Below are 110,982 nucleotides of genomic sequence, written 5' to 3' on the forward strand. Positions count from 1 at the left end.
GCTGAGGTTACGACGCCGGAGCGGTGCCGTCAGTGGGCACAGTGCACACCCGGCGTGCACTTCCGAGTGCGGGTCGGACGTGGTGCGTTACCGGCGGTGACGTCGGTGTTGCGGCGAATCACAGGGCCCGGCAGGCGATGCGCAGGGCCAGCCGGGTGTCGTCGTCGTCGAGGTCGACGCCGAGCAGCGACCGGATGCGGTCGAGCCGCTTGAGCACCGAGTTGCGGTGCACACCCAGCCGTCGCGCCGCCGCCGCCGTGGAGCATTCCGACAACAGGTACACGTTGAGCGTGTCGAGCAGGGCATCGTCGGCCGCCGACCGCAGCGGCTCCAGCAGCAACTGCGCGCGGTGCCGGGCCTGCTCATCGGTCACCGCAGTCAGCAGGTATTGGCGCGGGTTCGCGTCGCTGGCGGTTTCGACCGGACGCCGGCCGGGGGCGTGCCCGGCGATCCGGCACAGCCGTGCCGCATCGTCGATGGCGCGCACCAGCCCGGCGATGCCGTAGTCCGCGCCGGCCACACCCGCCGCGATGTCGTGCTCGGCCAGGTCTGCGACGATCTGGCGAACCTCGTTGGCCCGCAGTGCCTGCTGCGCGTCGGTGGGCCGAGCCGGGGTGCTGGTCCACCAGACCCAGCCCTCCGCCATCGGCACCGCGGGCACCGTCAGGCCGGCGGCGACGAGCGCGTTCTGCAGCGCGGTCAAGACCAGGGAGCGGTCGACCCTGGCGTCCTCGGGTCGCACCATGACCGCGGTGTGGAACCCTTCCAGCTGCCAACCGAGCGCGACCGCCTGCTCGGCGCGGGGGCCGTCGAGGGCCCCGGTGGTGAGCAGGTGGGTGAGCAGCGCGCCCTGGCTCGCCTGGTCCCAGGCCGCCGACAACGACGACCGGGCCGCCCACGCCGACAACCGCAACAGTCCGAGACCGGCCACCGCACGGATGGTCTCGACGTGGCTGTCGGACAGGCCACTCGGTGCATGTACCGCGCAGGTGAGCCGCGAACCGCCCTCGCGACCCGGCGGTGTGGATGCCGTGATGGTGCCGTCCGGTTCACCGCCCGGCCCAGCGAGTACGACACCCGACGGTCCCAGCACGCTGACCGGGTGACCGAGCACACCGGCCAATGTCGTCGCCACACTCGACGGGGTGTCGGCCAGCGCCAACCGCGCCGCCGCGTCCGCACACTTGAGGCCGCGCTCGGCCAGCGGCCGGCGCAGGTGGACGCGAACGGCCAGGGCGGTTTCCCAGCGGTCGGCCGGCAGTCGCACCAGCGGTAAGCCGAACCGATCGGCCAGCCAGCGGGTGGAGACCAGGACGTCGTGGTCGACGATGACGGCGGCCGTCTGGCGTTCGGCGAGGCCGGGCAGCGACAGCTCGGTGGCGAGGCTGTCGCCGGAGGTGAGGAACGCGACGCTGCGCTCGGGCACCGTGCGCTCGGCGTGCGGGGCGATGATGTGGGCATCGTGCGCGGGCCGGTCCAATCCCGTTGCACCGCCCAGTATCTCGGCACCAGCAAGGTCAGATAGGGCGAGCACGTCCCGCACGGTCGCGATGTCAGACACCGATGACCCCGAAAGCCGCCGGTGTCACCTTGTGGTGGAACCGCGGCTCCCGCCAGCGCGGCGGGGCGGGCAGCGCCACGACGTCAACCTCGGTCCCGGTGGCCAGCACCGTCTCGGCCTGCAGCGGGCGGCCGTCCCTGGTACGCATCAGACAGATGATCTCCGGTGTGCTGGCGACGATTTCGCCGTCGACCACGACGATCAGGAACTCGTTGCGCGCCTCCACGCGTACCACCGCGGCATCGCCGGAACCCCGGATCACCACCGAGCCGATACCGCCGTCGCTGATCCGTCGCCAGCGGGCGTCGGCAACGCGACCGGTCGCGACGCGGCGGGCGCCGTGCTGGTCGATCAAGGCGTCGACGACGACGCGCGATTCGGCGTCGTCGACCGTGCGGCCCAGTGCCAGTGCCCGGCGCAGGGTGCCAGGGATGCCGGCGGTGCGCAGCCGCTCGAGCGTCGCCGGATAGCCGGCGAACGCACACCAGCCGCCCATGGAAACCGCTGCAGCGCGGATGAATTCCTCGGCGGTGCGCCCCCGGACGTCTTCGTAGAGCACGGTGCGCCCGTAGCTGTCGGTGCACACGAACGGCGCGATGGACACCCCGTCGACGTCATAGGTCGTCTGGTCCAGCCAGGACAGCGCCCGCCCCATCCCGTCGCAGTCCACCAGCGGCAGCGCACCGGCCGCCGCGACCACCAGGGCGGCGAAGATGTTGGCACCCGCGCTCTCATAGTTGGTGACACACGCTGGTACATCAGCGAATTCGCGGCGGACCCGGTCGACGGCCCGGGTGAACTCGGCGCCCTGAGGTGAGCGTTCGTGGAACGACAGCAGCGATCCGACCAGGCCGGTGGCGATGGCGAGCGCGTCAGCAGGCAGGTCGTCGATATCGTGCACCGGCAGCTCCTCGCGCTCGCCGAAGGCATGGGCTGCCAACGCCCGGAACCAGTACGGCTGGCCGCCGCCTCCCGAGCCCAGCAGCGCAGCGCCGGTGGCAAGGGTGTCCAAATCGTCCCGCCGCAGGTGCCACATGGTTTCCGCCCGATCAGTTCTCCGCGACGGTCAGCCGCAGCGCGACGATGTCGCCGTCGTCGATGCCCCAACCGTAGGCGACCTCGACGGCGCCGTCCTGCGAGAGCTCGGCGCGCGGGGCTTGAGCACACTCACCGCCAACCCAACCCCGGCGCGACATGCGTCAGCAGGCTCTCGATCACGTGAGCGTTGTAGTCGACACCGAGCTGGTTGGGGACAGTCAGGAGAAGGGTGTCGGCTGCGGCGATGGCCTCGTCCTGTGCGAGTTGCGCAATGAGCTTGTCGGGCTCCCCCGCATAGGTCTTGCCGAAGCGAGCTGTTCCGCCGTCGAGAAAGCCGACCTGGTCGGTACTGTCCTGGTTGTGCCAGAACAGCTGCTTATCCAGGTCGCTGACGATGGGAAAGATGCTGCGGCTCACCGAGACTCGCGCATCGCGCTGGTGGCTGGCTGCCTTCCAGGTGTCACGGAAACGCTGGATCTGCTCGGCCTGCAGTTGATGAAAAGGTACGCCCGTATCTTCGGCCAGCAACGTGGAACTCATCAGGTTCATGCCTTGCTGCGCCGCCCACTCGGCGGTGGCGCGGCTACCCGCGCCCCACCAGATCCTCTCGCGCAGTCCCGGAGAGTGCGGCTCGACCCTCAACAAGCCTGGCGGGTTGGGAAACATCGGGCGCGGGTTGGGCCGCGCGAAGCCCTCCCCCTTCAGCACATCGAGAAACTGCCGTGTGTGGTCGCGCGCCATCGTGCCGCCGTCGGCGTCGTCCGCGCTGGGTGCGTAACCGAAGTATCGGTATCCCGCAATCACCTGCTCGGGCGATCCGCGGCTGATGCCCAGCTGCAATCGCCCGCCCGAGATCAGGTCCGCCGCGCCCGCGGTCTCTGCCATGTAGAGCGGGTTCTCGTAGCGCATGTCGATGATGCCGGTTCCGAGCTCGATGCGATGGGTGCGGGCAGCGGCCGCGGACAGCAACGGGAACGGCGAGCCGAGTTGCTGGGCGAAGTGGTGCACGCGAAAATAGGCCCCGTCGGCACCGATCTCCTCCGCGGCGACGGCGAGTTCGATCGACTGCAGCAGGGCATCCGCCGCAGAGCGGACCCGCGAATGCGGACTGTCTGACCAGTGGCCGAACGAGAGGAAGCCGATGTTCTTCACGTGTGTGGTAACGAGCGGCAGCAAAGGTGAGTTCCTGACCGGAACGTGCCTGCTCCCGAGCACTGAAGTCTCCCGCGTTGGCGTCAGAGCATCACCGCGGTGGTCCGCGTTGCCGCCGGCCTCTGGTGTTGCGGATCCGGCAACCTTTCCCTGAAGCCGCTGGTCTGGTTGGCGATTCGCGCAGAGAGAGAAACGGAGACTGCTGAACGTGAGCACATTCGAGGGACGCCAGGGCTCGGCACTGGTCGTCATCGATCTACAGAATGACGTTGTGGCCAAAGCGCATGCGCGGGAGGCTGTGCTCGCCAACGTCGTTCGACTCATCGAACGGGCACGACGTGAGTCGGTCCCGGTGATCTGGATTCAGCATCACGACGACGACGTGCTACGCGGCACACCAGGGTGGGAGTTGGTACCCGAGTTGACCCGAAGCCAGGGTGAGCCCCTGGTGGAGAAGAGCCATGGCGATTCTTTCGAAGGTACCGACCTCAGCACCGTTCTTGCTCATCTCGGTGTGGGGCACCTCGTGGTCGTGGGCGCGCAGACAGACTTCTGCATAAGGTCGACCCTGCACGGGGCGTTCACTCGCGGCTATGACGTCACCCTGGTCGCCGACGCGCACACCACCGACGATTCCACAGCGCTGGGCGCTCCACCGCCCGCCCAGCTGATCAACCACACAAACCTCTACTGGGATCAGCAAACTGCCCCCGGCCGCAGCGCAGACGTAGTCCAGACAGCGCAGGTCACGTTTCGCCGCTAGATATGTAGTCCAGCGGCCATTCGGCCCGCACGCGTCGCTCACGCGGGCGTGAACGTGAACCGTGTCTCGCCCACCGGGCCGCTGTTGCCACAGGGATTGGGGCCGTTGAGGGTGTAGAGCCCGTTCGCACCGTCGAGGTCGAAGGTGTAGCGCGTGACCACGTCGACCGGACGCCCGTCGGTGCAGAACGCGCCGGCGGGAACGAACTGGTCGAGCACGTACTGGTTGCCCTGAATGTGCGCCTGCCCCTGGTCGGTGTTCAAGGTGAGATTGAAGACCGAGATGCAGCCGGGGCCACAGCTCGTCACCCGCACCAAGTTGTCCGTGACAGTCCCATTGGCCATGATGCTGCGGTAGTGGTAGTCGCCCGGAGCGAGTTCCGCATTGGCCGGTGCCGCCAGGGCGAGGCCGACCGCGGCCGAGCCTGCCGTGACCGCGCAGATGATGGTGTTCTTCATGGCGACAAGTGAATACCGTCCGAGCGCCTACCGGTCCCAACTTCACAGAACCGACCCGTGTTGATCAGAGGGCGCACCGATGCCGAGTGATCATAGTCCGCCGGCAGGCCCGGCCAGGTCGATGACGACCTTTCCGTGCACGTGCCGGCCGCCCTGCAGCTCGACCGCTGCGCGGATCTCGTCCACCGGGAAGGTCGCCGCGATGGGCACGCGCAGCCGACCCGCCGCGACCAGCCCGGCGATCTCCTCGACGGCGCCGGGAGCGGCGTCGGCGCCGTTGGCTGGAGTGATGCCGTCGACCTGGGCTGCGACCGCGGTAATCCGCTCGTCGGGCACGCCCAGTTCCCGGGCCGCGTACACCGTCTCGGTTCCGTAGAGGTCGATTGCGGCGGAGACGCCGGCGGGCGCGAGCGCGCGCACCCGCTCGGCCAGGCCCTCCCCATAGGCAACAGGTTCGGCCCCGAGTGCGCTCAGTGCGTCGGCTGACGACGCGGATCCTGTCCCGATGACACGCGCGCCCGCCATGCGTGCCAACTGGACCGCGAACACACCGACACCACCACCCGCACCGCCGATGAGCAAGGTGTCACCCCGGCCAGGTCTGACGACGGCGAGCGCGGCGGCGGCCGTGGACCCAGCGATGGCGAGGGTGGCGGCGGTGCGATCGTCGACGCCGTCTGGTGTGTGGTGGGCGTCGCCGCCCGATGCGACGGTTCCGGCGAGGTCGATGGTCACGTAGTCGGCGACAGCTCGGGACAGCGCACCGCCGAAAACCCGGTCACCGACCGCGAAGCCAGTGACACCGCCACCAACCTGGTCGACGACGCCGGCGTAATCGGTGCCGAATCCGCAGGGCAGGCGCAAACCGAATCGGGCGGCGGTGTCCGCGTCAGCGGTGATGATCCAGTCCATCGGGTTCAGCCCCGCGGCCGTGACCCGCACGCGGATCTGTCCCACGCCGGCGTGAGGTGCCGGCACTTCGCGAAGAGTCAGCACCTCGGGGCCGCCGTACGACTCGAGCAGGACTGCTCGGCTGGTGGGCGTGGATACCTCGCGCTGTTCCGGCATGCCCGCGTGCCTCTCCGTGGGACTCGACAGAATAAATGGACTATGCTCCGTTTCGTGCAGATCGCCAGGGTAACACAAACGGAGCGTGATCCGTTTGCCTGAATCGGGGCATCGGCAACCGCGAGCAGACGCGACTCGCAACCGCGACCAACTCCTGGAGGTCGCGACGCGGGTGTTCGCCTCGGCCGACAACGAGCTTTCGATGCGCGCTATCGCCCGCGAGGCGGGCGTCGGCATCGCCACCCTCTATCGGCATTTCCCTACCCGCGAATCCCTGGTCGACGCGGTCTACCGCGACCAAGTCGACCGGCTCACCACAGGAGCACGCGAGTTGCTTGCACAGCATCCACCGCCCGTGGCGTTGCGTCGCTGGATGGACCTATTCGGAGACTGGGTAGCGACCAAGAACGGCATGCTCGACACCCTGGTCACGATGATCGAATCCGGTCAGATCCCCCACGCCCGCACCAGGACTGAACTGCTCGCCGCTGTCGACAGCATCCTCGTCGCCGGTCGGCTCACGGGTGAGCTCCGTGCCGACGTCAGTGCCGAGGACATCGCCGCGGGCCTCATCGGGATCTTCACCGTCGCCAAACCCCCCGAGCACGACGCCCGAGCGAGCCGCCTGTTGGACGTCCTCGTAGCCGGGCTGCGTCCCACACCCTGAGCACGCGGAGACATCCACCGGGACGACGCGTTTCGAGCGCTCGAGCAGATCGGTTACCTCGGTCGCGCCAGTCGCCGATCCTGTAGCACTCTGCTACCCTCGTAGCAGAGTGCTACAGAAGGGCTCGAAATGGCAGAGATCGCAGATCGGGTGACGCGGGTCGCCGCGGACCTGATGGACAGCGCCGCGGTCGAGGGGTCGCGCCAGAGCCGATCAGCCAAGCAGCAGCTCGACCACTGGGCCCGGGTAGGGCGCGCGGTCTCCAGCCAGCACAGCGCCGCCCGCCGCAAAGTCGAAGCCGCGTTGGCCGGCGAAACTCCCCTGCGCGATCTCACGGCCGAAGAAGGCGCGGTGTTCAACGCCGAGATAGCCGTCGCCATCGAGGAAAACCTCGCCAAGGCCGACTATGGCGCGACACTGGCGGCGCGCGGGATCACCACCGTCGCTCTCGATGAGAACGGCGATATGGTGCAGTACCGCCCGGATGGCAGCACGGCGGTGTTGGCACGCCGGTGACCGGCCACCTTATGGGAACCACTCACCAACCGTCGCCGTGAACCGACTCGACCTGGTCGTCGGATCCAACGGGGCCGGCAAGTCCACCTTCATCGAACTCACCTTGGCGCCGTTGCTACCTGGCAGCGTCGTCGTCAACGCCGACGACATCGCCAAGCACCGCTGGCCGGAGGCGGCCGCCGAGCATTCCTACGAGGCCGCGCGTATCGCCGCGCAGACTCGAGCCCAGCTGATCGAGCTCGGCGAGTCCTTTATCGCCGAGACGGTGTTCTCCCATCCCTCCAAGCTCGAACTGATCGATACTGCGCAGGCTGCCCACTACACCGTGATCCTGCATGCAGTCTTGATCCCTGAACACCTGGCCGTACAGCGTGTGCGCCACCGCGCGGCCGCCGGAGGTCACGACGTTCCCGAGCGGAAGATCCGCGAACGCTACCAACGGCTTTGGAGCCTCGTCGTGCTCGCCGCGCAGCGGGCCGACGCCGCAACGTTCTACGACAACAGTGCTTCTCGCGGCCCTCGCGTGGTCACACAGATGAGCTCAGGATTCGTGGTCGGCTCCCCCGCGTGGCCCTCCTGGACACCAGACGTCCTCACCGCGCAATGGCCGGGGACTGCCGGCTAGCGAAGACTGCCGACCACAGTCCGGTTTGCTGGAGTTGAATGTACAACTCGCTCGTCTAATCTGCCTCGAATCCCCGTCTGAACAGCGTCTAGCTCGGCGCAGGACACCTTTGGCGTCACCAGATTGATCGGCGGGTTATCGAACGTGACCCGCCAGAGACACTCATTTTCGACGACGACTGAAAAATGTGTCCACTGTTCCATGTCATCCCGCTTCCTCGAAGCCGAGTGCGAACGTACGCCCGCCTTGGTGGGTTAACAACTCCACTTCCGGGCCGCCCGTCGCGTGGTATGCGACGGTAATCCTGTCGCATGCATGATTGAGACTGGGTCTTTCCCGTACGACACTGGGAGGATGAGGTTCTCGCGACTCAACGTGTCGCTCGCCGTTGCCATCGCGCTGACCGCCTGTGGGACCCACGACGGCACCCCGTCATCCACTGTCTCCTCCCGACTCTCCACCGGCGAGACGGCAGCGTCGAGCCCGGGAGGCACCGTCGCACCGACAGCCACCCCAGCGCCCGAGGACGAGGTGCGGGCGGCGGATCCCGCCGACTACACCGTGTCGGATGCGGGCGTATTCTTCGTCACCCCGAGCCGGAATATTGCCTGCGGCCTGGATCACCGCATCACGGGCTGTCAGGTATTCGACTCGACCGCGATACCGCCGGGGGCGGACTGCGATCACGCCAGCATGCCCCGCGACGAGCTGTCCAAGGGTTACTACGTCGAGGACAGCGGCATCATCACGCCGTCGTGCTTCAACCAGGGGCTCTTCAACGCGACTGCCGATCAGAAGGTGCTCCCCTACGGACACAGCCTCATCGCCGCGGGCACACTGTGCGTCTCACGGATTGACGGCGTCACCTGCACCCGTGGCGAGCACGGCTTCTTCGTCTCGGCTCAGAGCTTCAGGCAGTGGTGATCCCCATCCGCGGCGCGGACCCGGCCTCCAAGTGCGGGTTACCAGGACGCGGTTATCCAGGTGGACCAACATCTTTCGCGTTTGCCCGTGTCCAGATTCATCGGTCCTCTGCTCCTATCGGTGGCCCAAGTGGTGACCGAGTCGCATCTCATAGTCGCCAGGCTGAACGCGAACAGCTCCGCCGAAACCTAGGGCCAGCATTTGAGTTCGGCGGCGATCGACGGTGGTGCTCGATGGGCATCCATTGATTTCTCCGCCCTCTCCATTGGATGGATGTCTACAACGACGAGGTCACTATCTTTCTGCAGGATCCAATGACCCTGGTGTAGCACAGTGCTTTTCGCCTTGAACTAGGTGTACTGACCATGGACGTTAGGTACGGCGTGGCGTGGTGACATGACGAAGACCTCCGAGTGGAGTGCGAGCTGTCTAGGAACGCTCCCCACGACTCGGAGGTCTTCGTGTCTCACCGTAATGCCCCTTTGTCAGAAACCGGTCGTCTGAGGTTGGCTCGTTGTGTTGTCGAGGAAGGGTGGTCGCTGCGCCGGGCGGCCGAGCGATTTCAGGTCGCGGTTACCACGACCCAGCGGTGGGCCTCGCGGTATCGCGAACTCGGGCCGGCCGGCATGGCTGACCGCAGTTCACGACCGCACCGCAGTCCGAATCAAACGCCAACTCGCACCGAGCGGCGAATCATCAAGGTGCGTGTCATCCGGCGTTGAGGGCCTGCACGGATCGGCTATCTACTGGGCCTTCACCCCTCCACTGTGCACCGGGTGCTGACCCGCTACGGCCTGGCCCGCCTGCGCTGGCTGGACCGCCCCACCGGCCGGGTCATCCGCCGGATTGAATCCGCATCCGCCGGAGACCTGGTCCATATCGATGTCAAAAAGTTGGGCAAGATCCCCACCGGCGGCGGCTGGCGCATGCTGGGCCGCGCTGCCGGGCGACGCAACACCCAGGCCGACAAAAGCAGCGGGGTGATGAGCAAGTACCACAATCCCACTCGGGGCTATCACTTCCTGCACACCGCTATCGATGGATACTCGCGACTGGCCTACAGCGAGTTACTGCCCGACGAGCGCAAAGAGACCGCAGCTGGGTTCTGGAACCGGGCCAACACCTGGTTCACCGAGTGCGGTATCACCGTACGGAAAGTGTTGACCGACAACGGCTCTTGCTACAGGTCGCACACATTCCGCGATGCACTGGGCGACATCGAACACCGCCGAACCCGACCCTACCGACCGCAAACCAACGGCAAAGTAGAGCGCTTCCATCGCACTCTGGCCGACGAATGGGCCTACGCCCGGCTCTACACCAACGACGCCGAACGCTGCGCCGAGTACCCCCGCTGGCTGCACACCTACAATCACCACCGCGGCCACACCGCACTCGGCGGCCAACCACCCGCCACCCGCGTACCTAACCTCTCAGGTCAGTACAACTAGGCTGTCGCGAAGCCGTTTGAGCAGGTCGCGCAATTGCGCGCGTTGTTTCGTCGTGAGAGCCAACAAGAGTTGGTCCTCGGCGTCACGCTGCGCCTGTGAAGCGGCCTGCAGACGCGATCTCCCCTTCCCGGTGAGGGCGACGACGTGCTTACGGCGGTCGTGGGGGTCGCGTCGGCGTGTGATGAGTTGTGCCTCTTCGAGGGGATTGAGGTAGCTCACCAGAGCGCTGGCCACGATACCGGTCAGCGCGCCCAACTCCCCTTGCCCCACGGGTCCGCGTTCGTACAGGATGCCGAGCAGCTCAAACTGCCGCGGACTCAGACCGTTTTGGGTGTGAGCGTCCCGGAGGCGACGCATCGCCTCTTGACCGAGAAGAGCAAGCATCAACCCGGGTTCGTCGCGGTGAACCGTGAGGATCGATTCCGTAGGCACCCGGATAGTCTAACGCGAAGAGATAGTATGCTCCATACAATCGTTCAGTGTTATAAATGATTTTTCGTGTGTAACCACAGTGATGCTGGAGCTCAACGGCCGGCTCGGCTTGGCCTGCCGCATCCACGTCGGAAATTCGCACCTGCCGGTGCGCAACGAGAGATAGAAGGTGGTCTGTGCAATACCGACTCTTCGGTACTCGAAGCAGCCTGCGTGTCTCCGAACTATGCCTTGGCACAGGGTTTTTCGGAGGGATAGTGGACCGCAGTACCGCGCTGGACACACTCGCTGCCTATGCCGACGCCGGCGGTCGGTTCATCGACACCGCCGAAAGCTACCAAGGGGGCGAGTCCGAAAAGGTCGTCGGCGACTTCGTGGCCGGGGATCGCGACGACTACATCATCGCCACCAAGTACGGCGTAGGGATTCGACGTTCAGAGGGATTCTCCCGCAGAGGCAACGGCAGGAAGGCGATGATCACTGCTGTCGAGGGAAGCTTACGTCGCCTGCGCACGGACTACATCGACTTGTATTGGACACACGGCAACGATCCGGACGTTCCCGTCGACGAAGTGATGGCCGCACTGGACAATCTGGTTCGAAGCGGCAAAGTGCTCCATATTGGACTCGGCAACTACCCTGCCTGGCGTAACGCGCGTGCCGCTACCGTCGCCGAGTTGCGGAATTCGGCGCCACTGACCGCCGTCACCTTCGAGTACGGCGTCGCCGAGCGCGATGCCGAACGCGAGCTACTGCCCTGCGCCGAGGCGCTCGGTCTAGGGGTGGCAGCGTGGTCACCGCTGGGAGGCGGATTCCTTGCCCGCAACGACCCCAACCCGACTTCGCATCTCGTTCATTGGACGGACAGGGGACGTCCGGGCACCCGCGACATGAGCGTGCACCGAGCAGTCCACAACGTTGCGCGCGAGGCCGGCGTCGCCCCCGCGGTCATCGGCTATGCGTGGGTGTTGGATCGCGCGCGGCGATCTTCGACGACAATTGCGCCGATCATCGGCGCCAGTTCACCTCTCCAAGTTACCGTCAGCTTGGACGCGCTGCAGCTCACCCTCACCGAACGGCAGATTGACACTCTCGACGGAGCCAGCGGCTTCGACCTCGGCGAGCCACACAACCACAACGATCACAGCGCACACTTGATGACCGCAGGCACGTCACACCGCTCGCAGACGCTCGCCGTCTGAGACCCGGGGGCCGGGACCGGCATCCAGGCCGGGATGGAATCGTTGCCGGCAGCTTCCGGTTGTCACTGACAGCCGGCAACTCGCCGAACGGCGGGATCACCGAAAAGCGGGTGTGTCCATCCGGCTTTCTGTAGCCAGATCACTTCATTTCCGGGAGGCAAGAGTGCTGCGTTGGGAGCTGGATGGCATCGGTCGCGAAAACCTCGCCCTGCGAGACGTAGCAGTCCCAGAGCCGTCATTTGGGCAAGTACTCGTGGAAGTGGCAGCCGTATCACTGAACTACCGCGACAAGATGGTGATCGAGTCCGGGCGCGGGTTGCCGCTGAAATTCCCCTTCACACCTGGCTCGGACCTCGCCGGCACAGTGGTCGCCTCGGCGAGGCGGTGACCCGGTTCCAGGTCGGCGATCGCGTTATCTCCACCTTCACCCCCGATTGGATCGACGGTGAGCGCGGCGGCGACGCCCGTACGCCGGCCTATCGCACCCTCGGCGGTTACTATCCCGGTGTCCTCGCGGAATACGTTGCACTTCCGCAGGACTGGCTCGTGGAGGCGCCGAGGACGCTGACACCCACCGAGGCCAGCACACTGCCGTGCGCGGGGGTTACCGCGTGGTTCGCCCTCGTCGAACGCTCCCGGGTGCGCCCCGGGCAGATCGTGCTGATCGAAGGTACCGGCGGGGTATCCCTCTTCGGTGTGCAGATCGCCAAGATGCAGGGGGCTCAGGTCATCGTGTCCGGAAGTCCGGACAAGTTGGACACAGCGCGGGCGATGGGGGCCGACCATCTCATCGATCGCCACCGAGAGGACTGGGTGCAGGCGATCTACACCCTCACTCACGACCACGGCGCCGACCATGTCCTCGAGATCGTCGGAGGAGCCCACCTCGGTCAGGCCGTTGAGGTGGCCGCCGTCGGCGGAACCATCCTGCAAATTGGCGCCCTGGCAGGATTCGACGTCAGCGCTCCTGCCATGCCGCTCATGCTCAAAGACGTCACCATCCACGGCATCGGCACCGGTCACCGCCGCTCACTCGAACGCCTCATCACCGCAATCGATCGGGCAGAAATGAAACCGGCCATCGACACCCGTTACCCGATGGCCGACCTCCCAGCTGCACTCGATCACCTCGACCGCGGGCCGATCGGCAAGATCGTCATCGACCTCACCCCACGAACCCCTTAACCCACGTATCGCAGGGTGTCGGGCACGAACCGACGTTGCCGCGGCCGCGACCCGGTTACCACTTCTCCGCCCCTGGTCTCAGAGGGCGAAGGCCTGCGGGGGTCCGGCCAGCGTGGCCTTGGCCTGCAACCCGATCGCATCGGCGATCTCGATCTCGCCCGCCTCCAGCCCGTCGAGGGCCAACTCGACAAGTGCCGCCGGTTCGGTGACCGCGCCGTCGGGGAACTCGATCCCGGCCTTTTGGGCGAAGTCGTACAGGGTCTGAGTACCAATGAGACCGGGCATGAGGCCGACGACTTGTGTTCCCTGCTCGGCCAATTCGAGGCGCACACCGTTGGTCAGCCCCCACTCGGCCGACTTGGCCGCGGCGTAGGCGGTGTTGCCGTCGACCGTGAGCCACGCGGCTGCTGACAGCACGTTGACGATGGCTCCCCCGCCGTTGCGCGCAAGAATCGGCGCGAACGCCCGGATGACATTCAGCGTGCCGAAGTAGTTCGACTCCATCACGTGCCTGATGGCCTGGATGTCGCCGGTCACGAGGTTGCCGCCCGCGGTGTCGGCCGCATTGTTTATCAGGATGTCGACGTCACCGGCGATCTCGGCGGCGTCCCGCACCGAGTCCGGGTCAAGGATGTCCAGGCGCAGCACCTCGGCCCCCGGAAGGTCGACGAGTTCGGGCCGGCGCGCCGTGGCGTACACCTTGGCCCCGCGACGCCGGAGTTCGGTGGCGAACGACGCTCCGATCCCGCGATTGGAGCCGGTAACCAACGCTGTGGCGCCTGCCAGTTTCATCTGTCCTCCGCAGTACTCGAGCCTAGTCAAAGATGACCGATCGGTCATGTTGGCCAGGGTAGGCACAAGATGACCATGCGGTCAACTTGGTAGCATGCGAGGGTGCCATCGCCCCCTCGCACCCTGCGTGCCGATGCTGCGCGCAACCGCGAATCACTCCTGGCCGCCGCCGAGGAGGTGTTCGCCGAGCGCGGCGTGGAGGCCTCGGTGGCGGATATCGCTCGTCGCGCAGGGGTCGCCAAGGGCACGGTGTTCCGGCACTTCGCCTGCAAAGACGATCTGATCGCCGCACTGGTCTGCGAGCGCCTGGTTACCCTCACCGATGCCGCGCACAGGTTGGCCGACGCCCCTGATCCCGGTGCGGCGCTGCTGGAATTCCTCACCATCGCCGCGGATCAGCGACGCCAGCACGATCTGACCTACCTGCAGACGTACAGCGCGAGCGACGCCCGGGTGGTCGCCATCCGCGACGAGGTGCATGCCGGCGTGGAGACGCTCGTGGCCAACGCCCGCGCCGCCGGCGCGATCCGCCCGGATGTCACCGGAACCGACGTCTTCCTGTTGATGTGCGCACCGGTGCACGTGATGGACGGTCTCCCCGATCCGCCCCCCGACTTGTGGCGGCGCTACCTGGCGATCATCTTCGACGGGCTGCGCCCGGAAGGCGCGAGCGTGTTGCCGCTGCCTGCGCCCGAATTGTCCTGAGCCGTCGGGGTTCCCGCTCCCGGCGCACCGCGGCTTCTCAGCGCACGCCGTGATCGGCGTAGCGCCCGCCCACGACCATGTCGCTGAGGGGTTGAAGTTGGGCAAGCGCGTCATCATCGAGCTCGACATCGACCGAGGCGGCGTTCTCGTCCAGCCGAGTGGCGTGCCGGGTTCCGGGGATCGGTACCACCGAAACGCCCAACCGCTGCGCCTGCGCATACACCCAGGCCAGGGCGACCTGGGCCGGCAGCACGCCGAGCCGCTCGGCGACCGTGCGGACGGTGTCGGCGATGACCTGATTCTGCCGACTGGCGGCACCGGTGAACCGCGGATTCCGGGCGCGGAAGTCATTGGCGTCCAACTGTGCCGTCTGCACCGCCCCGGTGAGGAAACCCCGGCCCAGCGGCGCGTACGGCACCAGGCCGATGCCCAGCTCGGCCATCACCGGGGTCACCTGCTCGACATCGCGTGTCCACAAGGAATATTCGCTCTGCACGGCGGCGATCGGGTGCACCGCGTGGGCACGGCGCAACAACTCGGCACTGACCTCGCTCAGACCCAAGTAGCGGACCTTGCCGGCCTGCACCAGTTCGGCCATCGCACCGACCGTCTCCTCGATTTCGGTGTTCTGCGGGGGCCGGTGCAGGTAGTAGAGGTCGATGTGGTCGACGCCCAGCCGCAGCAGCGAGGCGTCGCAGGACCGCTTCACATACGGCGGATCACCGCGATAGACCCTGTTGTCGTCACCGCCGCTGCGGTCGATGCCGAACTTCGTGGCAATCTGGACATCGTCGCGCCGGCCGACGATCCCGCGGCCCACCAGCACCTCGTTGTGGCCCGAACCGTACTGATCGGCGGTGTCGAGCAAGGTGATCCCGATGTCGATGGCATGGCCGATGGTGGCGATGCTGGTGTCCCAGTCGGCGGCACCGTAATACTCGCTCATCCCCATGCAGCCCAGTCCCTGAGCTGACACGTCCAGACCGCCGAGAGTGGTGCGCTGCACGATCGTTCCTTTCCACGTTGCGACACTGTGTTGTCAAAGATAATCAGGGAATGTGCGTACACACTGGGTGCGGTACACCCAGTGACGTCACGAGGCGGCAGCCGCGATGATGGTCCTCATCGGCGTGATATCGGTGAACGACGCGATGTCGGCCACGACGGACTCCGACTCGGCGGCCGCCAGCGCACGGTCCAGGCCTGCACGGTCGGCGAAGTGACACAGACACATCACCACCACATCCGGGTACTGACCGGCATCCACGGCGTAGAACACTTCGGTGCGCTGCAGACCGAACTGACCCCATGCCTGCTGCACGAGCGAAATATGCTGCGTGTCATAATATTTCCGGTCGAACCGGCTGGTGCTGTCACCAACGTAGGTGACCATCAGAATGGACATCGAACCCACCTCTCTTTCGTCGATCCTGCTCGCCGTGCACTACGGCGACCGTTCCTGCGATGACTAGAACGGGATACGCGCCGCGGGGCGGCTGAAGTCGATCGCGGTCGCACCGAAGATCAACTTCTTCGTCATGGATCTCGCCAGGAACTTGCCGGGGAAGATCGCGCCGGGGTCACTGGCCTTGTCGAGACGAGCCAACTGGTCATCTCCGAGGGTGATGTCGAGCGCCTGGAGGTTCTGCACGGCCTGGGACACCGTGCGCGCCCCGATGATCGGCGAGGTGACGGCCGGTTGCTGCAACACCCAGGCCAGTGCCACCTGCGCCGGGGTCGCGTCGATCTCGGTTGCGATCGATCGGACGACGTCGGCGATGCCCAGTGCGCGTCGCGTCATGTTCCCGCTGGAGGCGATCACGCCGGGGCGGGTACCCGCTGCCGAGTCGGTGGCCTGGTGTTCGAGGTGGTCCTCGGTGTACTTGCCGGTCAACACGCCTCCGCCGAGCGGTGACCATGGCATGATGCCGAGACCCAATTCGGCTGCCATCGGGATCAATTCATGCTCGACGGTGCGCTGCACGAGGCTGTATTCGATCTGCAGGGCGACGAGTGGCGTCCACCCGCGCAGATCGGCGAGGGTCTGCATCTGGGCTATGCGCCAGGCCGGCGTGTCGGAGATGCCGACGTACACCACCTTGCCGGAGCGGACCAGGTCGTCGAGGCCGCGCATGACCTCGTCTGGCGAGGTGGTGAAGTCCCACGCGTGCACGTACAGCAGATCGATGCGATCGGTGGCCAACTGCCGCAGACTGGTCTCGACCGACCGGATCATGTTCAGTCGGTGGTTTCCGCCGGAGTTGGCGTCATCGGGCCTGCGCGACATGGTGTATTTCGTCGATAGGACGAGTTGCTCGCGGCGGGGAGCGATGAGTTCACCGACCAGTTGTTCGGATTCGCCATCGGTGTAGTTGACCGCGGTGTCGATCAGATTACCGCCGCGCTCGACGTAGGCGTCGAAGATCTGTTCGGCGGTGTCGCGGTCGGCGCCCCACCCCCATCGCGTACCGAAGGTCATCGTCCCCAGCGATAGGGGGTGTACGCGAAGCCCCGACCGTCCGACAAGCCGGTAACTGACCATTGAGTGTGATCCTTCCTCCCACTTCGTCGTTCGCCCACCGACGCTAGTCAGTCAGCGCGAGAACAGGGTGGCCGCAGCGCACCCACCATCGTGGACGACGCAGCCAGGAATCGACCGGTCAACGCGACACTTAGACTGTCGGCATGGGCAGCGACGGTCTCGGGCAGTACTTGCGAGCACGCCGCGCCGAGGTGTCCCCGGCCGATGTCGGTCTTCCCAGCGCGGGCGTGCGCCGAGTCAGTGGACTGCGCCGAGAAGAAGTCGCGCTGCTCGCCGGGATGAGCGTCGATTACTACATGCGGCTCGAGCAGGGCCGGGAGCGTCACCCGTCGCCGCAGGTCGTCGACGCGTTGTCCGTTGTCCTGCAGCTCGCCGACGACGCTCGCGAACACCTGTTCCGGCTGGCAGGTCTGAGCCCTCAAGAACGTGGCAGCGTCAGCTCTCGGGTCGACCCAGCACTACTCGACCTCCTCGACATGTGGCCGCTCAATCCCGCGTTCGTCTACAACCGAGCCTTCGACGTCCTCGCCAGTAATCGGATCGCTGATGCCATGTTCCTGCAGTGGACGCACTCCAGGAACCTGATGCACGTCATCTTCACCGAACCCGACGCCCACACCTTCTACTGCAACTGGTCGGTCGTCGCCGAGGACGCGGTGGCCAGTTTCCGGCATGGTTTCGGGCTGGCGCCCAACGACGTCCGCCTTCGAACCGTGCGCGACGAATTGCTGGCGGCCAGTCCGGAATTCGCACAGCTGTGGACTCGCCACGATGCTCGACGGAAATCGCTGCAGCAAAAGACCTTTCGACATCCCGTGGTCGGAAAGATGACGTTGACGATGCAGACGTTCGACGTACGCTCAAGCCCCGGTCAGGAATTGGTCGTGTACCACGCCGACGCGGGCTCTGCGAGCGCCGAGTCGCTGTCGTTGCTGTGCTCGTGGGCCGCCGCAGAATGACGCAACAACCTCACTCAGCTATCGAACAACCCTCGATACAATGAGCCATGGCCGACGCCCACGCCCTTCCGCTGCCGCCGCCGGGACACACTCCCCATCGGGTCATGACGATCGCCGGGTCCGATTCCGGCGGCAGCGCAGGTCTGCAGGCCGACCTACGCGCTTTCGCGATGCTGGGTGTTCATGGATGCGCGGCGGTGACAGCCGTCACGGTGCAGAACACGTTGGGTGTCAAGAAGTTCCACGAGATTCCCGTGGACATCGTCGCCGGGCAGATCAGTGCGGTGGCCTCTGATATCGGTATCGAGGCGGCCAAGACCGGCATGCTGCCGTCCAGCGAGATCATCGAGACCATCGTGGCGACCTGGAGGTCCGAAGGGCTCGACACAACGGTGCCGTTGGTCGTCGATCCGGTCTGCGCGTCCAACGTCGGTGAGCCACTTCTGCACCCCAGTGCGCTCGACGCCATCCGCGATGACCTGATCCCGTTGGCCACGTTGGTGACACCCAACCTCGACGAAGTGCGCCTGCTCGTGGGCATCGATGTCGTCGACGACGACAGCCAACACGACGCGGCTCGGGCGCTGCACGCGCTGGGACCGCGGTGGGCGCTCGTCAAGGGTGGGCACCTGCGGGCCTCGCGCACCAGTTGCGATCTTCTCTTCGACGGCTCGCAGTTCCACGAGTTCACCGCCACCCGCGTCGACACCCCGCACGATCATGGCGCCGGCGACAACCTTGCCGCGGCGATCACCGCAGCACTGGCCCACGGCTATTCCGTTCCCGAAGCGGTCCGCTTCGGGAAGCTCTGGGTCACCGACTGTATCCGCGCCGCCTACCCGCTGGGCCGGGGGCACGGTCCGGTCAACGGCATGGCCAGATTGACGCTCGCATGACCCCTGCCGCCGAGTTCGACTTCGTCATCGTGGGAGCGGGCAGTGCGGGCTGCCTGCTCGCCAATCGCCTCAGCGCCAACCCGGATCACCGGGTGCTGCTGATCGAGGCCGGCGGCAAGGACGACTGGTTCTGGATCAAGGTGCCGGTGGGCTACCTGTACACCATCGCCAACCCGCGCACGGACTGGTGTTTCACGACCGAACCCGACCCTGGTCTGGCCGGCCGCAGCATCATCTACGCACGCGGCCGCGTGATCGGCGGCTGCTCCTCGATCAACGCCATGATCCACATGCGCGGCCAGGCCACCGACTACGACCTGTGGGCACAGGCCACCGGCGACGAACGCTGGCGCTGGGGTGGTCCGGACATGCCCGGCGAGACGCTGACGATCTACAAGCAGTTGGAGGACTACTTCGGCGGAGCCGACGACTGGCACGGTGTGGGTGGCGAGATCCGTGTGGAGCGGCCGCGGGTGCGCTGGAAGATCCTGGATGCCTGGCAGGCCGCCGCTGCTCAGGTGGGCATCTCCCCGATCGACGAGTTCAACAGGGGCGACAACTCCGGCAGCGCGTACTTCCACGTCAATCAACGACGTGGCCGGCGCTGGTCGATGGCCGATGCTTTCCTGCATCCCATCGCCCACCGACCCAACCTCACCGTCTACACCCGCACCCAGGCCATCGCGCTGCTGCTCGACGACCAGGTCCCCGAGCATCAGCGCAGCGGTGCGTGGACCACGGCCGCGCACCGCGCCACGGGGGTGCGGCTGCTCAAAGACGGCCGGCTGCTCGACGTTCGTGCCCGCAACGAAGTGATCCTCAGCGCCGGAGCGATCGGGTCGCCGCACCTCATGCAGGTCTCGGGTCTGGGGCCGGCGGAGCTACTCGCCCGGCATCACGTGCCGGTTGCCGTCGACCTGCCCGGTGTGGGGGAAAATCTCCAGGACCATCTGCAGCTGCGCACCGTGTACCGGATTCGGGGTGCCCGGACCGTCAACACGCTGTACCGAAACTGGATCACCCGTGGTGGCATGGGGCTTCAATACGCGATGCTGCGCTCGGGACCGCTGACCATGCCGCCGTCCACCTTGGGGGCCTTCGCCAAGAGCGATCCGGCACTGGCCAGTCCCGATCTGGAGTGGCATGTGCAGCCGTTGTCCTTACCCAAGTTCGGCGACCCGCTGCACCCCTTCGCAGCGATCACGCCCTCGGTGTGCAATCTGCGCCCCACCTCACGTGGCCACGTGCGGCTGGCCGGCGCGGACCCGTTGACCAACCCGAAGATCTCCTGCAATTACCTGTCCACCGACAGCGATCGTCGCGTCGCCGTGCAAGGCCTCCGGATGACCAGGCAGATCATGGCGGCCACTCCGCTGGCCCGGTACGGCCCGCAAGAGCTGCTCCCCGGTCCACAACTGGTGAGCGACGAGGACCTGCAGCAGGCGGCCGGCGAACTCGGTACGACGATCTTCCACCCGGTGGGTACCTGCGCCATGGGAGCCTTTGACAGCAAGGGTGTTCCGCGCTCGGCCGCCACGGTGCTCGATACCGATTGCCGCGTGTACCGCGTCGCCGGCCTGCGGGTGGTCGACGCCTCGGCGATGCCCACCATCACCTCCGGGAACACCAACGCGCCGGTCATGCTGGTCGCGGAACGGGCAGCACGGGCGATCCTGGGATAGGTCGGCCGAATACGAGCACTCCCCCGGTCGGGCCGGAATAAATTTTCGCCCGGTGAGCTTGCGCCAAGAGTCGCCCTCCCCCGACCCAGGAGTATTCATGACCCGTCCCGTCCGCGTCGCCGTACAGATCCAGCCCGGCGGTACGCCTGACTACCGCACGTGGCGCGACGCCGTCCTGGCCGCCGACGACCTCGGTGTCGACGTGATCTTCGGTTACGACCACTTCCACCGCCCGGCGCTGGAGGCCATCGTCGACGGCAAGCCGATCCTGTCCGACCAACAGCCCGACGTCGCCAACTTCGAGGGTTGGACCGCGCTCGCGTCGTGGGGTGAGATCACCTCACACGCCGAGATCGGGCTCCTCGTCACCGGCGTCGGCTACCGCAACGCGGACCTGCTCGCCGACATGGCACGCACTGTCGACCACATCAGCGGCGGCCGGCTCATCCTCGGCCTCGGCGCGGGATGGTACGAAAAGGACTACACCACCTATGGTTACGACTTCGGCACCTTCGGCTCCCGGTTCGACCTGTTCGACGAGAGTTTGATCCGCATCGAGAACCGGCTCGCGGCCCTGATCCCACCGCCCGTGCGCAAGCTGCCGATCCTGATCGGCGGCACGGGCCCGAAACGCTCGCTGCCCGCCGTCGCACGGCACGCCGACATCTGGCACGCGTTCCAGGAACTCGATGCCTTCCGCAAGTCCAGCGACCGCGTCGACGAGCTGGCGGCGTCGTTCGGCCGCAACGGCGCCGACATCGAGCGTTCCACGCTGTGGGAAAACCCCGACAGTGCCGATGCCTTTCGCGAGGCCGGAGTCACCTTGTTCCAGACCGAGCTGACCTCCGACAATGGTTACGACCTCACGTCCCTCAAGCAGATACTCACGTGGCGGGACAACGGCTGAGGACGGTACCTACAAGCTCTGGCCGCCGGACGCCTCGATGCGCTGCGCAGTGATCCAACCGGCCGACCTGGCCGTGATGGCACATATCGCATCTCCGATGTCGGTCGGCTCGCCGACCCGGCCGAAGGCATGGTTGCGTGTGACCAGCGCGCGATAGTCGTCGTCATCGCGGATCATCCCGCCACCGAAGTCCGTCGCCGTCGCCCCTGGAGCAAGGGCATTTACGGTGATGCCCCGACCGCCGAGGGCTTTGGCCGCGTACTTGGTGTACACCTCGATCGCTCCCTTCATGGATGCGTAGACCGAATACACCGGATTGGCCACGTACCGGGTGAGCCCGGTGGAGATGAACAGGATTCGGCCGCCGTCGCGAAGGTAGGGCTCGAGTAGTTCGGTCAGCAGGATCGGACCCTTGACGTGCACGCTGTAAAGCGCATCGAGGGTGGCGGCTTCGGTTTGTCCGAACGGTGTCCGACCGTCGAATCCGGCATTGTTGACCAAGATATCGAATTTCGCCTGTGTTGACATTTCACGCAGTGCCACGAGCAGGTTGTCACGGAACTGGCCAAAGCTGTTGTGCTGGGTAGTATCCAAGTGCAGCGCAGCCGCATGGCAGCCGTGTTTCCGCAAGTCGTTCACCACTGCGTGAGCCTCGTCGCGATCGGAATGGTACGTGAGGATCACATCGGTGCCGGTGGCGGCGAGCGCCTCTGCCGCCGCGCGACCGATGCCGCGGTTTCCTCCGGTGATGAGTGCGATTCGCCTCATGATGTCCTCCACGAGTCGGAACGGGCGCTACCAATCGCGCTTCTCCCGTAGTTGTCGGCATAGGCATTCAGCACACCCGGGAGAATCTCGACGACGCTGAAATAGCGGTCCCACAGCGGTGTTTCGCGCAACTCCTCCACCACGAGCTCGTACTCATGGGCGTCGGACGTCTCCCACATCCACGTGTCCGTCACCCGTGCGCTGTAGAACTCGGTGTCATACCAACGCAACTGGACAGTTGGGTGCGCGTCGAGTGCCGGCTGCAGGTGCTCGAGTAGCTCGGCGTAACGCTGCTCCACCGGCAACGCCAACCATTCCGCGTTGGTCTTCACCAACATGAATACCGTCAGCACCGACCGCGACTCGGCTGGTTTCTCAAACATGATCTCGCTCTCTTCATATCGACTGTCTCGACAGCGAAGAGAAACGAGAACAGGCCAACGAATCTCTTCGCTGACCTGTGAGGTTGTCACCACCGCACGCGTTGTCGCATGCATGGTCAAGGTAACCCGCACGCTCGGCGGACGTCAACCCTTACACCGGCGCGGCGATGGGACGTTGTGGTGAACGATCGGATCGTCGACGTGTCAATCACCGATCGATACGTTAACGATTATTCACGTACTGGAAACGGCGGCGACTTCGTTCGGCGGTCAGATAGTAAGCGCCAGTAAGGCGCCGCAACCAGCAGAACAACTGGACTACAAGAACTTCTGGCACCTCACAGCGCGGCCAAGACCCGTGCGGCCGACAAACTGTTGACAACATCACATCGCAGTCCTAGGTTAACGGTGAATCACACTTGGAAGGGGTCACCCTAAGCTCGCACCATCAGCCTCTGCGTCGCAGCACTGCTGCCATTGCGGGGCGCCTTTCAGGCTTGCCGGATAAGCCGGACGTCGACCACCTGTCGACAACTCAGGAAACAACCGTGGCCGGGTCGGCCTCAGCAGCCCCCGACCCGGCTGATCTGCATACCCCAGAGAGGACCAACCCGATGTCCCTGCGTGATTCCCGTGTCTCGCGTGTTGCACCGGCCGACCGACGCGCACGCGCGGGTGCCATTCTCGCCGCAGTGATTTCATGCGTCGCCGCGTTCAAGGGCCTGAACGAATCGGTCACGCCGCCTGCGCTTCCGATCTTGCAAGAACAATTCCACGTCCCCGGATCGACGATCTCGTGGGTCCTCACGGGCATGCTACTCACCGGCACCATCGCGACGCCCATCGCGAGCCGACTGGGCGAGGTATGGGACAAACGCCGCACCCTGCTGTGCGTACTTGCCATCGTGGCGACCGGAACTCTGATGTCGGCACTATCGGTATCCATCGAGATGCTGATCATCGGGCAGCTGTTGCAAGGTGTAGGCCTCAGCACCGTCCCACTCGCCATCGGCATCATCAGGGACACCCAGAGCGAGGCCCGGACGAAATCGGCGAACGGCATGTTGGTCGGCGCGATCTACGGCAGCACCGCAGCCGGAACAATGGTGGCGGGGCCGATCGCCGACCACCTCTCGTACCGATGGTTGTTCTGGGTGCCCTTCATCGCACTGGCCGGCTGCATGGCGGCGGTGTGGCGCTTCGTGCCCCGCTCCGTGGGCACCGGTGGCGAGCGACCGAGTATCGACGTCGCCGGCAGCGTCCTGCTAGCCACCGGGCTGGCGTGCATTCTGCTGGCCCTCACGTTCGCGCCCGAATGGGAGTGGCGGTCGGCGCCACTGCTGCTGCTGGTCGGAGCCGGGCTGGTGGCCCTCATCGCCTTCGTCCGCGTCGAGCTCACCGCCGACGACCCGCTGATCGATCTGCGGCTCATGCGCAGTTTCACCGTCATCGCGTCGTCAGGCCTGATGTTCCTCGCCGGCTACTGCATCAACGCCACACTCATCAACGTTCCCATTCAGACACAGTTGCCGGCCTCCACGGGTTACGGCCTGGGTGGGTCAGCCACCCTCACCTCGGTCATCCTGGTGACGACCACCCTGATCGGGCTCACTGCGCCGCTCATCTCGGTGCTGGACAGATTGATCGGGTCCCGGTTGGCCTCGTCCATCGGACCGATCTCGATCCTGGGTGGCACGGTACTGATGCTGGCAGCCGGACACCGCGGCAGCATCGCCATCGTCTTCATGGCGACCTTGTTCGTCATCTTCGGTCTGACGGTGTCCATGACTCAATCGCTGAACCTCGTGGTCACCGGTGTCCCGGCGAACAAGGTGACCGAGTTCAACGGTCTGAACTTCGCGATCCAGGCGGTGGCCGGCACGATCGGCGCCCAAGTGTCCGGCGCCGCCCTCACCGTCGACGGAGGCGATGCCGCCGCGCCACCGCCCTGGAGCGGATTCGCCGTCTCCTGGGGACTGGCCGGTGTGATCGCCCTTGCCGCCCTGATCCTCGTGCTGGCCGTCCGAACCCCGAAAGTGCAGGCGGCGTAATCATGTCTTCCCGCACCATCAAGTGATGGTCAGCCCCCCGTCGACGGCGAGTGTCTGCCCGGTGACGTAAGCACCGGCGGGCGATGCCAACCAGACTGCGGTCGCCGCGAGCTCGGCCGGGTCGCCGGTGCGCCCGAGGATCACCCGGGTCAGCTGAGAGTCGAGGTAGCCAGGCTTATAGGCGTCGGTCATCTCCGATTCGAAGAAGCCGGGTGCCAGCGAGTTGACCCGGATTCCCTTGCGGGATCCCCACTGCTGGGCGAGATCTCGGGTCAAACCGATCACCGCCGCTTTCGATGCGGAATAGGCTGCCTGCGGCAGTCCGGCTGTGGTGATGCCGAGGACACTGGCGATGTTGATCACCGATGAACCGGGCTGCATGACCCGACCGCAGGCTTGTGCCATCCAGTAGGACCCGTGCAAGTTCACCTCGACCACCTGACGGAACTCGTCGGGAGTCTCGCGGGTTGCCGGCACCGCGGTGCCCACACCGGCGTTGTTGACCAACACATCGACCTTGCCGAACTCGGCGACGGTCGCGTCGACCAGATTCTGGCAGGAAGCCGGGTCGGCCACATCGGTCCCCACGGGCAGTGCCCGGCGACCGGCTGCCGTTACCAGCTCTGCTGTGCGCGCCAACTTCTCGGTGCGGCGTGCACCGAGTGCGACATCTGCCCCGGCTTCCGCGAACGCCTGCGCGAAGGCCACTCCGAGCCCCGAGGAGGCACCGGTGACGATGACAACCTTGCCGTCGAGCCGAAACAGATCGAGAACACTCACGATATCTCCTGCGGTTCGTGGAGGCCGGCTTTCACTTGTCGGGCAGTCAAGCCACCGGCGCCGGTGGGTCGGTGGCAGGTCAGGGCTTGCATCGCCGCGGTCGACATCGTCGCGACGATCTCTTCTCGGTCCAGCCCCTTGTTGAGCGTGGCCACCGAGTTGAGCATGGCGAACACCGCCTGCGTGACCAGGCGGACCTGGGGTTCGGATAGATCTGGACGGAGTTGTTGCACAACCAAAACCCATTCCTGCGCATATTGATTCATCTCGCGGCGGATCCGTCGCCGATCGGATTCGAGAAGCGCGTGCTCGTTCTTCAGGAAAATCAGAGTCCGCGGTGGATCGGCGATCACGGATCTCACATGGAAGTCGATCATCGTTGCCAGTGCGGCACGCGGATCGGGTTCCGCGTCGACGGTCGACCGGGCGAACCGATGCAGCTCCTGCAGCCCTTCCTCGACCACGGCCGTCAGCAGCGCCTGCTTGTTCTGAAAGTGGCGGTACAGCCCCGGTCCCGATATCCCCGCTTCGGTGGCCACCATGCCGACCGTCACCGCGTCGTATGGATGGTGCAGGAAAAGTTCCGCGGCGGCATCGACGAGCAGCTTCCGCCGGGAACCACGCGTGTGCGGTTCGCCCTTGCCTGCGGTCGCCGTCTCTGCGGTGATCGATGCTGTCGCCGAGGACGCCATAGGCGCCCACCATACACCGTCTTCGGCCTCACCCCGACGTCGCTCATTAACGTCGGGGACAGCACGACGGATTCGGCTCCGACGACCCTACTTTCGGTTTGAACATGCTGTACCCCAGCGTTATTGAGCCATCAGGCGCCCCTGCGTCTTGACAGTGACCACCACCCGTTCTATGTTAATGCTCATTCACATAGCCGCGAGATGGAGAAGACCTTGAGATTCATATTCATGAGCGAAGGCGAGACGGCCCCGGGAGCCTCGTACGAGCACCGCTATCGCGAACTCATCGACGAGGTACTCCTGGCCGAAGAGGTGGGATTCGACGCATTCGGCACCTCCGAACAGCATCTGGCCATCGGTACCGCCACCACGTCCGCGCCCGAGGTTCTGTACCCGTACCTGATGGCGCTGACCAGCCGGATTCGGTTCGTCCACCTGGTCACCCTGCTTCCCACCCGGATCAACCACGCCATCCGTGTCGCCGAGCGATTGGCCACCGAGGACGTGCTGTCTCACGGTCGCGTCGAACTCGGCGTCGGGCGGGGGAACACCACGCTCGCACTGCGCGCATTCGAGGTGTCCCCCTCGGAGAACAAGTCACAGCAACTCGAAGGGATCGAAGTCATCCGTCGCGCGCTGCACGACGACGTCTTCTCCTTCGTCGGCGAGCACTACAAGATCCCGCCCCGCAGCCTGGTGCCCCGAAGCGTCCAAACGCCCTACCCCCCGATCCACATGGCGACCGGCAGCCCGGAATCCGTCCGCGCAGCAGCCGAACTCGGCATCGGCGCGATCGTGGGCGGGTTCTATCTCGGCTTCGAGTTCGTCGAGAACATGATCCGCCTTTACGACGACGCACTGGCCTCGGCGACGCACACCTATCCGCTGCAGGCCGAGCGACTGGTGGCGATCGGCGGCGGCATGCACTGTGCGGAGACCCGCGAGGAGGCCCGTACGTGGGCGCGGGGCCTCAAGGAGACGGTCGGCCTGTCCACCGACGCCTACGAGCGACTGTCGAAGCTGTCCAGCGACTACCAGTACATGGGCGCGGTGAAACACCTCGACTTCAACGACGAGCGTTACATGTTCGAAGACTCGTCCGGATTCATCGTCGGCGACCCCGACGATTGCATCGCCCAAGTCCAGCGGTTCGCCGATCTGGGAGCGGATTCCCTGGTCATGCGGATCGACGGACTGCCACACAAGGAGCTCATGAAGTCGATCGAACTCTTCGGGAAGTACGTCATCCCGAAGTTCAAGAATCCGCGTGGCGTCGCACGCACTCCGGAGGCCATCCTGGCCGACATCCGCGCCGCCCGTCCCGCTCACTATGCCGAACGAGAAGCCTTCGAGGAGAACATGAAACAGAAGCAACCAGCAGTCAGTGGCGTCGGCGCGGGCGCGGGTGAGGCGTGATGAGCACCCGCAACGGCAACGACATCTTCGCGCGCTATCCGGAAGAGTTCCTCATCGAACGCAAGCCCAACGGCGTGCTCTTGGTGACCCTCAACCGGCCGGAGCACCTGAACGCACTGACCATGCCGATGTTCGAGATGATGGGTGATCTGCTGATCGACATCGACCGCGACCCGCAGACCCGGGTGGCCGTCTTCACCGGTGCCGGCCGCGGCTTCTGCACGGGCATGGATGTCGCGCAACCCGATCCATCGCTGGAAGACGCGATCGCGCTCATGGAAACCGAACGCAAGCGCATCATGACAACGCTGAACATGGACAAGCCGATCATCTCGGCGATCAACGGACCGGCCGTCGGTTGGGGTCTGTCGCTGGGATTGCTCGCCGACATCAGCATCGCGGCCGAAGACGCCGTTCTCATGGACGGACACACCCGCATCGGGGTCGTCGCGGGAGACCACTCGTCCCTCATCTGGCCGCTGCTGGTCGGCATGGCGAAGGCCAAGTACTACCAGCTGACCTCGGCACGCTTGACGGGGATCGAGGCCGAACGCATCGGACTGGTCAGCCTGGTCGAGCCCCGAGACAAGGTGCTCGAACGGGCCCTGGCGATCGCCGACGATCTCGCCCTGGGTTCGCAGCGCGCCATCCAGTGGACCAAACGGTCGCTGAACACCGGCTGGCTGACCAACGCGCTTCCGCAGCAGGAGCTCTCGGCCGCGTTGGAAACCCTCAACTTCGCCGGCGCCGACTATCTCGAGGCGCGGCAAGCCTTCCGAGAGAAGCGCCCGACGCGCTTTCCCTCGGCACACGGCGATCATGCCGCACCGTCGCCGGAGACAGTCAGCAACGCATGACCGAGATCGCCACCGGTGCGCTCCCCGGACTGACCTGGACCGACCATTCCGGCGTCCTGGTCGTCACCATGGACCGACCGCCCGCGAACGCGTTGAATCACAGCCTCGTGGCCAGCCTGCGCACGCTCTTCACCGAGTTGGCCGCCCAAGCCGTACCTGCACCGGTGGTCCTCACCGGTGCAGGTACCCGCTTCTTCACCGCCGGCGGTGACATCAAGGAACTGGAGGGCACGGGGCCGGCGGAGATCGAGGGAAGGATGCGCAACTTCCACGGCGTGCTCGTGGCGCTGGATCGATTCCCGCGCCCACTCATCGCGGCCATCAACGGGCATTGCGTCGGGGGCGGCATGGAACTCGCGCTTTTCGCCGACACCGTCTTGGCGACCCCGAACGCCAGGTTCGGCTTCCCCGAGATCAACCACGGTCTGCTGCCCGCGGACAAGGGCATCCAGCGAGCCGAGCGCCTCATCGGAGCCCGCGCCGTCCGGTCGATGGTGTTGTCCGGGGACCTGTTCTCGGCGGAGGAGGCGGTCAGGATCGGGTTGGTGGACCGCCTCGAGGAGCCCGACACCTTGCTCACTTCGGCCATCACTGTGGCGCGCGCCGCCGGCGCGAAGGCTCCGGTTCTGTACAGCGCGCTCAAACGCAGCGTCAACGACCCGGACGACGCCCGGGATGAACGGTCGCTGGCCGACACGATCGCTGCCGCGAAGAACTACTTCGAGGATCCGGTCGCGGCAGGACTTCGCACCGGATGGAATCGAGACAAGGTGTCCTCGAGCCGCCAATCGACAGACCGCTAACACCAACGAGCTCGCCGAGGACGAAGGCAGACAATGGTCGCAGAGAGAACTTCCCGGACAGCCACGCCGAACGCCAACAGCGCCGGCACAATCCCTGTCCTGCAGAGTGTCCACAACTTCGAGGCCCTGCCCCGAACCTTCGCCCAACTGCTGGTCGATCGGGCGGCGCACGAACCCGATACCGTGGCCTTCGCCTCCTGGCAGGACGGCATCGCGCGTCCCACGACGTGGGGCGAGTACCTCACCGAGGTCCAGCAGATCGCCGTCGGTCTGTACGAACTCGGTGTCCGGGCCGGTGACCGAGTCGCGATCATCTCCACCACGCGCCGCGAATGGGTCATCGCCGCGCTGGCGATCCACAGCCTCGGCGCGGTGCTCGTGGGCGTCTATCCGACCAGCTCGGTCCCCGAACTGGCACGGGTGCTCCAGATCAGCGAAGCCACGGCGATCTTCGCCGAGACCGAGTCGGATCTGCGCAAAGTTGCCGAGGTGGCCGGGGACGCACCGCACCTGCGCATCGCGATCGGAATCGACTGTCCCCCGGCCGGACTTCCGGCCGACGTGCAATCAACGGACTGGCGAGCGTTGCAGAAGATGGGGTGGGCACGTACGGCCGCCGAGCCGGGCCTGTTCGGCGTCCTCGTCGCGGACGGTCACATCGATCAGCCCGCGGTCCTGTTCTGGACGTCGGGGTCCACCGGAGACCCCAAGGGCGTGGTCCACACCCACCGTTCGCTGCAGTACTCGGTGTTGGCGTTCGCGATGGCGTATCCGGACATCGGCCGGGTGCAGCACGACGCCGTTGCGTTCCTGGGGCTGTCACATGTGGCGCCGGCGTTGGTGAACGTCTTCGTGCCGATCATGACCAGGCTCGTCGTCACCTACTGCACGATGGAAGAGCGCCTGGCCGTGCTCACCGCCGTTCGGCCCACCGCGATCGTCTGGCCGCCGCGCATGTACGAGAAACTTGCCGGCGAATTGCTGGACCAGCTCCGGCGGTCCGGGCCGCTGTTCCGGGCGCGTTACGCTGCGGCCATGACGGTGGCCCGCGCCGTCTGCGCCCGTCGCTGGGACGGAAAGACGCTGCCCGGATTCCTCGATGCGCTGTACCGCTTCTGTCTACGAACGGTTTTCACACCGCTGCGGGCGACCTACGGCATGGATCGCATTGCCGTCAGCTGGACCTCGTCGGGTGCCATGACACCCGAGCTCGCCGCGTTATGGCAGATGTGGGGTGTCGACCTCCGCGAGATGTACGGGACGACCGAAACCTGCGGTCCTGTCCTCGTGCAATGGGAGAAGACCTTCTATCCGCCGGGCACGATCGGCAAATCCCTGCCCGATGCCCGCTGGTCCGTCCGGGTCGGCGACGACGGTGAGTTCCAGGTCAAGGGCCCCTGCCTGTTCACCGGCTACTGGCAAGACCCCGCGGCCACCGAGGCGACCCTCGCCGGCGGTTGGTACGGAACGGGGGATCTGGTCGAGATCCGTCCCGACGGCGAGGTGGCGATCATCGGCCGCATCAAGGATGTCCTCAAGACCAGCGGCGGAAAATCCGTCAGTCCGCAACCCATCGAGGTGCGGCTCAAGGCCAGTCCGTTGATCGACGAGGCGATCGTGGTGGGTGAAGGCCGCAAATACCTGACGGTCCTGCTCGGCGTCAGCGACGACGCCAGGTCGATGCCGGCGCCGGAGCTGCGCGCCGCCCTGGACGCATGGATTCAACAGGTGAACGCCGAACTGGCCCGGCCGTTGCAGCTCAAGGATTTCCGCGTGCTGCCACGCGCCCTGTCGGCCGAGCTCGGCGAGCTCACCCTGAAATCGACCATCAGGCGCGGTGTCGTTCTCACCTCGTTCGCCGACCTCATCGACGAGATGTACCCGGCACGGGAACAGGTTCAGATCTCGAGCCAAGCTCGGCTGCCGGGGCGGAACAATGGCTGAGTCGGCGTCGGTGGACCACACCGGCCGCGAAGTGCGGATCGAGCGGATGACCAGCAACGAGGTGGCGGCCGCGATCGAAAAGGGAGCGTGCACCGCGATTCTGCCCCTCGCCGCCGTGGAACAGCACGGCCCACATCTGCCGCTGTCGATGGACGCCGATCATGCCGACGAGCTCGCGATCCGGGTGGCCCGCGAACTCGGGGATGCGCTGGTACTGCCGACGGTCCGGGTCGGGTACTCGCCACATCACCTCGGCTTCCCGGGAACCCTGTCGCTGCGCGCCTCGACACTGGAAGCCATCTGTACGGACTACGGTGCGAGCGTGGCGGATTCGGGGTTTCGCACCCTGGTGCTCTTCTCCGGGCATATCGGGAACTATCCGGTGATGCGCGAGTTCGAAGCGCGGCTGGCGGCCACACTGGCACCGCTGTCGGTGCTCGTCTACACCGGCAGCCAGGCGATCCTCGACGCCTGGCGTGCGGCGGCAGAGCCGTCCGGACACGGCGCCAGTGTCGGCGGCCATGCCGATATCGCCGAAACGTCGGTCATGCTCGCGCTGCATCCCGAACGGGTGCGCGCCGACCGGTTGGTTCCCGGATACCAGGTCAGTATCGACGACGCATTTCTGGCTCGCGTGCTCAGCGATGGCCTCAAGGCGTTCTCCCCCAACGGCATTCTCGGCAACCCCATCGGAGCCAACCCTACGATCGGCCATGCCTGCCTGGACGCGGTGACCGGGCTGATCACCGACTACATCCGCAGCCGGACAGGATCGTCTGCTGCACACGACCGTGCGTCCCGTGAGGAAGAGGAAACATGAACGCTTTCACCGAAATAAGATCCGGTGACGCCGTCCACGACATGTCCCGGCTGCGTAGGCTCTACGGCCGCTACCCGACCGGCGTGGCGGCGGTCTGCGCGTTGCGCGACGGTCAACCGGTGGGAATCGTGGCCACCTCGTTCACCCCGGTGTCGATGGAGCCCGCCTTGGTGTCGATCTGTGTGCAGCACACCTCGACCACGTGGCCCCAGTTGTCGCGACAAGATCACGTCGGAATCTCGGTGCTCGCCGAAGGACACGCACAACTGTCTCGTCAGCTGGCGGCCAAGAACGCCGATCGCTTTGCCGGACTGACGTGGTTCACCAGCGATTCCTCCGCGGTGTTCCTCGCCGACGCGGCCGCCTGGCTCGACTGTCGGATCAGCACATCGATCACCGCAGGCGATCACGATGTCGTGCTGATGGAGGTCGTCAGTGCCGCCGACGACGAAAACGTATCCCCACTGATCTTCCACGACAGCCGATTCCGGACGATGTTCACCGAATGACTTGCCCGAGTAAGGTCCGATTGCCCGCCGAGTACCTGCCCCGCAGGAACAGGCCGGCCTGGCGGATCGCGGAAGTCGCCGCCGATCCCGCCGCGGTGTCGACCGAGGTCAGGGCCATGGTGATCAACCGCATCATCGACAATGCCGCGGTCGCCGCCGCCGCGGCGCGCCGGCGCCCCGCCACGCTCGCGCGGGCCCAGGCCCGGGCACACCGGAGGACGCCAGGTGCGGCGATCTTCGGTGTCGACGGCGCCTACTCCGCCGAATGGGCCGCCTTCGCCAACGGTGTCGCGGTCCACGATCTCGATCTGCACGACGTGTTTCCGGCCGCTCCTGACGCGCATCCCGGCGCTGCCATTCCGGCGCTGACGGCCGTCGCCCAGCAGGCGGGGCTACGCGGCGCCGATCTGGTCAACGGCATCGCGACCGCCTACGAGGTGCACCTCGCGCTGGCTCAGCGGACCCATCCGCGCCAGCGGACGGTCGGTCATCCCGAACCGCTGAGCACCGCGGTGACGGCGGGCCTGGGCACCATGCTCCGGTTGTCCCCCGCGACGATCTACACCGCCCTCACCCGCACGGTGCAGTTGACCGCCGCCGGCCGCAGCGGCTACTCGGCCGCCTACGCCGGCAAGGTGGCCATCGAAGCCGTCGACCGCGCCGTGCACGGCGAACGTCACCCCGAACCACCCGGGGGCCACGACGACGGACCCGACTGGCTGCTGACCGAGCATGACCGCCGGACACGACTCCCGGAACCCGGCGACCCCAAGACGGCGATTCTCGACAGCTGTCCCAGAAGGCATTCCGCGGCCTACGGCGGTCAAGCCTGGATCGATCTGGCTTTGAAGATGCGGGACCGGATCGGCCGGGTCGAGGCGATCGAGTCCGTTGTCCTGCACACCCGGCAGGACACCGACGTGACGGCCGGACCGGCGGATCCATGCCGGTCTGGTTCCCCGGCGCCCCGCGACACGCTCGCTGGATCGGTGGACTACCTGTTCACCGTCGCGCTGCAGGACGGTGCCGTGCATCACGACCAGTCCTACACCTCGGAGCGAGCGCAGCGGGCCGACACGGTGTACCTTCGCCGGCAGATCTCGTTCGTCGAGGATGCGGCCGAACGGATGCCGGGTGCACGCGCGACGATCACGATGAAGTCCGGCGCGGTGATCATCGATGAGCTCGCCGTGCCCGACGCGCACCCGCAGGGCGCGCGCCCCTTCCGGCGCAACGATTACGTCGCGAAGTTCACCGAACTTGCCGAGGGGATCATCGACAGGAGGGAGCAGCAGCGCTTCCTCGATGTCGTCACCTGTCTGGGCGACCTGAAACGGGGATCGCTGGGCATGCTGAATCCCTTGATCAGTCAGCACATCCTGGATGCGGCACCCAACACACATGGCATCTTCGCCTGACTGCGCGTGACCTACCGCTTGCGGTTCGGTCCCGCATAGCGGGCCTCGCGGGCGATCGCGTCGAGATCTCCGGCGTCATACATCTCGTCGACGAGATCGCTGAACGCCGCCAGGATGGCTGCCCGCCGGATGGTGCCCTTGGCCGTGAGCTCGCCGGCTGCGGCCGAAAGCTCGCGCGGAAGGACCCGGTACTTCTTCAGTTGACAGGGTCGCGCGAGCTCGGCGTTGACCTCCTCGAGCAACGCGCTCAGCGCGTGGTCCCGGTCCCGTGCGGTCAGCCTCTTGGCCTCGTGGCTCACGCACAACAACACCGAGAGATACTTGCGTCCGTCGCCCACGACGATGGCGTCGTCGATGAGCGGGCTGGCCTTCAGGCGCACCTCGATAGGTTGCGGGCTCACCATCTTGCCGCCGCTGGTCTTCAGGACATCCTTCAACCGGCCGATGATCCGCACTTCGCCGTCGGGTGCGAGCTCCACCAGATCCCCGGTGCGGTACCAACCGTCCGACCTGGCCGCCGCGGACGCCTCGGGATTCTGCCAATAGCCGACGAATAAGGAGGGACTGCGAAGCAGCAGTTCCCCCTCGGTGGAAACCCGCAGTTGCCAGCGCGGATCCGGCAGACACTTGCCGATGGTGCCAGGCGCCGGAAAGGACCGATCCCATTGCGCCAGCACCGATCCGCACGTTTCGGTGGTGCCGAACAGCTCTCGTAGGTCAAGGCCCCACATGTGCCACAGCGCCGCCACATCGGGGGTCATGCTTCCCGAGGCCGTCCAGGTCACCTCGATGCGGTCCATGCCCACCTTCGCCAGCAGCGGGGCGAATACCGTTGTGCGGGCGACCGCGTCGGCAGCCCGCAGATACCAGGGCAGTTCGCGTTGCTGCCAGCGCCGTGCGCTGACCGGCCGGGCCACCGACATCGCCAGGCGGTAGCAGAATCGGAACGCCCGGCCGGTACCGGACAGTGCCTGCAGCGCCTCGGCGGCCAGCTTCTCGTGCATGCGTGGAGGCCACAGCACCGCGGTCGGCCGCACGCCGATCAGCGCTGGGAGCCGTTCCTCGATGCTGCAGTGGGTGACGACCAGTCGGGTCATGATCGGCGTGTACACCGCGATGAGAGCCGGGGCAACGTGTGACAACCCGAGGAAGCCGACGAGATCGTGACGGGTGCGCCCGATCTCGGGATACGACATGGCGAAGCCGAGCACGGAGTACTGGATGGTCCGGTGGGTGTGCGTGACGCCCTTGGGCGCGCCCGTTGAGCCGGAGGTGTAGAACAGTCCCGCCGGTTGGTCGACGTCGCCGGCCTCGACCAGCTTCTCGAAGAGCATGGGGTCCGCGGCGGCCAGCCGGCGGCCATCGGTGCGCAATTGCTGCCAGGTGTGGACGTCCAGACCGCCCGCTGCGAACGTCGGACTTGCCTCCAGCCCGACGGCGATCCGGAGTTGCTCGAGATCGGTGCCCAGCGCCGCCACGTTGGCCGCGTCGTCGCCGGTTTCGACGAAAATCGCGGTGGCTCCGCTGTTTTCCAGGACGTGCCGGACCTCTGGGCGCGAACTGGTCTGGTGGACACCGACCGGGATGCCTCCGACGCTCAGGATGGCCAGCGCCGCGATCACCCATTCGGGGCGGGGGCCGGCCAGGATGGCCACGCGGTCACCCGCGGTGATGCCCAACGCGTGCAGACCGAGCGCAATCGCGCGGACTTCGTCGAGATAGCTGCGCCAGGTGGTCGGGCGCATCGCACCACCGGCCCACCTCTGGAAGGCGACGGTGTCCGGCTCGACTCGTTCCCGGTCGCAGAGCATTTGCGGAAAGGTCCGATCGACGGCCTCGAAGTCCGTCAGCGCCGAAAGCACCGGACTACCACCACTTCTACCGGTACCCGACGGTGTCATAGCGGAATTCTCACCCTTCAGATCGGCTTCTCAGCGAGGTTTTGACGGACAGTTTCGGTCAGCGCGGGTCGAGGCGCTCCGTCGATGGTCGGCAGTCGATTGACCGAGAACCGGCAGCACCGCCACGAAGTGAATATCGATTAACATAATCCTGTCGCGTGGTCGGTGTCAACGGATACCGCTTCTGCCCGGCACCCGCCGGCCCCGACGTGCGCGGCCTTCGTCGACGCGACCGCGCTCATGCCCTGATCCGCGCATCGATGTTAATATCCGGTAACTGAACACTTCGATGACGCCCGTTCGAGTGATGCAGATTGGCGCACCACCGAACGGCGCGGGCGAGCGGGATATCGTGACGAGCATGACTGAAGACCGACCATCCGCCAGGGGTTCTCGGCGAGAGCTCCTGTTGAAGGTCGCGGCCGAGCTTTTCCTGGAGCATCCCTATGATTCGGTCACCGTCGGAATGGTATGTGCGAAGGCGGGCATCTCGGCACCAGGTCTGTATCGTCACTTCCAGAACAAGCAGGCCCTGCTGATCGCCGTCGTGGAGAATCCCATCGGATCGCTGCACGAGTTCGCCCGCAAGGTTGCCGAGGAACAGGATGATCCGCACGCCGCGCTGACGGCCATGGTGGAGTTCCATATCCGCAGCGTCGTGGAAGGACCTCCGACCCCGCTGATCTTCCTCAAGAACGAGTACGCATTTCCCGAGGCGGATCGACGACGAATCCGTCGCGCCATGAATCTTTATGCCGAAGAATGGATCTCGGTCGTGTCGGTGCTGCGCCCCGATTTGTCGGACCCGGCGGTGCGGCTACTGACCCAGACCGTCTTCTCGATGCTCAACGCAGCCGCGACGCTGCACAAGGGGCTCGACCACGAGACGATCATCGCCACCATGTCCACCGCCGCCTATCACGCGCTGACGGCATCCACCCGACCGCACATCTGATTCGGTCAATTCAGCAGCGCGCGGCTCATCACCACCCGCTGGATCTGGTTCGTGCCCTCGTAGATCTGCGTGATCTTGGCATCACGCATCATCCGCTCGACCGGAAAGTCGGCGGTATAACCGGCGCCGCCGAACAACTGGACGGCGTCGGTGGTGACCTCCATCGCGATATCCGAGGCGAAGCACTTCGACGCCGCCGAGATGAATCCGAGGCCGTCTTCGCCTCGCTCGGCGCGGGCTGCGGCGTTGTACACCATCAACCGTGCCGCCTCGACCTTCATCGCCATGTCAGCCAGCATGAACTGCACTCCTTGAAAATCACTGATCGCCCGCCCGAACTGTCTCCGGCCCCGTGTGTACTCGATCGCGGCATCCAAGGCGCCCTGGGCGATGCCGACCGCCTGTGCTCCGATGGTCGGGCGGGTGTGGTCCAACGTTGCCAACGCCATCTTGAAGCCGGTGCCCGGCTCGCCGATGATCCGGTCCCCCGGGATTCGGCAGTGCTCGAAGTACAACTCGACGGTCGGTGAGCCCTTGATGCCGAGCTTGCGCTCCTTGGCGCCGACGGTGAAGCCCTCGTCATCGATATGGACCGCGAATGCGGAGATGCCATTGGCGCCCTTATCGGGGTCGGTCACCGCCATCACCGTGTACCACGTCGATTCTCCCCCGTTGGTGATCCATGCCTTGGTGCCGTCGAGGATCCAGTCGTCGCCGTCTGCCCTGGCGCGCGTTCGCATCCCGGCTGCGTCGCTGCCCGCATCGCGTTCGGACAGCGCATACGAGGCCAGTCGCCCGTTGACGAGATCGGGGAGCACCCGCTTCTTCAAATCCTCGGAGCCGTGCAGGATCAACCCCATGGTGCCCAACTTGTTGACGGCCGGGATCAGGGACGCCGATGCGTCGACGCGGGCCACCTCTTCGATGACGATGCAGGTCGCCACTGAATCGGCACCCTGACCGCCGTACTGCTCGGGCACGTGCACCGCGTTGAAACCCGAGGCAGTCAGCGCATCGAGCGCCTGCCGCGGGAACCGCGAGTTCGCGTCGACATCTGCTGCGTGCGGAGCGATCTCCTTCTCGGCAAGCCCACGGACTGCCGTACGCAAGTCGTGGTGCTCCTCCGGCAGGGTGAACAGATTGAACGATGGTCGAGCCATGGGTTCTCCTTCAGCGATGGGCGGCTGTGGTGGACTCCGATGCGGAGGCGGCGGCCTTGGCCGGCACTCCGCTTCACCCCGACTCCAAGCGAGTCCGGACCGAGGTCAGGTAGCGCGCCGCGTCGGCACCGTCGATCAGCCGATGGTCGTAGGTCAGGGACAGGTACACCATGGGCCGGATGCGGATGAGCAAGGCACCATCGGTGTCGCGCTCGGGCACAAGCCGTTCGGTCACAGCACCCACGCCCAGGATTGCGGACTGCGGCTGGTTGATGATCGGAGTGTCGAACAATGCCCCTCGACTCCCCGTATTGGTGATGGTGAAGGTGCCACCGCTCAGGTCATCCGGCGCTATCGATCCGTCGCGCACGGCCGCGGCCGCCGACGCGATGGCCGTACCCATCTCGACGACACCCCGGTGCTGCGCACCACGGATGACCGGCACCATGAGGCCCTTCGGGCCGTCCACCGCCATTCCCAGATGCACTGAGCCGTGGTAGGTCACCTCAGAACAATCGGCGTTCACCGTGGCGTTGACGATGGGGTGCTCGGCCAGCGCATCGACCGCGGCCACGGCGATGAAGGGCAGATAGGACAGCCGAGCACCGGTCCGCTCATGAAACTGTTCTTTCATCTCCGCGCGCCGCATCGCGACCAGCGTGAGGTCGGCCTCGACCACCGTGGTCAGTTGTGCTGCCGTGTGCAGTGATTCCACCATTCGGCGCGCAATCGTCCGGCGAATCCGTGGCAGCTTCTCCACCCGGTCGACCCCGGCACCGGGGTCGGGCTGCGCGGCCGGCGCCGGGCGCTCGACCGCGGGGCTGACCGCGTCCACCGTCGCCGGCGCCGGAGCCGGGTCGGGTGCCGGAGCCGGCACGGGCGGGGGCGGTGCCGACGCCGGCGTATCCGCGCTCGTCGGGGCCGCGATGCCGAGTCTCGCGACGACGGCACCCACCGCCACGACGGCATCCTCGGGTTCGACGATCTGCACCAAGACGCCGGCTGTGGGAGCCGGAATCTCGGTGTCGACCTTGTCGGTGGCCACTTCGAGCAGTGCTTCGTCCGATTCGACGGGATCACCCACCGCCTTGAGCCATCGGGTGACGGTCGCCTCCGTGACGCCTTCGCCCAGACCGGGCAGCGTCACCGTAATCTCACTGTCGGCAGTGCTCATGTCACACCGTCCCCACCAGATCGAGTGCCGCACCGACGATGCTGTCGGTGTCGATGCCGTGATACCGATACACGTCCTCCAACGAGCCGACCTGACCGAATCTGCTGACGCCCAGCTGAATTCCCGCGACACCGTTGACTGCGGGAAGAAACGCCAGGGTGTGCGGATGGCCGTCGAGCACGGTCAACATCGGTGCGGCCCGGCCCGCCGGGAACAGCTGATCCAGGATCCATGTCGGTCCGTCGCCGCGTCCCTGTCGGGCCTGCAACGCCTCGAACAACAAGCCGGGGCTGGTGACGCAGACAACGTCGGCCTCGACACCCTGCTGGGCGAGCCGGTCGGCCGCGGCCAGGGTCTCGGTCATCACGGCGCCCATCCCGACCAGCGTCAGCGCCGGCTGAGCGGCCCGGCGCAGCACGTATCCCCCAGCCAGGACGTGGCGGCGACGGCGTTCCCGACCCGCTGCATCCTCCGGGACCGCGGCCAGTGACTGGTCCACCGGTCGGGTCGACAAGCGGATGTAGGCCGACGTGCCGTCGGGACGCCCGAGGCGGCCGATGCACGACAGCAGCGTCCATTCGACGTCGATGGCGAACGCCGGCTCGTAGCTGACGCAGCCGGGCTGTTCCAGGCCGATGGAGGGTGTCTTGATGGACTGGTGGGCGCCGCCTTCTGCGGCCAACGTCACGCCGGACGGGGTGCCGACCAGGATCGACTGGCCACCGGCATAGATCCCGTACGACCACGGTTCCAAAGCGCGCTCGACGAACGGGTCGTACAGCACGCCGATGGGCAGCAGCGGTTGTCCCCACCGGCTCCAGGTGGCGCCGAGCTCCCCCATCAGCCCCACCAGATTGGTCTCGGCGATGCCCAGCTCCATGTGCTGACCACTCGGCCGTTCACGCCAGTGCATGATGGTTTCGGGATCGTCGTCGAACCAGTTGCGCCGTTCGCTCGGAGACCACACACCGACCTTGTTGAGCCAGCCGGCCAGATTCGTCGTGGAGCTCACATCGGGGCTGACGGTCACCACGCGCTTGGCAGCCTCCGGCGCCTGCCGGCTCAAATCGAGCAGCGCGCGCCCCAATGCGGCTTGCGTGGTCGCGGTACCTGAAGGGGTGCGGCCGAGGTCGCCGGGTATCGGTGGAGGGGTGATCATCTGCACCGGTTCGCGTTTGAGCCGCAGCGCCGTCTGCACACAGAGCCGGCCCGCCGGGGTGTCGGGGTCGAATCGCGGCCAGGGCTCGTCGACGTGCACACCGAGTTCGGTGGCCAGCTGTTCGTACTGCTCGGCGGTGAGCAACGAGGAGTGGTTCTGCGGATGTCCCTGAGTCGGGAGCCCTCGGCCCTTGATCGTGTAGGCAATGATCGCCGTGGGGCGCGTGTCGTCGATCTGCCCGTACGCCGCACGCAGCGCGGAAAGATCGTGACCGCCGAGATTACGGATCGCCTGGAGCAAGTCGGCATCCTCCAACTCGGCCACCAGAGCGGTGATGGCCGGCGCGTCGGAACCCGATCCCGGCAGTCGCTGACGGAGTTCGTCTGCGCTGCACCGCAACAACCGCTGATACTCCGGATTGGGCATGTCCAGAATCCTGTTGCGCAGCGCGGCACCGCCCGGACGGGCGAACAGTGACTCCAGCAGGGCGCCGAACTTGACGGTGATGACCTGCCATCCCGCAGCGGTGAACATGGCTTCCAACCGTCCGGCGGCGATATTCGGCACCACCCGGTCCAGCGATTGCCTGTTGAGGTCGATGATCCAGACGATCTCGCCCAAGTCGGCCACCGACGGGTCCAGAATCGCCTCCCACACCGCACCCTCGTCCAGCTCCGCGTCGCCGACCAGCGAGTACTGCCTGCCCTTGCCGACCGCGCCGATCTGCGTGTCGACGTATCGGCGTGCGATCGCACCCCAGATCGGTGCGGTGGCACCGATTCCCACCGATCCGGTCGAATAGTCGACCGGATCGGGGTCCTTGGTGCGGCTGGGGTAGGACTGCAGACCGCCGAACTCCCGCAGCCTGGGCAGATAGGAGGCGTCGAGTTCACCGATGAGGTAGTTGATCGCGTGCAGAACCGGCGAGGCGTGCGGTTTGACCGAGACCCGGTCGCCGGGCTGCAGGTGTTCGAACCACAGGGACGTCATGATCGACACCATGGAAGCGCTGGACGCCTGGTGCCCCCCGACCTTCATGCCGCTGGTGTTGGGTCGAATCCTGTTGGCGTGGTGAATGATCGCGGTCGACAACCACAGGACCCGCCGTTCGATCTCGTGAAGCGGCGTCGCGGTTGTGTCGACATGGTGGGCAGTGTTGTGCACTGCGACGTGGCCGGGCATCGAGCATCCTTGTCGGTGAGCGAGGGGTGGAAACGGTGTCGCTGCACTGGACTCAGGTCGTGAGTCTGCGAGCCTGCTCGTGCGGGAACCCTGGATAAGGGACCCGACATCGTGGTGACGAATCGTCAGCCGAGGTACGGTTCGCTCGTGCAAAAAGTCATCTTGAGTGGACCATCAGCGCCACGTATGCGCAACAAGCACCGTGACGGATATGCAATCTGCTCATCAGCCGGCACTCGGGTGTCGTCAGGATGGGCATTGTGACCAACAAAACGCGTGTCGACGCGATCGATGCCAGGATCATCAGGGCGCTCAACGACGATCCGCGGGCAACCGTGATCGCCCTTGCCGATGCCACCAGGCTGTCCCGCAATACCGTGCAAGCCCGGCTGGGCAAGCTGGAAAGCCAGGGCGTACTGCGCTCGCTCGAACGCCGGATCGATCCTGCCGCACTCGGATACCCGCTCACCGCTTTCATCCTGACCCGGGTGACACAGCGCAAACTAGCCAGCATCGCCGCGTCCCTTGAGCAGGTCCCCGAGGTGATCGAAGTGCACGGGTTGGCCGGCGTCACCGACTTGATGGTCCATGTGGTGGCGCGCGAAGCCGATGATCTCTACCGGATAGCCGGGCAGATCCTGGACATCGACGGTGTCGAGCAGACCACCACGTCACTGGTGATGCGAAAACTGGTCGATTACCGGATCACCCCGCTGCTCGACGACCTCATCGACCGGACCCGAAGCTGATCGATCTGCCCACGGGTGGACACCCGCCACTCGGCAGTGTTGGCAGATTGCGCGATCTCACCGACGTCCGTTGCCCGATGGAGTACGACGGTGTTCACTCGGCCGCACACCAGCCGGTGCTGCGCCGGTCGGTCCCGACGCCATCGATCCCGAGGAGCGACGCCGCGATGAACACCAGTGGCCAATTTGTGCAACCTCCGTCGATGAGTTACGAACCGTTGACACCTACCGCATACCTCGATCGGGCGGCCAGCTGTCATGGAGACCGACTTGCCGTGGTCGACGGCGAACACCAATGGACGTACGCAGAGCTCAATCAACGGTCCGCGCAGCTCGCCGGGGCATTGGCGCAGCTGTCGGCGGGCCGGCCCGTCGCGGTGTTGGCACCGAACTCGCATGTTCTGCTGGAAGCCCATTTCGGTGTGCCGTGGTCCGGTTCCCCACTCATCGCACTCAACACACGGCTCTCGGCAACCGAGATTGCCTACATGCTCAACCACTCTGAGACGTCCGTACTGGTCTATGACCCGGTTCACGCGGAGGTCGTCGAACGCGTGTGCACCCAGATGAGCACGCCACCCATCCTGGTGCGCGCCGACGATGACCGGCACGGAGACTACGAGCAGATGTTGACGGCAGCCGCACCGGTACGTCGCACACCGAGAAACGAGATGGAGCTGCTGTCCGTCAACTACACATCGGGGACCACGGGAAAACCCAAGGGCGTCATGTACTCTCATCGTGGCGCGTATCTGCAGGCGTTGGCCATGGTCGGTCACACCGGATTGTCCCCATCCTCCGTCTATCTCTGGACACTCCCGATGTTTCACTGCAACGGATGGTGCTTCCCGTGGGCCGTCGCAGCCGCGGCCGGCACCCATGTGTGCTTGCGCAAGGTCGACCCCGCCGAGATCTGGCGATTGATCCGCCAGCGGGGTGTCACTCACCTCAACGGCGCTCCGACGGTGCTGTCCATGCTGGCGTACGCGGACATGGCGGACACCATTCAGGGCATCCCGGTGCGGGTCGCCACCGGCGGCGCACCGCCCTCGCCGGCGATCCTACGGCGCATGACGGCACTCGGATTCGACGTCACACATCTCTACGGGTTGACGGAGACCTATGGACCTGCCGCTATCTGCGACTGGCGCCCCGAATGGGATGAGCTCGATCTTGACGCGCGCGCAAAGATGAAGGCCCGGCAGGGCGTCGCGAACATGATCTCCTGCGATATTCGCGTTCTCGACGGCGCCGGCACCGACGTGCCGCCGGACGGCATCAGCATCGGCGAGATCGCGCTGCGCGGAAACAACGTGATGCTCGGGTACTTGCACGACCCGGAAGCCACCGAATCGGCGGCACCAGACGGCTGGTTCAGAACCGGCGACCTGGGTGTGCGCCATCCCGACGGATACATCGAACTACGTGATCGCAGCAAAGACGTGATCATCTCAGGTGGAGAGAACATCGCCTCGGTAGAGGTCGAGCTGGCGATCATGGAACATCCGGCCGTCCTCGACGTTGCGGTCATCGGTGTACCGGATGCTCAGTGGGGTGAAGTGCCGGCCGCGCACGTCACACTCAAGCCGGGCTGTGAGGCGACGGCCGACGACATCATCGATCACGTGCGGTCCACCCTCGCGCGTTTCAAAGCGCCCAAGCACGTCTTTTTCGGTGACCTACCGAAAACATCCACCGGCAAGACGCAGAAGTACCTTCTACGCGAACGCGCCCGGCAAGGGCAGGGATAGTCGCGTCCGGTAGCGCCGACGAAAACGCCGGGCCTGGGAGGACCTCAGGCGACGCAGATCACCCAGGGGTACGTATGCGCTTTCATCGTGACCGGCATCGCTCGATCTCGGTACCTGACAACCCGACCGGGAACAACACCGTGACCGCCGATGAGCTGGCGTGGCGTCTGGCCGACCTGCTGCCGCCGGTGTTGCCCGACATGGACCGGCACGCCATCTACGTCGCCCTGGGATGCCGGCACTTCCGTTCCGCCATTGCCCTGTCGCTGCGTGCGGTGATCGAGCACCGCCTCCGCCTGCCCGCCGTGACGATCGACGCCCTGCGAACCTGGATGACCGTTCTGCACGATGACGGCGAGCGCGCTTCCCTCGAGGACCTGCTGCAGATGGTGATCCAGCGCGAAGCCGCGCGGACCATACAGCCCTTGGGGCCCGGCCGGCGCCCACAGTTCGGCATGCCATCCGCGGACGCGGGTGCCCGGTCGCGCCACCACCAGTAGTCGGTCGGTCATCGTCACCGCAGTGCGGGGGCATCGAGTACGGCGGGGACGGCGGTTGTCACCTTGCCGTCAAAGGCGATGCTGCACAGACCAATCCACGTCGGTACGCCCTCGTGAAGGTAAGCAAGGCCACACGACGGAGCTCACTGAATTCATCCCATGTTTGAGACACTCATGTGGTGCGCCGACGGTGAGCAAGCGTCCCCGGCGCCGCGCCCGAACGATCGATCCGCATCGACCGCGTCTCGATGCCGCAGCTGAGCAAGGAATGAGATGCCCACCAACCCTGTCGCAGCCGCGACCTCCGATACGACCGAGAACACCTGCGCAGCAAGCACATCGGAGTGCTTCGCACGGGAGGTGATGCCCTACGCGTATGCCTTGCTGCGAAAGGCACGCCAGCTGACATGCAACGATGCCGACGCCGAGGACTTGACACAGGAAACGCTGCTGCGGGCTTATGCCGGCTTCGGGCGGCTGCGTCCCGACAGCAACGTCCGTGCCTGGCTCTACCGCATCCAGACCAACACGTGGATCAGCACCTACCGTGCCCGCCGCTGCCGTCCGACGGAAAGCCTGACCGGCCGCATCACCGACGATCAACTGGCGCACGATTGGCCGTGCGGCTCGGCGACCTGCGCGTCGGCCGAAGTCGCCGCGCTCGAACATCTGCCGCACAACCAGATCACGGCCGCGCTGCACCATATCGACGAGGCGCAGCGCACGGTCGTCTACCTCGCCGACGTGGAAGGCTTGCCCTACAAGGCCATTGCCCAGATGACCGGGATGCCCCTGGGCACGGTGATGTCGCGAATCCACCGCGGCCGTCGCGCTTTACGTGGGCTGCTCACCGATTACGCGCACCGTTGCGGCTATCTACGTTCGGCCGAGCTCATCTGCGCGGCCGGCCGGGAATGCGCCGGGCGCGCTCGTGGCGAGTGACCAGAATGCTGCTGGTGGCTCACCCGAGCCGCCGAGTGCGCCAACGTGACAGATCTTCCTCCAGCACCGCAGGATCTCGCTCCGGGAAGACCTCGTCCGCGATATCCAGGCTGCGGATGCGATCCAGGTGAAACCCGCGGATGCCTTCCCGCAGCCGACACCATCCCACGAACATCCATGAATCACCTCCGCGCAGCAGGCCCATCGGCTCCACCTCACGGCGGGTGTGTGTCCCGCCGTCCTCGGAGGTGTAGTCCAACCGTACGACCCGGCGCGCGGCGATCGCCTCGGGAATCAGCGAGATGGCCGCCTCCGACGGCGACGCCGCGTCGATGACGAACATCGACGCCAACGCCTGACCGACCTGTGCGAGCTGATCCTCCCGGCTGATCGCGAGAACCTTGGCCCGTGCCCGCCGCGCCGCCGCCCCGTACGGCGAGGTCTCCAGCAGGCCGAGCCCCGCGAGCACCGCGAGCGACTCCGGCACCGTGAGATTCAGCGGCGGCAGGGAGTGTTCCCGCAGGATCGAATACCCGCCCGACGCGCCGTGGTCGGCATAGATCGGGACCCCGGCGAGCTGCAGCGACCGGATGTCACGTTCGACCGTGCGCTTGGACACCTCGAACTCCTGCGAGAGCCGAGCGGCCGACAACGGCCGGCGCGATCCCCGCAGCAGATCGACCAGCGCGTACAACCGCTCAGCCCTGCGCATGGTGTCAGTCTCCCCCGCCTCAGGTCAGGTGCACGCGTGTTCCGTTCACCGACCACACCTCGCGGATCAGTCCATCCTCGGTGAAGTCGAAGACGTCGATGCCGCCCGCAGCAATGTCCCGGGCCTGCATGTTCCACAACATCCGCCCGTGCGCGCCGTCCACGGCCCGCGCCACCTCGGTGAACACCACATCCGGATGCTGTTCGCGATACCGATGCAGGAACCGGGCGAAACTGTGAGCGCCCAGCACGGCGTCGCCCGGGTTGGACCCATCCGACTCGGAGACCAAGAAGTGGATCCGGAAATCCTCACTGCATATCCGACGCGCGATCTCAGGATCTCCGTTCCACATCTGCAACCACACCGCCAGCGCCGCGTCCGCAGCAGCCGGGTCCGTACCAACCGTGTTCGTGTTCTCGTTCATGGCCCCAGCGTCCGACACGGGTGCGACAACGGTGTGTCGGTATTCGCGCCGGTGAACGTGGAACCGAGTCAGAACGCGTAGCGGAGAATCCGCGCCTTGCGCGCCCCGGATCTGGTCCGCCCCATCAGCTTCGTCGCGACACGTATCCAGCCGGGGAAGAGGTCGACCTCTGGTTGGTGCGCCAGGCTGGCCTCCTCGATCAACCTGATCCGCGGATTCCAGGTCTGTGGATGACGCGCATCCTTGAAACCCGCATAGCCCCACTGGGTTCCGACATCCTTGAACATCTTCTGCGGTGCCAGCTTGATCGCGACCCGGCTGGCCAACCCGATGCCGCCGTAGTCGTTGAACGCGAGTTCGCCGGACCGGAAGCGCTCGGTGAGACGGCGAAAAACGTCGACGATCGTGTGTTCGGGCAAGAACGCGAAGAGCCCGTCGGCCACCAGCATGGCCGGCCGGTCGCCCGGGATGCTCTCGGCCCAACGATTGTCGGCCAGGGACACGGGCACCCGACGCACCTGTGGGTGGGCCGGTAGAACTTCGGCGCGGACCGCCAAGATTCCCGGCAAGTCCACGTTGTACCAGTCCACCGACGGAGGTGGGCTGACCCGGTAGAAACCGCTGTCGAGGCCCGCCCCGAGATCGACCACCACGGCGTCCGGATGCCGACCGACGAAATCGCGTATCCGGTCGTCGAGCATCTTTGCGCGCAGCGCAGTCTGGCAGACCACGCCGGTCTGCACACCGAGGCCGGCGAAGTCGTAGTCGATCTTGCCCACCACCTCGTCGGCGAGCGTGTCACCGAGGATCGGTTGTGGCCGGCGACTGTCGAGCGCCCTGGCGTACACGGTCAGCAGCGCCGTCTGCTCGACGGGACTCAGTTCGGTGGTGTCGACCCCCATGGCCGCGAACTCTACACCCGATCTCGGATTGAACATTTCACCCAAATCGTTCAGCCCCTTGCGATTACGCGCCCAGCGGGCCCCGCCGGTCCCGTGCACGGACATTGGGTTCGGCGCCCGCGGTTGGACCCGCCGGCAACGGGGTATCGGACGTACTGCCCGTCAAGCAAAGGAGCGCGAAATGGCCACCCACACCGCGTCGATCGACGTCGAACGTCCCATCCGCACGGTCTATGACCAATGGACTCAGTTCGAGTCCTTCCCCGAGTTCATGGAAGGCGTCGAGCGCATCGAGCAGCGCGACGACACCCATTTGCACTGGGTCATCAAGATCGGTGGCGTCGAGCGGGAGTTCGACGCGACGGTCACCGAGCAGCATCCCGACGAGCGGGTCGCCTGGAAGTCCGACAACGGACCCGATCATGCGGGTGTGGTCACCTTCCACCGCCTCGACGATGACAAGACCCGCGTCACCACCCAGATGGACGTCGACCCCGAAGGCTTCGTCGAGAACGTCGCCGACAAGCTCGGGGTTCTGCAGACGCGGGTGAAGGGCGACCTCGAGCGTTTCAAGAAGTTCATCGAAGACCGGCCCGCCCCGACCGGCGCGTGGCGTGGTGACGTGCCCCGGCCGGACGCCTGAGCGGATCGACGTGGGTGCTCGGCACGGTGATCGGCCGCATGCGCGGTAGGGCGCAAGCGCGGTAGAACTGCGTGCAGACAACACCGACCGCATCGAGAGGATCAGCATGGCCACCGTCCCCGAGGGTTATGAATCGCTGCTCGTCCGCCCGTTGTACGGGCACCTCGCCACCGTGCGTCCCGATGGCACGCCGCAGGTCAACGCGATGTGGTTCGTGTGGGACGGCGAGTTGCTGCGGTTCACCCACACCACCAAGCGGCAGAAGTACCGCAACGTGACCGCCAATCCGGCGGTGGCGATGTCGGTCATCGATCCCGACAACCCGTACCGCTTCTTGGAGGTCCGTGGCGTCGTGGAGGAGATTGTCCCCGACCCGACCGGGGCGTTCTATCTGCAACTCAACGATCGGTACGACGGACCGCTGACCGAACCACCCGCCGACAAGGCCGACCGGGTGATCCTGGTGGTCCGCCCGACCGCGTTCAGCAAGCAGTAGACGCCATGCTGGTGGCATTCAGCGTCAGCCCGTCGGGCGGAGACGAGGACGGCGGCGTCGGCGCGGCCGTCGCAGAAGCGGTCAGGGTGGTCCGGGCGTCGGGCCTGCCGAATGAGACCAACGCCATGTTCACCAACATCGAAGGTGAGTGGGACGAGGTCATGGCCGTGGTCAAACAGGCCGTGGAGGCCGTCGCGGCCGCTTCCCCCAGGGTCAGCCTGGTACTCAAGGCCGACATCCGGCCCGGGTACCACGGACAACTGTCGGCGAAGGTGCAACGCATCGAGGATGCCTTGCGGGACTGAGCGACTCGGGTTGGCTCGGTACCGCTCGGGCCCGCTGGGTCAGTGGCGTCTCGCCTCGTACCGGAGCAGGACCGTGCCGCCCGGGAAGGTGCGGGTCTCCACCAGACGCAGCGCCATCCAGGACGGCAGCGTCGGGAAGAACGGCGTGCCGCCGCCCACCGCGGTGGGCGTGACCACCATGCGGTACTCGTCCACCAGTCCGGCCCGCACGATCGGGGCTGCCAATGTCGCGCCGGCCAGTTCCAGCCGCCCCGCGGTTTCCGCTTTCAGTCGCCGCACCACATCGACCGGGTCACCGCGTTCCAGGCGGCAGTTCGAGCCCACGGACTCCAGGCTGCGCGAGAACACGACTTTGGGCATCGCGCACCAGATGCGGGCGAAGTCGACCGTCAACGGGGTGGCGTCCGGGGCCTGCTCGGCCGTCGGCCAGTACGCCGACATCAGGTCGTAGAGCCGCCTGCCGTAGAACGACAGGGCGGTCTCGCGCGCGAAGTCGTTCCAGTATTGATGCAGTTCGTCGCTCGGCTCAGACCAGTCGATATTGCCGTGTGCATCGGCGATGTAGCCGTCCACCGACACGTTGAACCCGTAGATGAGCTTGCCCATGAGGATCAGACCGCAGCCGAAGGCAGAACTCACCGCGCCGCGCGCACGTGATCAAGGTCACATCCTGGGTGACCTGGAATCCTCCGGTTCCGTAACCGTAGGTTGACCGACCTACGGTTGCGTACCCTTCCGGACGCGGCGGATCGTGTCGCGCGTGAGCCACTACATCGCCAATGTCCGCGACGTGACCTTCAACCTGTTCGAGGTGCTGCCGGTCGGCGACGTCCTCGCCGCCGGCGGGTACGGCGACCTCGACGTCGACACCGTGCGCGCCATGCTCGACGAGGTCGCGCGGCTCGCCGAGGACGTCATCGCCGACTCCTTCGTCGACGGTGACCGCAATCCCCCGGTGTTCCTGCCCGACGAGCACCGCATCACCGTCCCCGACCCGCTGGCCAAGACGGTGCAGATCGTGAAGGACGCCCAATGGTGGCGGGTGGGGCTCGACGAGCGCGCCGGCGGTACGGCGGCACCCGCGGCGCTGGTCTGGGCGATCCAGGAAATGGTCATCTGCGCCAACCCGTCCGCCATGTTCTTCTACGGTCTGGGCCCGGCGATGGCGCACACGCTGGCCGAGGTCGGTACCGACGAGCAACGGCATTGGGCGCGTACGGCGATGGACAAGGGCTGGTCGGCGACCATGGTGCTGACCGAGGCCGACGCCGGGTCCGACGTGGGGGCCGGCCGGACCAAGGCGATCGCGCAGGACGACGGCACGTGGCACATCGAAGGCGTCAAACGGTTCATCTCCGGCGGCGACGTCGGCGACACCGCCGAGAACGTCTTCCATCTCGTCCTGGCTCGGCCGGAGGGCGCCGGACCCGGCACCAAGGGGTTGAGCCTGTTCTTCGTGCCCAATTACCTGTTCGACTCTGACAGCCTCGAGCTGGGCGAGCGCAACGGCGTGTTCGTGACGGGCGTGGAACACAAGATGGGGATCAAGTCCTCACCCACGTGTGAGGTCAGCTTCGGCGTGCACGGTACCCCCGCGGTCGGATACCTGGTCGGCGATGTGCACAACGGCATCGCCCAGATGTTCAAGGTGATCGAGAACGCCCGCATGACGGTCGGGGTGAAGGCCGCCGGAACCCTGTCGACCGGATACCTCAACGCACTGGCCTACGCCAAGGAGCGCATCCAGGGACCCGACCTGACCCAGATGGCCGACAAGACCGCCCCGCGGGTCGCCATCATCGAACATCCCGACATCCGGCGCAGCCTGATGACGCAGAAGGCCTACGCCGAGGGGCTGCGCTCGCTGTACCTCTACACGGCCGCGTACCAGGATCCCGATGTGGCGCAGCTGGTTTCGGGTGCGGACCCCGACATGGCGCACCGCGTCGAGGACCTGCTGCTGCCCATCGTCAAAGGGGTCGGCTCCGAGCGGGCCTATGAGATGCTCTCCGAATCCCTGCAAACGCTCGGCGGCTCGGGGTTCCTGCAGGATTACCCGATCGAGCAGTACGTCCGGGATGCCCGCATCGACGCCCTCTACGAGGGCACGACGGCCATCCAGTCCCTGGACTTCTTCTTCCGCAAGATCATCAAGGACCAAGGGTCGGCCCTGGCGCACGTCTCCAACCAGATCTCGGCCACGATCGACACCGCCGACACCCGGTTGGCCGCCCAAATCGGGTATCTGGCAGCGGCATTGGCCGATGTCCAAGCCATGGCCGCCGCGCTGACCGGCTACCTGATGGCGGCCCAGGACAAGCCCGAGCAGCTGTACAAGGTGGGTCTGAGCTCGGTGCGCTTCCTGATGGCGGTCGGGGACCTGCTGATCGGCTGGCGGTTGTTGGTGTCGGCGGACAAGGCACTGCAAGCACTCGAAAAGGGCCCCGCGGAACGGGACCTGCCCTTCTACACCGGCAAGGTCGCGGTCGCCAAGTTCTTCGCCGAGAACATGCTGCCGTTGCTGGCCTCGGTGCGTTCGGTGATCGAATCCGTCAACACCGATGTCATGGAGCTCGAGCCGGCAGCCTTCTGAGGAAGCGATCGCATCGGAACTGCTCCCCACGCAGCACCCGTTCTCTAGGGTGGAAGCCGTGGAGTGGGAGTTCGAGGCCGAGGTCTTCCAGTGGCGTGGCCCCGCACCGTACTTCTTCGTCGCCACCCCACCCCATGTCGATGATTTCTTGCACGCCCATCACGGCGAGCTGACCTACGGCTGGGGAGTGATCCCGGCGCACGTGCGCATCGGAGAGACCGAGGTGACCACATCGCTGATCCCGAAGGACGGCGGGTATCTGGTACCGCTGAAGATCGCGCTACGCCGCCCGGAAGGCGTCGACGACGGTGACCACGTGCGAGTACGGCTGACGGTGGGCCGGCACGACGTGGATGAACCGAAGGCAACGGGGTTGAACACTTTCGTCATCGATGCCCCCGTGACGATCGCCCTTGCCACCGACGGGGTCACCATTCCGCCACAGCGCAGTCTGACCGCTCCCACGCTACTGCGCTCGCAGGTGCTGGCCCTCGTGTACGACTCGGTGCGCCGGGGGCAGATCGAGGAATCGGCCGGCCGACGAGTGCTCGACGGTGTCCGCCGGCTCGGGATCCGGTTTCTCGGCGACCGGTCGCTGGAAGACCACGCGTGGCGCCTCGCCACCGAATTGAACTGGCCCGACGTCCATCAAGCCCACTACATCGCGCTGACCCAACTCCAAGCCGACGCGTTGGTGACGGCGGACGACGATTTGGCCGCAGTCGCAGGTTCGCTCGTCAAAACCGCATCCGTCGCCGATATCCTGCGGGGGTAGTCCCGAGGTTCATTGTTCGGCTCTGCCGATCAAAGCCATCTGGATTGGAACACCCGCGATCAGTATCGCGTCAGCCTGGCGTACAACCCGGACAGCGTGTGGCGTTCGACGAGAACGGATTGATGCGCCGCCGCGAGACCAGCATCAACGATGTCGCCATCGAGGAGTCGCAGCGGCGCTACTTCGGCCCGCGACCGCTCGAGGAGCATGGTCAGGAGTTCCCCCTGCGCTGACGCCTGCGGATCAGGCCTTGGTGTGGCGGAGGTGGTCATGCTGGGTGACCCAACCCGGCGGCACGTCGACCGACAGGGCCAGGTCGACGAAGCGGCCCACCGCCGCGCTGGCCGCCCGGATCGGGCACCACTGCAGCGTGTAGGGCACGTGCAGGCTCGGCGAGACGGGGATCAGCGGAGTCGACACGTGGCTTCCGGCAACGGATTTGGTGGTGAGAATCCAGTCGACTTCGTGTTGGGCTGCCCAGCGGCCGGCCGACAGGTCGGTGTCGGTGAGCTCTACCGTCGGCGGTGCCACGCCGGCTGCCTCCAACACCTGGCGTAGCGCCAAAACCCACGCCGGGAACAACGCCGCGCTGTGCAGGCCCAGGGTTTCGCCGGCCAACTCGGCCAGCTCGATCCCGTGCCGGCCGGCGAGCCGATGGTCGGGGCGCAACGTCACGAACAGTGGTTCCGCGCAGAAGATCTCGCTGATGATCCCCGGCGGGTCCGGAACCTTCGCACAGGTGATCGCCAGGTCCAGTTCACCATCGATATCGGCGACGGTCCGTTCCAGGTCCGGCAACCACATCCGGCGAATCGTCACGTCGACGTCGGGGGCCAGCGCTTTGAAGGCCGCCGCGAGATGCGGCGCCAAGATGGGTGCGACGGGCGGTGTGATGCCGATCCGGACACGTCCCGCGCCACCTTCGGCGACCCGCCGTACCGCGGCGGTTGCTCCCTCCACCGAGTCGATGATGAACTTGGCGCGGCCCAGCAGTTCGGTGCCGGCTTGGGTCAGCGCCACCCGTCTTGTGGTTCTGGTCAGCAGCGTCGCGCCGAGCTCGCGTTCCAGCCGTCGTACCAAGTCGCTGAGCGTCGGCTGCCCCATATGCAACTTCTCCGCCGCGCGCCCGAAGTGCAATTCGGTCCCCACGGCGACGAAAGCTTCCAGCTGACGTAATTCCACCGACCGATCATACGATTCAGCGACCACGTGATCGGCAATCCCGCTACGCCCCGGCGCTCGGACGTCCCTCGGCCACAGCTGGTTTGCGCCGTGCGCTCGTCACAGGTCCAACACAAGCGGCTCAGCGGGTTTCGCGATGCACAGCAACACATTTCCCGGCGCGGGCGGCTCCAGCGGGTCGAGGTCATAGCTGACCTGTCCGGCGAGCAATCCCGTCTCACAGGTGTGGCACACCCCGGTGCGGCACGACCACCGCGTCGGCACGTCGCACGCTTCGGCGAATTCCAGGATGCTGCCGTACGAGGAACCCCATGGCGCGGAGAGGGCGCTGCGGGCGAACGCGATGGTCGGCCCCGTCCCGGCCGGGCCGTCGGGCCGGTGCGGTGGCCCCGACTCCCCGTCTCCGGTGATTCCGGGGGTGATCGCCGAGCGGGCGCCGAACGTCTCGGCGTGAATCTTCGCCGGGTCCAGCCCACAGGCTTGCAGCGCAGCACCCAGTTGATCCATGAACGACGCCGGCCCGCACAGATACGCCGACCCGTCACGCGGCAGCCGTAGCGCGGTCACCGCGTCCGGGTCGAGATGACCTTGCTGGTCATAATCCGTGCCGATCCGATCCGTCGCCGACGGACGGCTGTAGAAGACCCGTGCCCGGCTGTTCGGCAGCTGATCCAGCAGTGCTCTGGCCTCCGCGGCGAAGGGATGCTCAGCACCGTTGCGTGCGCCGTGCAGCCACCACACGGTCCGGGTCGGCTGAGTCTGCCGGAGATGATGCAGCATGGAGAGAACCGGTGTCACCCCGACGCCGGCAGACAGCAGCAGGATCGGCTCGGCACCGGCCGTCAGGCAGAAGGAGCCGCGTGGGGCCGCGACGTCGACGACATCACCCACATCGAGATGCTCGTGGACGTAGGTGCTCACCGTGCCGGCGGATTCCCGCTTGACGGCGATGCGGTAACCACTCGTCCCTGGGCCGTTGGACAGCGAGTAATTGCGCACCAGGGGCGCCCGGTCGGGCCCGGCCGGCAGGCGCACGGTGATGGACTGGCCGGCGGCCCATTCCGGTAATGGGGTGCCGTCGGGGTTCACCAACAGCAGCGACCGCACATGCCGGCTCTCGGCATGGGTTGCGGCGACACGCAACGGCCGGAACCCGGGCCAATCGGGTGCACGCACCGGCACTCCGGTCAACCCACTGTTGCCGAGCACCTCCGTCGTCCCGTCGGCCTGATCGAGCAGGCTCTGCAGGGACTGCTGCCATCCGGGGCTCAACGCCGGGATCCGGAGGGCGCGTCGCAGATCCTCCGGGGAATGGCCCGGCAGGTACAACAACCCATCCATCTCGGCGACGGTGACGCCTTCGGGTCCGTCGGCGATCTTGACGATGTCCTGGCCGGCTTCGATCTCGCCTTCGGTGAGCACCCGGCAATAGAAGCCGGTGCGGCGGTGCGCCACGAGTAGCGCGGCCATTCTCGGCTCACCGATACGCAGCCCCGCGCGATAACACGTCACCCGGGGCTGGGTGACTTCGACGACGGCGTCGCCGATGCGGTAACGATCACCGATGCACACTTCGTCGTCGGCCATGCCGTCGACGGTGAGGTTCTCCCCCAGCATGCCCGGGGCCAGATCGTCGCGTCCGAACTCGCGTGCCCAATGCCGATACGACGCCAGCTGGTACACCAGAACGGCACGGTTCTCACCACCGTGGCCGGCCGTGTCGCCCTGCCCGTCACCGTCGATGTTGAGCCGGCGCAACAGGCGCGGACCGGTGACCGGCTCCTTCCACGCCCCGGTGTGCACGGTGCGGCCCTTCCATGGAACGTCTTTGGGCATACCGACGTTCACCGATACCAGTGTGGCCATCAGCACCCTCTCACTTGCACTCCCCGATCGATCGGGCTCCGCTCAGTGCGCGCCGGTGAGGCGGCGACGCAGCTCGGCGTTCTCGGCTTCCAGCGTTTCGATCCGGCCCTGCAGCCCGGCGAGGGCGTGCTCGAGCTCGGCGACACTGAAGCGCGGGGTGATGTGTTGCGGGCAGTTCCAGTCGTATGCGTCGACGGACACCACGACGGAGCGTTCGACCACCGCGTCGTAGGCCGGATCGGCCAACGAGCGGGCCAACTCGGGGTCGGCCTCCGCCGAGGCGATGCGCGCGTGGCCGAAGAGCTTCAGACGGGTGCGCCGCGCATAGTCCACGGCGATGACGGCCACCCTGCCGTCACCGCTCAGATTGCCTGTGCTGATGTACTGCAGGTTGCCCCTGAAATCCGCCCACGCGATCGTGTGCTCATCCAGGATGTGCACGAATCCCTTTGAACCGCCGCGGAATTGCACGTACGGCCACCCGGTTTGGCTGACCGTGGCCAGGTAGAAGCTGTCCCGCTGCCGCAGGAATTCCTGCTCGTCATCGGTCAGGGGATCCGGCCCGGCGGACGCGCCGCCGGCGACCGCCTTGCGCCGGTAGAAGGTGTCGCTGCCGTGTTCACTTTGAGCTTGCTGGACGTCGGCGGTGAAAGCGATGGCCGGGTAGTGCTTGCTCATGACCCACTCCTTGGCGTGGCTGCAGGTCACTCACCTTACGGGTCACAACCTTCCCATGAAGTCGCGAATGTAGCCGCTGATTTCCTCGCCATGCGTCTCCAGGGCGAAATGGCCCGCATCGAGCAGGTGGAACTCACCGTTGGGCAGGTCACGCTTGAAGGCCTCGGCGCCCGCGGCACCGAAGATCTCGTCGTTCCTTCCCCACGTCACCAGCAGCGGCGGCTGATGGGTGCGGAAGTACTCCTGAAACTTGGGGTAGCCGTCCAGGTTGAACTGGTAGTCCCAGAACAACTGGAGTTGGATGGCATCGTTGCCCTTGCGGTCCAATCCGGCCTGGTCGAGCAGCCACGTCTCGGGGGCGATGCGGTCCAAGCGGTCGGCGGGCACACCGTGGGCGTACTGCCAGTGGGTCTTCTCGGCGGTGAAGTAGTCACGGACGGCGTCTTCGTTGGCGGCCCGGTCCTTGGCGTGGGCGAACAAGATGTCCCAGAACGGGGTGAAGCCCTCCATGTAGGCATTGCCGCTCTGGGTGATGATGGCGGTGATTCGCTCGGGGCGGGTGCTGGCGATCCGCAACCCGATCGGTGCACCGTAGTCGTGGATGTAGAGCGCGAAGTTGTCCAGGCCCAGGTGCGTGATGAGCTTCTCGGTGATCTCGGTCAATCGATCGAAGCTGTAGGTGAATTGGTTGACCGACGGCATCGCGGACCGCCCGAACCCGATGTGGTCGGGTGCGACCAGGTGGAAGCTGTCCGAGAGTGAGGTGATCAAGTTCCGGAACATGTGCGAGCTCGACGGAAACCCGTGCAGCAGAAGTAGTGTGGGCTTGGACCTGTCGCCGGCTTCACGGTAGAAGACGTCGAGCCCGTCGATCTTTGCGGTGTGGTAGCGCGTGCCGAAGACGGACATCGTGGCCTTTCTGTCGTTGCATGACGGTGACTCGCGTCCACCTTGCATGGCGGGTGCTTCTCGAAAAAGGGGTGATTTCCGAACTCAGTGATCGCCGATCGCGATGAATCGATCGATGTCGCCATCCATCAGTGGCTACTCGCCGGGCTCCGGTGGGTGGGAGGTCAGCCCCTGCCGGCGAAGGACGACCACGCCACGAATTCGCCGTATCGGCCTGAACCGACTCGACACCTGGGAAGGTAGATCTACATGACCATCGTGAACCCGATAGCTTCGGTGCGCGCACCGTGACGGGCGGACCGACGAACGCCGGGTGGGACGTGCGCCGCCGAGCCAAGTTCGAGCGGGTGCGTGCCGGTAGCGCCAACGCCGACGGCAAGGTGATCCGGCCCGCCGAACTCAAGGATGCGCTGCACGCGGTGATCCGGCCCGGGGACCGCGTCGCGCTGGAGGGCGACAATCAGAAGCAGGCCGACTTCCTGTCGCGGACCCTGGCCGACTGCGATCCGGCTCGCCTCCACGATCTGCACATGCTCATCTCATCGGTGTCGCGGCCCGAACACCTGGACCTGTTCGAGCGCGGTATCGCCACCACGCTCGACCTCGCCTACGCCGGCCCGCAGAGCGTGCGCATCGCGCAGATGGTCGAGGACGGATCGGTGCGCATCGGCGCCATCCACACCTATGTCGAGTTGTACGCCCGGATGTTCACCGACCTGGCCCCCGACGTCGTCCTGCTGTGTGCGACCCGCGCGGACCGCGACGGGAACCTGTACACCGGTCCCAACACCGAGGACACGCCGACCATCGCCGAGGCCGCTGCGTTCCACGACGGCATCGTGATCGTGCAGGCCGACGAGGTCGTCGACCGCGTGGAAGACCTGCCCCGCGTCGACATCCCCGGCGACTGGGTCGATTTCGTCGTCGCCGCCGACCGGCCGTTCGCCCTCGAACCGCTGTTCACCCGTGACCCCCGCCAGATCGGCGAGGTTGAGATCCTCAAGGCGATGATCGCCATCCGCGGCGTCTACGAACGCCACCGCGTCGTCTCCCTGAACCACGGCGTGGGTTTCGACACCGCCGCGATCGAACTGCTGCTACCCACCTATGCCGAAAGCCTCGGTCTCAAAGGGGTGATCGCCCGGCACTGGATCCTCAACCCGCATCCGACGCTGATCCCGGCGATCGAATCCGGTTGGGTGGCATCGATTCACAGTTTCGGCGGCGAAGCGGGCATGGAGCGTTACACCGCGGCGCGACCCGACGTGTTCTTCACCGGGCGCGACGGCTCCCTTCGCTCCAACCGGGTGCTGGCACAGCTGGCCGGTCAGTACGCGATCGACATGTTCATCGGGTCGTCGTTGCAGATCGACAGGGACGCCAACTCCTCCACCGTCACCGACGGCCGGCTGTCCGGTTTCGGCGGCGCTCCCAACATGGGCCACGATCCGCGCGGCCGCCGGCACGCCTCGGCGGCTTGGCTGCAGCTGGCGCACGGCACGGGCGCCGACCGGCGGGGCCGCAAACTGGTGGTGCAGATGGCCCAAACCTTCCGCAGTGCCGGTGTGCCCACCTTCGTCGAGACCCTCGACGCCGTCGAGGTCGGCCAGCAGGCCGGTATGCCGTTGCCGCCGGTGATGATCTACGGCGACGACGTGTCGCACGTGGTGACCGAGGAGGGCGTGGCCTATCTCTACAAGGCGCATTCGCTGGCCGACCGGCGGGCAGCGCTGGCTGCCATCGCCGGGGTCACGCCGGTCGGCCGGAAGGCCGACACCGCCCGGACCGAGTCGCTGCGCCGCGACGGCCTGGTGGCCTTCCCCGAAGACCTCGGTGTCGAAACTCGGCTCGCAACCCGCTCGTTGCTCGCCGCCCGCAGCATCGACGACCTCGTCGCGTGGTCGGGCGGTCTCTACGATCCACCGGCGAAGTTCAGGGACTGGTGACATATGCGCGCATCCACGCTGACCGGCGCCCCGCAGATGATCGCCGACCTCGCGGTCAGGGCCCTGCACGACGAAGCCGACCTGACGCCGAAACCCGGCTTGGTCGACGGCCGCGGCCCGGGAGCGCACGCGGACATGAGCCGCGACATGCTGCATGCATCCGCCGACGCGCTGCGCGATGCACTGGCTGAATGTGCCTGCGCTGCTACCGAATCACCGGTAGGACCGGAGCTGCGGGCCCGCCTCGGGGTGATCGGACGGGCCGGCGAACGGGCCATGCTGGTGGCCACCGGAGGGGTGAATACCCACCGGGGTGCGCTGTGGGCGCTCGGCCTGCTCAGTGCGGCCGCCGCCGCCACCGACCCGGCCACCGGCGCTGTCGTCGACGTCGCCGCACGGTTGGCCCGGATTCCCGACCCGGCCGCCGATGGGACTTCGCTGTCGCACGGCGCGCGGGTGCGTTTCCGGTACGGTGCGGCCGGCGCCGCGGGTGAGGCACGGCGCGGGTTCCCGCACGTGACCCGATACGCACTGCCCGCGGTACGTGACGGCCGCCCGCTGGACGGATTGCTGGCCGTCATCGCCCACCTCGATGACACCTGCCTGCTGCACCGGGGCGGCCCGGCCGGGCTGGCCGCCGTCCAGCACGGTGCGCGCCGCACGCTTCGGGCGGGCGGGATGCGCACCCACCAAGGACGCCAACGCTTCGACGAACTCGACGCGTTGTGCGCCGACCGACGGCTGTCGCCCGGCGGGGCCGGTGACCTCCTGGCCGCCGCGATGTTCCTCGACGGGCTCGAACGCAGGAGGAGTGCGAAATGCAGACCCTGACTTATCACTTTCCCGCCGATCGCGTCGCCCGCCGGGCCGTACACATCGGTGTCGTGGCATCCGGGGACCTCGAAATCCTGCTCGAACTGCCGGCCGACGGCGGCCCGCACGAGGCAGCCGTGCGGGTACGTACCAGCGTCGACGGCTTCGACACGGTATGGACCGAGGTGCTCGACCGCTTCTTCGGTCACACCCCGCTGGCGGGCCGCTGGGAGCTCAACGACTTCGGCGCGACTCCCGCCGTGGTCACCCTGCGCCTGCGTCAGGCAGCCGAGGCCGCCGAAGGAGACCGCACATGACCGACACCGCCGACGACCTCAGCGCCGGTCTGACCTGGCAGCAACTGCTCGGCAGACACAGTTTCATCGAACTCGACGCGCACGCCCGGGCTGTGGCACTGGCCGATCGCGGGGAACTCGACGTACTCTGCGGACCGTTCGACCGCATCGAATCCCCCTGGCTCCCAGCACAGGGCATCACCCCGCAGTCCGACGACGGAGTCGTCATCGCCCGTGCCACGATCGGCGGACATCGCGTCGTCATCGCGGCCATCGAACAGGGTTTCCAGGGCGGCACCACCGGTGAGGTGTCCGGCGCCAAGATCGCCCAGGCGCTGCTGCACGCCGCGGCCGACTGCCGGGCGGGCCGCCCGACCGCGGCGGTGATCCTGTTCGAAACCGGCGGGGTGCGGCTCCAGGAGGCCAACCTCGGCCTCAACGCCGTCGCCGAGATCTGTTCGGCACTACTGGATCTGCGCGAGCTTTCCCCCATCGTCGGCGTGGTCGCGGGAACTGTCGGATCCTTCGGCGGGATGAGCATCGCCGCGGGTCTGTGCACCCGGCTCATCGTCACCCCGCAGGCCCGCATCGGTCTCAACGGCCCCGCCGTCATCGAGCAGGAAGCCGGTGTCGACGAATTCGATTCCGGCGATCACGCCCTGATCTGGGCCGTCACCGGTGGCCGGCACCGGCGCGCCGAAGGGTTGGCCGACGACTTGGTCCCCGACGACGCCGAACGGATCCGAGCCGCCGTCGCCGCGGCGCTGGACCGCGGGGTCCCGGTGGCCGGCCGACACCGCAGCGAACGCCTCGATGACCTCGCCGGCCGCATCGCTGCGATACGGCCGACCGCTCCCCCGCCGGCGGCGCACCCCGGCCCACCGTCACGCGGGGTGACCTGGTTGCGCGCGCTGGCCGACGGTCACCCCGTCGAGGCGGTCATCCCGTCGGTGCTGCGGGCGATCACTCCGACCGGGTGGTATCTGGCAGTGGTGCCGGATCCGGCGAATCCGTTTCACCGCGCCCGGCGGGGAGAGGTGGGGCTCTCCGAATCACTCGCCCTGGCCTCGTCCGTCCGGGCCTGCATCGAGGCCGACCGTGATGCCGAGGACAAACGCCCGATCGTCGCGGTGGTGGACCTGCCGAGTCAGGCCTATGGCCGACTGGAGGAGATCTGTGGACTGCATCAGGTGATGGCTGCCGCCGTGGACGCCTATCACCGCGCCCGCGTCGCCGGGCATCCCGTCATCGCCCTCGTGGTCGGTTCGGCGTTGTCCGGCGGTTTCCTCACCCACGGTTTGCAAGCCGGGCACATTCTGGCGCTGGATGATCCGGCCGTCGAGATTCACGCCATGCACCGACCGGCCGCGGCCAGGATCACCCTGCGCACGGTCGATGAACTCGATGAGCTTGCCAAGACCGTCGTTCCGCTCAGTTACCGCGTCGCGGACTGGGCGACACTGGGGTATTGCGACGGACTGCTCACCGTTGGCTCCGCCGATCACCCCAGCCACGATGACATCACCGTCGTCGGCACGGCGATCGAGACCGCGATAGCCAGGGCCCGCACCGGCCCGCGTGACCTGTCCAACCGGTTGACCTCCTCCGGCGCTGCCAACACCCGCCGCGCCTCGCTCGCCGTACGCGACACACTGCGCCGTCAGTGGAACAGCGAGCCGGCATGAGCGCGCCCCGGCCCCACGATCTGTTGCGTCTGACCGATCCCGGCACCGCGCTACCTCCCGACACGCCACCGTGGGCGCTCGACGCCGTCCTGCGCACACCGTGGGTGGTGGTGCGACGCGCGGTGCACGGAGACTCCTTGTTGCCCATCGGGATTCGCGGTGCGGACCGCTCCCGACGGCACGCCGGCTGGATTCCGGCGGCCGCCGTGCAGCGGACCACGCCGCCCGAAGAGCTCGCATCACTGACCGCACCGGAACGCGCGGTGCCTGCGCTGCAGGCATTCACGTGGCTTGCACAGCGGATGGCAGCGTTGCGGCTGCAGTGGGGACCCACCGGCAGTGTCGGCTTCGAATTGGCCACCGGTGCACGCACCGCGCGCCCCACCAGTGACCTCGACATCGTCATCCGGGCCGATCTCAGGCATGCGGACCTGCTGCACCGGCTCCGGAACCTGCACACCGAACTCGGCGCGGCACCCGCACGGGTGGACTGCCAGCTCGATACCGCCGCCGGCGCCGTCACGCTGGCCGAACTGATGACCGCACGAGGCGAAGTCCTGGTGCGGACGCCGCAGGGTCCCCGGCTGGCGACCGTGGCCGAAATCCTCGGATGACGATCGCGCTGTTGTTCCCCGGCCAGGGCGCACAACGCCCCGGCATGTTGCACACCTTGCCCGACACCGCGCCGGTTACCGCGGTGCTCACCGAAGCGCGGACCATCTGCACCGAGATCGGCGGGCCGGCCGCTCTCGACACCGCGGTTGCCCTACGGGACACCACCGCCACCCAACTCGGCCTGCTGGTCGCCGGCGTCGCCTGTGCGCGGGCCTTGCACGACGATCACGGAGTCGCAGCGCAATTCGTGGCCGGGCATTCGGCGGGGGCGTTTGCGGCGGCTGTCACCGCCGGCGTGCTGACACTGCGGGAAGCGATGACCGCGGTGCGGCTGCGCGGAGAAGCGATGCAACAGGCATGTCGCGGCGCCCGGTGGGGTATGGCGGCCGTCACCGGACTGTCGGCCCGGTCAGCCCGACAGCTCTGCGCAGAGCTGACCACGACCGACGACCCGGTGTGGGTCGCCAACATCAACTCGGCAACCCAGACTGTGCTGGCCGGGACCGCCGGCGCCCTCGCCGCGGCGCGGGCTGCTGCCGAAGCTCACGGCGCGCGTGCATTCGACCCGCTCGAGGTCGCCGTCGCCTCCCATGGGCCCGTGCAGAACTCGACCGCCGTGCTGTTGCGCGCCCACTTGGCGGGGCTACCGCGGCGCCCGCCGTCGGCACGGTATATCACCAACACGGGTGGACGCAGCGTCGACACCGCCGACGCCGTCCTCGACGACCTGGCGTCCTCGGTCGCACATCCCGTCCGCTGGTATGACGGTGCCCGGTTGCTTGTCGAGCTCGGGGTGTCGTGCACGATCGAAACATCCCCCGGCCACACCCTGACCCGGTTGATGCACACCATCGATCCCGCGGTGAAAGCGCTGGCGGTGGACGACGACGGGATGGCAACGGTGGCGGCCAGATACCGGCGGTACGGCTCGGCGTGACGAAACCCGGGCCGGCACCGGGATGACGGTCACCCGAAGGCCACACCCGCCCGGCACAACACGTTGGCGTAGAAGGTGTCCTCGCCGGTGCGCACCGCGAACGCCACCTCGCGCACCTGTGCCTTGAACAGCTCGTGCTCGATCGGTTCGGGTGCCAGACCCAGGCCCTGCAGGTGCCGGTGCACCTGCGGACTGACGGTGAGCACGTCCCTCGACACCCAGCTGTGTTCGACCACCACGTCGGCCAGCACGACCGTCGTCACGTCGGTGAACGACGCCTGCCCGTACCGGTAACCCAGATCGATACACGGGGTGGTCGGCGGCAGCGGCAACCCCGCATCGCAGACGACGAAGGTGTCGGTGTGGCGGAGGCCGGCGAGGCGCCGGGCGAGCTCGGCGTGAATGATGCCGGTGCGCTTCATGATCGGTACTCCTGGCTGACACGGCTCAGTGTCGATAGGTCTGCATAGGATTCTTGGGCGCCGAGTTCCCGGACGGCCAGCGCACCGGCGACGATGCCCCACCGGCAGGCTTCGGCCAGCGGCTCACCGAGGCTCAGCCGCGCGACGGTGACGCCCACGAACGCGTCGCCGGCACCGGTGGTGTCGACGACGGTCGACGGCAATGCCGGCAGGATCGTCGTGCGGCCGTCGTCGTCGGTGACGATCGCTCCCGCCGCCCCGCGCGTCGTCACGACCGCCGCGACGCCCCGCCGGCGAAGCCGCGCATGGGCCGCGGCGATTCCGTCGTCGTCGACGGTGACCGCGGTGCCCGCGACGGCGGCCAGCTCGTGCTCGTTGACGACGAGCACATCGCAGCGGGCCAGCAGCCGGTCCGGTAGCGCCGCCGCCGGTGCCGCGTTGAGGACGAACCTGCCGGTGGTCCGCTCGGCGACGGCAGTCACGATGTCCAGAGGAATCTCCAACTGGCACACCACGATGGCCGCCGTGTCGATGACGTCCGGCAGCGCACCGACCGTCCAGCGGCCGTTGGCTCCGGGCACCACGATGATCGTGTTGTCCCCCTCGGCGACGGTGATCCACGCGGTGCCGGTGGGCGTCGACGGCGACACCGCGACATGCGCGGTGTCCACGCCGTGTTCGCTCAGGCGCTTCTTCGCGTCGGCGCCGTCACCGTCGTCGCCGATGGTCGCGACCATCGTCACCGATGCGCCGGCCAGCGCCGCGGCCACCGCCTGATTGGCCCCCTTGCCACCGACCGCCGAGGAGATCGAGGTGCCGGCCACGGTCTCCCCGGGTGCGGGGAAGCGGGTCGCGGTGACGACATGGTCGACGTTGACCGAGCCCACCACGACGATCGGCGCCGCCTCAGGCATCGGCATCGCCGGCGATGGCACCGGTGATGAGCCCGACCAGTTCCCCACCGGTGGTCTCGGCCATGGTGCGGTGCGCCGCGGTGCGGCCCCGCCGCAGGATCCACGCCGAATCCGCCACGCGCATCACCTGATCCATGTCGTGACTGACCAGCAGCACGGTGACACCGTTCGAGCGCAGCCGCGCGATCAGCTTCTCGACCGCCGCGGTCTCGCGCACCCCGAGGGCCGCGGTCGGCTCGTCCATGATGACCAGCGTGGTACCCCAGTTGGCGGCCCGGGCGATGGCCACGCTCTGCCGTTGTCCGCCCGACATGTGCCGCACCGTGGCCCGCACGTCGGGAACGTTGACATCGAGATCGGCCAGGATGGTCGCGCTCTTGGCGATCATCTGCTTCTTGTCCAGTACTCGCAGCGGCACGACGCCGCGGGTGAGTTCCCGGTTCAGGAACAGGTTCTGCCACACCTGGAGATCCTCGATCAGCCCCAGATCTTGGAACACCGTCTCGATGCCCAGATGGCGCGCGTCATCGGGTGACCCGAGCGTGATGGGCTCGCCACGGAAGCGGATCTCGCCCTCGTCCGGGGTGTGCACCCCGGTCAGGCACCGCACCAGGGTCGACTTGCCGGCGCCGTTGTCACCCAGCAGGGCCGTGACGGTGCCCTGCGTGATGGTCAGGTCGATGCCCTGCAGGGCCCGGACCGCATCGAATGATTTTGTCAGTCCACGGATCTCGACCAACGCCGGTCCGTCGCCACGCCGTTCGGTGACGTCACTCATGACGGAGGTCCTCATTTCTGGAATCTGGAGATGAACGCCGCACCGAGGACGACGGCGCCGACGGCGACCGGCTGGTAGTTCTGCGAGATACCGATGAGCGTGAACCCGTTGATGAGGCTCGTGAGCAGGATCGCCCCGACGGCCGAACCGAGCACCGACGCGCGACCGCCGAACAGGCTGGAGCCGCCCAGGACCACCGCGGCGATGGACGACAGCAGCAGATCGGTCTGCAGGCTGGGGTCCGCCCCGCCGGTGCGGGCCACCAGCAGCACCCCGGCCACACCGCAGGCCAGCCCGGACAGCACGTAGGCCAACATCCTGGTGCGCGTGACGTGAATGCCCGTGCCGCGGGCGGCCTCTCGGTTGCCACCCGTGGCCAGCAGATGGGTGCCGGTCTTGGTTTGGAACAACAGGAACGCCGTGAGGATGGCCACCATGATGGCCACCAGCCAGAACCACCGCAGCGGGCCGATGCCGTCGAGCGCGAGGCCCTGCAGCACCGGTGACGACACGGCCACGGTGTTACCCCCGGTCAGCAGCAGCGTCGCACCGCTGACCACCGACAGCGTGCCCAGGGTGACGATGAAATCGGTCATGTTGAGCCGCGCCACAAGGACCCCGTTGAGGAAGCCCACCACCACTCCGGCGACGAGTGCCAGGAGTATCGACAGCCCGAGGTTGACACCGTGGGTGCTGGCGAACCCGAGGATCGCGGCGGTCCACGGCAGGTTCGAGCCCACCGACAGATCGATACCGGCGACGGCGATGACCATCTGCTGGCCCATGGCCAGCACCATCAGGATCGAGGCCGAGACCAGCAGATCGGTGAGATTGGCGACGGTCAAGAAATTCGGTGTGGCAATGAAGAATACGACGAAGACCACGGCCAGGCCGATGGGCGCGGCATAGCGTGCCGCGCCCCCGACCGTGAGTTTGCGCGGCCGCACCGCCTGCGGCGGCGCCAGGGTGTCAGCGGTCATCACTTCCCGCCGGTGATCGGATTGTCGAAGGGCTGGAACGGCTGCGGGAAAGCGGCCATCGCCTTGTCGACGTTGGACTTGTCGATCAGTTGGATCGGCGCAACGACGCGTTCGGGCACCGGCTTCTTGGCGATCAGGTTGACGCAGGCTTGTACCGCCAATTGCCCTTCCGCGTAGGGGTATTGGCTGATGGTGCCGGACAGCGTGCCGTCCTTGACCGCTTGCAGCGCCGCGGTGATGCCGTCGACGGAGATGATGGAGATCTGCCCGGACTTGCCTGCGTTCTTGACCGCCTGGGCGGCGCCCAACCCCATCGTGTCGTTCGCGGCGAAGATGCCCGTGATGCTCGGGTGCGCGCGCAACAGGTCCTGGGTGACGGTGAGCGCGAGATTCTGGTCGTAGTCGGCCGGTTGGGTGGCGACGATCTGCAACTTGCCCTGCGTGGCCTCGGTGAAGCCCTTCAGCCGGTTGATGCCGTTCTGCTCTCCCGCAATCCCTTGCAGCACCGCGACGTCACCGTGTCCGCCCATATCGGCCATCAACGCCTCCCCGGCCTGCTTGCCTGCCGAGAGATTGTCCGAACCGATGAACGAGGCGTACGACACCCCGGCCGCCTTGGATGCTTCCGCATCGATCTGGGTGTCCAGGTTGAGGATCGGGATGCCCTTCTTGGCGACCGGCACCAGCGGGGTGATGACGTTGGTGGCGTTGACCGGGACGACCCCGAAGCAGTTGAAGTCCTGGGCGGCCATCGTCGAGATCTTGGTGTTCTCACCCGCCGAGTCCGTCTCGGAGCTGCCCGCCTGCACGGTGACCTCGACGCCCTGCTTCTTACCCTCGGCGATGGCACCGTCGCGCAGCGCCGCCCAGTACGGGTTGGTGAAGTCCCGCGTGACGATCGCGATACGCGCGCCACTGCTCGAATTGCTTTCGCTCGGTGTGCGATTGCAACCGACAGTGCTGATCGCCAGGGCGCCGCACAGCACGGCGGCCAGGGTGGCGCGACGCTGCGCCACACCGAAGGGATTGATCATCTTGCTTCCTTTCAACGTCGGGTCTCCCCGGTGGAGACCCGCTGCCGGGTGGGGATTGTGTGCAGACGGGTCAGGCGGCTCGGCCGGTGGCGGCGGGACCACAGGAGCCGCGGTGCACCAGCTGGCACGCCGGCTGCGAGCCGAGCGCCGACTCCCCCGCCAACAGCGCCAGCATCGCGTCGACGGCGGCGGACGCCAGCGCGACGATGGGTTGCGCGATGGCGGTCAACGGAGGATCGAAGAGGTCGAACCAGGGGGCGTCGTCGAATCCGACGAGTGACACGTCCCGGGGAACCTGCAATCCCGCCGACCGCAACCCCTTGAGAGCGCCGACGGCCATCAGCCCGTCGGCGGCGAAGATCGCGGTCGGCGGCTGCCGCCGGGCCAGCAGTTGAGCGGTCGCCGTCGCACCGCTGTCCTGCCGAAAGTCGCCTTCGGCCACGGTGATCGACCGGCGCGGCACTCCCCTGCGCACCAGGGCGTCCACCAGGAGATCACGTCGTTCCTGGCCCACCTGCGTTTGCAGCGGAGGGGCGATGATCCCGATCCGCCGATGACCGAGACCGGTGAGCAGTTCGGCGACCTCGTCGAGCGCTTCGCGCGCATCGCTGCGCACGATCGGTGACTGGGCCAGGTGTTTGGTCGCCGCGTCGCGGGAGGTCAATGCCACCGGCCGGTCCAGCAGCACGATCCGGGCGCGCGTGGCGCCGGCCTGGCGGAGGCCGGGGGTCATGGCGGCGGTGGGCACGACGATCACGCCGTCGACCCGCCGTCCGGCGAGCAGGGCGGCCAGGTAGTCGTCCTGCCGGTCCGGGTCCTCGTCGCTGTTGCACAGCACCAGCGAGTACCGGTGGCGCGCCGCGGCACGCTGGATCTCACCGGCCAGATCGGCGAAGAACGGATTGGCGACATCGCTGACGATCAGCCCGATGCTGCGCGTGGAGTCGGTGCGCAACGCCTGCGCCCCGACATGCGGGCGGTAGCCCATCTCCTCGGCGATGCGGGTGACTCGTTCCCGGGTGGCGGCGGAGATACGGGTGCTGCCCGACAGCGCCAGCGACACGGTGGCCGCCGTGACGCCGGCCCGTGCGGCGACGTCCTGCATCCTGACCGCCATGTGCACCTCACCTGTTTAATCGATTAAGCACAGAGAGAGTGACACAGGTCTCACCTCGAGTCAATACGTCCAAGGCCGACGGTGCCCGTACCGGCATACTGGCCGGGTGTCGGTGAAACCTGGAATGTCAGCCGGACTGTTGCCCGCCGACGGGGCGCGGTGGTCGCCGGTCACCACCGGGGAGTCCGGGGCCTCGGTGTTCCGCGACCCCGATGGGTCGCGCTACGCGAAGGTGGTTCCGCTCGAGCAAACCGCCGAGCTGGCCGACGAGCGCGACCGCATCGCCTGGCTCGGTGACGCCGGCATTCCCGTTGGCGCCGTGTTGGATTGGCACAGCACCGATGACGGCGCCTGCCTGGTGACTCGCGCGGTGGCGGGTGTAGCGGCCGACCAGCTCGACGCCGGCTCGCTCGGTGCGGTCTGGCCGGCGATCACGGATCTGGTGCGCCGGCTGCACGACACAGCACCACCAGCTGCCCCTTCGACCGAGGGTTGGCCGTGACGATGCCGCTCGCCCGGGCGACGGTGGCGCAGCACCGGGTACAGACCGAGTTCCTCCCCGAGGATCTCCAGCACGTTCCGCCGGAAACGATCCTCGCCCGCCTGGAAGACGATCTGCCCCAACGTGTTCGACAAGAGGGCCGGGAGCGCGTCGTCTGCCACGGGGACCTGTGCCTGCCGAACATCCTCGTCGACCCCGAGACCGAGCGGGTCGCGGGTCTGATCGATCTGGGGCGCCTGGGGTGCGCGGATCCGTACGCGGATATCGCGCTGCTGCTCACCAACGCTCGCGAGACGTGGCCCGATGAGCGCACCGCCCGCCGAGCGGACCGGGAGTTCGCCGCCGGATACGGCATCGACCTGGACCCCGAACGGCTGCGCTTCTATCTCCATCTGGATCCGTTGACCTGGCCGGGCTGAACAATTGCCATGGGGTACAAGGTGATTAATCGGCCGGTCGGGTGGGCGTGCGCGCGGCGAACGCGTCGGCACTGTCCAGGGTGAAGTCACCGTGGTCGCTGCCGAGACCTTGGGCCACCAGCGCGGCGACGGCGCTGCCCAGCCGCGCGGCCGCCAGCGGCGGCCGGCCCACACCGATGCCGTACAGGAATCCCGCCGAGAACGCGTCCCCACAGCCGGTGGTGTCGACGACGGCCACGTCGTGCGCGGGGATGCGCCGGCTGCCGTGTGCGTCGATCAGCAGCGCACCGTCGGCGCCGTCGGTGGCGGCGATCATGCCGACACCGGCGTCCACGAGGATGCGACAGCCCTCGGCCAGGTCGGCGGCGCCGGTGAAGCCGATGACCTGCTCGGCATTGGGCAGCAGGTAGTCGCAGTGCGGCAGGGCCGCGGCGATTGCGTCGAGGCTGCCCAACTCCCCCGGCGCGATCAGGTCGATGGAGGTGGTGGCGCCGTTGCCCTTGGCGTGCGCCAGGATTCGCGCGGCCGTGTCGGCGCCGATCAACTCCGGCCCGCCCAGGTGCAGGTGGTCGGCGCCGGCCACCGCGTCCCAGTCGACATCGTCGAGGGTGTAGCCGGGATTTGCCCCGAGCAGGTGCAGGCTCGGTCGCTCGCCGTTACGCCGGATCGGCAGCACCGACATCGAGGTGGGCAGATCGGGCTTGCGGACGACGAGGGTGGTGTCGATGCCGGCCCGCCCGAGCAGCGTCAGCAGCAGGTCGCCGGTGGCGTCGGTACCGATGGCCCCCGCGGTGCGCACGGTGGCGCCCAGCTTGGCCAGGGTGAGCGCGGTGCCGGCGGCGGTGCCGGCCGCCGCGACGCGGATGTCCTCGACGAGTGCGGTCTGCTGTCCGTCGGGGATGGCGTCGACGGGACGCACCAGCACGTCGAGGATGTGGGCGCCCATCGTGATGACCTTCATCATGGCTCCTTCGACAGCGACTGGGGCCGGCCGTAACGCAGTCGCAGGGCGGTGTCGATGACGGCGGATTGCTGGTCGGCGGACAGGATCCGCGGTGTGCCGAGCGCACGCGCGTCGAGATAGACCGCGCAGGCCCACTCCAGCAGCAACGTGTATTCGACGGCCAGGTCGAGGGTCGGGCCGTGGGTGACCGCACCGTGGTTGGCCATCAGTGCGGCGCTTCGTCCGGCGAGGGCCGTCGAGACAGCATCGGCGAGCTCGCGGGTGCCGAACGGATGGAACGGCGCGACCTTGGTGGCGCCGCCGAGCGTCAGCTGCTGGTAGTGCAGCACCGGCAGTTCGTCGAGCACGCAGGCCACCGCGGTGCACTTCGGAGCATGGGTGTGCACCACCGCGCCGGTCTGCGGGTGGTGACGGTAAATGTCAAGGTGCAGTTGGAGTTCCGAGGTGGGCGCGAAATCTCCGCCGACCAGAGCGCCGTCGACGTCGACGACGACGATCTGCTCGAGGCCGATGTCGGCCAGCCGCGCGCCCGAGGCGGTGATCGCAATGTGGTCACCGGTTCGCACGCTGACATTGCCGGCGCTGCCGAGCACCAGACCGGATGCGGCCAGCTGATGGCACGCCGCCGCAATGTCCGCGCGTTCGGCTTCGAGGTGCGCGGTGGTCACATCCGCAGCGTAGTACTAATGTGAAACAAATTCACATTTATTTCGGCGAGGGCGGTTGTGGACGGTTTGCAGATTCCCGAGGCGGTGCTGCGACGGACTCCGCGCCAGGCCCGCAGCCGGGAACGGTTGGCGCAGGTATTGGCCACCGCGGATCGGCTGCTGGCCACGGAGGGACCCGGGGCGCTGACGACCACGCGGGTGGCCGCCGAGGCCGGGATGTCAGTGGGCGCGGTCTACCAGTATCTGCCCGACCGGGACGCGATCATCGAGGCGCTGGCGACGTCCTACCTCGCGCGTATCGAGGTGACCATGGCGTCTTTCCTCGGGGTCGCCGCCGAGCAGCGCTGGGCGGATCCGGTCGGCGCGCTGGTGGACGGGTTCGCCCAGGTGTATCGGTCCGAGCCGGGGTTCCGGGCGTTGTGGTTCGGCCGGCATCTCACCGAAGCCACCCGGTCCGCCGACCGGGAGCACAAGATGCGGATGGCAGCAATGCTCAGGGAGTTGGTGCTCGCCCAACACCTGCTGGCCGATGATGCCCGGCTCGACGACGCCTGCCGCGCCGGTCACCTGATCGCCGACACCCTGCTGCAGGAGGCGTTTCGGGCCGATCCCGATGGCGACGCCGCCTTGCTGCGTGAGGCCAAGACCGCGCTGCGTGGCTACCTCGCCGCGCTGACCGCCGAAGCGGACCGCTGATCAGGGATGCGTGAGCCCGGGCAAGCAGTTGATGAACAGGATGCACGGCGGCGGCGGGGGCGCCGGCGGCCCCGGCGGGTTGCCGTTGAGCATGACCGGTTTGGTCAGCGGGGCGGCGGGATCGAAATGAAAGGTGTGGCACACATTCATGTCCCAGCCGGGTATGGCGTTCATGCCCGAACCGGGGCACCACAGCTGACCGCATTCACCGTTGGCGTTGCAGTCGGGCAGCCCCTCCGGCGGCATACACGGTGGGACATTTGCGTTCGACGGTGAACACTGCGGGATGGCGTAGGCCGGACTCGCGGCCAGCCCGACAGCCGCGGCGGTGAGACCTCCGGACAGCAGGGTCGCGGCCGCGGCCGCGGCGACAAACGCTCTACTCATGGGCGCCCTTTCGACGACGCCGCACCGCGGCGCTGGTTTATCGATCCCCGATACCGTGCGCCGGGTGGCTTGGCAGATTCTTGGTGGCGAAAGGGACCGTTGAGGACACCGCGCGGTCAGGCGCCGACGGCGGTCAACCATTCGCCGTAGAACAGCGCGATACCGAGGCCGCAGGCGATCGCGGTCACCAGCCAGAGCCGGATGGTCAGGGTGGTCTCCGGCCAGCCCATCAGCTCGAAGTGGTGGTGCAGCGGAGTCAAGCGAAAGACTCGACGGCCGGTGGTACGGAAGGCCGCGACCTGGATGACGACGGAGGTCACCTCCGCCACGAACAAGGCGCCCACGATGATGGCCAGGATCTCGGTGTGACTGGTCACCGACAGTCCGGCGATGATCCCGCCCAGCGCGAGCGAACCGGTGTCCCCCATGATGATCCTGGCCGGTGCGGCGTTCCACCACAGGAATCCGATGCAGGCGCCGGCGGTCGCCGCGGCGACGACGGCCAAGTCGAGCGGGTCGCGGACGTGATAGCACCCCGCGGCAGCGGTGACCGCACACGCATTGCGGAACTGCCAGAAGGTGATCAGCACGTAGGCCGCGCTGACCATCGCCATCGCGCCGGCGGCCAGACCGTCCAATCCGTCGGTGAGGTTCACGGCGTTCGACCACGCCGTGACAACGAACACGCAAAAGAGCACGAAGGCGGCGGGCACCATTGTCAGCGCGGCTATCTCGCGGACGTGCGACAGCTGGGTGCTACCCGGGGTGAGGCCGTCGGGGTTGTGGAAGTGCAGCGCGAGCACACCGAACAGGACCCCCGCCGCGACCTGGCCCGCGGATTTGGCCCTCTTGTTCAAACCCAGATTGCGGCCGCGCCGCAATTTGATGTAGTCGTCGGTGAATCCGACCACGCCCAGCGCGGTGGCCAGCCCGAGGACCAGCAGTCCGGACGCCGACGGGCCCCCCATTCCGAATCCGAGTCCGATCAGGTTCGTGCTCAGGTAGCTCGCCCAGATCGCGGCGAGGATGGCCAGGCCACCCATCGTGGGTGTGCCGCGCTTGCGGCGGTGCGCCTGGGGCGCGTCGTCGCGGATCTCCTGACCCAACCCCAAGCGGGCGAACACCCGGATCAGCACGGGCGTCAGCAACAGAGCGGCGGCCAGGGCGATGCCGGCGGCGACGAGGATCTGGGTCATCGACACCCACCGCCGTCAGGCGACCGGTGCCATCGGCGGTTCCTCCGGCCCCGGCCAGACCACGGCCTGAGCGACCAGCACGCGACCATCGCCGAACGTCACCGCGGGGCCGCCGTGCAGCGCGTACCCCAGATCCAAGGCTTCGCTGACCCGAACACAGAACGCCGCATCATCCGGTCCTGTCAGCACCCGATACCGCGGTAACCGATCGCTCATATCCGTCATCCTCGCACGGTGCCGCGCCGGGCCGGATCACCCCGGTGCCAGGTCGCCATCGGTGAATCGTGAGATGGCCTGCCGGACAGCGGCTGCCATCGCCGGGCTTCCGGTGTGGCCCGAGTCGTCGATCACCGTCAGTTCCGCATCCGGCCATGCCCGGGCGAGCTCCCACGCGGACAGTAGTGGTGCGGACAGGTCCAGCCGACCGTGGATGAGCAGACCCGGGATCCCGGCAAGCCTGTCCGCCTCCCGGAGCAGCTGCCCGTCGTCGAGCCACCCGTGGTTGGCGAAATAGTGCGTGCAGATTCGCACGAAGGCGAGCTTCGCAGCGTCCGGTTTGGCGCTGTACTGCCCCGGGTTACCCCGCACCTCATGGGCGATGGCGGCGTCCTCCCAACGGCACCACGCGCGGGCCGCAGGTAATCGCACGTCCACGTCGGGATGCTCCATCAGTTGGCGGTAGCCCTCGACGAGGTTGCCGTCACGCAAGTGCTCCGGGACGGCAGCGCGGAATCGTTCCCACTGCTCGGGCAGCAGCCGCCGCAGCCCGTGGTACAGCCAGTCGATGTCATCGGCGCGCGTCAAGGTGACCCCTACGGCGATGATGCCCGCCACGCGGTCCGGATACCGCTGCGCGTAGGCCAGCATCAGCGTGCAGGCCCATGAACCACCGTAGAGCAGCCACCGCTGCACCCCGAGGTGCTGTCGTAGCTTCTCCATGTCGGCGAGCAGGTGCTCGGTGGTGTTGACGCTCATGTCGGTGGCCGGATCCGCGGCACTCGGCAGGCTGTCACCGCACCCGCGCTGGTCGAATGAGACGACCTGGAAAACGTTGTGGTCGAATGCCTTCGGCGCGTTACGTGAGCGGCCACCACCCGGGCCGCCGTGCACGATCAACACGGTGCGTCCACCCGGACACCCGGCGGCTTCCCAGAAGATACAATTGCCGTCGCCGACGTCGAGCAGACCGCCGCGGCGCCGGACGTCCCGTTCCCCATCCCCCACGTGTCACACGGTAGTCGACGAACGGGCCTGGGCCCCATCGGCATCGAGCGTGGCGCCCGTGGGCTTGCGGGCGTCGGGCACAATGTCCACCATGCCGACGCGCAGCCCTGCAGCCACGTGGAAAGCCCTCAAGGCGGGCAACGAGCGGTTCGTGCAGGGCAGGCCGGCACATCCCGGCCAAAGCAGCGCGGACCGGGCGCGGCTGACCCACACGCAGAAGCCCCAGGTGGTGCTGTTCGGTTGCGCCGACAGCCGGGTGGCCGCCGAGATCATCTTCGACCAGGGACTCGGCGACATGTTCGTGGTGCGCACCGCCGGCCACGTCATCGACGCGGCGGTGCTGGGCTCCATCGAGTACGCCCTCACGGTCCTGGATGTGCCGCTGATCGTGGTTCTCGGGCACGACAATTGCGGTGCCGTCAGGGCGGCGCTGTCGGCGATCGAGGACGGCGTGATGCCGGGCGGCTACGTCCGCGAGATCATCGACCGGGTGACGCCCTCCATCCTGCCCGCGTATCACTCCGGGCTGACACAGGCCGACGCGCTCGGTGCCCGTCATGTCGTGGAAACCGCGACACAGCTACGCATCCGCTCCGTCGTGGTCGCCCAGCGAATCCTGGCAGGGACGGTCGCCGTGGCCGCCGCGACGTACCACTTGGCCGACGGCCGACTGGTGTTGCGGGCGCACCTCGGCGATATCGGTGAACCGTGATCGCCTCAGCTCACCGAATCGAGCCTGGTCAGGAAGTCCCGGACCAACGGGACGACGTCGTGCAGGTGGGTCTCGAGCAGCCAATGCCCACCGCCGAGCAGGTGGATCTCGGCATCGGGATGGTCGCGGTGGTACGCGGTGGCCGCCGCCTCCGGCATGTAGCCGTCATGCGGTCCCCACACGATCAGCGTGGGCGGCCGGTACTCACGCAGATAGGCCCGCTCACGCGGAAGCCATTCCAGCGTGGAGGGCTGGTCCTGCAGCAACTCGACCAGGTTGGCCCGGCGCTCGGGCGTGGACATCAAGGCCCAGTGCAGGGTCCACAGATCGGGGCTGACGCGGTCGGCGACATCGGCGGGCAACTCACCGGCGAACTCGTCACGGAACCCGTCGAGGCTGACATGCTCGGCATAGGCGCGGCGGGCGGCGGGACCGGGGTTGCTCCAGAGTTCGCGTAGCGCACCATATTTCGGGCCGAACTCGTCGTCGTAGATGTCTCCGTTCTGGATGATCAGGCCCGTCACCCGCTCGGGCGCCGACATCGCCAACCGGAAGCCGAACTGCGAACCATAGTCGTGCAGCCAGATCGCATATCGCTGCAGACCCAGGGCGTCGACAAACTCGGCCAGGAAGGCCGAGTAGGCGTCGAACGTGTAGCCGAAATCCGCCGGCGGCGGTGTCGCGCTGTACCCGAACCCGGGCAAGTCGGGCGCGACCGTGCGCCATCGATCACCCAACGCGGGCATCAGGTTCCGGTAGACGAAGGACGAACCCGGATAGCCATGGGGCAGCAGTAGAACCGGGGCATCCCTCGGACCGGCCTCGCGGTAGAAGACGTCCAGACCGGCCACGCTCACGTGGCGGTGGCGAACTGCGGTGTTCGCTGTCGACTGAACCTCGTTGTCCATCTCTCCACCCTGCCACAGCCCGCCCGGGCATCTGGGCGCCGTCAGGCTGCCCCGGTGCCGCCGGGGCGTCGACGCAGGGTGCGGCCGAAGAACCGAGCCGAGTCGTCCCGGACATGCTCGGGCAGTGCGGGGTACTTGCCGGAACAGGCCGACAGGGTCTTTTCCGCCGAGCCGAAGGCGTCGAACAACGCGATGCCGGCGCCGCGGTCGAATACCGGGTCGTCCCAAGGAATGCGGCACTCGACAGGCACGCTGATCTGCCGGGCCGTCTCGATGAGGGCGTCGTGCACGAGCACCGCCCCGAAACTCGCCGCGACGATCCGTGATTCGCTCGCCGTCAGCATCACGCCGGTCACCACGCCCAGCGAGACACCGCCGAAACCGGTTGGTGCATCGACTCCGATCTCGGGCAGCGCTTGCAGCGCGTCGATGGTGGCCTGCCATTCCGGTACCGCCCGCTCGGCGAGGGACATGCCGTAATCGGCGACGATCGGGGCGATCGGGTGGCCCGCATCCCTGCCCCGTCGGATCGCGTCGGCCCATCGCTGATCCCGGTCGTTGGGCGGCCTGTCTCCGTGTCCGGGTGCGTCGATGGCTGCGACGGAGAATCCATACGTACCGACGCAGTGCAGCGCGGTGGCCACCAGGCCCGGAGCTTTCTTGTGCATGCCGCCGCCGTGTGCGGCCAACAGCAGCGGCGCCCCGGGGGTGGCGCACACCGGCGTCCACAGCACGCCGGTGATGTCACCCAGGGTGAAGGTGCGTTCGGTGACGCCGTTCGATGATGTCGTCGAGGTGAAGTACATGATGGTGCCTTTCGGGATGGTCGAGTCCGACGCTCCCGGCGACACCGCTGTCTATCGCCTGACCGTGAACACAAGTGGAAGCGCCCACATGATTACTGCGTTCATGGGTCTCACCTCCTCGTGTTCCGGCACGGTCGTACGCACGCTAGCAACGCCCCACAGCTCACGTCGAGCGGTTTTCTCCCGCCGGTGGCACGGACCGCGCGGCCACGTCGACGACGCGACGGACAGTGCCATAGTGACCACGTGACACAACCGGGATACGACGCGCTTGCCGACCAGTACGCCGCCATGTTCCCCGAGCCCTACCAGACCCCGTTCGAACGACACGCGGTCGAAGCCTTCACAGAGGTCATTCGGATGCCGGGCTCCGTGGTGGACGTGGGTTGCGGTCCAGGCCACGTCACCCACGACCTCGCCAGCCGGGGACTCGACGCCATCGGATGCGACCCCAGTGCCGCCATGCTGGCCCTGGCGCGCAACGCTTACCCACAGCTGCGGTTCATCGACGACGACGCCACCCTCACCCACGTCGACGATCCCATCGCGGCAATTCTCGCCCGGTTCAGCCTGATTCACCTTCCGCCCGACCGCGTCGATGCGGTCTTGCGATCGTGGGCGTCCCGGCTGCGGCCCGACACCCCGGTACTGATCGCGGTGCAGTCATCCGATACACCGGGCCCGGCAACACCTTTCGACCACGCGGTGGCACCGGCCTGGCGCTGGCCGGCCGATGAGCTGAGCCGAGTGCTTTCCTCGGCAGGCTTCGACGAAGACTGGCGACTGATCAACCGTCCCGACGGCGTTCACCGCTTTCCCGGCGTTCACATCCTCGCGCACCGCCGGTCCTAGCGTGCCCGGACTCCGCCGTCGCGGCGCCTGCGCGGCGGCTCGACCATCGGGGATGAATCGCGCCACCGGTGGGCGATCTAGGCGAAGACCCGTCATTTCGACGGGGTCTTCCGTAGAACGCACGCAGGAGAAGAAACATGAGCCTGGACAACATCACCGAGCACAACGGGGTCGACGAGCTGGTGCCATCCCGGTACGCCGTCAAGGTGGGCGACATCGATGTCACGGTGATCAGCGACGGCGTCCTACCGATCACCGCCTCGACGCTGGCGACCAACGCCGAACCTGCCGCGCTGGCGAGTTGGCTGGACGACAATTTCCTGCCGCCCGAGATCATCGACTGGCCGCTGAACGTGGTGGTCGTGCGCACCGGCGGCAGGACCATCCTGGTCGACGCCGGTCTGGGTGTGGAGTTCCCCGACTTTCCGCGCGCCGGCCAGACGGTCCAGCGCCTGGAGGCTGCCGGCATCGATCCCGGATCGGTGACCGATGTGGTGCTCACCCACCTGCACATGGACCATGTCGGCGGTCTGCTGACCGAGGGGCTGAAAGACCGGCTCCGGCCCGACCTGCGGATCCACGTCGCGACGCGGGAAGCCGAGTTCTGGGGTGCACCCGATTTCTCGCACACCACCATGCCCGCACCGGTACCCGCTGCACTGCGGTCCATCGCCACGCGATTCCTGGACGAGTATCACGGTTACCTGCGCACGTTCGAGACCGAGTACGAGGTCGCCCCCGGTGTGCTGCTCTCGCGGACCGGCGGACACACTCCAGGCCACAGCATCGTCCGGCTGGCATCCGGCGGTGACCGGTTGACGTTCGCCGGGGACGCGGTGTTCGCACCCGGGTTCGAGAACCCGGAGTGGCACAACGGCTTCGAGCACGATCCCGAGGAAGCGGCCCGCGTCCGGGTCGCGTTGCTGCGGGAGCTGGCGTCGACCGGTGAGGCACTGGTGGCCACCCACCTGCCCTTTCCGTCGGTCTGCCACGTGGCCACCGCGGGTGACGCATTCCGCTGTGTACCCGCTCCGTGGGACTACTGACCGTGCTCAGCAAACCGGAATGCTTAGCGGCGCTCAAAACCGGGTAACACCGCGAGGTCCGTTCTGTGAAAACAGCGGCTCAGCTGGACGCAGCCGTATGAAGAGAAACGAGCCTCACATGTCGATTGTTCGGATCATCCGTGGAGTACCCGTCACCGCCGCTGTCGCGGGTGCCGTTCTGGTCGGTGGACTGACCGCATGCGGTTCCGACAGTGGTGGCAGCGATTCCACCTCCACGTCCACATCCACCTCCACGACGGAGTCGACGCCGACGACCACGTCGACGACCGTCGAGATGACCACCATGGCACCCGCCCCGGCCGAAACCGGGGCCCCGGGCGCCGGGGCCGGACCCGGTGGCGCCACCGCAGGCGTGCCCGGCGCCGGCGCGGGTGCGGGTCCGGGTGGGGCCACGGCGGGCGTCCCGGGTGCGGGCGCAGGTGCGGGTCCGGGTGGCGCCACGGCGGGCGTCCCGGGTGCGAGCGCCGGCGCCGGCCCCGGCGGTGCCGGTGCGTGCGCGGGCCCGGTGTGCGTGGGAACAGGTGGATAATCCGTACCAGGTCCGCCAGGCCTTGATCGAGTACCGAGATCTAACGGAGGTTTTCGATGCGCGAAGAATTCGGGGCGGAAGCTTCCGGGTCTCACGTCGGACGGGTCACGCGCCGGGTGGGCAGCGTCCTGGCTGCGACGGCGGCGGTGCTGGCCGGTGCCACGCTGGCGGCACCGGCCGCCGTCGCCGCCCCCTGCCCGGACGCCGAGGTGGTGTTCGCCCGCGGCACCGGTGAACCACCCGGCCCCGGCGGCATCGGGCAGGCCTTCGTCGACGCACTGCGCGCCAAGGCGAGCGGGAAATCGGTCGCCGACTATGCGGTCAACTATCAGGCCAGCGCCGATTTCAACGACGGCTTCCAGTTCGCCCTGACTGTCGTCGACGGGATCAGGGACGCCACCAACCACATCCAGGCGGTGGCGGCCGACTGCCCGGCCACCAAGATGGTGCTCGGTGGCTTCTCCCAGGGGGCGGCGGTAGCCGCGTTCAGCACCTCGGCCGAGATTCCCGCTGGCGTGCCGGCGGCCTTCGTGCCGGCACCGATGCCCCCGGAAATCTCGGACCACGTCGCCGCGGTGGTGCTGTTCGGCAAGCCGTCGAACCAGTTCTTGAGTGACGCCGGCGCACCGCTCATCACCATCGGCCCGCTGTATGTGCCCAAGACGATCGACCTGTGCGCTCCCGGTGACACCATCTGCAATGGTGCGCCGCCCGGGCCCCCAACCGGGGCACACAACGCGTACGTCGCCGACGGCCTGGTGAACCAGGCCGCGGAGTTCGCCGCGAGCAGGTTGTAGTTCACCGCGCTGCACACGGTGTGGCCCCGGACGGGTGTTTCCGTCCGGGGCCACGTCGTGTTGTCATCCCTGTCGTTTATCCGTTGCCCACAGGGGGTGTGCCGCCGTTCGGCCCGTACGGGCCGTTCTGAACGCCGTCTCCGGGCACGGGCGGAGTGGCCGATTCACTGGCGCTGCCGGGTGCCTCGCACAAGGTGGCGGTGCCGGCGTTCTGACAGGGATCGGGTTCTGCCGACGCGGCGGGGGCTAGCGCGATGCCCGCCCCCGCGGCACATGCCGCTACCAGCAGGGTCGTGGACGCAGTCTTGCGCATCATGAAATCTCCTCGATGCTGATCGATGACGTCTGGTTTGGACCGCTCATGCTCGGCGATCACACGGGACGGCCGGGCAAATCAGCCTGCCGTGTCCCGACCAATCGGGTACCCGGGTCCCCCCGGGAGGCAAACGCGTCGGGTCACTCGATATCGGCGACCGAATCGACGTACTGATCGACCTGCTCGGGCGCGATGTCGTGGGCGAGCCGGGGGTCGCCGTACTCGAACGGGCGGTGCAGGAAAACCGTGCCCATCCCCAGGGCCTTCGCCGCTTCGAGGTCATACGGGTGAGCGGCCACCATTGCCGCCTCGCGGGGCGCGACACCCAGGTACTGCAGTGCGCGCAGATAGGTTGTCGGCGCGGGCTTGAAGGCGCCGATCATCTCCGCGGTGAAAATGGCGTCCATATCGATCGCGAGGCGCTTGAACAGCGAGATCATGGTGCTCATATCGGTGTTCGACAGGGTTGCGGTGATCGCCCGTCCGCGCAGTCGCGCCATTCCGGCTCGCACGTCGGGCCAGGGTTCCAGTCGCTGCCAACCGGCCGCGGCCAGCTCGGTGTCGCCGGCACTCGGCCGATCCAGGCCGTGGCCGACGCACACTTCGGCGAAACCGGCCGCGTACAGGTCTTGCACCCGGCGCCAATTTTCGACGCTCTGCGGGATGCTCCGGACCCGCCTGAAATAGTCCTCGCGCCATGCCCGGGTGAGGTCGGCGGGGTCGACGGTCGTAATCTGCTGACTGTCAAGGAAATCGGTGACGGCATCGGTCACCGGACGGAAGAAATCCAGCAATGTGCCCTGGACATCGAAGAGGTAGGCCCGAAACCGCATGAGGCCACCCTATCGCTGGTCGCGACCGAAGTTCGTTGCCAGCGGCAGGAATACGTCGTCGACGATCTCGGTGATGGTCTGCTCGGGCACCGCCGCCATGGTCATGAACATTTCGTGTCGCACGAGGTCGACCGGCAGCGTCATGATTCGGGCCGGCGGCACCGCGGCGAGTTCGCCGCGCGCCACGGCTCGTTCGATGACGGTGTCCATGATGGACGGTCCCTCGGGCACAAACCACGCGCGCAGTTCCCTGGGCGACCCGTCGGCGTCGTCGTAATAGGCGCCGAGCCGGGCGGCGATCAGTCCCATGATGCGTGACCGGCGCTCACTCAACTCGGTGAGCAGCGCCAGCATGTCGGCCCGCAGACTCCCGGTGTCCGGGGTCGAGATCCCGTCGACCTCTCCCCTGCGCCGGATCACCGCCTGCAGCAGGTCCCGTCGCGATGGCCAACGCCGGTACAGCACGGACCGCGCGGTGGATGCCCGCTCGGCCACCGATTCGATGGTGAATCTGTCATAGCCGGCCTCGATGAGCTGCTCCCAACCCGCGTCGAGGATGGCGGACTCCAGTGCGGCGCCGCGACGCCGCTGAACGGCAAGCTCTTTAGAGGACACTTGCGTATCTTATCGCACGACGCTACAGTCGGGCCAGATAAGATACATATGTGTAGCTAAACGCTCGAACGCACTTCGCGCCCAGCCCTATTGGAGGATCGCCATGTCCCGTTCCAGTGCCCTGATCTCCGGTGCCAGCATTGCCGGACCGGCCCTTGCCTTCTGGCTGTCCGAGGCCGGCTGGGACGTCACCGTGGTCGAACGCGCCGACCGGTTGCGCACCAGCGGATACCCGATCGACATCCGGGGTACCGCAACGGAAATCGTGCGCCGGATGGGGCTTCATGACCAGATCTGGGCACGACGCTACCGGCACGCACCGGTAAGCCTGCTCTCGCCGGGGGGCCGGCGGTTGGGCACCCTCGACTACGGCGAACTGCTCGCCGATCCGGGCAGCGGCGATATCGAACTCACCCGCGGCGCGCTCAGCGAAATCCTGTACCGGGCCGGCGCCGCACGCGTCGACTACGTCTTCGGCGACACGATCACCGCACTGACCCAAACCGACACCGGCGTCGATGTCACCTTCGCCCATCGAGAAGCACAGACGTTCGACGTGGTGATCGGCGCCGACGGCATCCACTCCAACGTCCGCGGCCTCACCTTCGGCGACGAATCGCAGTTCGTCCGCCACCTCGGCCCCTACGCGGCCGTCTGGGACATGCCGCCGGAGTTGTTCCCTCCCGGAAGCGGTTTCATGTACTCCCACCCCGGCAGGACGGTCATCGTCGAGCGTCACCAGGACGGCCCCGCCCGCGCATTCCTGGTCTTCGTCCATCCAACTCCCGGCTCGGTGGACCGCCACGACGAGCGGGCGGTCATCGCCACCCTCCGCGATGCGTTCCGCGACGACCACTGGCGCACCGAGGAGATCATCGCCACCCTCCCGGAATCCGAAGACCTCTATTTCGACACCGTCAGCCAGGTGCGGATGCCGTGCTGGAGTTCGGGACGGGTCGCCCTGGTCGGGGATGCCGCCTACGCCCCGGCCCTGCTGTCCGGCCAAGGCACCAGCATCGCGATCGCCGGTGCCTACATCCTGGCCGGCGAACTGGTGCGCCAGGCCAGCCCCCAGGACGCGTTCACCGCCTACGAACACCGCTTGCGCGGGTACGTGGAGCGAAATCAGAGTCTGGCACTGCGCACGGATTCCACTGTCATCTCACGCACCGGCGCGGCGCTGCTGCGGCGCAACATCAAGCTGACTCTGGTGCCGTGGCTGCAACGGCTCGGGATCGCGCATCTGCTGCAAACCAAGCTCCGTTCGGCCGCCACCGACCTCGTGCTGGCGCCACACGATCTGCAACGCAGCGGCACCGCCCAGCGCACCGGTTGACGACGCGTCATCGGACGGCCAATTCGGCCACGCCGGGACCACTCAACTCGGCCAGTGCGACTGTGCGGCCGCTGGCGGCCAGCAGCAACGACACGGCGGGCCCCTCGATGGGCAGCCCGGCACCGACGGTGAAGTCCGCATCGGTGCCGACCAATCTCAGCCCCGCGAGCCGGCGCCTGCCACCGGAGAACCGATCCGCGGCCAGGTAGGCGACGGCGGCCCCGATGTGGTCACGCCGGTAGGTGTGCACCAATCCCAGCGGTCGCCGGATGTCCTCGGCGTGCACCACGGTTTCGACGATCCGCGAGATCGTCGGAAGTGGCGGCGACGCAGTGGATTTCACCGCCGCGGCAAACTGTGCGAGCAGCTGGTGGTGCTCATGTGTGCGCCCGACGGCGATCTGGCGGCGCACGATCCGGTCCGGGCTGAACCCGGCGCGAACAATTTCGCCGACGAAGCGGCGCTTGGACAGCATCGCGGTGGCCGCCAGATGGGCCACCACATCGCGTACCGCCCACCCGTCACACAGCGAGTCGGCCTCCCACTGCACCTGCTGCAGCGTGGCCAGGTCGGCCGCCAGCACCGCCCGCTCATGGTGTACGACCGCCCAGATATCCCCCGCCACCGGTTGAGCACATCACATCCTGGCAGCACCGTCATCCGGGCGGTCACAGCAACCGTGGCTAGGATCCGGGGTCGACAACCTCGGCGCGGTGAAACGGAGTGGGCCCAATGACGATTGTGCGGCGGGGCGCGATGCTGCTCGCGCTGACGGCCACGGTGCTGACCGGTGTGGTCGGCGCCCCGGCGGGGTTCTCGCATGCCGATGACCCGCTGGTGCCTCCGGTTTCGCTGACCTCCACCTCGGGTGCGCCGGTACAGAACGGCGGCACCTATGGCATCGGGATGGTCGTGGTGGCGCATTTCGCGGCGCCGGTGGCCGACCGCGGCGCGGCCGAACAACAGCTGTCCGTCACCACCGAACCACCGGTGGCCGGTGCGTGGCACTGGGTCAACGATCAGACGGCCCATTGGCGTCCGCCGCAGTATTACGCCCCGGGCACCGTCGTCACCGTCGGGCAGGACGCGCCGGTCACCTTCACCATCGGCGCATCGCATGTGTCGATCGCCGACGACACCACCAAGCAGGTCACTGTGTATGACGGCGGCGCATTGGTGCGCACCATGCCGACCTCGATGGGTCGGGGCGGCACCGAAACCGTGGGCAACACGACGTTGAGCTTCTGGACCCAGCCCGGCGTCTACACGGTGATGGACAAGAGCAACCCGGTGATCATGGACTCCTCGACCTACGGCCTGCCGATCAACTCCCACCTCGGCTACAAGGAATCCATCCCGTACGCGGTACGGATCAGCACCGACGGGGTGTACCTGCACGAACTTGACGCCACGGTGTGGGCCCAGGGCAAGACGGACACCAGCCACGGCTGCCTGAACCTGAACCGCGACAATGCGCAGTGGTTCTACAACTTCTCCGTGCCCGGTGACGTGGTGGAGGTACGGCACACCGGCGGGAAACCGTTGCAGCTGTGGCAGAACGGCGACTGGAGCGTGCCGTGGGACCAGTGGGCGTGAGACCTATTGCAGCTCGGCCAGATTCTGCACCGATCGGCGGACGTCGGATTTCAGCACGGCGGCCACCAGCGCTCCGACCGGCCCGCTGAGCAGTGCACCGGACAGGTCGGCCAACACGCGGAACGTCGAACCCGGATCATCGGGGGTCACCGTCATCGTCAGACCGATCCGTACCCCGCCGCGGCCTCGGCCTGACAGCCGGATGCGGTGCGGCTCTTCGTAATCGGTGACCTGCCAATCGATGGTGTTACGGAAGCCCTTCACCTTGATCAACGACGACACCTGGGTGCCGACCCCGATATCGTCCGGTGGCCGTCCGCGCCAACCGCCGAAGATCGTCAGCCATTCGCCGAATCGGCGCAGATCCGACGCCAACTTCCAGGCCTGCTGCGGTGCCAGGTCCGACGTGACGGACACATCGACATTCGCCATGCCGGCCGTCAGCCGATCCCGACGACTTCTTGAGCGATCGCCGCAAGCCTGGTCTGTGCGGCCGAGACGACCCGCTGCCGGTTCTTGTGGGCCTCCTCCCACGCCACGATGGTGCGGATATCGGCCGGGTCGGTCAGCTCCTTGACCGCCGCGATGGCGTCCGGGACCGCCAAGTCGTCATACTCCGCGATGGGCAGCTCGGACGGGTCCAACGCACCCGACGCCGATCGCAGCGCGCGCAGGGCGTCGGCGGTCTGCTCGGCCCCGCCACCGCGGGTGATGTCCTCGGCCGCGGCCAGCGCCGCGTCGCGCGAACCGGCGATCACCCGGCCGGCGAGCTCACCGGCTTGCGCGCCGCGGTCGAGCAGCTCGTCGACGTTGGGCCGCACGTTGCGCAGGACGTCCAGCAGACGATCCAGGCCGCGCGCCGTCCAGATACCCGGCAGATTGGCCAGTTTCACCGCCGCTCCGGTCACCGCCTGCATCGGGGTGCGGCGGAGGGCCGCCGGCCCGCCGAGCGCGTCCTCGGCCAGCACCGTGGTCAGCCACTCGACGGTGGCGGCGTGCGCGGTGATGAGGCGATCGGCCAACTCGACGACGTCGGTCCGCTTGGCCGCGACGGCCAGCGCCTTGATATAGCGGGACCGGTCCAGCAACTGGTCTTCCAGTGCCAGGTCGCCGAGCAGCGCCTCGTCGAACGGTTCGGCCTGTTCGGTCAGCGCCTTCACCGCGGCCGCGGCGCGTCCGAGGAACGGGCCGACGACGTCGGGATAACCACCGAGGTCGCGAATGGCCCGCTCGATGGCCACGGCACGATCCCGGGCGTTGCCGGCGTTCTGGGTCAGCTCGCGCTGGACCGCCTCGGTTCGGGCCTGGGCCAGCCTGGTTTCGGCGATCTGGATCTCGGTGTGGGTCAGGTCGAGAACGGTTCGCAGCTGTGCGAGCAGTGTGGTGGTATCGGCATTCGCCGTCGTGACAGCCATTGTGATTCGCCCCTTCGCGTTGACGGATGTGTCGGCGCTGGGTGCACCTGCTCATCCGGTTACCCGGGACGGCCGCGGCGAATTCACCTAACCGGCGGTCACGACCATGACTTACGTCACAGGGCGGCTATGCGCCCCGGTGAACGGTGGCCGCCTCGGTGCCGCGCCCGCAATCGATTTCCCGGTATTCCGGGTTACCGTGGCCGAGCCGGCCGGGCACGGCTGTAGCGTGGCGGGCGTGAATGCATCCCGTGTGTCTGCTTCCGTCGCCTTGGTCGCCGGTGCCACCTCGCTGGTGATGACGCTTGCCGCCTGCGGCTCCGAGTCGGACAACTCGTCCAAGCCGTCGGCCAGCACGCCGTCGATCGCGCAGGTGGCGTCGTCACTGCCGGAGGCGCCCCCGGCCACGCTCGGCTGCCCGACGGCGGCGCCCGCCGACCCGGGCACCCCCGAGTGGACCCTGACCGGAGCCACCGGCAACGTCGCTGTCAGCGGGTCGACCGACACCGCCGCGCCCTACGTCAAAGTGGGCGGACCGTTCAGCGTGACCGAGACCCAGGTGCACACCCTCAAGGCGGGCGACGGACCGGTGGTGCCGGACACCGCGACCGTGTCGGTCTGCTACATGGGCGTCAACGGGCGCGACGGCACGGTGTTCGACAGCAGCTACGAACGCGGCACCCCGGCCGATTTCCCGCTCAACGGCGTGGTCCCCGGCTTCCAGAAGGCGATCGCCGGACAGAAGGTCGGCTCCACCGTCGCGGTGGCGATGACGTCCGCCGACGGGTACCCCAATGGGCAACCGGCGGCCGGCATCCAGCCCGGCGACACGCTGGTCTTCGCGATCAAGATCCTGGACGCCGGCGCCTGAGTCTGCGCCCGGGTACGGGCGGGTGACGAGTGTGGGCCGCGTGCACGCCTTTTCGTGTTTTGCCGTACAGGACGCCCACATTCGTCCACCCGAGCCTGGCTAGGCGACCCGACTCACATGTTCGGCGGATTCGCCGATCGCCGCCTGCCCGTCGCCGATCATGGTGCGCAGCAGCGCGTGTTGTTCGGCTTGGCCGCGCCGCGCGGCGCGCTCCATGCCACCGGGCAGCGCGATGTCGACGACGCTGCGCGCCACATTGACCGGAAGGCGCAGCAGCGGATACCACGGCGGCACATAGGCCGGCAGCCCGAGCATGCGCATGGTTCGGGGCCCCAGGAATCCGCTGGTCACCGAGAGGTGCTGGGCACGAGCCAGCCTGCGGCGCAGGGTGGGCAGATGGTCGTAGTGCCAGCTCATCGGGTCCTCGACCATGGGGGCGGCCAGCTGACGGGTCGACTCGTCGGGCGCCGACAGCGCGGTCAGGGTGTGGAACAGGACGCGCACGGCGTCCCGGAAATCGCGTGGTAGCCACTCGTCCTCGACGCCGATGAGCCACCCGACGTACCGGGTCAGATGTGCGATGGCCTCGAAATCGGCAGGGGCGGTGAGGATTCCCATCCCGAGCCCGCCCACGGGTGGTGCGATCAGCGCGCCGACGAGGGTGGCGGCCATATCGGTCTGGTTGACCGGCAGGCCCCAGTCCTCGGCGCGCCAATCCGGCATGCCGGCCACGTGTCGGCGGACGAAGGCGTGGATGAGCCGCACCCGGATGGTGGAGCGATAGCCGATCCCGAGCGACTCCAGCCCGCCTTCGGCGATGACGTCCATGGCCCATTGCATGGTCTCGGCGAAGCGCTTGTTGGAGCCCTTTTCCAGCGCGCCGGTACGCAGCAGCGTCTTGTTGAAGCCGGCGAACTGGTAGCCGCCCAGCAGTGAGACGTCCCGGGCGACGTACATGCCGTCGGCACCGCCGCGGCGCAACGCCCGCTGGCCGCGCCGCACGAGCTGGAGGTCAACCCAGTCCGGCGCCGTCTCCACCCCGACGAAGAAGTCGCGCAGCGGTGCCGGGGCCTCGGGAACGCGGGTGATGCCTTCGGCCAGTGCTCGGTCGAACAACGGACGCGTCTGGGCCAGCCCGGTGTCGACCATCCAGTCCAGCAACCGGTCCATCGGTTCATCTCCCACGGTCAGCCGCTCCCCCAGCCGCTGCCATTGCGGCTCGGACGGAGTGCCGACGCCGAGCGCCCGGGCCAGCAGTTTGACCATGCCGGGCACCGGTCGGGGTGACTCGGGATGCCGAGTCGGGATTTGTGCGGTCATCGACGCTCCTCGCTGAGCAACCATTTGGACTACAGGCGTAGTCGAAAACTAGCGCGGGGGTAAAGTGCTGTCAATGAAACGCGCGGAGGTGGTGCGTGACTACGGCGGAATCTCGGCGGCCGATCGCCGCGCCGACCGTCGCCGCAAGCTGATCTCCGCAGGCCGGCGCATCTGGGGCGAGTCCGGCATCGCCGATGTCACGGTGCGCGGCGTCTGTTCCGCGGCCGGCCTGATCACCCGCTATTTCTACGAGCAGTTCGACTCCCGCGACGCACTGCTGTTCGCGGTGGTGGACGAGGTGCGCACGCAACTGCTGGACGCCATGGTGGTCGCCGGTGTCGGGGAGAGCGGCGACCTGCGAGACAAGCTGCGGGCGGCGCTGACGGCGTTCCTGGACATCGTCGCCCAGGACCCGCATCTGCATCGCATCATCATCGGCGACGTCACCGGTGTACCCGGACTGCTCGAATACCGGATGCAGTTCCTGGACATGATCGTCGCCTCCATCATCGAACAGGCACCGTCGGTGCTGGGCTCGGCACTGCCCGACGCCGCGGCGATGCGGCGCGGCGCCCTGTTCATGGTCGGCGGTGTCAACCAGATCATCGCCGAGTGGTTGCGCGAACCACGCGAGACCGTCGGCGAACTGGCCGCGCTGTGCGCCGACCTGTGCGTGGCCGTCGTCCGCGACACCGTCGAGCGGTAACCGCCGCCGAATCTGGGGGCGGACCCGGTTGTACTGTGCTGGCCATGCGCAAACGCCGCAATCCCGACGGTGACGCCCCGCTGTGGAAGCTGGCGGCGTTCGAACTGAAATGCTTCGTCAAACGTCGGCTGGCGCCCAAGGGCATCCCGGTGCCCGCCCCGGAGCGGCCGTACCTGGTGGTGCCCATCCTCGGTCAGTCGAATGCCTTCGGGATGGGGCTGCCACTGGACCGAGACGGTGCCGACAAGGCGCATCCCCTGGTTCACCAGTGGGCCAACAGCGGACCGTCGAAGAACACCGTCGTGCTCGGAGTCGACCCCCTGTTGCACGAAACACCTTCGCGCCGTGTCGGTTTCGGTGTCACGTTCGGCAAAGAGCTTGCGACGGCGACCAACCGGGCGGTCCTGCTGGTGCCGTGCGCCCGCGGCGACACCTCGTTCCACCCGAAGAACGGCTACACCTGGGATATCGCGGACACCAAGACCCGCCGGAATCTGTACCGCGAGGCGGTGTCGGCCATCGATGCGGCGCTCGCCCGATATCCGGGCAGTTCGGTGGCCGCGGTGCTGTGGCACCAAGGCGAATCCGATGTGCCGCTGATGAGCGCCCCCGAATACCAGACGAAGTTGGACGCGTTGTTCGGCGATCTGCGGAACCGGTACGGACCGCAGGTGCCGATCATCCTGGGCGGCATGGTTCCCGAGGAGATGGAGCGCAGCGGCAAGAACTACGCGCCGATCAACGCGGTGCACGCCGATACCCCGCACCGGATTCCCCGGACCGCCTTCGTCCCGGGCATCAGGGACGCGTTCAACAGCGAAGTCGACCGGCACTACAACGCGGCGGGACTGCGCACCATGGGCAAGGCCATGTGGGAGGCCTACCGGACGATCGATGGCACAACCGATTTGCGCCCGCAGTCCTGAGAAGACGGCCAATTCCTAATAAGACGGTGTGGCTTCGGTGAAAGGACTCTGGCGGCCAGGGGCAACGGCCACCGAGGTGTGTCAGCATTCCCCTTGTGACCTCCTGGCGCAACGTTGCTGCGGTCGGTGTCGCGGCCGCAGGATCCGTGTTACTACAGAGCGCGACCGTGCTTCTCGGTGCCGCGATGCCCACCGCGCAGGCGGCGGGTTGCCCCGACGCGGAGGTCATCTTCGCGCGCGGGACCACCGAGGACCCGGGGCCCGGCCCCACCGGTAGCGATTTCATCGACGCACTGCGCAACAAGCTGCCCGGCAAGTCCGTCGGGGTGTATGCGGTCGACTATCCGGCCACCCTCGACTTCGGCACCGCGGTCAGCGGGATCTCCGATGCGCGGGCACACATCCTGGCCACCGCCGCGGCGTGCCCCGACACCAAGATGGTGCTCGGTGGGTTCTCCCAGGGCGCTGCGGTCATGGGTTTCGTGACCGCCAGTACCGTCCCCGACGGCGTCGACCCGGCAACGGTACCGGCCCCCATGCCCCCCGAGATCGCCAATCACGTTGCCGCCGTGGCGTTGTTCGGTAAGCCGTCGGCCCGCTTCATGCGCGCCATCAACGACCCGACGGTGACGGTCGGCCCCCAGTACGCCGCCAAGACCGTCGACCTGTGCGTCGACAACGACTTGGTGTGCGACCCGACCGGTCGGAGTTTCTCCGCACACAACACGTATTTCGACGCCGGCATGGTCGATCAGGCTGCCGTCTACGCCGCCAACGCCCTGCAGGCGGGCTGGGCCGCCGCGGCGCCCGGCGCACCCACGACACCCGCCGCCCCGCTGATTCCGGTCACGGCGCATCTCGGTGGCCCGGCGCCGTCGGCCACCCCCGCTCCGGTGGCACCGCTGGGTCCGCCCCCGGGCCCGGTGCTCGCGGCACCCGCACCGGGCGGCGGCCCGCCGCCGGCCGCCGCCCCGGTCCTGTAGCGAGTCGTCTCCGGCTGTCCTGACACCCGCGGTCGGGGCTGCTATCGTCGCCAACACATGCATTTCTTCGTGGGGGCGAACCGTTGATCAGTTCTGAACACCTGGTTTTCTTGGCGCACCGTCGATTGGGTCGCCTGGATATTCCCAGCAAACCTCGATTCGGTAGTAAGACCGCGACTGACTGGTTTGTCGGGGCCATCCGAGAATGCAGCCGTTATCTCGAATTCGGGGCCGGTGGTTCCACGTACACCGCCGCCCAGCACGGCGTCGAATTCGTCGCCGTCGATTCGGATCCGGTGATCCTGGGTGCGGTCCGACAGCGCATCGCCGCCGACGGGCTGCTCGACCCCGCCGCCCAGTCCTACCACCACGCCGACATCGGGCCGATCAGCAAGTGGGGCCGTCCCCGCCATGCTCGGTTCGCCGGGCCCGAACGGGTGGAGCAGTTCCGGCGCTACTCGGATCCGCCCATCGCCTGCCTGACCGGCGACAAAGCCCCCGACTTCGTGCTGATCGACGGCCGGTTCCGGACCGCATGTGCGCTCAAGGCGCTGTGCATCTTGCAGGACGCCCCGGACTGGACGCTCGCCATCAACAACTACCCGGGCCGGCACGCGCACCCGCCGATCACCGAATTCGCGAACATCGACGAGGTCGTCGGCGGTCGCATCGCCGTCATCCACTCGGTGAAAGACCACGATCCCGAAGAACTGGACGAGCGAATCCGGCATTACGAGACCGTCCTGGACTGATACTGGCCATCCGGCCGTTTTATTGTCCGGATACTCCATTTTCAGCAAACATATATCAGTTAGCTATCCGCGATATCGCCCAATCCTGTCGGCCATGGCCGGAAAAAGCCACGCCATTTCGGCCGAATCGCGCTGATCGTCGTCCTCACGGCATCGGGGTCGCGGCGAAGGGCCATGATGGAAGGCATGGAGTCGACGCGTGTGGACCGCTGGTTGTGGGCCGTCCGGCTGACCAAAACGCGGCCGGACGCGGCGGAAGCCTGCCGCGCCGGCCACGTGCGGATCAACGACCGCACCGCCAAGCCCGCGACGACCGTGGTTCCTGGCGACACCGTCCGGGCCCGGGTCGGCGATACCACCCGCATCGTCGAAGTGGTACGGGTGATCCAGAAGCGGGTCGGTGCCGCCGATGCCGTGACCTGCTACCTCGATCGCACACCGCCACCACCACCGACCGTGGCCGCCCCGGTGGCCGTTCGGGATCGCGGCGCCGGCCGCCCCACCAAACGGGACCGGCGCGTGCTGGACAAGTGGCGCGCCGGCCACCTGTGACGGCCGGGCTCAGGCCGCGCGGCACCGGTCGGCAGCGGAGTCCCCGCTGGGGTCGGTGAGCGGCAACACCGCCGCATTGCGACGGGTCTCCCACCGCTGCAACGCGTTTCGGCAGGGCTCCTCGATGAGTGCATAGCTCACCGCGGCCATCGCGAGACCGAAGACCAAGGTCAGCACCAGCACGGCGATGAAACCGACCGCCGACTCCGGCCGGTCCAGCAGCGCGAACACCACACTCAATGCGGCCAGATGCCAGACGAACAGCCCGTAGGACCACTGCCCCAAGGTGACCATCACCGGGCTGCCCAGCACCGGGTGCCGCGCCGAGGGGCGGTCCAGCACCAGCGGGGCCAGCAGCGCCGCCGCGACGACCGCTCCCATCGCCGTGCGGACCACGAACTGGCCGACACTCGCGTGCTCCGATCCCGTCGGGATCACCAGCGGCGAGGCGGACACCACAAAAGCCACCGACGCGATCCCCGCCATCACCACCGGCCGGCGCGCGATGCGGTGCATCCGGCTCTCGGGTCGGCAGGTGAACTCGGCGAGCAGCATGCCCACCGCGAACCAGGACGCGTAGGCGGGCGCCCAGTTCAGCGGATTGGCACCATTGGGCGCCGGGATGGGCAGGTATGCCCACCCGAAACTGGCCACCGCGACCGCGGCGAGCACCGGCACCCGCGCCCGCACGGGCAGTCGGCGCGCCGCCAGCGCCAGCATCGGCAACGCCAGATAGAACGTCACCTCGACCGACAGACTCCACATCTGCGTCAGGCCGGTGACCAGCGCTTGCGGCACGTAGACCTGGGTGAGCGTCAGGTTGGCCAGCCACACGGTGCCGTGCGCGCCGTGCGCGTCGGGCAGCAGGGCCAGGATGACCGCCACGGCAAGCAGGTACGCGGGCAGGATGCGGACCAACCGCGACCGGAGATAACGGCCGCTATCCGGCGACTCGCGTAGCCCGTGCGCCGCCGCGGCGTGCCCGCGCCACAACAGGAAACCCGACAGCGCGAAGAACACCGCGACCGCAAGGTCCAACCGGATCCACAGGGGGCCGAACAACCCGACGGATTGCCGGGTCTGCGTGGCCACATGGGTGATCACCACCGCGACGGCGGCGGCCCCGCGCAAACCCTGCACGGCAGGCAGGAACGCACGCGTCCCGCCGACCGGCTCCGCTGGCGAATGGCCCACAAGTGACCAGTGTGCCCGACCGGCCCTACCCGTGGTGCTGGGCGATCTGGATCAGATTTCCGCAGGTGTCGTCGAACACCGCCGTGGTGACCGTCCCCATCGGGACCGGCTGCTGGGTGAACCGCACCCCGCGGCCCACCAGGCGTTCGTATTCGGCCTGGATATCGTCGACGGCAAACGAGGTGAACGGGATGCCGTCGGCGACCAAGGCCTGCTTGAACGGCTTGGCCGCCGGATGCTGGTCCGGTTCGAGCAGGATCTCGGCGCCCTCGGGTTCCTCCGGCGAGACGACGGTGATCCACCGGTACTCACCCATCGGTACGTCGTGCTTCGGTCGAAAACCCAGGACGTCGGTGTAGAACCGCAGCGCCTTGTCCTGGTCGTCGACGAGCACGCTCGTCACGTTGATCCTCATGCGAATTCCTCTCGGATGACGGCGACGAAGTCATCGACATCGGCTTCGGTGGTGTCCCATGCCGTCATCCATCGAACCTCACCGCGGGCGCGATCCCAGTCGTAGAACCGCACTCGCACGCGGATCCGGTCGGCCGTCGCGGTGGGCAGCGTCGCGAACACCGCATTGGCGCAGGTCTGCTGCGTGAACGCCAAACCCGGCAGGTCGCCGTCGGCGATACCGGCCTCCAGCGCCGCCCGCAACCGGGTCGCCATGGCGTTGGCGTGCCCGGCGTTGCGGATACCCAGTCCGCCGTCGAACAAGGCCAGCAGCTGTGCCGAGGCGAACCGCATCTTGCTGGCCAGCTGCATGGTGAACTTGCGCAGATAGGTCAATCCGGCGGCGCGCTCGGTGTCGAGCACCACGACGGCCTCCACCCCCAGCAGGCCGTTCTTGGTGCCACCGAGGCTGAGGATGTCCACGCCGGCCTCGGTGGTGAACGCGCGCAACGGCACTGCCAGGGCGGCCGCCGCGTTCCACAGCCGGGAGCCGTCCACGTGCACGGCCATCCCGTGCGAGTGCGCGAAATCGGCGATCGCCCGCACCTCGTCCGCGGTGTAGACGGTGCCCATCTCGGTGGCCTGGGTGATGCTCACCGCCAGCGGCTGGGCGCGATGCTCGTCCCCCCAACCCCACGCTTCGCGGGCGACCAGTTCGGGGGTGAGCTTGCCGTCGGGTGTCGGCACCGTCAGCAACTTGATGCCCGTCATGCGCTCCGGCGCACCCGCCTCGTCGGTGTTGATGTGGGCGGTGGACGCGGCGATGACCGCGCCCCAGCGGGGCAGCACGCTGGTCAGCGCGACCACGTTGGCGCCGGTGCCGTTGAAGACGGGGAACACTTCGGCCCCGCCACCGAACTGTTCGCGAATGACGTCCTGCAGGCGGGTGGTGTAGACGTCTCCCCCGTATGCGACCTGGTGACCGCCGTTGGCGGCGTCGATGGCGGCCAGCGCTTCGGGGTGTACTCCGGCGTAGTTGTCGCTGGCGAAACCCCGCCAGGACGGGTCGTGCAGTCGGTCGACCGGCACTCTCGTTACGGAGTCGGGGCGCCGGGCGCGACGATCGGCGGGGCGGCCGGATCGGCGGGCGCTGCGGGCGCTCCCGGCGCCGGCTCGTTCACCCATGCCGGCGGGTTCGGGTCACTGAGCGCGACGTACCCGGGCGGCAACGCCGGCCCGCCACCGGGGGTGCCCGGCGGCGCCGCGACGGTGACCGGCAAGGCAGGCGTCGAGGAACTCGGGTCGGTCAGCGAGGTGTAACCCGGCGGCAGCTTGGGGGCCGGTCCCGCCCCGGGCGGGGCACCGAGCCCGACACCGGCGTCCTCGGGGGACATCGTCAGCTCGCCGATCGGGTCGGCGCTGTGGAACGTGTGCCAAACGTCGCGGAGATAACCCAGTTGCCCTGGCGTCTGCCCCTGCCCGTACTGCTGGTTGCTGACTTCGGGCACCGGCGGTGCCCCGGCCGGCGGGGGCGGCTGCGCACCGACGGGCTCGTTGGCCACCAGCACGGGCTGGCCCGGGGCCGGCTCGGCGGGCGCGCCCGGCGCCGGGGTGGGGATCAGCGGGTCGGGCTCGGCGGCTGCCTGACCCGCGCCGGCCAGCGCACCGCCGACGATGACGCCGCCGGCGGCGGCGGCGATGGCCGCCGCAGAGATCCGGTCAAACATGCTTGAGGTTGTCCTCTCCTCGACACTGGCTGCAATCCTCCATGCCCGGCCACCGTCGCGTCAACGCGGACTCACAGACTCGGGTCCGGGTCAGTTCTGCCTGGGCAACAACTCCCGGGCGAATCGGTCCACGAAGTCGGCCGCATCCGGGCCGGCGCCGAGCGGGCGGATCACGAACTTGGTTAGGCCGGCATCGATGTACGCGTCGAGTTGCCGGTGCAGCGCCGGCCAATCGGCTGCGACCAGCGTCGCGGGGTCGAGGTCGGGACGCCGGGCGCGCACCGCCGCGGCGACCGTGTCCGGCAGCTCACCCGTCCCGACCGCGAGATTGATCCCGTAGTGGTCGGGCTCAATCGCCCGGCCCGCCCGCTCGGCGGCTTCGATGATGGCCCTGCGCGCCTGGCCCGCTTCCTGCGGTGTCAGGAAGCTGCCCAGCCAGCCGTCGCCCAGCGCACCGATCCGGCGATAAGCCGCCGGTGACGACCCGCCGATCCAGATATCCAGCGGCGCAGCGGGTTTGGGAGCGATGACCGCATCTCGGACACGGTGATGGTCCCCGGTGAAGTTCACCGGCTCGGCGCTGCCCAGCACGGTTCGCAGCAACACCAGCGCCTCGTCGAACACCGCCGCGCGGCGACCGTCGGGTACCGGGAACAGGTCCCGCTCGGCGGGCAGTGCCGAGCGCAGCCCGAAAACCGGCAGGACCCGTTTGGGCGCCAAGGCGGCCAGCGACGCCAATTCCTTGGCCACCAGCACGGGGTGCCGGCCCGGCAACACCGCAACCGACGTGCCGACCTTGAGCCGGTTCGTCCGCGCCAGCGCGAACGTCATCCCCACGACCGGGTCGACGGCAGGCGAGTACACCAACTCCGAAAACCACAGCGAGTCGATGCCGGCCTCTTCGAGCCGGTCGACCAGCGCGGGCAGCGCGGCGGGGCCGACCTCTGCTCCGAGTCCCACTCCGAAGCGGATCTTCATGGTGCGCATAACACGGCATGACGGGGATTTGTGCCGGCTCGGCAGTTATACGCAGACCTGAAAGAAAATGTTTAACGAGTCCAGTTAACGGGCAATAGTGATGCCGTGGCCTCAGATGCGGAGTACGCGGACTTGCTCCGCGCTTCCGCGTTGCGGGTGACCCGGCCGCGGATCGCGGTGCTGGAGGAGGTGCGGGCCCATCCGCATGCCGACACCGAAACCATCTTCCTCGCCGTACGCAACGTCCTGCCCGACGTCTCGCGCCAAACCGTCTACGACGTGCTCAATGCCCTGACCTCGGTCGGGCTGCTGCGCCGTATCCAGCCGCTGGGGTCGGTGGCCCGCTACGAGACCCGGGTGGGCGACAACCATCACCATGTGGTGTGCCGGAACTGCGGCACCATCGCCGACATCGACTGCGCCATCGGCGCGGCACCGTGCCTCACGCCGGCCGACCTGGACGGCGCCATCGACGGTTTCGTCCTGGACGAGGCCGAAGTCATCTACTGGGGTCTGTGCCCCGACTGCTCCGCCTCGGTTTCCCGATCGCATCCGTGATCACAGCCCGTCACCAACCCGGAAGGAAATGTTGTGTCATCCGATACGTCCGACAGCCGTCCCCCGCACCCTGATGCCGGTACCGCCAGCAACAGCGAGAGCGAGAACCCGGCCATCCCGTCGCCGAAGCCCAAGGCGCACGGCCCGCTGACCAACCAGGACTGGTGGCCGGAGCAGATCGATGTGTCGCGCCTGCACCCGCACGCCCCCGCCTCCAACCCGCTCGGTGATTCCTTCGACTACGCAGCCGAATTCGCCAAGCTCGACGTCGAGGCCCTCAAGGCGGACCTGCTGTCGGTGATCACCACCTCCCAGGACTGGTGGCCCGCCGACTACGGCAGCTACGCCGGCCTGTTCATCCGGATGAGCTGGCATGCCGCCGGCACGTACCGCATCTTCGACGGCCGCGGCGGCGGCGGGCAGGGCCTGCAGCGCTTCGCGCCGCTGAACAGCTGGCCGGACAACGCCAACCTGGACAAGGCGCGCCGACTGCTCTGGCCGGTGAAGCAGAAGTACGGCAACAAGATCTCCTGGGCAGACCTGCTGGTGTTCGCCGGAAACGTCGCGCTGGAGTCGGCGGGTTTCCAGACGTTCGGGTTCGGCTTCGGCCGCGAAGACGTGTGGGAGCCCGAAGAGGTGCTGTTCGGCGAGGAGGACACCTGGCTGGGGACCGACAAGCGCTACTCCGGCGAACGGGAGCTGGCGCAGCCGTACGGTGCCACCACCATGGGCTTGATCTACGTGAATCCCGAGGGCCCGGAAGGCAATCCGGATCCGTTGAAGGCGGCCGTGGACATCAAGGAGACGTTCGGCCGGATGGCGATGAACGTCGAGGAAACCGCGGCGCTGATCGTCGGCGGCCACACCCTGGGCAAGACGCACGGAGCCGGCGACGGCGACCTGGTCGGCCCGGAGCCCGAGGGCGCCCCCATCGAGCAGCAGGGCCTCGGGTGGAAGTGCCCCTTCGGCTCCGGCAATGGCGCCGACACCATCACCTCCGGCCTGGAGGTGGTGTGGACACCCACCCCGACCAAGTGGAGCAACTCGTTCCTGGAAATCCTGTACGGCTACGAGTGGGAGTTGGTGAAGAGCCCGGCCGGTGCGTGGCAGTTCGAGGCCAAGGACGCCGAGGCCATCATCCCGCCGCCGTTCCCCGGCGCGCCCAACCGCAAGCCCACCATGCTCGTCACCGACGTGGCGTTGCGGGTGGATCCGGAGTTCGGCGCGATCACCCGGCGCTGGCTGGACCATCCCGAGGAACTCAACGAGGCGTTCGCCAAGGCCTGGTACAAGCTGCTGCACCGCGACCTCGGCCCGATCACGCGTTATCTCGGCCCGTGGGTCGCCGAGCCGCAGCTGTGGCAGGACCCGGTGCCGCCCATCGCGGGTGAGCTCATCGACGATGCCGACGCCGCGACGCTGAAGGCCAAGATCCTGGATTCCGGGCTTTCGGTGCCGCAACTGGTGAAGACCGCCTGGGCCTCGGCCTCCAGCTTCCGCCGCACCGACAAGCGCGGTGGCGCCAACGGGGCCCGGCTGCGCCTTGAACCGCAACGCAGCTGGGAGGCCAACGAGCCGTCCGAGCTGGAAAAGGCACTGCCGGTGCTGGAGCAGATCCAGGCCGATTTCAACGCCGGCGGAACGAAGACGGTGTCGCTGGCCGATGTCATCGTGCTGGCCGGCAACGCAGCGATCGAGAAGGCCGCCAAGGACGGCGGCGTCTCGGTGACGGTGCCGTTCACCCCGGGCCGTACCGATGCCACCCAGGAGGACACCGACGTGGAGTCGTTCGCGGTGCTGGAGCCGCGGGCCGACGGCTTCCGCAACTATGTCCGTCCCGGAGAGAAGGCTCCGCTGGAGCAACTGCTCCTGGAGCGCGCCTACCTGCTGGGCGTCACCGGGCCCGAACTCACGGTGCTGGTCGGCGGTCTGCGGGCGCTGGGCGCCAACCACGGCGGCAGCAAGCACGGCGTGTTCACCGACCGGCCGGGCACGCTGAGCAACGACTTCTTCGTCAACCTGCTCGACATCGGCACCGAGTGGAAGCCGTCGGGAACACAGGAGAATGTCTACGAGGGCCGCGACCGCGCCACGGGTGAGCTCCGGTGGACGGCGACGGCGAACGATCTCGTGTTCGGCTCACATTCGGTGCTGCGGGCGGTCTCGGAGGTCTACGCGCAGGCCGACGGCGCGGAGCGGTTCGTCAACGACTTCGTCGCCGCGTGGGTCAAGGTGACCGACAACGACCGGTTCGACGTCAAGAAGAAGTAGTGCGATTTGTGCACGTTCTGTCACGCCTGACGTGACAGAACGTGCACAAATCACTGGGATAGGCGGGTCCCGGTCGCGGCGTCGAACAGGTGGGCGCGGCCGGGCCGCACCTCGACCCGGACCGGGTCGCCCGACGCAGGCACCGACGGCCACGCCGCCACCGTCGAGGCCTCCACCACCGCCGTCAGCCGGTGCGCTCCGGCCTTGACGATCAGCACATAGCGCGGGCCGAGCAGCTCCACCAGGTCGACGCGGGCGTCGCCGTCCGGATCGGGTGTCACCACCAGATCCTCGGGCCGCACCCCGAACGTCACCGGCCCGTCGGTGCCCGGCGGAACCGGCCAGCGCAGGCCGGCGGCGTCGAATACGCCCTCGCGCGCCGTCCCGTCGACGAGATTGGTACTGGGCGAGCCGATGAAGCCGGCCACGAACGTGTCCGCCGGGCTGCGGTAGAGCTGCTCGGGTGTCCCCAGCTGCGCGATCCGGCCGGCGTTGAACACCACCAACTGGTCGGCGATGGTCATCGCCTCCTCCTGGTCATGGGTGACGTACAGCGCGGTGATGCCGAGTTCCTGTTGCAGACGCCGGATTTCGGAGCGCAGCTCGACGCGGAGTTTGGCGTCCAGGTTGCTCAGCGGCTCGTCGAACAGGAACACCGACGGCGTCCGCACGAGCGCCCTGGCGATGGCCACCCGCTGCTGCTGGCCCCCGGAGAGCTGCCGGGGTTTACGGGCCAGCAGTCCCTCGATGCCGACGCGGGCGGCCGCGGCGCGGGCCCGCTCGGCCGCTTCGTCCTTGCCCACTCCCGCATTGCGCAGGGGGAAGGCGATATTGCCGGCCACGCTCAGATGCGGGTACAGCGCGTAGTTCTGGAACACCATCGCCACATCGCGATCCCGGGGTGCGGCCGCGGTGACATCGCGGCCGTCGATGCGCACGGTCCCGGCGTCGGCCGCCTCCAGCCCCGCGGTGATCCGCAGCGTGGTGGACTTACCGCATCCGGACGGGCCCACCAGCACGGTCAGCGATCCGTCGGGCAGGGTGAGATCCAGCCCGTCGACGACGGGTGTGCCGCCGTAGGACTTGGTGATGCCCGCAAGTTCGACGGTCGTCATTTGGTGGCCCCGGCCGTCAGGCCGCCGACCAGGAACCGTTGTGCGGCCAGCGCCAGTACGTACACCGGCAGGATCCCCAGCAGGCCGGCCGCGGCCTGCTGGCCGAACTGGACGTTGCGGTCCCCTTGGAACAGTGACAAACCGACGGTCAACGTCTGGCTCTCCTTCGTGACGGCGAGGTACACCGCGAACAGAAAATCGTTGTAGCTCAGGAAGAAAACGACCAACAGCGCGGCGACGATGCCCGGCCACAGCAGGGGCAGCACCGCCCTGCGGAAGGCACCGGCCACGGTGAGCCCGTCGATCACGGCGGCCTCGTCGATCTCGACCGGGATGCGGCGCACGAAACCGTCCAGCAGCCACGCCGCGACGGGGACGTTGGCCACCCCGTTGACGAGCACCAGGCCGAGCACGTGGTTGGTCAGCCCGAAGTCGCGCAGCAGGAAGAACAACGGGATGATCGCGACGACCGGCGGGGCACAGTAACTGGCCAACAGGGCCGTCAGCAGCCGCTCGCCGCCGAACCGGCGGGCGGTGAAATACGCTGCCGGAGTGGCGATCAGCACCGCGAGGACCGCCGCACCGAGCGCCGAGACCCAGGAATTCTGCAGCATGGTGCCCAGCGCGATGGTGTCGAACACCGAGACGAAGTTCGCCGGCGTCCATTCGGTCGGCAGCAGACTCGAGTTGAGCACATCGCCCGGTGGGCGCAGCGACAGCGAGACCAGATACCCGATCGGCAGCAGGGCGACGAGGATGGCCACGGCCAGGGCGGCCCATACGAGTCGGCGGCTCATGACGCCTCGGCCCGCACGGCGCGGGCCCGCGCCGTGGTGAGCACGGTGGCCACCGCGCCCACCACGGCGGCGAACACCAGTGTCTGGGCGGCGGCGGTACCCATGTCGAAGCTGCCCCGCAGCCCGGTCTGGTAGATCACGTAGGGCGCCAGAGTGGTTGCGAAACCCGGCCCGCCCGAGGTGATCACCACGATGAGGTCGAAGACCTTGTAACCGATCACCAATTCCAGCACCAGGACCGCCAACGCGGTCGGCGCGATCGCCGGCCAGGTGACGGTGGTGAAGGTGCGCCACGGCCCGGCACCGTCGATCCGCGCGGACTCCAGCAGCTCCTGTCGCACCACCCCGAGCGCGGCGAACAGGATGAGGACGGCGAACGGGGTCCACTGCCAGACGTGGATGACCAGCAGCACCACGAACGCGCCGGTACCCGACCCGAGCGGGTTGAACCCGGCCAGTCCGACCGCGCCGAACAGGCCGGCCAGGCCGCCACCGACCGGGGCCAGCAGCAGTTTCCAGGCGACACCGATCAGCACCGGTGCGGTGACCAGCGGCAGCAACAGCAAGGCGCCCACCGCCCCGAATCGGGTGCCGCGAGCCCTCAACAGCACTGCCAAGGCCAGCCCCAGGCCGGTGGTCAGCACGGTGGCGACGACGGCGAACAGCGTCGACCGCCACAGCGACGGGGTGAATGCCGGTGCAGCGAAAGCGGTCTGGAAGTTGTGCGCCCCGTCGAACGCGCGCAACGGATGAGCCAGCGACGAATCGGTCAGCGCCAGCGCGACGAGGTACGCGGTCGGATAGACCAGGAACAACACCAGTCCGGCGATGGCGGGCAGGGCCAGCCAGAGCGGGACGCGACGGGTCATGTCGCGGTGTTCTCCCAGCTCTTCTGCGCGTTCTCCAGGGATTGTTCGACCGTCTGGGTGCCCGCGATCGCCAGAGCCAGCTGATCGACCAAGTCCTGCAACAGTTTCGGAGCGCCCTTCTCCTTGGGCCACACCAGCGGATCGCCGTTCAGTCCTTCCCGGATGGGGGCGATGGCCTTGGTGACCACCTTGGCGTAGCCGTCGGAGTTGAGCACGTCACCGCGGACCGGATCGATACCGGCACCCGCGGTGGAGGACACCTTGAGATTCTGCGGCGTGGCGGTGGCCCAGTTGAGGAAGGCGGCCGCGGCATCCTGGTGTTTGGACGCGGTCGAAATGCCCAGGCCGAAACCGGCATCCAGCGCGGTGCGCGGGGTGGTGTTGGTGCCACCGACGGGCAGCGACACCGCACCCCAGCGGCCGGCGATCTTGGACGCCGACGGGTCCTCGGCGCGCAGCGCCATGTCGGTCCAGGTGTCCAGCAGCGCGCCCTGCCCGGTGAGGAACGCGGTGTTGGCCTGGTCGAAGCCGACCTGCAGCGGGGTGGGCAGGGCCACCGGCGCGACGTCGACGAGGTGCCGCAGCGCCGCGATGGACGCATCCGACGTCAGCGCGGGTTTCCCGGCGCTGTCGACCAATTCGCCGCCGTAACCGGTGAGCCGGTTGATGTAGGAGCAGCCGAGGATCATCGGGACCTGTTGGCCGGACACGATGGCACCGTAGGCCGCGCCGCGCGAGTCCCTGGTGATCTTGGCCGCGATGGTGTCGTATTCGTCCCAGGTCTTGGGCGGTTCCACCTTGTACCGCTCGAGCAGTTCGGCGTTGTAGAACAGGATGTGTACGTCGCCGTCGTAGGGCAGGCCGTAGCGTTTGCCGCCCAGCAACGTGTAGGGGTCGTAGATGGATTTCAGGTAGCCGTCCACCCCGATGGCCGCCTTGTTGGTGTCGATCCAGTCGGTCAGGTCCACCAGCGCACCGGCGTCCACCAGATCCCCGAGGCCGAAATAGAAGTAATCGAACACATCGAATTCTCCTGTGCCGCTTTGCACATCGAGAATCTGCTTGCTGGTCAACTGGTCGTACGGCGCCGCCGTCACCTCGAGGGTGCCGCCGGTTTCGCGCTGCCACGCCGGGGCCAGCACGTCACGGAAGGACGTCACGTGGGGCTGATTGACCAGCAGCTTCAACGTCACGCCGGCGAACTTGCCGGACACCGGAGCGTTCGAGGCCAGCGCATTGCCGCCGCCCGAGGATCCACAGGCGGCCAGCGCCGGACCCAGCACCGCCGCTCCCCCGGCAAGCCCCAACAGTTGCAGCGCACGACGGCGCGAGAAAGCGGAAGACATCACGTGTGGTAACGGTATGTCGACGCCCGGTGTGGGCACGAGGGAAAAACTCACCGCGATCTTGAATGACCGGCCAGGGTGCCGACTAGGCTGAGTTCCCATGCCGGACACCATCGACGCGCGGCGGCGCGATCTCGGTTTTGCCGTACTCGGCGGTCCCACCACGGTGATCGACATCGCCGGACTGCGGTTGGTGATCGACCCGACCTTCGATCCCGCCGGCGAGCACGGCTACCTCACCAAGACGGCCGGGCCGGCCGTCCCTGCCGAGCAGTTGGGTGCGGTGGACGTGGTGCTGGTCAGCCACGACGAACATCCCGACAACCTGGACACCGCGGGCCGTGAGTTCGCCCGGCGGGCTCCGGTGCTGCTGACCCACCCGCGGGCCGCCGAGCGACTCGGACCGCCGGCGCGCGGGCTGGAGCCGTGGCAGAGCATCGACCTGCCCGGCGGGCACGGGCACGCGGTCATCGTGCAGGCGGTACCCGCGGTGCACGGACCCGCGGACGGTGTCCGCAACCAGACCGGTCATATCAATTGCGAGGTAACGGGTTTCGTGGTGTCGGGGGCCGGCATCCCGACGGTGTACCTCAGCGGGGACAACGCCTCACTGGACGCCGTGCGGGCGGTCAGGGACCGAGTCGGCGAGGTCGACATCGCGGTGCTGTTCGCCGGGGCGGCCCGGGTCGCGACCAAGGAGCGCAACCGGCCGCTGACCCTGACGGGGCAGCGGGCCGCGGCGGCCGCCGAAGTACTGGGCGCCAAGGTGGTGGTGCCGGCGCACCTGGACAGCTGGGCGCATTTCAGCGAGGGGCTCGACGAATTCGTGACCGCCTTCGACGATGCGGGACTGGGCCGGCTGATCGCCACCGCCCCGCACGGCCATTGGATCGTGCCGCACCTCGCCGATTCAGCGACCGTGTGAGTCGAAGAACCGCCACGACGCCTCCGAGGCGTCGAAGCCGCGGCTCGCCAATCCCACCGCCTGCGCGGGCAGCACCTCGGGGGCACCGGGCCAGGTGTGCCCGCCACCGTCGACGCGCATGAACACCACCTCACCACCGGGGGCGCACTGCGGATAGTCGATCCGATCGGTGTGTGTCCCGTCGCCGCTCGGCGCCAGTGGCTGCTGAGCGGGCGCATCGGCACATCCGTTGAGTTGGCGCCAGCGTTGCACCAGCGCGGGGGCCGACACGATGTCGCTGACCCCACCGCGGCCCGTCATCGGACCGCCGTCGAACGGGACGATCGGGTCGGCCGTGCCGTAAGTGGCCAGCACCGCGACCGGACGCGACGGGGCGCAGCCCACGTTCGAGCCGAGAGTGCCCGCGACCGGAGCGATGGCCGCGAACAGGTCGGCGCGGTCACAAGCCAGCCGATTGGCCATGAACGCGCCGGCCGACAGACCGGTCACGTAGACGCGCCCGGGGCTGATTCCGTAGTCGGACACCAACTTCGAGGCCAGCGCCGTGAGAAATCCGACATCGTCGACGCCCTGGCGGTCGGGGATGGAGGCACCGCGGCCGTCGGCCCAACTCATGTCGATACCGTCCGGATACACCACCGCGAAGCCGTGCGCGTCGGCGACGGCGTTGTAGTGCGTGAGTGCGGCCTGGTCGCGGCCGGTCGCCCCGGCCGCATGCAGGTTGATCACCAGCGCCGAGGGCCGGGACCCGGCGGGGACATGCAACTCGTAGGTCCGCACCAGACCGCCGAAATCGAGTGCCGCCGCGCGGGCCTGCGGCGCTCCGGCCAGCACCGCGCCGGTGGCGCCGGCGAGGCAGGTGACCGCGGCTAGCACCGCGCCGGCGTTCTTCAGAAGCTCACGCATCCGCGCACCGTAGAGCGGTCAGCCGAACACCAACCGAACGGCAGATGACCGGATGTGGCCACAGCGCACGCACAATACCGTCCGATCCGGCACTCAGAATTCGCAACACATAACATGTCTATCAGAATTCATAGGTTCGCGGTTGCAATTTGCCGGGTAATGAACGGCTATTTATCGCCGGCGTCAGATCACGGTGTTCACGTGCCGATTCTCCCCCGATCCGGGTTGCTCCGGGACGGGCGGCGAATGACATCCGATTTGCGAGACAACCGCCGCCGGCAAGCGCACCCCGCACCGCGGATGCGGCGCGCCACACCGCTGTGCGCGGACCGCAGAAATGGTCGTATGATGCCTGGTACCAAGCGCTTTCAGTGCGTCACCGGCAGCGGGTCCGGCGTCGTCTGACCGGCATGAGAGAGGTTGGCAGTTGAGTCGGTCACGACGCCTTGACGATGATTCGCGCGCCGAATTCGCCGCCGGGTTACGCCTTCGAATTTCCGATTTCGGCATGCGCCTGTCGAATTCCGCGGCTTTCAGAAACCGGTCAACACGCAATTACGAAACGCGCCGGGCACGCCACAGTTCGGTGCTGCCGACGCTGAAAGACGGCGACGAAGCCGTCGCGCAAGAGCTGCGGTTGCGTGATATCGCCACACGTCCGGTGCACCTCGATGCCCGTGCCGCGGCCGCCGCGGGGCAGGCGGTCGACTGGCTGCGCCGGCACCACCCCACCGACACCGTCGGGTACCTGCCGCTGCACCTGCTGGAGGACGACCCGGCCCTGTTCCTGTGGGGACTGGCCGAGGACAATCTCGACATCGCCGAGAGCCATATCGGGCTACCGGTGCGCTATCTCGGGCTGGAGGTACGTGCCGAACGGGCCGTCCCCACCGGCTCCCGGCATCCGGTCCGGCACTGGCACTTCGATGTCGAGGACCGGCGGATGTTGAAGATCATCGTCTACCTGACCGATGTCGACGCCGACACCGGACCGTTCGAGTTTCTCAGCCAGCCGGCCAGCGACCTGGCCCGCCAGACCCTGCGGGTGCGTCCCGGCCTCACGTTCCTGCCCGACGCGGCGGTGTCCGCGACGGTCCCGGCGTCGGATTGGCACAGCGTGACCGGACCCGCCGGCACCGCGGTCTACGCGGACACCGCCCGCTTGCTGCACCGGATCAAGGCACCCACCGGCGGCGACCGGTACTCGGCGACGTTCGTGTACACCAGCGACCGGCCGCGGCACACGCTGTCCCGGTTCATGCCGCCCCGGCATATCGTGCGGTCGGTGCTACCCCACCTGACGGCACGGCAGGTTCGTGCACTGAACCCGGCGGCAACGGTCGGCACAGCGCCGGATCGAAAGACGTTGCGGGAGGCCCTGATCGACCGATCATCGAGCTGACGCCTCCAGCAGGGCGCGAAAGCCGGACGCCGGGTACACCTGGGCGCCGGCGGCGCGGGCCCGCCCGGCCAGGGTGGCATCGGAGGTCACGACGGTGATCGCACCGGAGCCGGGGTCGTCCCGGAGCAACCGGACGATCTCGTCGTCGGCGGAGTCGGCGCCCGCGGCCGGGGCATACGCGATGCGGATCGACGCGGACCCGATGGGCGGTGTGGGCGGCCGTTCGAAGACCACCGTCACCTGATCGCCGTCGGCGGCCCAGGCCTCCAGCCGCGTCACCAGTGCGACCATGGCACCGTGCCGGTCCCGCCACCAGCCGTCGGGCCGCGATCCGATCACGTTCATCGCATCGACGATCCAGCGCATCCCCCGACGTTAGTAGAGTCCGGATATGGACTCCATGGAGCAGCGGCTGCGCGACCTCAAGCTGCTGCGCCGGGTGCGCGACCGGATGGACCGCGAGTACGCCCAGCCGCTGGACGTCGAGGCCCTGGCGCGCGGGGTGAACATGTCCGCCGGGCACCTGTCGCGGCAGTTCAAGCTCGCCTTCGGCGAGTCGCCCTACTCCTACCTGATGACCCGGCGCATCGAGCGGGCGATGGCGCTGCTGCGCCGCGGCGACCGTACGGTCACCGAAGTGTGCTTCGCGGTGGGCTGTTCGTCGCTGGGCACCTTCAGTACCCGGTTCACCGAGCTGGTGGGTGTGCCACCCAGCGTGTACCGGGAGCAGACCGCGGGCGCCACCCAGGGGCTGCCGTCCTGTCTGGAGAAGAACGTGACCAAACCGATCAGGAATCGAGAAGCCCCGGCGGTGGGCCTGCACCTAGCGTGAACTCCATGCCGAACACCGACATCACCATCCACAACACCTTTCTGCCGCACGACGACCCGGAGGAGTCGCTGGCGTTCTACCGCGACATCCTCGGATTCGAGGTCCGCCTGGATGTGGGCGCGGGCAAGATGCGCTGGATCACCGTCGGCCCGCCGAACCAGCCGGGCACCTCGATCGTGTTGCACCCACCGGCCGCCGATCCCGGCATCACCGACGAGGAACGGCGCACGATCGCCGAGATGATGGCCAAGGGCACCTACGCCATCATCGTGCTGGCCACCAAGGATCTCGACGCCACCTTCGAACGGTTGCAGGCCACCGACACCGACATCGTCCAAGAGCCGACCGCCCAGCCCTACGGCGTCCGCGACTGCGCCGTGCGTGACCCGGCGGGAACCATGATCCGCATCCAGGAAGTGCACTGAGAAAGGAGTGTCAGCAATGGCGACGACACCTGATGGCGACTCGGCGACCGCCCTGATCGACGAACGGATCCGCGAACTGTCCGACTGGCGCGGTGACACGCTGGCCCGGGTGCGGGAGTTGATCCGCCGGGCCGACCCCGATGTCGTCGAGGAATGGAAATGGCGGGGCGTGCCGGTGTGGTCGCACGACGGCATGATCTGCACCGGGGAGACCTACAAGGACTACGTCAAACTGACCTTCGCCAAAGGTGCCGAGCTGCCCGACCCCAGCGGGCTTTTCAATTCCAGCCTGACCGGAAACACCCGGCGGGCCATCGATATTCGTGAAACCGACGAGATCGACGAGGGCGCGCTCACCGCGCTGGTGCTGGCGGCGATCGAGCTGAACACGGCACGATGAAAGCGGTTGCCGACAGCCATGACCGGATCCGGGTCACCGGTGCGCGGGAGAACAATCTCAAAGATGTGAGCATCGCATTGCCCAAGCGCCGCTTGACGGTGTTCACCGGGGTCTCCGGTTCGGGTAAGAGTTCGCTGGTGTTCGACACCATTGCCGCCGAATCGCAGCGCCTGATCAACGAGACCTACAGCGCCTTCGTGCAGGGGTTCATGCCGACGCTGGCCCGCCCCGACGTCGACGTGCTCGACGGCCTGACCACCGCCATCATCGTCGACCAGCAGCGGCTCGGCACCGACCCCCGCTCCACCGTCGGCACCGCCACCGATACCGGGGCGATGCTGCGCATCCTGTTCAGCAGGCTGGGCAAACCGCATATCGGTTCACCGCAGGCATTTTCGTTCAACGTGGCCTCGATCAGCGGCGCCGGGGCGGTGAAGATGGAACGCGGCGGCAAGACCGTCAAAGAGCGTCGCGAGTTCAGCATCACCGGTGGCATGTGCCCGCGGTGCGAGGGCCGCGGCACGATCAACGATATCGATCTGACCGCCCTGTACGACGACTCCAAGTCGCTCAACGAAGGGGCGTTGAGCATCCCCGGGTACAGCATGGAGGGCTGGTACGGCCGCATCTTCCGGGGCTGCGGGTTCTTCGACCCGGACAAGCCGATCCGCAAGTTCACCAAGAAGGAACTGGACGCGCTGCTGCACAAGGAGCCCACCAAGATTCAGGTCGACGGGATCAATCTCACCTACGCCGGCCTGATCCCGACCATCCAGAAGTCCTTCCTGTCCAAGGACGTCGACGCGATGCAACCGCACATCCGCGCGTTCGTCGAACGGGCGGTGACCTTCACCGTGTGCCCGGAGTGCGGCGGCACCAGGCTGTCGGAGCTGGCTCGCTCGTCGAAGATCAAGGGCCGCAACATCGCCGACGTGTGCGCCATGCAGATCAGTGACCTGGCCGAGTGGATCGCCGGTATCGAGGAGCCCACCGTCGCACCGCTGCTCACCGCGCTGCGCCACACCCTGGACTCCTTCGTCGAGATCGGGCTGGGGTATCTCTCACTGGACCGGCCGTCGGGGACGCTGTCGGGCGGGGAAGCCCAGCGGGTCAAGATGATCCGCCAGCTCGGATCGTCACTGACCGATGTCACCTACGTGTTCGACGAGCCCACCGTCGGTCTGCATCCGCACGATATCGCCAGGATGAACGACCTGCTGCTGCGGTTGCGGGACAAGGGCAACACCGTGTTGGTGGTCGAACACAAGCCCGAGGCGATCGCGGTGGCCGATCACGTCGTGGACCTCGGCCCGGGCGCGGGCGCCGCGGGCGGCGAGGTGGTGTTCGAAGGGACCGTGGCACAACTGCGCAAGAGCCCCACCCTGACCGGGCGGCATCTCGACTACCGCGCCACGTTGAAGGACACCACACGCGAACCCACCGGTGCGCTGGAGGTGCGCGGTGCCGACACCCACAACCTGGCCGGAGTGGACGTCGACATCCCGCTCGGTGTACTCGTGACGGTGACCGGGGTGGCCGGGTCCGGGAAGAGTTCGTTGATCCACGGGTCGGTGGCCGGGCGGGACGGCGTGGTGGCCGTCGACCAGTCCCCCATCCGGGGCTCGCGGCGCAGCAACCCGGCGACGTACACCGGACTGCTCGAGCCCGTCCGCAAGGCGTTCGCCAAGGCCAACGGTGTGAAACCGGCACTGTTCAGTGCCAATTCGGAAGGCGCCTGCCCCACGTGCAAGGGCGCCGGCGTCATCTATACCGACCTGGCCATCATGGCCGGGGTGGCCACCACCTGCGAGGAGTGTGAGGGGCGACGGTTCGACGCCTCGGTTCTCGAGTACACCTTGGACGGCCGCAACATCAGTGAGGTTCTGGCGATGCCGGTGTCCGAGGCGGTGAACTTCTTCGCGGCGTCCCTGCCGGCGGCGCACAAGATCCTGGAACGCCTGGCCGATGTGGGTCTCGGGTATCTCACCCTGGGCCAACCGCTGACCACGCTGTCCGGCGGGGAGCGGCAGCGGTTGAAGCTGGCCACCCATCTGGGCGAGAAGGCTGACATTTACGTCCTGGACGAGCCGACCTCGGGCCTGCATCTGGCCGATGTCGCGCAGCTGCTGGCGCTGCTCGACCGCATCGTCGACGCCGGCAAGTCGGTCATCGTGATCGAGCACCATCAAGCGGTGATGGCGCATGCGGACTGGATCATCGACCTGGGCCCCGGCGCGGGACACGACGGCGGCCGGGTGGTGTTCGAGGGAACGCCGCGTACCCTCGTCGAGCAGCGCGGCACGCTGACCGGCGAGCATCTGGCGGCCTACGTCGGCGCCTGACATTGCCCAACTTGACGCCTGTCAAGTAATCTCGGGGGATGCTCGCCCAGGACGTTCTGCCGACCGTGCCCACCACCACCGCCGAGGCACTCG

117 protein-coding genes and 5 pseudogenes (1 of these 122 only partly in view) are annotated in these 110,982 nt (G+C 67.4%); 64 read left to right on the forward strand and 58 right to left on the reverse strand.

All coding sequences use genetic code 11. From position 1 onward, the window contains the following. Positions 1-118 precede the first annotated feature (118 nt). Genes BN977_RS18300 through BN977_RS18310 form a run of 4 tightly spaced genes read right to left on the reverse strand, consistent with a single transcriptional unit; the run spans position 119 to position 3,751 of the window. Positions 119-1,561 (reverse strand): helix-turn-helix domain-containing protein, encoded by a 1,443-nt coding sequence (locus BN977_RS18300; RefSeq protein WP_036400065.1) that lies wholly within the window; start codon positions 1,559-1,561, stop codon positions 119-121. Next, positions 1,554-2,597, reverse strand: a complete 1,044-nt coding sequence (locus BN977_RS18305; protein WP_036400067.1) for an S-methyl thiohydantoin desulfurase family protein — start codon at positions 2,595-2,597, stop codon at positions 1,554-1,556. The genes BN977_RS18300 and BN977_RS18305 overlap by 8 nt, the downstream gene beginning before the upstream one ends. 13 nt (positions 2,598-2,610) lie before the next feature. Next, on the reverse strand, positions 2,611-2,757 hold the full coding sequence (locus tag BN977_RS32900) for a hypothetical protein (protein ID WP_165576347.1): 147 nt from the start codon (positions 2,755-2,757) through the stop codon (positions 2,611-2,613). Further along, positions 2,729-3,751, reverse strand: a complete 1,023-nt coding sequence (locus BN977_RS18310) for an LLM class flavin-dependent oxidoreductase (RefSeq protein ID WP_024454696.1) — start codon at positions 3,749-3,751, stop codon at positions 2,729-2,731. Before BN977_RS18310 ends, BN977_RS32900 begins: the two co-directional genes overlap by 29 nt. 208 nt (positions 3,752-3,959) lie before the next feature. Here BN977_RS18310 and BN977_RS18315 point away from each other — a divergent pair, with 208 nt between their 5' ends. Next, the gene (locus BN977_RS18315; RefSeq protein WP_036400070.1) at positions 3,960-4,514 is read left to right on the forward strand and encodes a cysteine hydrolase family protein; all 555 of its coding nucleotides are present in this window, start codon (positions 3,960-3,962) and stop codon (positions 4,512-4,514) included. 38 nt (positions 4,515-4,552) lie between these two features. Here BN977_RS18315 and BN977_RS18320 read toward each other — a convergent pair whose 3' ends face one another. Beyond that, complete coding sequence (locus BN977_RS18320; RefSeq protein ID WP_024454698.1) at positions 4,553-4,972, reverse strand: hypothetical protein; 420 nt, start codon at positions 4,970-4,972, stop codon at positions 4,553-4,555. A gap of 90 nt (positions 4,973-5,062) precedes the next feature. Continuing rightward, positions 5,063-6,040 carry an alcohol dehydrogenase catalytic domain-containing protein gene (locus tag BN977_RS18325; protein ID WP_024454699.1) on the reverse strand — a complete coding sequence of 326 codons (978 nt, stop codon included), beginning with the start codon at positions 6,038-6,040 and terminating at the stop codon, positions 5,063-5,065. A 94-nt stretch (positions 6,041-6,134) separates the two neighbouring features. On the opposite strand from BN977_RS18325, the gene BN977_RS18330 reads away from it, so the two are divergent. The 5 genes and pseudogenes from BN977_RS18330 to BN977_RS18350 all read left to right on the forward strand — a co-directional run bounded on the left by BN977_RS18330 (position 6,135) and on the right by BN977_RS18350 (position 10,223). Next, positions 6,135-6,707 (forward strand): TetR/AcrR family transcriptional regulator, encoded by a 573-nt coding sequence (locus BN977_RS18330; protein WP_024454700.1) that lies wholly within the window; start codon positions 6,135-6,137, stop codon positions 6,705-6,707. A gap of 129 nt (positions 6,708-6,836) precedes the next feature. Then, the gene (locus tag BN977_RS18335; RefSeq protein ID WP_024454701.1) at positions 6,837-7,223 is read left to right on the forward strand and encodes a TA system antitoxin ParD family protein; all 387 of its coding nucleotides are present in this window, start codon (positions 6,837-6,839) and stop codon (positions 7,221-7,223) included. Positions 7,224-7,260: 37 nt separating this feature from the next. Further along, positions 7,261-7,848 carry an ATPase gene (locus BN977_RS18340; RefSeq protein ID WP_024454702.1) on the forward strand — a complete coding sequence of 196 codons (588 nt, stop codon included), beginning with the start codon at positions 7,261-7,263 and terminating at the stop codon, positions 7,846-7,848. A 354-nt stretch (positions 7,849-8,202) separates the two neighbouring features. After that, positions 8,203-8,772 carry a hypothetical protein gene (locus BN977_RS18345; protein ID WP_131590157.1) on the forward strand — a complete coding sequence of 190 codons (570 nt, stop codon included), beginning with the start codon at positions 8,203-8,205 and terminating at the stop codon, positions 8,770-8,772. A gap of 461 nt (positions 8,773-9,233) precedes the next feature. Beyond that, a pseudogene (locus tag BN977_RS18350) lies at positions 9,234-10,223 on the forward strand (IS481 family transposase). Here BN977_RS18350 and BN977_RS18355 read toward each other — a convergent pair. Continuing rightward, positions 10,206-10,655 (reverse strand): MarR family winged helix-turn-helix transcriptional regulator, encoded by a 450-nt coding sequence (locus tag BN977_RS18355; RefSeq protein WP_109790230.1) that lies wholly within the window; start codon positions 10,653-10,655, stop codon positions 10,206-10,208. The pseudogene BN977_RS18350 and the gene BN977_RS18355 sit on opposite strands and share 18 nt — an antisense overlap. Positions 10,656-10,831: 176 nt before the next feature. On the opposite strand from BN977_RS18355, the gene BN977_RS18360 reads away from it, so the two are divergent. From BN977_RS18360 to BN977_RS33670, 3 genes and pseudogenes are all read left to right on the forward strand, one after another. After that, positions 10,832-11,857, forward strand: coding sequence for an aldo/keto reductase (locus tag BN977_RS18360; RefSeq protein ID WP_268817616.1), 1,026 nt, complete (start codon positions 10,832-10,834; stop codon positions 11,855-11,857). 292 nt (positions 11,858-12,149) lie between these two features. Further along, positions 12,150-12,355: pseudogene (locus BN977_RS33665) on the forward strand (alcohol dehydrogenase catalytic domain-containing protein); the annotation flags it as partial. Between the two features lie 213 nt (positions 12,356-12,568). Next, positions 12,569-13,042 carry a zinc-binding dehydrogenase gene (locus BN977_RS33670; protein WP_407661201.1) on the forward strand — a complete coding sequence of 158 codons (474 nt, stop codon included), beginning with the start codon at positions 12,569-12,571 and terminating at the stop codon, positions 13,040-13,042. 78 nt (positions 13,043-13,120) lie between these two features. Here BN977_RS33670 and BN977_RS18370 read toward each other — a convergent pair whose 3' ends face one another. Beyond that, the gene (locus BN977_RS18370; protein ID WP_024451337.1) at positions 13,121-13,834 is read right to left on the reverse strand and encodes an SDR family NAD(P)-dependent oxidoreductase; all 714 of its coding nucleotides are present in this window, start codon (positions 13,832-13,834) and stop codon (positions 13,121-13,123) included. Between the two features lie 102 nt (positions 13,835-13,936). On the opposite strand from BN977_RS18370, the gene BN977_RS18375 reads away from it, so the two are divergent. Beyond that, complete coding sequence (locus BN977_RS18375) at positions 13,937-14,539, forward strand: TetR/AcrR family transcriptional regulator (protein ID WP_036400074.1); 603 nt, start codon at positions 13,937-13,939, stop codon at positions 14,537-14,539. 37 nt (positions 14,540-14,576) lie between these two features. Here the strand turns inward: BN977_RS18375 and BN977_RS18380 are convergent, their stop codons facing one another. The 3 genes from BN977_RS18380 to BN977_RS18390 all read right to left on the reverse strand — a co-directional run bounded on the left by BN977_RS18380 (position 14,577) and on the right by BN977_RS18390 (position 17,081). After that, entirely contained in the window at positions 14,577-15,491 is a 915-nt protein-coding gene (locus tag BN977_RS18380; protein ID WP_206666828.1) for an aldo/keto reductase, read from the reverse strand. A 141-nt stretch (positions 15,492-15,632) separates the two neighbouring features. Continuing rightward, positions 15,633-15,944 carry an EthD family reductase gene (locus BN977_RS18385; protein ID WP_036400080.1) on the reverse strand — a complete coding sequence of 104 codons (312 nt, stop codon included), beginning with the start codon at positions 15,942-15,944 and terminating at the stop codon, positions 15,633-15,635. Between the two features lie 63 nt (positions 15,945-16,007). Then, a complete protein-coding gene (locus tag BN977_RS18390) occupies positions 16,008-17,081 on the reverse strand; it encodes an aldo/keto reductase (protein ID WP_024451341.1) in 1,074 nt (357 codons plus the stop codon). 143 nt (positions 17,082-17,224) lie between these two features. Between BN977_RS18390 and BN977_RS18395 the strand changes: the two genes are divergently transcribed. From BN977_RS18395 to BN977_RS18410, 4 genes are all read left to right on the forward strand, one after another. Then, positions 17,225-18,040, forward strand: coding sequence for a helix-turn-helix transcriptional regulator (locus BN977_RS18395; protein ID WP_036400082.1), 816 nt, complete (start codon positions 17,225-17,227; stop codon positions 18,038-18,040). A 47-nt stretch (positions 18,041-18,087) separates the two neighbouring features. Next, positions 18,088-18,936 (forward strand): bifunctional hydroxymethylpyrimidine kinase/phosphomethylpyrimidine kinase, encoded by an 849-nt coding sequence (thiD, locus tag BN977_RS18400; protein WP_036400084.1) that lies wholly within the window; start codon positions 18,088-18,090, stop codon positions 18,934-18,936. After that, on the forward strand, positions 18,933-20,618 hold the full coding sequence (locus BN977_RS18405; protein ID WP_036400087.1) for a GMC family oxidoreductase: 1,686 nt from the start codon (positions 18,933-18,935) through the stop codon (positions 20,616-20,618). Before thiD ends, BN977_RS18405 begins: the two co-directional genes overlap by 4 nt. A 97-nt stretch (positions 20,619-20,715) precedes the next feature. Beyond that, positions 20,716-21,525, forward strand: a complete 810-nt coding sequence (locus BN977_RS18410) for an LLM class F420-dependent oxidoreductase (RefSeq protein ID WP_024451344.1) — start codon at positions 20,716-20,718, stop codon at positions 21,523-21,525. Positions 21,526-21,534: 9 nt separating this feature from the next. Here BN977_RS18410 and BN977_RS18415 read toward each other — a convergent pair whose 3' ends face one another. Together BN977_RS18415 and BN977_RS18420 are read right to left on the reverse strand one after the other, a co-directional pair. After that, entirely contained in the window at positions 21,535-22,293 is a 759-nt protein-coding gene (locus BN977_RS18415) for an SDR family NAD(P)-dependent oxidoreductase (RefSeq protein ID WP_109790244.1), read from the reverse strand. After that, positions 22,290-22,676, reverse strand: a complete 387-nt coding sequence (locus BN977_RS18420; RefSeq protein WP_036400090.1) for a darcynin family protein — start codon at positions 22,674-22,676, stop codon at positions 22,290-22,292. The genes BN977_RS18415 and BN977_RS18420 overlap by 4 nt, the downstream gene beginning before the upstream one ends. Before the next feature lie 419 nt (positions 22,677-23,095). Between BN977_RS18420 and BN977_RS18425 the strand changes: the two genes are divergently transcribed. Then, positions 23,096-24,727, forward strand: coding sequence for an MFS transporter (locus BN977_RS18425; protein ID WP_234709630.1), 1,632 nt, complete (start codon positions 23,096-23,098; stop codon positions 24,725-24,727). An 18-nt stretch (positions 24,728-24,745) separates the two neighbouring features. Here the strand turns inward: BN977_RS18425 and BN977_RS18430 are convergent, their stop codons facing one another. Both BN977_RS18430 and BN977_RS18435 read right to left on the reverse strand, forming a co-directional pair. Then, entirely contained in the window at positions 24,746-25,507 is a 762-nt protein-coding gene (locus BN977_RS18430) for an SDR family NAD(P)-dependent oxidoreductase (protein ID WP_036400095.1), read from the reverse strand. Further along, positions 25,504-26,199, reverse strand: coding sequence for a TetR/AcrR family transcriptional regulator (locus tag BN977_RS18435; protein ID WP_084172605.1), 696 nt, complete (start codon positions 26,197-26,199; stop codon positions 25,504-25,506). The genes BN977_RS18430 and BN977_RS18435 overlap by 4 nt, the downstream gene beginning before the upstream one ends. Before the next feature lie 228 nt (positions 26,200-26,427). On the opposite strand from BN977_RS18435, the gene BN977_RS18440 reads away from it, so the two are divergent. From BN977_RS18440 to BN977_RS18470, 7 genes are read left to right on the forward strand one after another with little or no spacing between them, the layout of a single operon-like run. Further along, complete coding sequence (locus tag BN977_RS18440; protein WP_234709631.1) at positions 26,428-27,615, forward strand: LLM class flavin-dependent oxidoreductase; 1,188 nt, start codon at positions 26,428-26,430, stop codon at positions 27,613-27,615. Then, a complete protein-coding gene (locus BN977_RS18445) occupies positions 27,615-28,472 on the forward strand; it encodes an enoyl-CoA hydratase-related protein (RefSeq protein ID WP_024451351.1) in 858 nt (285 codons plus the stop codon). The genes BN977_RS18440 and BN977_RS18445 overlap by 1 nt, the downstream gene beginning before the upstream one ends. Next, positions 28,469-29,275: an enoyl-CoA hydratase/isomerase family protein gene (locus tag BN977_RS18450; protein ID WP_051561639.1), complete on the forward strand. Its 807-nt coding sequence runs from the start codon at positions 28,469-28,471 to the stop codon at positions 29,273-29,275. The genes BN977_RS18445 and BN977_RS18450 overlap by 4 nt, the downstream gene beginning before the upstream one ends. Positions 29,276-29,308: 33 nt before the next feature. Further along, positions 29,309-31,219: an AMP-dependent synthetase/ligase gene (locus BN977_RS18455; protein WP_036400098.1), complete on the forward strand. Its 1,911-nt coding sequence runs from the start codon at positions 29,309-29,311 to the stop codon at positions 31,217-31,219. Further along, entirely contained in the window at positions 31,212-32,039 is an 828-nt protein-coding gene (locus tag BN977_RS18460; RefSeq protein WP_234709632.1) for a creatininase family protein, read from the forward strand. Before BN977_RS18455 ends, BN977_RS18460 begins: the two co-directional genes overlap by 8 nt. Then, a complete protein-coding gene (locus BN977_RS18465; RefSeq protein ID WP_024451354.1) occupies positions 32,036-32,548 on the forward strand; it encodes a flavin reductase family protein in 513 nt (170 codons plus the stop codon). The genes BN977_RS18460 and BN977_RS18465 overlap by 4 nt, the downstream gene beginning before the upstream one ends. Continuing rightward, positions 32,545-33,966: an MmgE/PrpD family protein gene (locus tag BN977_RS18470; protein WP_036400100.1), complete on the forward strand. Its 1,422-nt coding sequence runs from the start codon at positions 32,545-32,547 to the stop codon at positions 33,964-33,966. The genes BN977_RS18465 and BN977_RS18470 overlap by 4 nt, the downstream gene beginning before the upstream one ends. 11 nt (positions 33,967-33,977) lie before the next feature. Here BN977_RS18470 and BN977_RS18475 read toward each other — a convergent pair whose 3' ends face one another. Further along, positions 33,978-35,828: an AMP-dependent synthetase/ligase gene (locus BN977_RS18475; RefSeq protein ID WP_234709633.1), complete on the reverse strand. Its 1,851-nt coding sequence runs from the start codon at positions 35,826-35,828 to the stop codon at positions 33,978-33,980. A gap of 328 nt (positions 35,829-36,156) precedes the next feature. Between BN977_RS18475 and BN977_RS18480 the strand changes: the two genes are divergently transcribed. Further along, complete coding sequence (locus tag BN977_RS18480; RefSeq protein ID WP_227456775.1) at positions 36,157-36,822, forward strand: TetR/AcrR family transcriptional regulator; 666 nt, start codon at positions 36,157-36,159, stop codon at positions 36,820-36,822. 5 nt (positions 36,823-36,827) lie between these two features. Here BN977_RS18480 and BN977_RS18485 read toward each other — a convergent pair whose 3' ends face one another. From BN977_RS18485 to BN977_RS18495, 3 genes are all read right to left on the reverse strand, one after another. Next, positions 36,828-37,982 carry an acyl-CoA dehydrogenase gene (locus BN977_RS18485; protein ID WP_024454490.1) on the reverse strand — a complete coding sequence of 385 codons (1,155 nt, stop codon included), beginning with the start codon at positions 37,980-37,982 and terminating at the stop codon, positions 36,828-36,830. 73 nt (positions 37,983-38,055) lie between these two features. Further along, the gene (locus BN977_RS18490) at positions 38,056-39,156 is read right to left on the reverse strand and encodes a 2-oxo acid dehydrogenase subunit E2 (protein ID WP_036400107.1); all 1,101 of its coding nucleotides are present in this window, start codon (positions 39,154-39,156) and stop codon (positions 38,056-38,058) included. A gap of 1 nt (position 39,157) precedes the next feature. Next, a complete protein-coding gene (locus BN977_RS18495) occupies positions 39,158-41,497 on the reverse strand; it encodes a thiamine pyrophosphate-binding protein (protein ID WP_036400109.1) in 2,340 nt (779 codons plus the stop codon). A 251-nt stretch (positions 41,498-41,748) separates the two neighbouring features. Between BN977_RS18495 and BN977_RS18500 the strand changes: the two genes are divergently transcribed. The 4 genes from BN977_RS18500 (at position 41,749) to BN977_RS18515 (ending at position 45,439) form a co-directional block, all read left to right on the forward strand. Beyond that, positions 41,749-42,246 carry an Lrp/AsnC family transcriptional regulator gene (locus tag BN977_RS18500; protein ID WP_036400112.1) on the forward strand — a complete coding sequence of 166 codons (498 nt, stop codon included), beginning with the start codon at positions 41,749-41,751 and terminating at the stop codon, positions 42,244-42,246. A 203-nt stretch (positions 42,247-42,449) separates the two neighbouring features. Next, entirely contained in the window at positions 42,450-43,997 is a 1,548-nt protein-coding gene (locus BN977_RS18505) for an AMP-binding protein (protein WP_036400529.1), read from the forward strand. Between the two features lie 140 nt (positions 43,998-44,137). Further along, on the forward strand, positions 44,138-44,497 hold the full coding sequence (locus tag BN977_RS31500; RefSeq protein ID WP_131590161.1) for a hypothetical protein: 360 nt from the start codon (positions 44,138-44,140) through the stop codon (positions 44,495-44,497). 273 nt (positions 44,498-44,770) lie between these two features. After that, positions 44,771-45,439 (forward strand): sigma-70 family RNA polymerase sigma factor, encoded by a 669-nt coding sequence (locus tag BN977_RS18515; protein ID WP_051561643.1) that lies wholly within the window; start codon positions 44,771-44,773, stop codon positions 45,437-45,439. 19 nt (positions 45,440-45,458) lie between these two features. Here BN977_RS18515 and BN977_RS18520 read toward each other — a convergent pair whose 3' ends face one another. The 3 genes from BN977_RS18520 to BN977_RS18530 all read right to left on the reverse strand — a co-directional run bounded on the left by BN977_RS18520 (position 45,459) and on the right by BN977_RS18530 (position 47,477). Next, positions 45,459-46,151, reverse strand: a complete 693-nt coding sequence (locus BN977_RS18520; RefSeq protein WP_036400115.1) for a helix-turn-helix transcriptional regulator — start codon at positions 46,149-46,151, stop codon at positions 45,459-45,461. Between the two features lie 19 nt (positions 46,152-46,170). Further along, complete coding sequence (locus BN977_RS18525; RefSeq protein WP_036400118.1) at positions 46,171-46,575, reverse strand: nuclear transport factor 2 family protein; 405 nt, start codon at positions 46,573-46,575, stop codon at positions 46,171-46,173. Between the two features lie 68 nt (positions 46,576-46,643). Then, entirely contained in the window at positions 46,644-47,477 is an 834-nt protein-coding gene (locus tag BN977_RS18530) for a class I SAM-dependent methyltransferase (protein ID WP_036400538.1), read from the reverse strand. Positions 47,478-47,658: 181 nt separating this feature from the next. On the opposite strand from BN977_RS18530, the gene BN977_RS18535 reads away from it, so the two are divergent. The 3 genes from BN977_RS18535 to BN977_RS18545 all read left to right on the forward strand — a co-directional run bounded on the left by BN977_RS18535 (position 47,659) and on the right by BN977_RS18545 (position 48,921). Beyond that, positions 47,659-48,120, forward strand: a complete 462-nt coding sequence (locus BN977_RS18535; protein WP_024454480.1) for an SRPBCC family protein — start codon at positions 47,659-47,661, stop codon at positions 48,118-48,120. 106 nt (positions 48,121-48,226) lie between these two features. After that, positions 48,227-48,616 (forward strand): PPOX class F420-dependent oxidoreductase, encoded by a 390-nt coding sequence (locus BN977_RS18540; RefSeq protein WP_024454479.1) that lies wholly within the window; start codon positions 48,227-48,229, stop codon positions 48,614-48,616. A gap of 5 nt (positions 48,617-48,621) precedes the next feature. Next, positions 48,622-48,921: a thiamine-binding protein gene (locus tag BN977_RS18545; protein ID WP_024454478.1), complete on the forward strand. Its 300-nt coding sequence runs from the start codon at positions 48,622-48,624 to the stop codon at positions 48,919-48,921. Positions 48,922-48,960: 39 nt separating this feature from the next. Here BN977_RS18545 and BN977_RS18550 read toward each other — a convergent pair whose 3' ends face one another. Beyond that, positions 48,961-49,527, reverse strand: coding sequence for a dihydrofolate reductase family protein (locus tag BN977_RS18550; RefSeq protein ID WP_024454477.1), 567 nt, complete (start codon positions 49,525-49,527; stop codon positions 48,961-48,963). 154 nt (positions 49,528-49,681) lie between these two features. Here BN977_RS18550 and BN977_RS18555 point away from each other — a divergent pair, with 154 nt between their 5' ends. The 4 genes and pseudogenes from BN977_RS18555 to BN977_RS33335 all read left to right on the forward strand — a co-directional run. Continuing rightward, positions 49,682-51,514 (forward strand): acyl-CoA dehydrogenase, encoded by a 1,833-nt coding sequence (locus tag BN977_RS18555; RefSeq protein ID WP_036400541.1) that lies wholly within the window; start codon positions 49,682-49,684, stop codon positions 51,512-51,514. 58 nt (positions 51,515-51,572) lie between these two features. After that, positions 51,573-52,289 (forward strand): type II toxin-antitoxin system VapC family toxin, encoded by a 717-nt coding sequence (locus BN977_RS18560; protein ID WP_036400543.1) that lies wholly within the window; start codon positions 51,573-51,575, stop codon positions 52,287-52,289. Between the two features lie 12 nt (positions 52,290-52,301). Continuing rightward, the gene (locus BN977_RS33330; protein WP_109790232.1) at positions 52,302-52,412 is read left to right on the forward strand and encodes a DUF1348 family protein; all 111 of its coding nucleotides are present in this window, start codon (positions 52,302-52,304) and stop codon (positions 52,410-52,412) included. Beyond that, positions 52,394-52,522, forward strand: a pseudogene (locus BN977_RS33335) (DUF1348 family protein); the annotation flags it as partial. The gene BN977_RS33330 and the pseudogene BN977_RS33335, both read left to right, overlap by 19 nt. Positions 52,523-52,532: 10 nt before the next feature. Here BN977_RS33335 and BN977_RS31505 read toward each other — a convergent pair. From BN977_RS31505 to BN977_RS18580, 4 genes are all read right to left on the reverse strand, one after another. Next, positions 52,533-53,471, reverse strand: a complete 939-nt coding sequence (locus tag BN977_RS31505; RefSeq protein WP_131590164.1) for a LysR family transcriptional regulator — start codon at positions 53,469-53,471, stop codon at positions 52,533-52,535. A 99-nt stretch (positions 53,472-53,570) separates the two neighbouring features. Then, positions 53,571-55,337, reverse strand: a complete 1,767-nt coding sequence (locus BN977_RS18570; protein ID WP_036400546.1) for an MOSC domain-containing protein — start codon at positions 55,335-55,337, stop codon at positions 53,571-53,573. Between the two features lie 42 nt (positions 55,338-55,379). Then, on the reverse strand, positions 55,380-56,015 hold the full coding sequence (locus BN977_RS18575; protein ID WP_036400548.1) for a pyridoxamine 5'-phosphate oxidase family protein: 636 nt from the start codon (positions 56,013-56,015) through the stop codon (positions 55,380-55,382). 42 nt (positions 56,016-56,057) lie between these two features. Further along, positions 56,058-56,924: an alpha/beta fold hydrolase gene (locus BN977_RS18580; RefSeq protein ID WP_036400121.1), complete on the reverse strand. Its 867-nt coding sequence runs from the start codon at positions 56,922-56,924 to the stop codon at positions 56,058-56,060. A gap of 287 nt (positions 56,925-57,211) precedes the next feature. Between BN977_RS18580 and mdcA the strand changes: the two genes are divergently transcribed. Genes mdcA through BN977_RS18610 form a run of 6 tightly spaced genes read left to right on the forward strand, consistent with a single transcriptional unit; the run spans position 57,212 to position 63,216 of the window. After that, positions 57,212-58,870 (forward strand): malonate decarboxylase subunit alpha, encoded by a 1,659-nt coding sequence (gene mdcA / locus BN977_RS18585; protein ID WP_036400125.1) that lies wholly within the window; start codon positions 57,212-57,214, stop codon positions 58,868-58,870. A gap of 3 nt (positions 58,871-58,873) precedes the next feature. Beyond that, on the forward strand, positions 58,874-59,701 hold the full coding sequence (locus BN977_RS18590) for a triphosphoribosyl-dephospho-CoA synthase (protein ID WP_036400128.1): 828 nt from the start codon (positions 58,874-58,876) through the stop codon (positions 59,699-59,701). Further along, positions 59,689-60,000, forward strand: coding sequence for a malonate decarboxylase acyl carrier protein (mdcC, locus tag BN977_RS18595; protein WP_036400130.1), 312 nt, complete (start codon positions 59,689-59,691; stop codon positions 59,998-60,000). Before BN977_RS18590 ends, mdcC begins: the two co-directional genes overlap by 13 nt. Continuing rightward, positions 59,997-61,664 carry a biotin-independent malonate decarboxylase subunit beta gene (locus BN977_RS18600; protein WP_051561647.1) on the forward strand — a complete coding sequence of 556 codons (1,668 nt, stop codon included), beginning with the start codon at positions 59,997-59,999 and terminating at the stop codon, positions 61,662-61,664. Before mdcC ends, BN977_RS18600 begins: the two co-directional genes overlap by 4 nt. Further along, positions 61,661-62,278 carry a malonate decarboxylase holo-ACP synthase gene (locus tag BN977_RS18605; protein ID WP_024454468.1) on the forward strand — a complete coding sequence of 206 codons (618 nt, stop codon included), beginning with the start codon at positions 61,661-61,663 and terminating at the stop codon, positions 62,276-62,278. The genes BN977_RS18600 and BN977_RS18605 overlap by 4 nt, the downstream gene beginning before the upstream one ends. After that, entirely contained in the window at positions 62,275-63,216 is a 942-nt protein-coding gene (locus BN977_RS18610; protein ID WP_036400133.1) for an ACP S-malonyltransferase, read from the forward strand. Before BN977_RS18605 ends, BN977_RS18610 begins: the two co-directional genes overlap by 4 nt. Before the next feature lie 29 nt (positions 63,217-63,245). On the opposite strand, the gene rbsD is transcribed toward BN977_RS18610, so the two are convergent. The 6 genes from rbsD to BN977_RS18640 form a co-directional block, all read right to left on the reverse strand. Beyond that, entirely contained in the window at positions 63,246-63,638 is a 393-nt protein-coding gene (rbsD, locus tag BN977_RS18615) for a D-ribose pyranase (RefSeq protein WP_036400134.1), read from the reverse strand. Beyond that, the gene (locus tag BN977_RS18620) at positions 63,635-64,558 is read right to left on the reverse strand and encodes a ribokinase (protein ID WP_206666817.1); all 924 of its coding nucleotides are present in this window, start codon (positions 64,556-64,558) and stop codon (positions 63,635-63,637) included. Before BN977_RS18620 ends, rbsD begins: the two co-directional genes overlap by 4 nt. Next, entirely contained in the window at positions 64,545-65,330 is a 786-nt protein-coding gene (locus tag BN977_RS18625; RefSeq protein WP_051561702.1) for an ATP-binding cassette domain-containing protein, read from the reverse strand. The genes BN977_RS18620 and BN977_RS18625 overlap by 14 nt, the downstream gene beginning before the upstream one ends. 11 nt (positions 65,331-65,341) lie before the next feature. Further along, on the reverse strand, positions 65,342-66,310 hold the full coding sequence (locus BN977_RS18630; protein ID WP_036400138.1) for an ABC transporter permease: 969 nt from the start codon (positions 66,308-66,310) through the stop codon (positions 65,342-65,344). Further along, positions 66,310-67,344: a sugar ABC transporter substrate-binding protein gene (locus BN977_RS18635; RefSeq protein WP_084172606.1), complete on the reverse strand. Its 1,035-nt coding sequence runs from the start codon at positions 67,342-67,344 to the stop codon at positions 66,310-66,312. Before BN977_RS18635 ends, BN977_RS18630 begins: the two co-directional genes overlap by 1 nt. Before the next feature lie 70 nt (positions 67,345-67,414). After that, complete coding sequence (locus BN977_RS18640; RefSeq protein WP_051561649.1) at positions 67,415-68,461, reverse strand: LacI family DNA-binding transcriptional regulator; 1,047 nt, start codon at positions 68,459-68,461, stop codon at positions 67,415-67,417. Positions 68,462-68,585: 124 nt separating this feature from the next. On the opposite strand from BN977_RS18640, the pseudogene BN977_RS33590 reads away from it, so the two are divergent. Then, positions 68,586-69,382 (forward strand): annotated as a pseudogene (locus BN977_RS33590) (APH(3'') family aminoglycoside O-phosphotransferase). A 25-nt stretch (positions 69,383-69,407) separates the two neighbouring features. Here BN977_RS33590 and BN977_RS18650 read toward each other — a convergent pair. Both BN977_RS18650 and BN977_RS18655 read right to left on the reverse strand, forming a co-directional pair. Continuing rightward, complete coding sequence (locus BN977_RS18650) at positions 69,408-70,343, reverse strand: carbohydrate kinase family protein (RefSeq protein ID WP_036400140.1); 936 nt, start codon at positions 70,341-70,343, stop codon at positions 69,408-69,410. Continuing rightward, positions 70,343-71,014, reverse strand: a complete 672-nt coding sequence (locus BN977_RS18655) for a class II aldolase/adducin family protein (protein ID WP_036400143.1) — start codon at positions 71,012-71,014, stop codon at positions 70,343-70,345. The genes BN977_RS18650 and BN977_RS18655 overlap by 1 nt, the downstream gene beginning before the upstream one ends. A 57-nt stretch (positions 71,015-71,071) precedes the next feature. Here BN977_RS18655 and BN977_RS18660 point away from each other — a divergent pair, with 57 nt between their 5' ends. Beyond that, complete coding sequence (locus BN977_RS18660; protein ID WP_036400145.1) at positions 71,072-71,710, forward strand: TetR/AcrR family transcriptional regulator; 639 nt, start codon at positions 71,072-71,074, stop codon at positions 71,708-71,710. Here the strand turns inward: BN977_RS18660 and BN977_RS32685 are convergent, their stop codons facing one another. The 4 genes from BN977_RS32685 to pip form a co-directional block, all read right to left on the reverse strand. Continuing rightward, complete coding sequence (locus BN977_RS32685; protein WP_131590166.1) at positions 71,711-72,097, reverse strand: hypothetical protein; 387 nt, start codon at positions 72,095-72,097, stop codon at positions 71,711-71,713. A gap of 116 nt (positions 72,098-72,213) precedes the next feature. Continuing rightward, positions 72,214-73,293 (reverse strand): phospho-N-acetylmuramoyl-pentapeptide-transferase, encoded by a 1,080-nt coding sequence (gene mraY / locus BN977_RS18670; protein WP_036400149.1) that lies wholly within the window; start codon positions 73,291-73,293, stop codon positions 72,214-72,216. A 15-nt stretch (positions 73,294-73,308) separates the two neighbouring features. After that, positions 73,309-73,518 carry a DUF1737 domain-containing protein gene (locus BN977_RS18675; protein WP_036400151.1) on the reverse strand — a complete coding sequence of 70 codons (210 nt, stop codon included), beginning with the start codon at positions 73,516-73,518 and terminating at the stop codon, positions 73,309-73,311. 27 nt (positions 73,519-73,545) lie between these two features. Beyond that, positions 73,546-74,517, reverse strand: coding sequence for a prolyl aminopeptidase (gene pip, locus BN977_RS18680; protein ID WP_051561651.1), 972 nt, complete (start codon positions 74,515-74,517; stop codon positions 73,546-73,548). A 91-nt stretch (positions 74,518-74,608) separates the two neighbouring features. On the opposite strand from pip, the gene BN977_RS18685 reads away from it, so the two are divergent. Then, positions 74,609-75,229 carry a carbonic anhydrase gene (locus BN977_RS18685; RefSeq protein WP_024454452.1) on the forward strand — a complete coding sequence of 207 codons (621 nt, stop codon included), beginning with the start codon at positions 74,609-74,611 and terminating at the stop codon, positions 75,227-75,229. 5 nt (positions 75,230-75,234) lie between these two features. Here BN977_RS18685 and BN977_RS18690 read toward each other — a convergent pair whose 3' ends face one another. Beyond that, on the reverse strand, positions 75,235-76,137 hold the full coding sequence (locus tag BN977_RS18690; protein ID WP_036400154.1) for an alpha/beta fold hydrolase: 903 nt from the start codon (positions 76,135-76,137) through the stop codon (positions 75,235-75,237). A 41-nt stretch (positions 76,138-76,178) separates the two neighbouring features. Further along, positions 76,179-76,943, reverse strand: a complete 765-nt coding sequence (locus BN977_RS18695) for an alpha/beta hydrolase family protein (protein WP_036400157.1) — start codon at positions 76,941-76,943, stop codon at positions 76,179-76,181. 246 nt (positions 76,944-77,189) lie between these two features. Here BN977_RS18695 and BN977_RS18705 point away from each other — a divergent pair, with 246 nt between their 5' ends. The 4 genes from BN977_RS18705 to BN977_RS18720 all read left to right on the forward strand — a co-directional run bounded on the left by BN977_RS18705 (position 77,190) and on the right by BN977_RS18720 (position 80,188). Further along, entirely contained in the window at positions 77,190-77,795 is a 606-nt protein-coding gene (locus BN977_RS18705; RefSeq protein WP_036400163.1) for a class I SAM-dependent methyltransferase, read from the forward strand. A gap of 137 nt (positions 77,796-77,932) precedes the next feature. Next, complete coding sequence (locus tag BN977_RS18710; protein ID WP_036400165.1) at positions 77,933-78,841, forward strand: MBL fold metallo-hydrolase; 909 nt, start codon at positions 77,933-77,935, stop codon at positions 78,839-78,841. A gap of 118 nt (positions 78,842-78,959) precedes the next feature. Next, positions 78,960-79,391: a hypothetical protein gene (locus tag BN977_RS32690; RefSeq protein ID WP_131590168.1), complete on the forward strand. Its 432-nt coding sequence runs from the start codon at positions 78,960-78,962 to the stop codon at positions 79,389-79,391. 56 nt (positions 79,392-79,447) lie between these two features. Next, complete coding sequence (locus tag BN977_RS18720) at positions 79,448-80,188, forward strand: cutinase family protein (protein WP_084172607.1); 741 nt, start codon at positions 79,448-79,450, stop codon at positions 80,186-80,188. Positions 80,189-80,644: 456 nt separating this feature from the next. Here the strand turns inward: BN977_RS18720 and BN977_RS18725 are convergent, their stop codons facing one another. After that, complete coding sequence (locus BN977_RS18725) at positions 80,645-81,337, reverse strand: haloacid dehalogenase type II (protein ID WP_036400172.1); 693 nt, start codon at positions 81,335-81,337, stop codon at positions 80,645-80,647. 9 nt (positions 81,338-81,346) lie between these two features. Then, the gene (locus BN977_RS18730; protein WP_024455898.1) at positions 81,347-81,952 is read right to left on the reverse strand and encodes a TetR/AcrR family transcriptional regulator; all 606 of its coding nucleotides are present in this window, start codon (positions 81,950-81,952) and stop codon (positions 81,347-81,349) included. 103 nt (positions 81,953-82,055) lie between these two features. On the opposite strand from BN977_RS18730, the gene BN977_RS18735 reads away from it, so the two are divergent. Next, positions 82,056-83,288 (forward strand): FAD-dependent monooxygenase, encoded by a 1,233-nt coding sequence (locus tag BN977_RS18735; RefSeq protein WP_036400175.1) that lies wholly within the window; start codon positions 82,056-82,058, stop codon positions 83,286-83,288. Positions 83,289-83,295: 7 nt separating this feature from the next. Here the strand turns inward: BN977_RS18735 and BN977_RS18740 are convergent, their stop codons facing one another. Next, positions 83,296-83,913: a maleylpyruvate isomerase family mycothiol-dependent enzyme gene (locus BN977_RS18740; protein ID WP_036400178.1), complete on the reverse strand. Its 618-nt coding sequence runs from the start codon at positions 83,911-83,913 to the stop codon at positions 83,296-83,298. Positions 83,914-84,134: 221 nt separating this feature from the next. Between BN977_RS18740 and BN977_RS18745 the strand changes: the two are divergent. Beyond that, positions 84,135-84,884, forward strand: a pseudogene (locus tag BN977_RS18745) (L,D-transpeptidase); the annotation flags it as partial. Between the two features lie 3 nt (positions 84,885-84,887). Here BN977_RS18745 and BN977_RS18750 read toward each other — a convergent pair. Both BN977_RS18750 and BN977_RS18755 read right to left on the reverse strand, forming a co-directional pair. Then, positions 84,888-85,316, reverse strand: a complete 429-nt coding sequence (locus BN977_RS18750; protein WP_036400181.1) for a type II toxin-antitoxin system Rv0910 family toxin — start codon at positions 85,314-85,316, stop codon at positions 84,888-84,890. Positions 85,317-85,324: 8 nt separating this feature from the next. Next, positions 85,325-86,299 carry a hypothetical protein gene (locus BN977_RS18755; protein WP_024455893.1) on the reverse strand — a complete coding sequence of 325 codons (975 nt, stop codon included), beginning with the start codon at positions 86,297-86,299 and terminating at the stop codon, positions 85,325-85,327. A 238-nt stretch (positions 86,300-86,537) separates the two neighbouring features. Between BN977_RS18755 and BN977_RS18760 the strand changes: the two genes are divergently transcribed. Then, positions 86,538-87,170 carry an FKBP-type peptidyl-prolyl cis-trans isomerase gene (locus BN977_RS18760; protein ID WP_024455892.1) on the forward strand — a complete coding sequence of 211 codons (633 nt, stop codon included), beginning with the start codon at positions 86,538-86,540 and terminating at the stop codon, positions 87,168-87,170. Positions 87,171-87,269: 99 nt separating this feature from the next. Here BN977_RS18760 and BN977_RS18765 read toward each other — a convergent pair whose 3' ends face one another. Then, on the reverse strand, positions 87,270-88,490 hold the full coding sequence (locus tag BN977_RS18765) for an oxygenase MpaB family protein (RefSeq protein WP_024455891.1): 1,221 nt from the start codon (positions 88,488-88,490) through the stop codon (positions 87,270-87,272). A 73-nt stretch (positions 88,491-88,563) separates the two neighbouring features. On the opposite strand from BN977_RS18765, the gene BN977_RS18770 reads away from it, so the two are divergent. From BN977_RS18770 to BN977_RS18790, 5 genes are all read left to right on the forward strand, one after another. Next, positions 88,564-89,196 (forward strand): TetR/AcrR family transcriptional regulator, encoded by a 633-nt coding sequence (locus tag BN977_RS18770; RefSeq protein ID WP_024455890.1) that lies wholly within the window; start codon positions 88,564-88,566, stop codon positions 89,194-89,196. A gap of 44 nt (positions 89,197-89,240) precedes the next feature. Continuing rightward, on the forward strand, positions 89,241-90,122 hold the full coding sequence (locus BN977_RS18775; protein ID WP_109790247.1) for a sialate O-acetylesterase: 882 nt from the start codon (positions 89,241-89,243) through the stop codon (positions 90,120-90,122). 185 nt (positions 90,123-90,307) lie between these two features. Further along, the gene (locus BN977_RS18780) at positions 90,308-91,105 is read left to right on the forward strand and encodes a cutinase family protein (RefSeq protein WP_084172621.1); all 798 of its coding nucleotides are present in this window, start codon (positions 90,308-90,310) and stop codon (positions 91,103-91,105) included. Positions 91,106-91,188: 83 nt separating this feature from the next. Continuing rightward, entirely contained in the window at positions 91,189-91,857 is a 669-nt protein-coding gene (locus tag BN977_RS31510) for a hypothetical protein (protein WP_131590170.1), read from the forward strand. A gap of 186 nt (positions 91,858-92,043) precedes the next feature. Then, positions 92,044-92,409: an Hsp15 family ribosome-associated heat shock protein gene (locus tag BN977_RS18790; RefSeq protein WP_024455886.1), complete on the forward strand. Its 366-nt coding sequence runs from the start codon at positions 92,044-92,046 to the stop codon at positions 92,407-92,409. A 9-nt stretch (positions 92,410-92,418) separates the two neighbouring features. Here the strand turns inward: BN977_RS18790 and BN977_RS18795 are convergent, their stop codons facing one another. The 5 genes from BN977_RS18795 to BN977_RS18815 all read right to left on the reverse strand — a co-directional run bounded on the left by BN977_RS18795 (position 92,419) and on the right by BN977_RS18815 (position 96,701). Further along, positions 92,419-93,603, reverse strand: a complete 1,185-nt coding sequence (locus BN977_RS18795) for an acyltransferase family protein (RefSeq protein ID WP_051561653.1) — start codon at positions 93,601-93,603, stop codon at positions 92,419-92,421. 25 nt (positions 93,604-93,628) lie between these two features. Next, complete coding sequence (locus BN977_RS18800) at positions 93,629-94,018, reverse strand: VOC family protein (protein ID WP_036400189.1); 390 nt, start codon at positions 94,016-94,018, stop codon at positions 93,629-93,631. Continuing rightward, on the reverse strand, positions 94,015-95,085 hold the full coding sequence (locus BN977_RS18805) for a threonine aldolase family protein (protein WP_036400191.1): 1,071 nt from the start codon (positions 95,083-95,085) through the stop codon (positions 94,015-94,017). The genes BN977_RS18800 and BN977_RS18805 overlap by 4 nt, the downstream gene beginning before the upstream one ends. A gap of 5 nt (positions 95,086-95,090) precedes the next feature. Next, positions 95,091-95,723 carry a hypothetical protein gene (locus tag BN977_RS18810; RefSeq protein ID WP_036400193.1) on the reverse strand — a complete coding sequence of 211 codons (633 nt, stop codon included), beginning with the start codon at positions 95,721-95,723 and terminating at the stop codon, positions 95,091-95,093. A 90-nt stretch (positions 95,724-95,813) separates the two neighbouring features. Continuing rightward, complete coding sequence (locus BN977_RS18815) at positions 95,814-96,701, reverse strand: TIGR03854 family LLM class F420-dependent oxidoreductase (protein WP_036400573.1); 888 nt, start codon at positions 96,699-96,701, stop codon at positions 95,814-95,816. Positions 96,702-96,806: 105 nt separating this feature from the next. On the opposite strand from BN977_RS18815, the gene BN977_RS18820 reads away from it, so the two are divergent. Continuing rightward, entirely contained in the window at positions 96,807-97,259 is a 453-nt protein-coding gene (locus tag BN977_RS18820; RefSeq protein WP_036400195.1) for a Fur family transcriptional regulator, read from the forward strand. A 33-nt stretch (positions 97,260-97,292) separates the two neighbouring features. Further along, on the forward strand, positions 97,293-99,530 hold the full coding sequence (gene katG, locus BN977_RS18825) for a catalase/peroxidase HPI (protein WP_036400198.1): 2,238 nt from the start codon (positions 97,293-97,295) through the stop codon (positions 99,528-99,530). Between the two features lie 50 nt (positions 99,531-99,580). On the opposite strand, the gene BN977_RS18830 is transcribed toward katG, so the two are convergent. Genes BN977_RS18830 through BN977_RS18845 form a run of 4 tightly spaced genes read right to left on the reverse strand, consistent with a single transcriptional unit; the run spans position 99,581 to position 103,657 of the window. After that, the gene (locus BN977_RS18830; RefSeq protein ID WP_036400200.1) at positions 99,581-100,645 is read right to left on the reverse strand and encodes an ABC transporter ATP-binding protein; all 1,065 of its coding nucleotides are present in this window, start codon (positions 100,643-100,645) and stop codon (positions 99,581-99,583) included. Then, a complete protein-coding gene (locus tag BN977_RS18835; protein WP_024455077.1) occupies positions 100,642-101,442 on the reverse strand; it encodes a carbohydrate ABC transporter permease in 801 nt (266 codons plus the stop codon). The genes BN977_RS18830 and BN977_RS18835 overlap by 4 nt, the downstream gene beginning before the upstream one ends. Then, on the reverse strand, positions 101,439-102,311 hold the full coding sequence (locus tag BN977_RS18840) for a carbohydrate ABC transporter permease (RefSeq protein WP_036400201.1): 873 nt from the start codon (positions 102,309-102,311) through the stop codon (positions 101,439-101,441). Before BN977_RS18840 ends, BN977_RS18835 begins: the two co-directional genes overlap by 4 nt. Then, positions 102,308-103,657, reverse strand: coding sequence for an ABC transporter substrate-binding protein (locus BN977_RS18845; protein WP_036400205.1), 1,350 nt, complete (start codon positions 103,655-103,657; stop codon positions 102,308-102,310). The genes BN977_RS18840 and BN977_RS18845 overlap by 4 nt, the downstream gene beginning before the upstream one ends. A 112-nt stretch (positions 103,658-103,769) precedes the next feature. On the opposite strand from BN977_RS18845, the gene BN977_RS18850 reads away from it, so the two are divergent. Further along, complete coding sequence (locus BN977_RS18850; RefSeq protein ID WP_024455074.1) at positions 103,770-104,582, forward strand: MBL fold metallo-hydrolase; 813 nt, start codon at positions 103,770-103,772, stop codon at positions 104,580-104,582. On the opposite strand, the gene BN977_RS18855 is transcribed toward BN977_RS18850, so the two are convergent. Then, positions 104,568-105,488 (reverse strand): extracellular catalytic domain type 1 short-chain-length polyhydroxyalkanoate depolymerase, encoded by a 921-nt coding sequence (locus BN977_RS18855; RefSeq protein ID WP_036400208.1) that lies wholly within the window; start codon positions 105,486-105,488, stop codon positions 104,568-104,570. The genes BN977_RS18850 and BN977_RS18855 overlap by 15 nt on opposite strands. Positions 105,489-106,074: 586 nt before the next feature. On the opposite strand from BN977_RS18855, the gene BN977_RS31515 reads away from it, so the two are divergent. Beyond that, on the forward strand, positions 106,075-106,890 hold the full coding sequence (locus BN977_RS31515; RefSeq protein WP_131590172.1) for a phytanoyl-CoA dioxygenase family protein: 816 nt from the start codon (positions 106,075-106,077) through the stop codon (positions 106,888-106,890). On the opposite strand, the gene BN977_RS18865 is transcribed toward BN977_RS31515, so the two are convergent. Continuing rightward, positions 106,879-107,256 carry an NYN domain-containing protein gene (locus BN977_RS18865; protein ID WP_024455072.1) on the reverse strand — a complete coding sequence of 126 codons (378 nt, stop codon included), beginning with the start codon at positions 107,254-107,256 and terminating at the stop codon, positions 106,879-106,881. The two genes, BN977_RS31515 and BN977_RS18865, sit on opposite strands and share 12 nt — an antisense overlap. A gap of 25 nt (positions 107,257-107,281) precedes the next feature. On the opposite strand from BN977_RS18865, the gene BN977_RS18870 reads away from it, so the two are divergent. The 5 genes in view from BN977_RS18870 to BN977_RS18890 are tightly spaced (at most 38 nt apart) and all read left to right on the forward strand, a layout consistent with a single transcriptional unit that may run on beyond the window. Then, on the forward strand, positions 107,282-107,722 hold the full coding sequence (locus BN977_RS18870; protein ID WP_024455071.1) for a helix-turn-helix transcriptional regulator: 441 nt from the start codon (positions 107,282-107,284) through the stop codon (positions 107,720-107,722). 5 nt (positions 107,723-107,727) lie between these two features. Beyond that, positions 107,728-108,147 (forward strand): VOC family protein, encoded by a 420-nt coding sequence (locus tag BN977_RS18875; RefSeq protein WP_024455070.1) that lies wholly within the window; start codon positions 107,728-107,730, stop codon positions 108,145-108,147. A 16-nt stretch (positions 108,148-108,163) separates the two neighbouring features. After that, a complete protein-coding gene (locus tag BN977_RS18880; RefSeq protein WP_051561656.1) occupies positions 108,164-108,547 on the forward strand; it encodes a DUF1801 domain-containing protein in 384 nt (127 codons plus the stop codon). Continuing rightward, the gene (locus tag BN977_RS18885; protein ID WP_036400212.1) at positions 108,544-110,889 is read left to right on the forward strand and encodes an ATP-binding cassette domain-containing protein; all 2,346 of its coding nucleotides are present in this window, start codon (positions 108,544-108,546) and stop codon (positions 110,887-110,889) included. Before BN977_RS18880 ends, BN977_RS18885 begins: the two co-directional genes overlap by 4 nt. A gap of 38 nt (positions 110,890-110,927) precedes the next feature. Then, positions 110,928-110,982, forward strand: partial view of a DUF4334 domain-containing protein gene (locus BN977_RS18890; RefSeq protein ID WP_036400214.1) — the 5' portion only. 503 nt of this gene lie beyond the right edge of the window; 55 of the gene's 558 nt are visible here — the first part of the coding sequence; the start codon lies at positions 110,928-110,930; its stop codon lies beyond the right edge, outside the window.

The organism is Mycolicibacterium cosmeticum (assembly GCF_000613185.1).
In the GTDB taxonomy this organism is placed as follows: Bacteria; Actinomycetota; Actinomycetes; order Mycobacteriales; family Mycobacteriaceae; genus Mycobacterium; species Mycobacterium cosmeticum.

Excerpts from the sequence above, each read along its gene's own strand:
- BN977_RS18540 (WP_024454479.1), top strand. The coding sequence starts at position 48,227 with ATGGCCACCGTCCCCGAGGGTTATGAATCGCTGCTCGTCCGCCCGTTG.
- BN977_RS18675 (WP_036400151.1), bottom strand. The coding sequence starts at position 73,518 with ATGACGGATATGAGCGATCGGTTACCGCGGTATCGGGTGCTGACAGGA.
- BN977_RS18840 (WP_036400201.1), bottom strand. The coding sequence starts at position 102,311 with ATGACCCGTCGCGTCCCGCTCTGGCTGGCCCTGCCCGCCATCGCCGGA.
- BN977_RS18575 (WP_036400548.1), bottom strand. The coding sequence starts at position 56,015 with ATGAGCAAGCACTACCCGGCCATCGCTTTCACCGCCGACGTCCAGCAA.
- BN977_RS18385 (WP_036400080.1), bottom strand. The coding sequence starts at position 15,944 with ATGTCCATTCTGATGGTCACCTACGTTGGTGACAGCACCAGCCGGTTC.
- BN977_RS18535 (WP_024454480.1), top strand. The coding sequence starts at position 47,659 with ATGGCCACCCACACCGCGTCGATCGACGTCGAACGTCCCATCCGCACG.
- BN977_RS18420 (WP_036400090.1), bottom strand. The coding sequence starts at position 22,676 with ATGTTTGAGAAACCAGCCGAGTCGCGGTCGGTGCTGACGGTATTCATG.
- BN977_RS18620 (WP_206666817.1), bottom strand. The coding sequence starts at position 64,558 with ATGCCGATGCCTGAGGCGGCGCCGATCGTCGTGGTGGGCTCGGTCAAC.
- BN977_RS18885 (WP_036400212.1), top strand. The coding sequence starts at position 108,544 with ATGAAAGCGGTTGCCGACAGCCATGACCGGATCCGGGTCACCGGTGCG.
- BN977_RS18380 (WP_206666828.1), bottom strand. The coding sequence starts at position 15,491 with ATGGGGATGAGCGAGTATTACGGTGCCGCCGACTGGGACACCAGCATC.
- BN977_RS18405 (WP_036400087.1), top strand. The coding sequence starts at position 18,933 with ATGACCCCTGCCGCCGAGTTCGACTTCGTCATCGTGGGAGCGGGCAGT.
- BN977_RS18445 (WP_024451351.1), top strand. The coding sequence starts at position 27,615 with ATGAGCACCCGCAACGGCAACGACATCTTCGCGCGCTATCCGGAAGAG.
- BN977_RS33670 (WP_407661201.1), top strand. The coding sequence starts at position 12,569 with ATGCAGGGGGCTCAGGTCATCGTGTCCGGAAGTCCGGACAAGTTGGAC.
- BN977_RS18800 (WP_036400189.1), bottom strand. The coding sequence starts at position 94,018 with ATGAGGATCAACGTGACGAGCGTGCTCGTCGACGACCAGGACAAGGCG.
- BN977_RS18440 (WP_234709631.1), top strand. The coding sequence starts at position 26,428 with ATGAGCGAAGGCGAGACGGCCCCGGGAGCCTCGTACGAGCACCGCTAT.
- BN977_RS18695 (WP_036400157.1), bottom strand. The coding sequence starts at position 76,943 with ATGTACTTCACCTCGACGACATCATCGAACGGCGTCACCGAACGCACC.
- BN977_RS18370 (WP_024451337.1), bottom strand. The coding sequence starts at position 13,834 with ATGAAACTGGCAGGCGCCACAGCGTTGGTTACCGGCTCCAATCGCGGG.
- BN977_RS18590 (WP_036400128.1), top strand. The coding sequence starts at position 58,874 with ATGCGCGCATCCACGCTGACCGGCGCCCCGCAGATGATCGCCGACCTC.
- BN977_RS18720 (WP_084172607.1), top strand. The coding sequence starts at position 79,448 with ATGCGCGAAGAATTCGGGGCGGAAGCTTCCGGGTCTCACGTCGGACGG.
- BN977_RS18305 (WP_036400067.1), bottom strand. The coding sequence starts at position 2,597 with ATGTGGCACCTGCGGCGGGACGATTTGGACACCCTTGCCACCGGCGCT.
- BN977_RS18455 (WP_036400098.1), top strand. The coding sequence starts at position 29,309 with ATGGTCGCAGAGAGAACTTCCCGGACAGCCACGCCGAACGCCAACAGC.
- BN977_RS18580 (WP_036400121.1), bottom strand. The coding sequence starts at position 56,924 with ATGTCCGTCTTCGGCACGCGCTACCACACCGCAAAGATCGACGGGCTC.
- BN977_RS18415 (WP_109790244.1), bottom strand. The coding sequence starts at position 22,293 with ATGAGGCGAATCGCACTCATCACCGGAGGAAACCGCGGCATCGGTCGC.
- BN977_RS18625 (WP_051561702.1), bottom strand. The coding sequence starts at position 65,330 with ATGAGTGACGTCACCGAACGGCGTGGCGACGGACCGGCGTTGGTCGAG.
- BN977_RS18690 (WP_036400154.1), bottom strand. The coding sequence starts at position 76,137 with ATGGACAACGAGGTTCAGTCGACAGCGAACACCGCAGTTCGCCACCGC.
- BN977_RS18435 (WP_084172605.1), bottom strand. The coding sequence starts at position 26,199 with ATGGCGTCCTCGGCGACAGCATCGATCACCGCAGAGACGGCGACCGCA.
- BN977_RS18845 (WP_036400205.1), bottom strand. The coding sequence starts at position 103,657 with ATGTCTTCCGCTTTCTCGCGCCGTCGTGCGCTGCAACTGTTGGGGCTT.
- BN977_RS18835 (WP_024455077.1), bottom strand. The coding sequence starts at position 101,442 with ATGAGCCGCCGACTCGTATGGGCCGCCCTGGCCGTGGCCATCCTCGTC.
- rbsD (WP_036400134.1), bottom strand. The coding sequence starts at position 63,638 with ATGAAGCGCACCGGCATCATTCACGCCGAGCTCGCCCGGCGCCTCGCC.
- BN977_RS18610 (WP_036400133.1), top strand. The coding sequence starts at position 62,275 with ATGACGATCGCGCTGTTGTTCCCCGGCCAGGGCGCACAACGCCCCGGC.
- BN977_RS18605 (WP_024454468.1), top strand. The coding sequence starts at position 61,661 with ATGAGCGCGCCCCGGCCCCACGATCTGTTGCGTCTGACCGATCCCGGC.
- mdcC (WP_036400130.1), top strand. The coding sequence starts at position 59,689 with ATGCAGACCCTGACTTATCACTTTCCCGCCGATCGCGTCGCCCGCCGG.
- BN977_RS18750 (WP_036400181.1), bottom strand. The coding sequence starts at position 85,316 with ATGGCGAATGTCGATGTGTCCGTCACGTCGGACCTGGCACCGCAGCAG.
- thiD (WP_036400084.1), top strand. The coding sequence starts at position 18,088 with ATGGCCGACGCCCACGCCCTTCCGCTGCCGCCGCCGGGACACACTCCC.
- BN977_RS18855 (WP_036400208.1), bottom strand. The coding sequence starts at position 105,488 with ATGCGTGAGCTTCTGAAGAACGCCGGCGCGGTGCTAGCCGCGGTCACC.
- BN977_RS18525 (WP_036400118.1), bottom strand. The coding sequence starts at position 46,575 with ATGAACGAGAACACGAACACGGTTGGTACGGACCCGGCTGCTGCGGAC.
- BN977_RS18865 (WP_024455072.1), bottom strand. The coding sequence starts at position 107,256 with ATGCGCTGGATCGTCGATGCGATGAACGTGATCGGATCGCGGCCCGAC.
- BN977_RS18650 (WP_036400140.1), bottom strand. The coding sequence starts at position 70,343 with ATGAAGGTCATCACGATGGGCGCCCACATCCTCGACGTGCTGGTGCGT.
- BN977_RS18710 (WP_036400165.1), top strand. The coding sequence starts at position 77,933 with ATGAGCCTGGACAACATCACCGAGCACAACGGGGTCGACGAGCTGGTG.
- BN977_RS18345 (WP_131590157.1), top strand. The coding sequence starts at position 8,203 with ATGAGGTTCTCGCGACTCAACGTGTCGCTCGCCGTTGCCATCGCGCTG.
- BN977_RS18530 (WP_036400538.1), bottom strand. The coding sequence starts at position 47,477 with ATGGGGGTCGACACCACCGAACTGAGTCCCGTCGAGCAGACGGCGCTG.
- BN977_RS18685 (WP_024454452.1), top strand. The coding sequence starts at position 74,609 with ATGCCGACGCGCAGCCCTGCAGCCACGTGGAAAGCCCTCAAGGCGGGC.
- BN977_RS18815 (WP_036400573.1), bottom strand. The coding sequence starts at position 96,701 with ATGAAGATCCGCTTCGGAGTGGGACTCGGAGCAGAGGTCGGCCCCGCC.
- BN977_RS18490 (WP_036400107.1), bottom strand. The coding sequence starts at position 39,156 with ATGAGCACTGCCGACAGTGAGATTACGGTGACGCTGCCCGGTCTGGGC.
- BN977_RS18515 (WP_051561643.1), top strand. The coding sequence starts at position 44,771 with ATGCCCACCAACCCTGTCGCAGCCGCGACCTCCGATACGACCGAGAAC.
- BN977_RS18765 (WP_024455891.1), bottom strand. The coding sequence starts at position 88,490 with ATGACCGCACAAATCCCGACTCGGCATCCCGAGTCACCCCGACCGGTG.
- BN977_RS18790 (WP_024455886.1), top strand. The coding sequence starts at position 92,044 with ATGGAGTCGACGCGTGTGGACCGCTGGTTGTGGGCCGTCCGGCTGACC.
- BN977_RS18545 (WP_024454478.1), top strand. The coding sequence starts at position 48,622 with ATGCTGGTGGCATTCAGCGTCAGCCCGTCGGGCGGAGACGAGGACGGC.
- BN977_RS18770 (WP_024455890.1), top strand. The coding sequence starts at position 88,564 with ATGAAACGCGCGGAGGTGGTGCGTGACTACGGCGGAATCTCGGCGGCC.
- BN977_RS18485 (WP_024454490.1), bottom strand. The coding sequence starts at position 37,982 with ATGGCTCGACCATCGTTCAATCTGTTCACCCTGCCGGAGGAGCACCAC.
- BN977_RS18500 (WP_036400112.1), top strand. The coding sequence starts at position 41,749 with ATGGGCATTGTGACCAACAAAACGCGTGTCGACGCGATCGATGCCAGG.
- BN977_RS18470 (WP_036400100.1), top strand. The coding sequence starts at position 32,545 with ATGACTTGCCCGAGTAAGGTCCGATTGCCCGCCGAGTACCTGCCCCGC.
- BN977_RS18755 (WP_024455893.1), bottom strand. The coding sequence starts at position 86,299 with ATGGCTGTCACGACGGCGAATGCCGATACCACCACACTGCTCGCACAG.
- BN977_RS18830 (WP_036400200.1), bottom strand. The coding sequence starts at position 100,645 with ATGACGACCGTCGAACTTGCGGGCATCACCAAGTCCTACGGCGGCACA.
- BN977_RS18600 (WP_051561647.1), top strand. The coding sequence starts at position 59,997 with ATGACCGACACCGCCGACGACCTCAGCGCCGGTCTGACCTGGCAGCAA.
- BN977_RS32900 (WP_165576347.1), bottom strand. The coding sequence starts at position 2,757 with ATGTCGCGCCGGGGTTGGGTTGGCGGTGAGTGTGCTCAAGCCCCGCGC.
- BN977_RS18640 (WP_051561649.1), bottom strand. The coding sequence starts at position 68,461 with ATGGCGGTCAGGATGCAGGACGTCGCCGCACGGGCCGGCGTCACGGCG.
- BN977_RS18810 (WP_036400193.1), bottom strand. The coding sequence starts at position 95,723 with ATGTTTGACCGGATCTCTGCGGCGGCCATCGCCGCCGCCGCCGGCGGC.
- BN977_RS18875 (WP_024455070.1), top strand. The coding sequence starts at position 107,728 with ATGCCGAACACCGACATCACCATCCACAACACCTTTCTGCCGCACGAC.
- BN977_RS18465 (WP_024451354.1), top strand. The coding sequence starts at position 32,036 with ATGAACGCTTTCACCGAAATAAGATCCGGTGACGCCGTCCACGACATG.
- BN977_RS18460 (WP_234709632.1), top strand. The coding sequence starts at position 31,212 with ATGGCTGAGTCGGCGTCGGTGGACCACACCGGCCGCGAAGTGCGGATC.
- BN977_RS18325 (WP_024454699.1), bottom strand. The coding sequence starts at position 6,040 with ATGCCGGAACAGCGCGAGGTATCCACGCCCACCAGCCGAGCAGTCCTG.
- BN977_RS18450 (WP_051561639.1), top strand. The coding sequence starts at position 28,469 with ATGACCGAGATCGCCACCGGTGCGCTCCCCGGACTGACCTGGACCGAC.
- BN977_RS32690 (WP_131590168.1), top strand. The coding sequence starts at position 78,960 with ATGTCGATTGTTCGGATCATCCGTGGAGTACCCGTCACCGCCGCTGTC.
- BN977_RS18735 (WP_036400175.1), top strand. The coding sequence starts at position 82,056 with ATGTCCCGTTCCAGTGCCCTGATCTCCGGTGCCAGCATTGCCGGACCG.
- BN977_RS18480 (WP_227456775.1), top strand. The coding sequence starts at position 36,157 with ATGACGCCCGTTCGAGTGATGCAGATTGGCGCACCACCGAACGGCGCG.
- BN977_RS18630 (WP_036400138.1), bottom strand. The coding sequence starts at position 66,310 with ATGACCGCTGACACCCTGGCGCCGCCGCAGGCGGTGCGGCCGCGCAAA.
- mraY (WP_036400149.1), bottom strand. The coding sequence starts at position 73,293 with ATGACCCAGATCCTCGTCGCCGCCGGCATCGCCCTGGCCGCCGCTCTG.
- BN977_RS18780 (WP_084172621.1), top strand. The coding sequence starts at position 90,308 with ATGCCCACCGCGCAGGCGGCGGGTTGCCCCGACGCGGAGGTCATCTTC.
- BN977_RS32685 (WP_131590166.1), bottom strand. The coding sequence starts at position 72,097 with ATGAGTAGAGCGTTTGTCGCCGCGGCCGCGGCCGCGACCCTGCTGTCC.
- BN977_RS18880 (WP_051561656.1), top strand. The coding sequence starts at position 108,164 with ATGGCGACGACACCTGATGGCGACTCGGCGACCGCCCTGATCGACGAA.
- BN977_RS18520 (WP_036400115.1), bottom strand. The coding sequence starts at position 46,151 with ATGCGCAGGGCTGAGCGGTTGTACGCGCTGGTCGATCTGCTGCGGGGA.
- BN977_RS18320 (WP_024454698.1), bottom strand. The coding sequence starts at position 4,972 with ATGAAGAACACCATCATCTGCGCGGTCACGGCAGGCTCGGCCGCGGTC.
- BN977_RS18550 (WP_024454477.1), bottom strand. The coding sequence starts at position 49,527 with ATGGGCAAGCTCATCTACGGGTTCAACGTGTCGGTGGACGGCTACATC.
- BN977_RS18635 (WP_084172606.1), bottom strand. The coding sequence starts at position 67,344 with ATGATCAATCCCTTCGGTGTGGCGCAGCGTCGCGCCACCCTGGCCGCC.
- BN977_RS18775 (WP_109790247.1), top strand. The coding sequence starts at position 89,241 with ATGCGCAAACGCCGCAATCCCGACGGTGACGCCCCGCTGTGGAAGCTG.
- BN977_RS18570 (WP_036400546.1), bottom strand. The coding sequence starts at position 55,337 with ATGGCCACACTGGTATCGGTGAACGTCGGTATGCCCAAAGACGTTCCA.
- BN977_RS18410 (WP_024451344.1), top strand. The coding sequence starts at position 20,716 with ATGACCCGTCCCGTCCGCGTCGCCGTACAGATCCAGCCCGGCGGTACG.
- BN977_RS18495 (WP_036400109.1), bottom strand. The coding sequence starts at position 41,497 with ATGCCCGGCCACGTCGCAGTGCACAACACTGCCCACCATGTCGACACA.
- BN977_RS18870 (WP_024455071.1), top strand. The coding sequence starts at position 107,282 with ATGGACTCCATGGAGCAGCGGCTGCGCGACCTCAAGCTGCTGCGCCGG.
- BN977_RS18395 (WP_036400082.1), top strand. The coding sequence starts at position 17,225 with ATGGGCAGCGACGGTCTCGGGCAGTACTTGCGAGCACGCCGCGCCGAG.
- BN977_RS18335 (WP_024454701.1), top strand. The coding sequence starts at position 6,837 with ATGGCAGAGATCGCAGATCGGGTGACGCGGGTCGCCGCGGACCTGATG.
- BN977_RS18390 (WP_024451341.1), bottom strand. The coding sequence starts at position 17,081 with ATGGTCAGTTACCGGCTTGTCGGACGGTCGGGGCTTCGCGTACACCCC.
- BN977_RS18505 (WP_036400529.1), top strand. The coding sequence starts at position 42,450 with ATGAGTTACGAACCGTTGACACCTACCGCATACCTCGATCGGGCGGCC.
- BN977_RS18725 (WP_036400172.1), bottom strand. The coding sequence starts at position 81,337 with ATGCGGTTTCGGGCCTACCTCTTCGATGTCCAGGGCACATTGCTGGAT.